Source organism: Acidobacterium sp. FHG110202_01, from assembly GCF_059115305.1.
Genome location: NZ_JBZYWJ010000001.1, coordinates 632,033 through 745,813, shown reverse-complemented (window position 1 = coordinate 745,813; position 113,781 = coordinate 632,033). Strand labels below are relative to the sequence as shown.

General features: G+C 56.5%; 110 protein-coding genes (2 of these 110 only partly in view). 49 read left to right on the top strand and 61 right to left on the bottom strand.

The features are described 5' to 3' along the window. A protein-coding gene (locus AC5S16_RS03055) for a uracil-DNA glycosylase (protein WP_493928533.1) crosses the window boundary here: on the top strand, nt 1-354 show its 3' end. 480 nt of this gene lie to the left of the window's left edge; the window shows 354 of its 834 coding nt (coding positions 481-834); its start codon lies off the left edge, out of view; the stop codon is at nt 352-354. A gap of 5 nt (nt 355-359) precedes the next feature. Here the strand turns inward: AC5S16_RS03055 and AC5S16_RS03050 are convergent, their stop codons facing one another. Next, on the bottom strand, nt 360-1,433 hold the full coding sequence (locus tag AC5S16_RS03050) for a radical SAM protein (protein ID WP_493928532.1): 1,074 nt from the start codon (nt 1,431-1,433) through the stop codon (nt 360-362). 88 nt (nt 1,434-1,521) lie between these two features. Between AC5S16_RS03050 and AC5S16_RS03045 the strand changes: the two genes are divergently transcribed. Continuing rightward, on the top strand, nt 1,522-3,090 hold the full coding sequence (locus tag AC5S16_RS03045; RefSeq protein ID WP_493928531.1) for a carboxylesterase/lipase family protein: 1,569 nt from the start codon (nt 1,522-1,524) through the stop codon (nt 3,088-3,090). A 9-nt stretch (nt 3,091-3,099) separates the two neighbouring features. Here AC5S16_RS03045 and AC5S16_RS03040 read toward each other — a convergent pair whose 3' ends face one another. The 6 genes from AC5S16_RS03040 to smc form a co-directional block, all read right to left on the bottom strand. After that, on the bottom strand, nt 3,100-4,986 hold the full coding sequence (locus AC5S16_RS03040) for a secretin GspD/PilQ domain-containing protein (protein WP_493928530.1): 1,887 nt from the start codon (nt 4,984-4,986) through the stop codon (nt 3,100-3,102). Beyond that, nucleotides 4,983-5,696 (bottom strand): HAD family hydrolase, encoded by a 714-nt coding sequence (locus AC5S16_RS03035; RefSeq protein ID WP_493928529.1) that lies wholly within the window; start codon nt 5,694-5,696, stop codon nt 4,983-4,985. Before AC5S16_RS03035 ends, AC5S16_RS03040 begins: the two co-directional genes overlap by 4 nt. A 305-nt stretch (nt 5,697-6,001) precedes the next feature. Continuing rightward, entirely contained in the window at nt 6,002-6,280 is a 279-nt protein-coding gene (locus AC5S16_RS03030) for a helix-turn-helix domain-containing protein (protein WP_493928528.1), read from the bottom strand. A 17-nt stretch (nt 6,281-6,297) separates the two neighbouring features. Further along, nucleotides 6,298-6,882, bottom strand: coding sequence for a CvpA family protein (locus AC5S16_RS03025; protein WP_493928527.1), 585 nt, complete (start codon nt 6,880-6,882; stop codon nt 6,298-6,300). Nucleotides 6,883-6,948: 66 nt separating this feature from the next. Continuing rightward, a complete protein-coding gene (locus tag AC5S16_RS03020; RefSeq protein ID WP_493928526.1) occupies nt 6,949-7,842 on the bottom strand; it encodes a phosphoribosylaminoimidazolesuccinocarboxamide synthase in 894 nt (297 codons plus the stop codon). Nucleotides 7,843-8,088: 246 nt separating this feature from the next. Further along, nucleotides 8,089-11,928 (bottom strand): chromosome segregation protein SMC, encoded by a 3,840-nt coding sequence (gene smc / locus AC5S16_RS03015; protein ID WP_493928525.1) that lies wholly within the window; start codon nt 11,926-11,928, stop codon nt 8,089-8,091. 379 nt (nt 11,929-12,307) lie between these two features. On the opposite strand from smc, the gene AC5S16_RS03010 reads away from it, so the two are divergent. From AC5S16_RS03010 to AC5S16_RS03000, 3 genes are all read left to right on the top strand, one after another. Further along, entirely contained in the window at nt 12,308-12,637 is a 330-nt protein-coding gene (locus AC5S16_RS03010; protein WP_493928524.1) for a PadR family transcriptional regulator, read from the top strand. Nucleotides 12,638-12,660: 23 nt separating this feature from the next. Further along, entirely contained in the window at nt 12,661-15,297 is a 2,637-nt protein-coding gene (locus AC5S16_RS03005) for an ABC transporter permease (RefSeq protein WP_493928523.1), read from the top strand. A gap of 76 nt (nt 15,298-15,373) precedes the next feature. Beyond that, nucleotides 15,374-18,007 (top strand): ABC transporter permease, encoded by a 2,634-nt coding sequence (locus tag AC5S16_RS03000; protein WP_493928645.1) that lies wholly within the window; start codon nt 15,374-15,376, stop codon nt 18,005-18,007. A 75-nt stretch (nt 18,008-18,082) separates the two neighbouring features. Here the strand turns inward: AC5S16_RS03000 and AC5S16_RS02995 are convergent, their stop codons facing one another. Further along, the gene (locus AC5S16_RS02995; protein ID WP_493928522.1) at nt 18,083-18,796 is read right to left on the bottom strand and encodes an SDR family oxidoreductase; all 714 of its coding nucleotides are present in this window, start codon (nt 18,794-18,796) and stop codon (nt 18,083-18,085) included. Nucleotides 18,797-19,163: 367 nt separating this feature from the next. On the opposite strand from AC5S16_RS02995, the gene AC5S16_RS02990 reads away from it, so the two are divergent. Next, complete coding sequence (locus AC5S16_RS02990; RefSeq protein WP_493928521.1) at nt 19,164-20,483, top strand: tetratricopeptide repeat protein; 1,320 nt, start codon at nt 19,164-19,166, stop codon at nt 20,481-20,483. 99 nt (nt 20,484-20,582) lie between these two features. Next, the gene (locus AC5S16_RS02985) at nt 20,583-21,413 is read left to right on the top strand and encodes a hypothetical protein (RefSeq protein WP_493928520.1); all 831 of its coding nucleotides are present in this window, start codon (nt 20,583-20,585) and stop codon (nt 21,411-21,413) included. Between the two features lie 128 nt (nt 21,414-21,541). Here the strand turns inward: AC5S16_RS02985 and AC5S16_RS02980 are convergent, their stop codons facing one another. After that, a complete protein-coding gene (locus AC5S16_RS02980) occupies nt 21,542-23,590 on the bottom strand; it encodes a fused MFS/spermidine synthase (RefSeq protein WP_493928519.1) in 2,049 nt (682 codons plus the stop codon). Nucleotides 23,591-23,789: 199 nt separating this feature from the next. Between AC5S16_RS02980 and AC5S16_RS02975 the strand changes: the two genes are divergently transcribed. Then, on the top strand, nt 23,790-24,170 hold the full coding sequence (locus AC5S16_RS02975) for a VOC family protein (protein ID WP_493928518.1): 381 nt from the start codon (nt 23,790-23,792) through the stop codon (nt 24,168-24,170). Between the two features lies 1 nt (nt 24,171). Here the strand turns inward: AC5S16_RS02975 and AC5S16_RS02970 are convergent, their stop codons facing one another. Beyond that, the gene (locus AC5S16_RS02970; protein ID WP_493928517.1) at nt 24,172-24,573 is read right to left on the bottom strand and encodes an Rrf2 family transcriptional regulator; all 402 of its coding nucleotides are present in this window, start codon (nt 24,571-24,573) and stop codon (nt 24,172-24,174) included. Between the two features lie 133 nt (nt 24,574-24,706). Here AC5S16_RS02970 and AC5S16_RS02965 point away from each other — a divergent pair, with 133 nt between their 5' ends. Beyond that, nucleotides 24,707-25,504: a TIGR00282 family metallophosphoesterase gene (locus tag AC5S16_RS02965; protein ID WP_493928516.1), complete on the top strand. Its 798-nt coding sequence runs from the start codon at nt 24,707-24,709 to the stop codon at nt 25,502-25,504. Between the two features lie 15 nt (nt 25,505-25,519). On the opposite strand, the gene AC5S16_RS02960 is transcribed toward AC5S16_RS02965, so the two are convergent. Both AC5S16_RS02960 and lysS read right to left on the bottom strand, forming a co-directional pair. Beyond that, nucleotides 25,520-25,975 (bottom strand): GIY-YIG nuclease family protein, encoded by a 456-nt coding sequence (locus AC5S16_RS02960; RefSeq protein WP_493928515.1) that lies wholly within the window; start codon nt 25,973-25,975, stop codon nt 25,520-25,522. After that, complete coding sequence (gene lysS, locus AC5S16_RS02955) at nt 25,962-27,524, bottom strand: lysine--tRNA ligase (protein WP_493928514.1); 1,563 nt, start codon at nt 27,522-27,524, stop codon at nt 25,962-25,964. Before lysS ends, AC5S16_RS02960 begins: the two co-directional genes overlap by 14 nt. Before the next feature lie 133 nt (nt 27,525-27,657). On the opposite strand from lysS, the gene AC5S16_RS02950 reads away from it, so the two are divergent. The 6 genes from AC5S16_RS02950 (at nt 27,658) to AC5S16_RS02925 (ending at nt 30,805) form a co-directional block, all read left to right on the top strand. Further along, complete coding sequence (locus AC5S16_RS02950) at nt 27,658-27,918, top strand: AtpZ/AtpI family protein (RefSeq protein WP_493928513.1); 261 nt, start codon at nt 27,658-27,660, stop codon at nt 27,916-27,918. Continuing rightward, nucleotides 27,915-28,325: an ATP synthase subunit I gene (locus AC5S16_RS02945; protein WP_493928512.1), complete on the top strand. Its 411-nt coding sequence runs from the start codon at nt 27,915-27,917 to the stop codon at nt 28,323-28,325. The genes AC5S16_RS02950 and AC5S16_RS02945 overlap by 4 nt, the downstream gene beginning before the upstream one ends. Nucleotides 28,326-28,349: 24 nt before the next feature. Next, the gene (atpB, locus tag AC5S16_RS02940; protein ID WP_493928511.1) at nt 28,350-29,087 is read left to right on the top strand and encodes a F0F1 ATP synthase subunit A; all 738 of its coding nucleotides are present in this window, start codon (nt 28,350-28,352) and stop codon (nt 29,085-29,087) included. Between the two features lie 128 nt (nt 29,088-29,215). Beyond that, nucleotides 29,216-29,524, top strand: a complete 309-nt coding sequence (locus AC5S16_RS02935) for an ATP synthase F0 subunit C (protein ID WP_493928510.1) — start codon at nt 29,216-29,218, stop codon at nt 29,522-29,524. Nucleotides 29,525-29,632: 108 nt separating this feature from the next. After that, complete coding sequence (locus AC5S16_RS02930; RefSeq protein WP_493928509.1) at nt 29,633-30,049, top strand: hypothetical protein; 417 nt, start codon at nt 29,633-29,635, stop codon at nt 30,047-30,049. Nucleotides 30,050-30,061: 12 nt separating this feature from the next. Then, a complete protein-coding gene (locus tag AC5S16_RS02925; protein WP_493928508.1) occupies nt 30,062-30,805 on the top strand; it encodes a metallophosphoesterase family protein in 744 nt (247 codons plus the stop codon). Nucleotides 30,806-30,815: 10 nt separating this feature from the next. Here the strand turns inward: AC5S16_RS02925 and AC5S16_RS02920 are convergent, their stop codons facing one another. The 6 genes from AC5S16_RS02920 to AC5S16_RS02895 form a co-directional block, all read right to left on the bottom strand. Continuing rightward, nucleotides 30,816-31,070 carry an anti-sigma factor family protein gene (locus tag AC5S16_RS02920; RefSeq protein ID WP_493928507.1) on the bottom strand — a complete coding sequence of 85 codons (255 nt, stop codon included), beginning with the start codon at nt 31,068-31,070 and terminating at the stop codon, nt 30,816-30,818. Next, complete coding sequence (locus tag AC5S16_RS02915; RefSeq protein ID WP_493928506.1) at nt 31,061-31,711, bottom strand: sigma-70 family RNA polymerase sigma factor; 651 nt, start codon at nt 31,709-31,711, stop codon at nt 31,061-31,063. Before AC5S16_RS02915 ends, AC5S16_RS02920 begins: the two co-directional genes overlap by 10 nt. After that, nucleotides 31,708-32,193 (bottom strand): DoxX family protein, encoded by a 486-nt coding sequence (locus tag AC5S16_RS02910; protein ID WP_493928505.1) that lies wholly within the window; start codon nt 32,191-32,193, stop codon nt 31,708-31,710. Before AC5S16_RS02910 ends, AC5S16_RS02915 begins: the two co-directional genes overlap by 4 nt. Before the next feature lie 16 nt (nt 32,194-32,209). Further along, nucleotides 32,210-33,088, bottom strand: a complete 879-nt coding sequence (locus tag AC5S16_RS02905; protein ID WP_493928504.1) for an HvfC/BufC family peptide modification chaperone — start codon at nt 33,086-33,088, stop codon at nt 32,210-32,212. After that, nucleotides 33,085-33,954 (bottom strand): MNIO family bufferin maturase, encoded by an 870-nt coding sequence (gene bufB, locus AC5S16_RS02900; protein WP_493928503.1) that lies wholly within the window; start codon nt 33,952-33,954, stop codon nt 33,085-33,087. The genes AC5S16_RS02905 and bufB overlap by 4 nt, the downstream gene beginning before the upstream one ends. A 75-nt stretch (nt 33,955-34,029) precedes the next feature. After that, nucleotides 34,030-34,317 carry a hypothetical protein gene (locus tag AC5S16_RS02895; protein WP_493928502.1) on the bottom strand — a complete coding sequence of 96 codons (288 nt, stop codon included), beginning with the start codon at nt 34,315-34,317 and terminating at the stop codon, nt 34,030-34,032. Nucleotides 34,318-34,510: 193 nt separating this feature from the next. On the opposite strand from AC5S16_RS02895, the gene AC5S16_RS02890 reads away from it, so the two are divergent. Continuing rightward, on the top strand, nt 34,511-34,942 hold the full coding sequence (locus AC5S16_RS02890; RefSeq protein WP_493928501.1) for a DUF6526 family protein: 432 nt from the start codon (nt 34,511-34,513) through the stop codon (nt 34,940-34,942). A gap of 16 nt (nt 34,943-34,958) precedes the next feature. On the opposite strand, the gene AC5S16_RS02885 is transcribed toward AC5S16_RS02890, so the two are convergent. From AC5S16_RS02885 to AC5S16_RS02835, 11 genes are all read right to left on the bottom strand, one after another. Then, nucleotides 34,959-36,752, bottom strand: a complete 1,794-nt coding sequence (locus AC5S16_RS02885; RefSeq protein WP_493928500.1) for an ABC-F family ATP-binding cassette domain-containing protein — start codon at nt 36,750-36,752, stop codon at nt 34,959-34,961. Nucleotides 36,753-36,821: 69 nt separating this feature from the next. Further along, nucleotides 36,822-38,429, bottom strand: coding sequence for an ABC-F family ATP-binding cassette domain-containing protein (locus AC5S16_RS02880; protein ID WP_493928499.1), 1,608 nt, complete (start codon nt 38,427-38,429; stop codon nt 36,822-36,824). 127 nt (nt 38,430-38,556) lie between these two features. Beyond that, complete coding sequence (feoB, locus tag AC5S16_RS02875; protein WP_493928498.1) at nt 38,557-40,446, bottom strand: ferrous iron transporter B; 1,890 nt, start codon at nt 40,444-40,446, stop codon at nt 38,557-38,559. 5 nt (nt 40,447-40,451) lie between these two features. Beyond that, nucleotides 40,452-40,676 carry a FeoA family protein gene (locus AC5S16_RS02870; protein WP_493928497.1) on the bottom strand — a complete coding sequence of 75 codons (225 nt, stop codon included), beginning with the start codon at nt 40,674-40,676 and terminating at the stop codon, nt 40,452-40,454. Between the two features lie 381 nt (nt 40,677-41,057). Then, nucleotides 41,058-42,110 (bottom strand): 3-deoxy-7-phosphoheptulonate synthase, encoded by a 1,053-nt coding sequence (locus AC5S16_RS02865; protein ID WP_493928496.1) that lies wholly within the window; start codon nt 42,108-42,110, stop codon nt 41,058-41,060. 120 nt (nt 42,111-42,230) lie between these two features. Then, on the bottom strand, nt 42,231-42,923 hold the full coding sequence (locus AC5S16_RS02860; protein WP_493928495.1) for a DUF4276 family protein: 693 nt from the start codon (nt 42,921-42,923) through the stop codon (nt 42,231-42,233). Between the two features lie 2 nt (nt 42,924-42,925). Then, nucleotides 42,926-44,041, bottom strand: a complete 1,116-nt coding sequence (locus tag AC5S16_RS02855; RefSeq protein WP_493928494.1) for an AAA family ATPase — start codon at nt 44,039-44,041, stop codon at nt 42,926-42,928. A gap of 80 nt (nt 44,042-44,121) precedes the next feature. Then, complete coding sequence (locus AC5S16_RS02850) at nt 44,122-44,793, bottom strand: heme exporter protein CcmB (protein WP_493928493.1); 672 nt, start codon at nt 44,791-44,793, stop codon at nt 44,122-44,124. Next, nucleotides 44,790-45,269 (bottom strand): Cys-tRNA(Pro) deacylase, encoded by a 480-nt coding sequence (gene ybaK / locus AC5S16_RS02845; RefSeq protein ID WP_493928492.1) that lies wholly within the window; start codon nt 45,267-45,269, stop codon nt 44,790-44,792. Before ybaK ends, AC5S16_RS02850 begins: the two co-directional genes overlap by 4 nt. Continuing rightward, nucleotides 45,266-45,913 carry a heme ABC exporter ATP-binding protein CcmA gene (ccmA, locus tag AC5S16_RS02840; RefSeq protein ID WP_493928491.1) on the bottom strand — a complete coding sequence of 216 codons (648 nt, stop codon included), beginning with the start codon at nt 45,911-45,913 and terminating at the stop codon, nt 45,266-45,268. The genes ybaK and ccmA overlap by 4 nt, the downstream gene beginning before the upstream one ends. Nucleotides 45,914-45,994: 81 nt before the next feature. After that, nucleotides 45,995-46,462, bottom strand: a complete 468-nt coding sequence (locus AC5S16_RS02835; RefSeq protein ID WP_493928490.1) for a cytochrome c maturation protein CcmE — start codon at nt 46,460-46,462, stop codon at nt 45,995-45,997. 163 nt (nt 46,463-46,625) lie between these two features. Here AC5S16_RS02835 and thiC point away from each other — a divergent pair, with 163 nt between their 5' ends. The 4 genes from thiC (at nt 46,626) to AC5S16_RS02815 (ending at nt 52,142) form a co-directional block, all read left to right on the top strand. Then, nucleotides 46,626-48,098 carry a phosphomethylpyrimidine synthase ThiC gene (gene thiC, locus AC5S16_RS02830; protein ID WP_493928489.1) on the top strand — a complete coding sequence of 491 codons (1,473 nt, stop codon included), beginning with the start codon at nt 46,626-46,628 and terminating at the stop codon, nt 48,096-48,098. A gap of 206 nt (nt 48,099-48,304) precedes the next feature. Then, nucleotides 48,305-50,392, top strand: coding sequence for a glutaminase family protein (locus AC5S16_RS02825; protein ID WP_493928488.1), 2,088 nt, complete (start codon nt 48,305-48,307; stop codon nt 50,390-50,392). 76 nt (nt 50,393-50,468) lie between these two features. Beyond that, nucleotides 50,469-51,530, top strand: coding sequence for an aldo/keto reductase (locus tag AC5S16_RS02820; RefSeq protein WP_493928487.1), 1,062 nt, complete (start codon nt 50,469-50,471; stop codon nt 51,528-51,530). A 129-nt stretch (nt 51,531-51,659) separates the two neighbouring features. Beyond that, nucleotides 51,660-52,142 carry a Rid family hydrolase gene (locus tag AC5S16_RS02815; RefSeq protein WP_493928486.1) on the top strand — a complete coding sequence of 161 codons (483 nt, stop codon included), beginning with the start codon at nt 51,660-51,662 and terminating at the stop codon, nt 52,140-52,142. Between the two features lie 69 nt (nt 52,143-52,211). Here the strand turns inward: AC5S16_RS02815 and AC5S16_RS02810 are convergent, their stop codons facing one another. After that, nucleotides 52,212-54,002: a TonB-dependent receptor plug domain-containing protein gene (locus AC5S16_RS02810; protein WP_493928644.1), complete on the bottom strand. Its 1,791-nt coding sequence runs from the start codon at nt 54,000-54,002 to the stop codon at nt 52,212-52,214. 278 nt (nt 54,003-54,280) lie between these two features. Between AC5S16_RS02810 and AC5S16_RS02805 the strand changes: the two genes are divergently transcribed. Further along, on the top strand, nt 54,281-55,300 hold the full coding sequence (locus AC5S16_RS02805; protein WP_493928485.1) for a glycoside hydrolase family 43 protein: 1,020 nt from the start codon (nt 54,281-54,283) through the stop codon (nt 55,298-55,300). Between the two features lie 156 nt (nt 55,301-55,456). Here the strand turns inward: AC5S16_RS02805 and AC5S16_RS02800 are convergent, their stop codons facing one another. The 7 genes from AC5S16_RS02800 to AC5S16_RS02770 form a co-directional block, all read right to left on the bottom strand. Further along, complete coding sequence (locus AC5S16_RS02800) at nt 55,457-55,747, bottom strand: hypothetical protein (protein WP_493928484.1); 291 nt, start codon at nt 55,745-55,747, stop codon at nt 55,457-55,459. A 50-nt stretch (nt 55,748-55,797) separates the two neighbouring features. After that, entirely contained in the window at nt 55,798-56,301 is a 504-nt protein-coding gene (locus AC5S16_RS02795; RefSeq protein WP_493928483.1) for a hypothetical protein, read from the bottom strand. A gap of 139 nt (nt 56,302-56,440) precedes the next feature. Further along, nucleotides 56,441-56,860, bottom strand: a complete 420-nt coding sequence (locus AC5S16_RS02790; protein ID WP_493928482.1) for a hypothetical protein — start codon at nt 56,858-56,860, stop codon at nt 56,441-56,443. Between the two features lie 80 nt (nt 56,861-56,940). Next, entirely contained in the window at nt 56,941-58,125 is a 1,185-nt protein-coding gene (locus tag AC5S16_RS02785) for an MFS transporter (RefSeq protein ID WP_493928481.1), read from the bottom strand. 92 nt (nt 58,126-58,217) lie between these two features. Next, nucleotides 58,218-59,183, bottom strand: a complete 966-nt coding sequence (locus AC5S16_RS02780; protein ID WP_493928480.1) for a diacylglycerol/lipid kinase family protein — start codon at nt 59,181-59,183, stop codon at nt 58,218-58,220. A gap of 76 nt (nt 59,184-59,259) precedes the next feature. Continuing rightward, a complete protein-coding gene (locus tag AC5S16_RS02775) occupies nt 59,260-60,060 on the bottom strand; it encodes a LytR/AlgR family response regulator transcription factor (protein ID WP_493928479.1) in 801 nt (266 codons plus the stop codon). Then, a complete protein-coding gene (locus AC5S16_RS02770; RefSeq protein WP_493928478.1) occupies nt 60,041-61,162 on the bottom strand; it encodes a sensor histidine kinase in 1,122 nt (373 codons plus the stop codon). Before AC5S16_RS02770 ends, AC5S16_RS02775 begins: the two co-directional genes overlap by 20 nt. Nucleotides 61,163-61,415: 253 nt before the next feature. Here AC5S16_RS02770 and AC5S16_RS02765 point away from each other — a divergent pair, with 253 nt between their 5' ends. Beyond that, entirely contained in the window at nt 61,416-61,952 is a 537-nt protein-coding gene (locus AC5S16_RS02765; protein ID WP_493928477.1) for a Cif family virulence factor, read from the top strand. Nucleotides 61,953-62,015: 63 nt separating this feature from the next. On the opposite strand, the gene AC5S16_RS02760 is transcribed toward AC5S16_RS02765, so the two are convergent. The 3 genes from AC5S16_RS02760 to AC5S16_RS02750 all read right to left on the bottom strand — a co-directional run bounded on the left by AC5S16_RS02760 (nt 62,016) and on the right by AC5S16_RS02750 (nt 67,150). Continuing rightward, the gene (locus AC5S16_RS02760) at nt 62,016-63,014 is read right to left on the bottom strand and encodes an alpha/beta hydrolase (RefSeq protein ID WP_493928476.1); all 999 of its coding nucleotides are present in this window, start codon (nt 63,012-63,014) and stop codon (nt 62,016-62,018) included. Nucleotides 63,015-63,038: 24 nt separating this feature from the next. Further along, on the bottom strand, nt 63,039-65,108 hold the full coding sequence (locus tag AC5S16_RS02755; RefSeq protein WP_493928475.1) for a S9 family peptidase: 2,070 nt from the start codon (nt 65,106-65,108) through the stop codon (nt 63,039-63,041). Between the two features lie 98 nt (nt 65,109-65,206). Beyond that, nucleotides 65,207-67,150, bottom strand: a complete 1,944-nt coding sequence (locus AC5S16_RS02750) for a mechanosensitive ion channel family protein (RefSeq protein ID WP_493928474.1) — start codon at nt 67,148-67,150, stop codon at nt 65,207-65,209. Between the two features lie 178 nt (nt 67,151-67,328). Here AC5S16_RS02750 and AC5S16_RS02745 point away from each other — a divergent pair, with 178 nt between their 5' ends. Further along, nucleotides 67,329-67,838, top strand: coding sequence for a hypothetical protein (locus AC5S16_RS02745; RefSeq protein WP_493928473.1), 510 nt, complete (start codon nt 67,329-67,331; stop codon nt 67,836-67,838). 8 nt (nt 67,839-67,846) lie between these two features. Here AC5S16_RS02745 and AC5S16_RS02740 read toward each other — a convergent pair whose 3' ends face one another. The 12 genes from AC5S16_RS02740 to AC5S16_RS02685 form a co-directional block, all read right to left on the bottom strand. Further along, nucleotides 67,847-68,629 carry an ABC transporter permease gene (locus tag AC5S16_RS02740; RefSeq protein ID WP_493928472.1) on the bottom strand — a complete coding sequence of 261 codons (783 nt, stop codon included), beginning with the start codon at nt 68,627-68,629 and terminating at the stop codon, nt 67,847-67,849. Beyond that, nucleotides 68,622-69,296 carry an ABC transporter ATP-binding protein gene (locus AC5S16_RS02735; RefSeq protein ID WP_493928471.1) on the bottom strand — a complete coding sequence of 225 codons (675 nt, stop codon included), beginning with the start codon at nt 69,294-69,296 and terminating at the stop codon, nt 68,622-68,624. Before AC5S16_RS02735 ends, AC5S16_RS02740 begins: the two co-directional genes overlap by 8 nt. Nucleotides 69,297-69,386: 90 nt before the next feature. Beyond that, nucleotides 69,387-70,145: a cytochrome c oxidase subunit 3 gene (locus AC5S16_RS02730; RefSeq protein WP_493928470.1), complete on the bottom strand. Its 759-nt coding sequence runs from the start codon at nt 70,143-70,145 to the stop codon at nt 69,387-69,389. Between the two features lie 25 nt (nt 70,146-70,170). Then, nucleotides 70,171-71,895 carry a cytochrome c oxidase subunit I gene (locus AC5S16_RS02725; RefSeq protein WP_493928469.1) on the bottom strand — a complete coding sequence of 575 codons (1,725 nt, stop codon included), beginning with the start codon at nt 71,893-71,895 and terminating at the stop codon, nt 70,171-70,173. Further along, a complete protein-coding gene (locus AC5S16_RS02720; protein ID WP_493928468.1) occupies nt 71,856-72,701 on the bottom strand; it encodes a cytochrome c oxidase subunit II in 846 nt (281 codons plus the stop codon). Before AC5S16_RS02720 ends, AC5S16_RS02725 begins: the two co-directional genes overlap by 40 nt. A 14-nt stretch (nt 72,702-72,715) precedes the next feature. Next, nucleotides 72,716-73,327, bottom strand: coding sequence for a pyridoxal 5'-phosphate synthase glutaminase subunit PdxT (gene pdxT / locus AC5S16_RS02715; protein WP_493928467.1), 612 nt, complete (start codon nt 73,325-73,327; stop codon nt 72,716-72,718). Continuing rightward, complete coding sequence (locus tag AC5S16_RS02710) at nt 73,324-73,818, bottom strand: PIN domain-containing protein (RefSeq protein WP_493928466.1); 495 nt, start codon at nt 73,816-73,818, stop codon at nt 73,324-73,326. Before AC5S16_RS02710 ends, pdxT begins: the two co-directional genes overlap by 4 nt. After that, complete coding sequence (locus AC5S16_RS02705) at nt 73,815-74,096, bottom strand: UPF0175 family protein (RefSeq protein ID WP_493928465.1); 282 nt, start codon at nt 74,094-74,096, stop codon at nt 73,815-73,817. The genes AC5S16_RS02710 and AC5S16_RS02705 overlap by 4 nt, the downstream gene beginning before the upstream one ends. A gap of 15 nt (nt 74,097-74,111) precedes the next feature. Next, a complete protein-coding gene (pdxS, locus tag AC5S16_RS02700; protein WP_493928464.1) occupies nt 74,112-75,068 on the bottom strand; it encodes a pyridoxal 5'-phosphate synthase lyase subunit PdxS in 957 nt (318 codons plus the stop codon). Between the two features lie 43 nt (nt 75,069-75,111). Next, nucleotides 75,112-75,546 carry a MerC domain-containing protein gene (locus tag AC5S16_RS02695; protein ID WP_493928463.1) on the bottom strand — a complete coding sequence of 145 codons (435 nt, stop codon included), beginning with the start codon at nt 75,544-75,546 and terminating at the stop codon, nt 75,112-75,114. 11 nt (nt 75,547-75,557) lie between these two features. Further along, a complete protein-coding gene (locus AC5S16_RS02690) occupies nt 75,558-76,004 on the bottom strand; it encodes a PaaI family thioesterase (protein WP_493928462.1) in 447 nt (148 codons plus the stop codon). Beyond that, nucleotides 76,001-76,984, bottom strand: coding sequence for a threonine dehydratase (locus tag AC5S16_RS02685; protein WP_493928461.1), 984 nt, complete (start codon nt 76,982-76,984; stop codon nt 76,001-76,003). The genes AC5S16_RS02690 and AC5S16_RS02685 overlap by 4 nt, the downstream gene beginning before the upstream one ends. A gap of 75 nt (nt 76,985-77,059) precedes the next feature. On the opposite strand from AC5S16_RS02685, the gene miaB reads away from it, so the two are divergent. The 4 genes from miaB to AC5S16_RS02665 all read left to right on the top strand — a co-directional run bounded on the left by miaB (nt 77,060) and on the right by AC5S16_RS02665 (nt 81,540). Next, entirely contained in the window at nt 77,060-78,427 is a 1,368-nt protein-coding gene (miaB, locus tag AC5S16_RS02680) for a tRNA (N6-isopentenyl adenosine(37)-C2)-methylthiotransferase MiaB (RefSeq protein WP_493928460.1), read from the top strand. A gap of 12 nt (nt 78,428-78,439) precedes the next feature. Continuing rightward, nucleotides 78,440-78,925 carry a bifunctional nuclease family protein gene (locus tag AC5S16_RS02675; RefSeq protein ID WP_493928459.1) on the top strand — a complete coding sequence of 162 codons (486 nt, stop codon included), beginning with the start codon at nt 78,440-78,442 and terminating at the stop codon, nt 78,923-78,925. Between the two features lie 53 nt (nt 78,926-78,978). After that, a complete protein-coding gene (locus AC5S16_RS02670) occupies nt 78,979-79,893 on the top strand; it encodes a glycosyltransferase family 2 protein (RefSeq protein WP_493928458.1) in 915 nt (304 codons plus the stop codon). Nucleotides 79,894-80,016: 123 nt separating this feature from the next. After that, nucleotides 80,017-81,540, top strand: a complete 1,524-nt coding sequence (locus AC5S16_RS02665; protein ID WP_493928457.1) for a lipopolysaccharide biosynthesis protein — start codon at nt 80,017-80,019, stop codon at nt 81,538-81,540. A 1-nt stretch (nt 81,541) separates the two neighbouring features. Here AC5S16_RS02665 and AC5S16_RS02660 read toward each other — a convergent pair whose 3' ends face one another. Both AC5S16_RS02660 and corA read right to left on the bottom strand, forming a co-directional pair. After that, nucleotides 81,542-82,717 (bottom strand): glycosyltransferase family 4 protein, encoded by a 1,176-nt coding sequence (locus tag AC5S16_RS02660; RefSeq protein ID WP_493928456.1) that lies wholly within the window; start codon nt 82,715-82,717, stop codon nt 81,542-81,544. 74 nt (nt 82,718-82,791) lie between these two features. Beyond that, a complete protein-coding gene (corA, locus tag AC5S16_RS02655; RefSeq protein WP_493928455.1) occupies nt 82,792-83,658 on the bottom strand; it encodes a magnesium/cobalt transporter CorA in 867 nt (288 codons plus the stop codon). Between the two features lie 99 nt (nt 83,659-83,757). Between corA and AC5S16_RS02650 the strand changes: the two genes are divergently transcribed. The 3 genes from AC5S16_RS02650 to alaC all read left to right on the top strand — a co-directional run bounded on the left by AC5S16_RS02650 (nt 83,758) and on the right by alaC (nt 86,934). Continuing rightward, nucleotides 83,758-84,861: a sensor histidine kinase gene (locus tag AC5S16_RS02650; protein ID WP_493928454.1), complete on the top strand. Its 1,104-nt coding sequence runs from the start codon at nt 83,758-83,760 to the stop codon at nt 84,859-84,861. Further along, nucleotides 84,858-85,628, top strand: coding sequence for a LytR/AlgR family response regulator transcription factor (locus AC5S16_RS02645; RefSeq protein WP_493928453.1), 771 nt, complete (start codon nt 84,858-84,860; stop codon nt 85,626-85,628). Before AC5S16_RS02650 ends, AC5S16_RS02645 begins: the two co-directional genes overlap by 4 nt. 103 nt (nt 85,629-85,731) lie before the next feature. After that, a complete protein-coding gene (gene alaC / locus AC5S16_RS02640; protein ID WP_493928452.1) occupies nt 85,732-86,934 on the top strand; it encodes an alanine transaminase in 1,203 nt (400 codons plus the stop codon). Here the strand turns inward: alaC and AC5S16_RS02635 are convergent. Beyond that, nucleotides 86,897-87,592 (bottom strand): TetR/AcrR family transcriptional regulator, encoded by a 696-nt coding sequence (locus AC5S16_RS02635; RefSeq protein WP_493928643.1) that lies wholly within the window; start codon nt 87,590-87,592, stop codon nt 86,897-86,899. The genes alaC and AC5S16_RS02635 overlap by 38 nt on opposite strands. Before the next feature lie 97 nt (nt 87,593-87,689). Between AC5S16_RS02635 and AC5S16_RS02630 the strand changes: the two genes are divergently transcribed. Further along, nucleotides 87,690-88,589 carry an aldo/keto reductase family oxidoreductase gene (locus AC5S16_RS02630; protein ID WP_493928451.1) on the top strand — a complete coding sequence of 300 codons (900 nt, stop codon included), beginning with the start codon at nt 87,690-87,692 and terminating at the stop codon, nt 88,587-88,589. Nucleotides 88,590-88,750: 161 nt separating this feature from the next. Here AC5S16_RS02630 and AC5S16_RS02625 read toward each other — a convergent pair whose 3' ends face one another. Beyond that, nucleotides 88,751-89,395 (bottom strand): dihydrofolate reductase family protein, encoded by a 645-nt coding sequence (locus AC5S16_RS02625; RefSeq protein ID WP_493928450.1) that lies wholly within the window; start codon nt 89,393-89,395, stop codon nt 88,751-88,753. A 229-nt stretch (nt 89,396-89,624) separates the two neighbouring features. Here AC5S16_RS02625 and AC5S16_RS02620 point away from each other — a divergent pair, with 229 nt between their 5' ends. Further along, the gene (locus tag AC5S16_RS02620; RefSeq protein ID WP_493928449.1) at nt 89,625-90,374 is read left to right on the top strand and encodes a hypothetical protein; all 750 of its coding nucleotides are present in this window, start codon (nt 89,625-89,627) and stop codon (nt 90,372-90,374) included. A 68-nt stretch (nt 90,375-90,442) separates the two neighbouring features. Here the strand turns inward: AC5S16_RS02620 and AC5S16_RS02615 are convergent, their stop codons facing one another. From AC5S16_RS02615 to mutS, 3 genes are all read right to left on the bottom strand, one after another. Further along, nucleotides 90,443-91,948 (bottom strand): sugar transferase, encoded by a 1,506-nt coding sequence (locus AC5S16_RS02615; RefSeq protein WP_493928448.1) that lies wholly within the window; start codon nt 91,946-91,948, stop codon nt 90,443-90,445. Between the two features lie 522 nt (nt 91,949-92,470). Then, a complete protein-coding gene (nagZ, locus tag AC5S16_RS02610; protein WP_493928447.1) occupies nt 92,471-93,535 on the bottom strand; it encodes a beta-N-acetylhexosaminidase in 1,065 nt (354 codons plus the stop codon). Further along, the gene (gene mutS / locus AC5S16_RS02605; protein WP_493928446.1) at nt 93,532-96,165 is read right to left on the bottom strand and encodes a DNA mismatch repair protein MutS; all 2,634 of its coding nucleotides are present in this window, start codon (nt 96,163-96,165) and stop codon (nt 93,532-93,534) included. Before mutS ends, nagZ begins: the two co-directional genes overlap by 4 nt. 52 nt (nt 96,166-96,217) lie before the next feature. Between mutS and AC5S16_RS02600 the strand changes: the two genes are divergently transcribed. Genes AC5S16_RS02600 through AC5S16_RS02585 form a run of 4 tightly spaced genes read left to right on the top strand, consistent with a single transcriptional unit; the run spans nt 96,218 to nt 100,120 of the window. Continuing rightward, nucleotides 96,218-97,033 (top strand): cytochrome C assembly family protein, encoded by an 816-nt coding sequence (locus tag AC5S16_RS02600; RefSeq protein ID WP_493928445.1) that lies wholly within the window; start codon nt 96,218-96,220, stop codon nt 97,031-97,033. Further along, nucleotides 97,030-98,376, top strand: a complete 1,347-nt coding sequence (hemA, locus tag AC5S16_RS02595; protein WP_493928444.1) for a glutamyl-tRNA reductase — start codon at nt 97,030-97,032, stop codon at nt 98,374-98,376. The genes AC5S16_RS02600 and hemA overlap by 4 nt, the downstream gene beginning before the upstream one ends. Next, nucleotides 98,373-99,344, top strand: a complete 972-nt coding sequence (hemC, locus tag AC5S16_RS02590) for a hydroxymethylbilane synthase (RefSeq protein ID WP_493928443.1) — start codon at nt 98,373-98,375, stop codon at nt 99,342-99,344. Before hemA ends, hemC begins: the two co-directional genes overlap by 4 nt. Next, the gene (locus tag AC5S16_RS02585) at nt 99,341-100,120 is read left to right on the top strand and encodes a uroporphyrinogen-III synthase (RefSeq protein ID WP_493928442.1); all 780 of its coding nucleotides are present in this window, start codon (nt 99,341-99,343) and stop codon (nt 100,118-100,120) included. Before hemC ends, AC5S16_RS02585 begins: the two co-directional genes overlap by 4 nt. 212 nt (nt 100,121-100,332) lie before the next feature. Here AC5S16_RS02585 and nth read toward each other — a convergent pair whose 3' ends face one another. After that, a complete protein-coding gene (nth, locus tag AC5S16_RS02580) occupies nt 100,333-101,127 on the bottom strand; it encodes an endonuclease III (RefSeq protein WP_493928441.1) in 795 nt (264 codons plus the stop codon). A 117-nt stretch (nt 101,128-101,244) separates the two neighbouring features. Between nth and AC5S16_RS02575 the strand changes: the two genes are divergently transcribed. Both AC5S16_RS02575 and AC5S16_RS02570 read left to right on the top strand, forming a co-directional pair. Further along, nucleotides 101,245-101,550: a type II toxin-antitoxin system HigB family toxin gene (locus AC5S16_RS02575; RefSeq protein WP_493928440.1), complete on the top strand. Its 306-nt coding sequence runs from the start codon at nt 101,245-101,247 to the stop codon at nt 101,548-101,550. After that, nucleotides 101,528-101,926, top strand: a complete 399-nt coding sequence (locus tag AC5S16_RS02570) for a helix-turn-helix domain-containing protein (protein ID WP_493928439.1) — start codon at nt 101,528-101,530, stop codon at nt 101,924-101,926. Before AC5S16_RS02575 ends, AC5S16_RS02570 begins: the two co-directional genes overlap by 23 nt. A gap of 8 nt (nt 101,927-101,934) precedes the next feature. Here the strand turns inward: AC5S16_RS02570 and AC5S16_RS02565 are convergent, their stop codons facing one another. Continuing rightward, nucleotides 101,935-102,693: a chlorite dismutase family protein gene (locus AC5S16_RS02565; RefSeq protein ID WP_493928438.1), complete on the bottom strand. Its 759-nt coding sequence runs from the start codon at nt 102,691-102,693 to the stop codon at nt 101,935-101,937. An 82-nt stretch (nt 102,694-102,775) separates the two neighbouring features. Here AC5S16_RS02565 and AC5S16_RS02560 point away from each other — a divergent pair, with 82 nt between their 5' ends. The 11 genes from AC5S16_RS02560 to AC5S16_RS02510 all read left to right on the top strand — a co-directional run. After that, nucleotides 102,776-103,030 (top strand): type II toxin-antitoxin system VapB family antitoxin, encoded by a 255-nt coding sequence (locus AC5S16_RS02560; protein ID WP_493928437.1) that lies wholly within the window; start codon nt 102,776-102,778, stop codon nt 103,028-103,030. After that, complete coding sequence (locus AC5S16_RS02555) at nt 103,027-103,419, top strand: type II toxin-antitoxin system VapC family toxin (RefSeq protein ID WP_493928436.1); 393 nt, start codon at nt 103,027-103,029, stop codon at nt 103,417-103,419. Before AC5S16_RS02560 ends, AC5S16_RS02555 begins: the two co-directional genes overlap by 4 nt. Nucleotides 103,420-103,471: 52 nt before the next feature. Then, the gene (locus tag AC5S16_RS02550; RefSeq protein WP_493928435.1) at nt 103,472-104,110 is read left to right on the top strand and encodes a DedA family protein; all 639 of its coding nucleotides are present in this window, start codon (nt 103,472-103,474) and stop codon (nt 104,108-104,110) included. Nucleotides 104,111-104,295: 185 nt separating this feature from the next. Beyond that, nucleotides 104,296-105,642, top strand: a complete 1,347-nt coding sequence (locus AC5S16_RS02545; protein ID WP_493928434.1) for an inositol-3-phosphate synthase — start codon at nt 104,296-104,298, stop codon at nt 105,640-105,642. 137 nt (nt 105,643-105,779) lie between these two features. Continuing rightward, nucleotides 105,780-106,292, top strand: coding sequence for a Uma2 family endonuclease (locus AC5S16_RS02540; RefSeq protein WP_493928433.1), 513 nt, complete (start codon nt 105,780-105,782; stop codon nt 106,290-106,292). 96 nt (nt 106,293-106,388) lie between these two features. Continuing rightward, complete coding sequence (gene dnaE, locus AC5S16_RS02535; RefSeq protein WP_493928432.1) at nt 106,389-109,907, top strand: DNA polymerase III subunit alpha; 3,519 nt, start codon at nt 106,389-106,391, stop codon at nt 109,905-109,907. Nucleotides 109,908-110,056: 149 nt separating this feature from the next. Then, complete coding sequence (locus tag AC5S16_RS02530) at nt 110,057-110,908, top strand: acetyl-CoA carboxylase carboxyltransferase subunit alpha (protein ID WP_493928431.1); 852 nt, start codon at nt 110,057-110,059, stop codon at nt 110,906-110,908. Between the two features lie 43 nt (nt 110,909-110,951). After that, on the top strand, nt 110,952-111,206 hold the full coding sequence (locus AC5S16_RS02525; protein ID WP_493928430.1) for an AbrB/MazE/SpoVT family DNA-binding domain-containing protein: 255 nt from the start codon (nt 110,952-110,954) through the stop codon (nt 111,204-111,206). After that, a complete protein-coding gene (locus AC5S16_RS02520) occupies nt 111,193-111,555 on the top strand; it encodes a type II toxin-antitoxin system PemK/MazF family toxin (RefSeq protein WP_493928429.1) in 363 nt (120 codons plus the stop codon). The genes AC5S16_RS02525 and AC5S16_RS02520 overlap by 14 nt, the downstream gene beginning before the upstream one ends. Before the next feature lie 22 nt (nt 111,556-111,577). Next, on the top strand, nt 111,578-112,624 hold the full coding sequence (locus tag AC5S16_RS02515) for a CPBP family intramembrane glutamic endopeptidase (RefSeq protein ID WP_493928428.1): 1,047 nt from the start codon (nt 111,578-111,580) through the stop codon (nt 112,622-112,624). A 102-nt stretch (nt 112,625-112,726) separates the two neighbouring features. Then, nucleotides 112,727-113,781 carry the 5' portion of a hypothetical protein gene (locus tag AC5S16_RS02510; RefSeq protein ID WP_493928427.1) on the top strand. Its footprint extends 166 nt past the window's final position, so 1,055 of the gene's 1,221 nt are visible here — the first part of the coding sequence; its start codon is at nt 112,727-112,729; its stop codon lies off the right edge, out of view.

Genomic DNA, 113,781 nt, shown 5'->3' with positions numbered 1-113,781 from the left:
GAACAGGTGTACATCGCCAACATCGTCAAGTGCAGGCCGCCGCAGAACCGCACTCCGGAGCCGGTAGAGGCAAACACCTGTTCGCAGTTTCTCTTTCGGCAGATTGAGGTAATTCGGCCGGATGTGATTGTGGCTCTTGGTTCGACGGCGGCGACGTATCTGCTGGGCAACAAGGCCTCTCTCAGCTCGCTGCGGGGGCGACTGCACGAGGCGCGCGGTTCGCGGCTGATCGTCACCTACCATCCGGCATTTCTGCTGCGCGATCCGCGACAGAAAAAAGAGGCGTGGAAAGATCTGCAGATTGCCATGAAGGAGCTGGGTCTGGCGGTTCCGAAGCGCTCTCCCGGCGAGTAGGGATACTAAATGGCGGACGGTATCGCAACCTTCCGGTAAGAAGGCTCAAACCCAAGCTGTTTGGCAACATCGAGAATCCGGTCGAAATTGAGGCTGATCGTTGCGCCCGCCTTCTGTGTGACTTCATCTTCAATGGGCAGGTCAAAATCATCTGCGCCGCAGAGCAGGCCTTCGAGCGCGCGCTCGTTCTGCGTCAGCACGGAAGTCCGGATGCGCGGCACATTGTCGAGATAAATGCGGCTCAGAGCAAGATGGCGCAGATATTCTGCCGTGGTCACTTCAATTCCGCCGAGCTGCGTGAAGTAAGGCTTGTAAGTCCAGCAGAGAAAGCTCTTGAGGCCATTCGTTTCATCCTGGAAGCGGCGCGTGCGTTCAAGATGCTCCAGCCTTTCATCAATGGATTCATCGAAGCCAATGACCATCGTGGCCGTGGTGTTCAGGCTGGCATCGACAATGGCGCGTTGTGCTTCAAAGTATTCAGCGACCGTGTATTTGAACTTGCTGTGACGGCTGCGGAAGTCTTCGGTAAGAATCTCCGAGCCGCCGCCGGTGATCCAGCGCACGCCTGCATCTTTGAACCTCTGTGCAGCCGCTGCATAGTCGAGCTTGGCATGGTCGGCGAGATACATGAACTCCGCAATGGTAAGCGCATAGAACTCTAGTTTGTCGCCGTAGCGGTTACGAATCGCCGCAAACAGATCGCAGTAGTAGTCAAGCGGCAGGTGTGGATTGAAGCCTCCATTGAAGGCCGCAAGATCGCCGCCCAATGTGAGCAACTCATCGAGTTTTGTGAATACCTGCTCCTGTGTCAGCACATAGCCTTCTTTGTCGCCGGGCAGGCGATAGAAGGCGCAATAGTCGCACTGGGCCACGCACACATTGGTGTAGTTGATGATGCGCATCACCATGTAGGTGCAGGATGCAGGCGCATGGAAGCGGCTGCGCACTTCAGAGGCGAGCCCGCGAAGTTCCTCGTCGCTTGCGTTGTGCGAGAGCCAGCGCGCTTCCTTGGTCGAGATGCGCTCCCGGTCGCGAACCTTCAGGCGAATGTCCTCGAGTGTGCTGGTGGATGTGCTCACCTGTTTATTCTAACGTCCCCTTGTCTGATGCGATCGTGATACCTTTTCCCGGTAAACAAATTACAAGCAAGAGAAAGGCTTTCTTCAAATGCAGGCAATTCTGCGGGGCGCAGTGGTTGCGTGGATCGCGGTGGCAAGCGTGGTTGCATTCGCTGACGATCTCAAGGTCAAGACAGACAAAGGCAAAGTGCAGGGATACCTGAGCAAAGATGGACAGGTGCGCATCTTCAAAGGCATTCCTTATGCTGCGCCGCCGGTGGGGCCGCTGCGCTGGAAGGCTCCGCAGCCTGCGGAGAAGTGGCATGACACTCGGCAAGCGACTGCCTTTGGCAATCACTGCATGCAGGCCGCTGTCTATAACGACATGATCTTCCACGATCCGGGTGAAAGCGAAGACTGCCTGACGCTGAATGTGTGGACTCTAGCAAAGGACAAGAATGCAAAGCTTCCTGTCATGGTGTGGATCTTTGGCGGGGGCTTCTCAGCCGGAGGCACATCGGAAGCACGCCAGGACGGCGAGAATCTCGCCCACAAGAACGTCATTGTTGTCTCGATGAATTACCGCCTTACCATCTTTGGCTTCCTCGTTCATCCCGAATTGACTGCCGAGTCGCCGCAGCATGCATCCGGCAACTATGGACTGCTCGACCAGGCAGCAGCGATCCAGTGGGTGCATCGCAACATCAAGGCCTTTGGCGGAGACCCGAACAACGTCACTATCTTCGGCGAATCTGCCGGATCGTTTTCAGTCAGCGCGCAGATGGCTTCGCCTCTATCGAAAGACATCATCCAGCGAGCCATTGGCGAAAGCGGCGGAGCGTTCAGCCAGCGCGAACCATTCCCATTACGCGAGCAGCGCGAGAAACAGGATGTTGAAAAGCTTCAGGCCGCATTCGGCACATCGAAGCTCAGCGATCTCCGGGCGATGAGCGCGGCTGACCTGCTGAAGGCCGTCACACCCGGGCCGGGGCACACTCCTCCGGCGCGCTTCTGGCCTGATATTGACGGCTACTTCCTCCCTGAGGACGTTGCCTCGATCTATGCTGCTGGCAAGCAGGCACATATTCCACTGCTTGCCGGATGGAATGCCGATGAGGGAGGAATTCCGCAGAAGACACTGACGATGGCCGAGTATCAGCAGATGGCGCAGAAGGATTTTGGCGCGCAAGCCGATCAGTTCCTCGCGGCTTACAAAGCGACTACTGACGACGAAGCGCTGCGCGCTGCCAAAGACGTTGCCGGCGACCGCTTCATTGCCTTCTCCACCTGGAGATGGATTGAAGCTCATACTGCTACGGGCGGCCACCCTGTCTACCGCTATCACTTTGAGCTGACATCGCCGGGAGACAAGTTCCATCCGCCGGGCACGGCCTTTCACTCCGACGACATTGAATATGTCTTCGGCAACCTCGATTCGCGGCAGGGAATGGCTGTGCGTCCGGAAGACCGGCAATTGTCAGAGCTCATACAGAACTACTGGACAAATTTTGCCCGTACCGGTGATCCCAATGGCTCCGGCCTGCCGCAATGGCCTGCCTACAACACATCGGGGGAGCGGCAGGTGATGCATCTGGGAGTGAATTCCGAGGCGCGCCCTGATACGCTGCGCGCGCGGTATGAGTTCCTGGAGAAAGCGTGGGGAAAGCCGGCGCAATAAAAGTAGAAACTAGTGCACAGGCAGCATCACCATCTGGCCGGTGGGTTTGGTGTGGCTCAGCCGCATGATGTATGGCGTGATGAGGATTACCAGCCTCGACGTATCGACATCGGTGTTCTTGTTGGTCGTCGATTGAAATCCCGGCAGCTCGCTCAGACCGGGGATGCCGCTGATGTTCGCGCTCTGCTGCTTCGTCATGTTGCTCACGACGAGTGCGCTCTCTCCCTGCTTCAGTGACACGAAGCCCTGGTACTCCTGGTTGCTGAGGATGGGGTTGCCGTCGTTGCTCTGTCCGGTGAGGGCGGTGATCTTGAAATCGAGCTTGAGCGACACGTCCTTATTCTGCTGGATGTGCGGCGTCGCGGTAAGCGTCAGGCCCAGGTCCTGATACTGCACCTGCGGAATCGTAGTGTTCTGGCTGCTCGTGAGATCGGCAGCGCTGATGCCCAGGTTCTGGAGGGTGCTCGAAAGCCCAGCCGAGGAGAGACCAGGAATGTTCAGCGAGCTTCCTGCGAGATTCGAGTAGGTCGAAGTAATAATAGGATAACGCTCGCCCACTAAGAACTTACCCTCTTCCTGGTCCTGCACGCGCAGTTGCACCTGGTCGAGCAGGCGCGTTTCCGATGAGTTAAGGCTCATGTTGAGTGTGGCGCTCTGGTTGAGGTCGATACCGCTTTCAGTAATGCCGCCGCCGAAGAGTGCGAAGGGCTGGTTGAAAACCGTCCCGGAGACGGCGCCGCTGGCAATCAGGATAGCGACGATGGCAATGGTGTCACCCGGATTCGCAAGCCCTGAGGCGATGATCTGCTCGACGGCGCTCTGGTTCTGCTGGATGATCTGGTTGACTTCCGATGGGACGTTGAAGAGCGTGGTCTGTTGCGGAAGCTGCGCGCCCAGGTTCACCATGCGGCTCTGGTCGATCTGGTAGAGGCGCAGATTGAGCATCACCTGGCTGCGTCCGTCGAGCATCTCGACCAGCGAGTGGTTGAGCGCGTCGACGCGCTCCTGCGGGCCGCGGATGGTGAGCGTGTGGTTCTCAACCTGTGGCGAGGCCTGCTGGATCTCAAAGACATTGCGCGCCACGTTGCCCATCGCAGTCATCTCTTCATTGGTAAGGCCGGGAAGATAGACGGTCTCCATGACCTGCCGCTCGAACTTGAGGCGGTTCTGACGGGTGTCATCAGCGATGAGCACGCGCGCCCGGTCGAGCGGAACGAAGAAAGTACCGGTGGCAAGCTTGAGCATGCTGGATGCCTGGGCGAAGTTGACATCGTCTGCATCGAAGCGGACAGGCTGGCTGCGCACCGACGAATCGAACGTAGGCGTAATGCCGAAGGAGTTGAGCACCTGCCGCAGCACCTCCTGTCCGGAAGTGTGCAAATGAAAGCTCTGCTTGTCGGGCTTCGGAGCGAGCACGATCGGAGGCCCGGCCTCTTCAACCGCAGGCATCAGAATCGCACTGTGCGGCTCATGGTCGCGCGCGAGCTCATCGATATGCTGGCTGACGATGGGGTTCTGTGGATCGAGCGTGTAAGCCTCTGACAGCATGGTGCGCGCCTGGTCATCATGTCCGAGAAGACGCGCTTTGCTCGCATCCTGCACGAGCCTGGTGAGCAGATGCTCCCTGGCAATCAGCAGCGAAGTCGAGTAGTCGCGGTTGCCGGGATCAAGCTTCGTGGCACGCTCAAAGTTCTTGACGGCTTTGCGCAGGTCTTCTTTTTTGATGTCCTTTGCGCCTTCAAGAAATGCCTTGGATGCCTCGGCCTGATCGTGCGGCGAAACGGGCTTTGCCGCCGGAGGAGCAGGCTGCGCGTTGGGTGACTGCGCGTATCCTGTCGCGGCTGAGAGCGCCAGCGCGGCCGAGAGCGCCCATCGAATTTGGCTGCTGCGAATCATGACTGGTTCAGCAAGTCTGCTAGAGTACTGACGCACACCTCGGGGTGATGGCTCATTAAATCGTCAAAAGGAAAGTGGCCGGTGGCGACAGCAATGACGGGCAGGCCGTTCTTTTTAGCAGCGGCAATATCGAAAGGCGTGTCGCCTACGACGCAGACAGAGGCATTGGCTCCGGCAATGGCGCGGGCCTCGCTGGCAGCGTGCGCGATCATGTCAGAGCGAACAGCGAAGCGGTCGCTGAATCCGCCAAAGGTGAACCAATGGCGCACGCCCAGCACTTCAAGCTTGAGCCAGCCGATGGCTTCGAGATTACCGGTGCCCACGCCAAGCTTTGCGCCTTTGTCATCAAGGTAGGCGAGGATTTCATCGACGCCGGGCATCTTGACCAGATCCATCTGAGCACGCTGCGCAGCCACAGTGGCGCGCATATGCGCGAAGACGGCTTCAAGATGCGGCTGCCAGTGTTCAGGATCAAGCTCGGCCAGACGAAAGGCATCGTAGAGAATGCCGGGGTCGGTGTTCCCGCTCAGTATCACGCCGTCGAGCACGAGCTCGCGGCCCATAACGGTGCGCACGCTCTCAAAGAACGATTGGTAGTGGATGCGGTCGCGGCTGCGGAGCAGCGTGCCATCAATGTCGAAGAGGTAGGCGTCCTGCTGGTCCCAGCGGAAACCGTTCTGGATGTGAATGCGGGCAGCGGTGGTGGTCAATCGACAGGGTGCCTTTTTCGGAAACTTCCTGTTTCTAGGATAAAACACGGGAGCGATGCAGGACAGGGGGCAGCGCTCAGCGCGCAGGGCTCAAACACGTGTAGTTGGATACCGATGCAGGAACTGCAGGTCCTTCTACTACGCGCTTTGCGCAGGATGACGGTCTGCTTTTATTGCTCAAATGACAGCGCAGAAGAATAACCCTGACCGGAGCAAAACAGAGAGCGACCAGCGGGACCGGCATGAGGTTGACGCTCCTCCCACGGGCAAGAATGGCGCGAAGCGCGTGTCGCTGAACGAGCAGTTCAGCGGGCGATTTGACGCACCTCGAAGACGGGGCGTTCGCTGCGTGGCGGGCGCTTGAGTCCCAGGCGGATCTGCGTGGAGTCGATGTCGAGCTCGGCGAGGGTGCGGCTGAGAGTATTGCGGTGCATGCCGAGTTCCTTTGCTGCCTTACACTGGTTTCCCTTGTGGTGCGCAAGCACGGTGATGAGATAACGGCGCTTGAATTCGCGCACGGCTTCGGCGTAGGTTATGCCGCCCGAGTGCATCGCTGTCACAAGATTTTCCAGTTCGCGTTTCACAAATCCCTCTTTCTTTTTTATGCCGGATGGTTTTCCGGTTGTTCTTCCGTTCCTAAGGGCCTGTCTGCTGCGTTCGGTTTGAGCCAATCCGGCTGCGCGTCGCGAATCAGTTTCACTCCGTCGCGGATACGGCGGCTAAGATCGGCTGGAGTAACGATGGATGCCTCATGCGCCACGGATAGAAAGTATGGCGCGAATCGTGAGTTCTCCATCCAGGTGGCATGGGGCAGGAAAGCAGCAATAGCCATCACGCCCAATGTCACCAGTACACAGCCTTTCAGGAAACCGAATGCGGCGCCGATCAAACGGTCGGCCCAGCCAAGTCCTATGGACCGGGCAGACCAGCGTACGAAGCGGCCAGCAAGCCCGGCAGCAATCATTACAACTACTGCAATGACGACAAATGCAATTGCTTCGGCTGCTCCCGGTGAGTGCACCCAGCTCTCGACCCAGGGGAGCAGCTTCTGATAGTTCCAGCTTGCGAGGAGTATGCCCAGCACGACTCCGGCAAGCGAGAAGGCCTCGACAAAGAAACCATGTTTTGCCGCGCTTAACACGGAAACGATCAGGATGATAGCAATCGCCCAATCTATCGGCGCCATGCGCGATCTTTGTCCTTTACAACAACGAACTTCGGGTACTTCAGGTTTGTGAAGCTGACCCGGGGTTTAGAGCGCCAGCGGTTTTCCCGTCAGCAGCTCATAGGCCTGAAAATATTTTTCCTGCGTTTTCTTCACTACGTCATCCGGAAGAGCGGGCGCAGGAGCCTGCTTGTTCCAGTGAATACTTTCGAGATAATCGCGGACAAACTGCTTGTCGAACGAAGGCTGCGGTCCGCCGGGTGCGTATCCTGCGCGCGGCCAGAAGCGCGAGGAGTCCGGCGTGAGGACTTCATCGGCAAGGATGATGCCTTCTGCAGTTGTTCCAAACTCAAACTTGGTGTCGGCTAGAATGAGCCCGCGGCTCTCTGCATGTTCTGACGCTTTGCGGTAGATGGAAAGACTCAGGTCACGCAATTTTTCTGCCGAGCGCGTACCGACAAGCTTCACCATCTCTTCGAAAGAAATATTTTCATCATGCTTGCCGTGCAGGCTCTTGGTTGCGGGAGTGAAAATCGGCTCGGGCAGCTTGTCTGATTCGCGCAGGTCCTGGGGCAATGCGATGCCGCAGACAGCGCCGGTTGCCTGGTAGTCCTTCCAGCCCGATCCCGAAAGATAACCGCGCACCACGCACTCAACCGGAAACATCTGCGCGCGCTTCACCAGCATGGAGCGGCCACGCAGCTCGCCTTTAAAGTCGGCAAGCTCGTGCGGATATTCATCGACGTTCGCGGTGATGAGGTGATTAGGGACGATGTCCTTGAGGAAGTCGAACCAGAAGAGCGAAATCTGCGTGAGCACTTTGCCCTTGCCTGGAATTCCAGTAGCGAGCACATGATCGAATGCAGAGATGCGGTCGGTTGCCACCAGCAGGAGGAACTCGCCCACCGAGTACAGATCACGCACCTTTCCACGTGCATGCAATACAAGATCACTGAACTCGGTCTCAAGAAGCACTGGCAATGGGAATACCTTTCGAAGAAGGGCTCGAAGATTGATTCTGCTTCCATCAGCAGAGTTTGTCAACGCACAGTGCGCGCGCTGTTCATGCATCGTTCGCGATGCTTGCCACTATGCACAGATGACTGTCAAGAGGGAAGTGAAGGATAAAGAAAATTGAATACTCGAAATTAAATTCGGGATGTTGTTGAAGTGAAGAGTGAGGATTGAGGGAGTAACTCCATGGTTTGTTGTTACTCCCATCCGGCATTATGCTGTGGCGCGCTGCCTTTCCTGCCCGCCTAGACGCACGCTCACTACTTTCGATACGCCCGGCTCCTGCATGGTGACTCCGTAGATGAGATCGGCAGAGGTCATCATGCGCTTGGAGTGCGTAACTATGACAAACTGTGTGTCGTTGGCCATGTTGCCCAGCATCTCGGCAAGGCGGCCGACATTGGTCTCATCGAGTGGCGCATCAACTTCGTCGAGCACGCAGAAGGGGCTCGGTTGATATTGGAAGATACCCATGAGCAGCGAGAGCGCAGTGAGAGCTTTCTCTCCGCCGGAAAGAAGGAACACGTTCTGCAGCTTCTTGCCCGGCGGCTGCGCGACGATATCGATGCCGCTGTCGGCTGCATTTTCTTCGTCGGTAAGGCGCATGAAGGCCTGTCCGCCGCCGAAGAGCCTGCCGAAGGTCGCGCTGAAGTTTTCATTAATGCGGACGAAGGCCTCATCAAATTTCGTGCGTGAGATTTCGTCGATTTCCTTGATGGTGGCCTGCGTGTTGTCGATCGAATCGAGGAGGTCCTTGCGCTGCGTTTCGAGGAACTGATGACGCTGTTCGGTCTCCTTGTATTCTTCGAGCGCCATCATGTTGACCGGGCCCATGTTTTCGAGTTTCTGCTTGAGCTCGCGGCATGCCTCGTCTTCAGTGAAGAGCGCTTCGCCTTCAATGCGGACGACCTCCGTGTCTTCGCGCAGCGCTGCTGCTTCAACGCCAAGATCGCTGATGCAGCTCTCTTCCAGGTGTTTGAGATCGGCAGTGAGCGTGGCAGCACTGGTGCTGTGCGTGCTGCGTGCGTCGCGCAGGGCGTCGGTTTCAGTGCGCAGCGTTTTGAGTTTTCGTTCAGTTTCAGCAAGCATTGCGCGAAGCGCGTCTGCCTGGACGGCTAGTCCCGTAACTTCTTCAAGAGCCTGCTGGCGAAGTTGAGAAAGCTCCTGCTGCTGAACGGCGAGCTGCTCGTTTTCCTGCGCGCGTTGCAGTTGCTCCGCAGCCGATGCGGCGAGCTGCTGTTCGAGCTGGGCAACGCGATGTTCGAGATCACGGTGCAGGCGGTCGATACGGGAGAATGCAGCTTCCGCTCCACGGCGGCGCTCTTCAAGCCCTGCGAGTTCGGCTGAGACCTGCGCGGCTTCCTGCTGCGCGGTGTCGCGCGTCCGGCGCAGCTCTTCCATCTGCTGCTGAAGATCGGCGATGGACGCTTCGTGCTCCGCATGACGCGCCTCGATCTGCGCAATTTCTTCGCGCTTCTGTTCGATGAGAGACTGCTTGGTGCCTCGCGCGTCCTTGTTGCGCTCACTCTGCAGGTTCCAATCCTCGAGGCGGCGCTCAAGCCGCTGCTTTTCTGAATCCATCTGCCGCAGAGCCGCGCTCTGGTTCGCGCTCTCACGCTCGGCATTGTGCCGGGCTTCGCTCTTTGCATCGAGTTGTTTTGTGAGCTCGGCGAGATCGTGCGCCAGTGTGGCGGCGGCAATGTCGGCCTGTCCCAGCTCTTTTTCTACGATCTCGAGTTTCTGCTGGACATCACGCAGGTCACGCTTGAGTGCGAGCGGACCCGCAGCGCTGGGCTTGCCGCCAGTAACAGTGACATTGTGGAAGCATTCGCCTGATGGAGCGAGGAAGAAGGCGTTGGGATTTTCAAGCGCGAGCGAGCGCGCAGTCTCGTTGTCCGGCGTAACGTATCCGTTGCGCAGCTTGGGCAGAATCACTTCGAGCGATTTGCCGAAGCCATCGAGTACGCGGATGCAATTTTTGAGCGGTAGTACGCCGTGCTGCTGTTCGTAGTGATTGGCGGCGCCTTCTCCGGCGAAGGAGAACTTGGCCTGCGAATCTTCAGGATGCACAAGGAAGGTTGCGCGGCCATCCACATCGGACTTGAGCAGGCGCATGCCTTCGTGGGCCGCGTCCCAGCTCTTGACGACAATGTAATTCAGTTCATCGCGCAGGAACTCGTCGACGACGTGCTCGTGCTGCCCCGTGACTTCGAGGAAGTCAGCAAGCGTGCCTACGGGAGCAAGCCCTCCGCCGAGAGAGTTGGCGCGCAGCAGCTTGCGTACTGTGTCAGTCGAATAACTGTGCTCGCGGATGAGTCCTTCGAGCGAATTGCGGCGGCCGGTAAGCGTAGCATGCTCGGCGCGCAGCTGGTCGCCGCGCTTTTTGGCTTCTGCCTCTTCATTGCGCTTTGCGGAGATTTCGTTGCGTAGCCCGGCAATCTCAGATTCGAGACGCTTGAGCGTTTCGGTCGCGGACTCGAACTTGATGGAGACCTGTCCGCGCTCTGCGCCAAGCGATTCGAGATCGCGCTTGACGGACTCCATTTCTGTTGCCAGGCGCTGTGCATCGCGGTCCAGAGCAGCGAGTGATTCCTCAGCCTGCGCGGCATGGTTGCGCGTCTGGCCGACCTGTTGGAGCAACTGCATGGCCTGACGGCGCGATGCTTCGGCGCGTTGCTCAGCTGTAGAGACGGCAGCGACAACCTCACGCGCCTGCTGGTGCTTGGCCTGCGCCTGCTGGCGGAAGTTCTCGGCTTCGCTGGCGGCATTTTCAAGAAATGACCGGTTCGATTCGCGCTCGGCTTTGAGGCTTTCGAGTTGCTGTTTTGCCTGTTCCAGTTCCGCGGTGCTCGATGCGGTGCGCGTCTCGAGTTCGGCGATGCGCTCCTGGTTTGCGTTTTGGCGCGTAGTTGCGCGCTCAAGCTCAACAGCGCTCTGGCTGGCGCGGTTGGTGGCTTCCTTGGCCGAGGCATCAAGCGCATAGCCGCGCTCAATGCCGGCGGTGTGCTCGGCGTCGAGCGTCTCGACTTCGGTACTGTGTTCGTCGATCTTGTGGGAGAGGGAAGCGATCTCCTCTTCAAGGCGCGTATGCTCTGAATCCATCGCAGCGATCTTGCTTGTGAGCACGACGCGCAGACGCGAGCGCATCTCATCGCGCAGTGCGCCATAACGCTCAGCCTTGGCAGCCTGTCGCTTGAGCGAGCCCATCTGACGTGTGACTTCCTCGAAGATATCATTCACGCGCGCGAGGTTCTGCTTAGCCTGCTCGAGGCGGAGCTCGGCTAGGCGCTTCTTGGTCTTGAAGCGCGTGATGCCGGCAGCCTCTTCAATGATGGCGCGGCGGTCATGCGGTTTCGAACTGAGCAGCTGGCCGATGCGCTCCTGCCCGATGATGGCGTAGGACTCGGGGCCGAGTCCTGTGCCCATGAAGATGTCCTGAATATCGCGCAGGCGGCAGAGCTTGCCGTTCAAAAGGTACTCGCTGTCGCCGGTGCGGAAGAGCCGGCGCGTAACAACGATCTCGCCCTGTTGAGGAGTCTTCTGGAACTTGCGGCGGCGAATCTTGAGGACGACATTATTCTGTGCCGCGCCTTCGGATTGGCCTTCCGCTGGCTGCGGCGGAGGAGCTTCGCCTTCGATGACCTGGCCGGGTTGCGATTCGGCGATGATCTCTTCGACTTCGGCAGCACGCTCGGCGCGCAGCTTTTCTTCATCCCAATCGGGATCAAGCTCGTTTTCGACAACGACTTCCGGCTCATCGAGCAGCGGTCCGCCGTTGTAGGCTTCGGGATCGATGAGGGTGATCGAGACCTCGGCCATGCCCAGTGGCTTGCGGTCGCGCGTTCCGGCAAAGATGACGTCTTCCATCTTGCCGCCGCGCAGACTCTTCGCACTCTGCTCGCCGAGCACCCAGGTTACACCGTCCAGAATGTTGGACTTACCGCATCCATTGGGGCCTACGACGACAGCGATGCCGGTGCCGGGCAGCGCCACCTCGGTGCGGTCGCAAAAGGACTTAAAGCCCAGGATCTGGATTTTTTTCAGCTTCAGCATGCGGATGTACTCCTCTTTAAGGGCCTCGGAGAGTCGCTATCAGATGAAACTGTAGCGTTATGAAAGGGCGGAATCAACACTGGCACCCCAACATCTTGTGGATAAGCTGTCCTAAACTCCACAAATGGGAGCAGGCCTGCAGATATTGTCTCAAAACGAGGCTTTCTTTGCAGGTTCTTAGACGCTGAAACACAGTGCGAAGACGGTCGCCGGGAGAATTGCCAGATGATTCGAGAGTAGTCCCGTTCTGACTGGCCGAACAAGTGAAAAAGGTGTGAGAAGTTGCCGGGTTTGGTGCCTTTCGTGACCTTGGATCGCAGCCGCAATCCAATCAATTGGGCATTGACTTTCTATCCATAGATTATCTACGGTAGAGGACATGGCAAAGAAACCCGAACTGCTGCCCGGCACTCTCGACATGCTGATCCTGAAAACCCTGACGCGCGGTCCATTGCACGGCTATGGCATCGCGGCTTCGATCAAGCGCGTTTCCGACGATGTGCTGACGGTGGAAGAAGGCTCGCTCTACCCCGCGCTCCAGCGGCTGCTGCTGCAGGGATGGGTGAAGGCGGAGTGGAAGACAACAGAGACCAACCGGAGGGCGCGGTATTACACGCTGACTGCGGCAGGGAAGAAGCAATTAGGTACGGAGATGTCGCAATTCGAAGTAATGATTGCGGCCATCGGACGGGTTTTGCAGGAGACGTAGCAGGCTCAGGCGTGGAGGGTGGTATGAATTGGCTGTTTTGTCAGTTAAGGAAGGTGCAACTGCTTATCAGTCGCAAGAAATTCCATAGAGAACTGGATGAAGAGATGACATTCCATCGCGCGCAGGCAGAAGAGGAGATGCGCGCCGGCGGGATGCCTCCAGAAGAGGCCCGCCATGCGGCGAATCGGCAATTCGGGAATGACCTGTTGTTGAAAGAACGGAGCCGCGAGGTGACGGGATTCTGGTTTGAGAGCGTTCTGCAGGATTGCCGCTATGCCCTGCGGCAGTTCATCAAGGCGCCCGGGTTCGTGCTTGCCGTAGTTCTTACGCTTGCGCTTGGTATTGGCGCGACGACGGCGATCTTCACCCTTGTGTATTCGACTCTGCTGCGCAGTCTGCCTTATCCCGATGCCAACCGTATCGTTCGCGTCGAAGATGTGAGGCTGCAGGGGCAATCAACTTCAGGGTTGGTGGGAGTGCAGAGGTTTTTTGATCTCAAGGCGCGCAACTGGTCTTTCGACAGTCTCGGGTTCTTCTTTTTTGATCATCCGACATTGATTGCCGGAACGCATCTGCCCATATCGATGAAAGCTGTGGGCGCGAATGCCGAATTCTGGAAGGTTCTTGGCGTGCAGCCGTTGCTGGGGCGCACGTTCAATGAGCAGGACGATGGGCCCACAGCGCCAGACGCGGTGGTGTTGAGCTATGGGGCATGGCAGCAGATGTTTGACGGCGATTCGCGTGTAATTGGCAGACAGGTGACGCTTGACCGGAAGGCAGCAACGATCGTCGGTGTGATGCCCCAGGGTTTTCATATGCCCAGTGGGATTGATCTATGGAAACCTGCGCATTTCGATCCCTCCGAATGGAGCAAGAACCGTCTGGATAGCTCGCATTTCATCAATGTTTATGGGCGTCTGCAATCCGGCGTCTCGCTGAACGCTGCAGAAGATGATCTGAAGCGCATCGGCGACCAGCTGCAACGCGAATATCCCGGCTCAGATGCGATGTGGCGGTTTGATATGAAATCGCTGCGGGATTACCTGTATGGCGAACTGCGGCCGGCGCTGATTGTGTTGCTGATCGCCTCCGGCTTCCTGCTGATGATTGCCTGCATCAATATCGCCAATCTGCTTTTATCCCGTGCGGCCTCCCGCGAGCGCGAAGTTACCTTGCGGCGCGCGCTGGGCGCATCGGAAGGACGCATCCGGCTGCAGTTTCTTACTGAAAGCATGCTGGTGGCATTGGTCGGAGGCAGTATCGGACTGGGAGCGGCTTTCGCGCTGGTGCATGCTGTAGCGGCGAAGCTGCCGGGAAGGCTCGGAGTACCCGGCACAGTTACGATGAACTGGCCCGCAGCATGGCTGGCCTTCGCTATTTCGGTCGCCGCCGGGATTGGGCTTGGATTCGCACCCGTATTCCAGAACAAACATATAGAGCTGAACACCAGTCTCAAGCGCGGCGAACTGCACATGGCCGGATCGGCGGGGAACAAAGTCCGCAGCGCATTTATTTCGATTCAGGTTGGGCTTTCTCTGGTTCTGCTCATTGGCGCGTCACTTCTGGCTGAGTCGCTGTGGAAGCTGGTGAAGTCGCCGCTGGGATTTCAACCTGACCACGTGCTGACATTTGCCATCAATCTGCCGTGGAACAGCAAAGAAGCGCAGATTGAGAACTTTTATACAAACGTGCAGCAAAGGATTGAGGCGCTGCCCGGAGTGATTGCAGCAGGGGAGACCGACGCGCCGCCGATTGTCGAGTGGCGGCTGCGCAGTAACTTCGACGCGGACTGGCTGCCGCGCGTTCCCGACAAGCCTGCAATCAATGCGGAAGACCGGAACGTCGGGGGAGATTATTTCCGCGCCATGGGGATTCCGATTGTGGCGGGACGGTCGTTCACCGAAGCAGATATAAAGAGCAACCCGGGCAGGATCATGATCAACCAGCAACTGGCGCAGCAGTATCTTCCCGGCGGAAATCCGCTGGGGAGGCACCTGATTGTCCTCGGCAAGCCTTTCGAGATTATCGGAGTGATTGCCAATGTTCGCGGTATCGGCGGCTCCATTGCAAAAGGAGTTGGCCCGGAGGTCTACTGGCAGGCAGATGCGGATGGAGGCGTGGTGCAGCGGTATTTTGTTGTCCGCTCGCACGTGCCTGCGGAGCAAATGATCAAGGCAGTGCAGGAACAGGTGCACCAGGTCGATCCGCAGCAGGCAATCGGGAAGATCAGCTCAATGGATGACATGCTCAGCGAAGCGGTAGCGCAGCCGGGGCTGAACATGGCGTTGGTCGCGGCCTTTTCTGTGATTGCGCTGGCGCTGGCCTGCGTGGGGATTTATGGAGTCGTCGCATATTCAGTAGCGCAGCGCACGCAGGAGATCGGAGTGCGCATGGCCCTGGGAGCCACGCGCAGTCAGATTTCTCTGCTGTTTGTGCGCCGTGTGATGGTCTCTGCGTTGATCGGACTTAGCGCCGGGATTTGCATATCGCTCCTGCTGACAAGACTGCTGCGCAGCCAGCTTTATGGCGTCACTCCGAATGATCCAGTTGTGTATCTGGGCGCGATCGCCATGCTGATTGTTCCCGTAGTGCTGGCTACGTTGCGGCCTGCGCAGAGGGCGGCTTCGGTCAATCCAGTGGAAGCGTTGCGGGCTGAGTAAGGACTTGCCGTCCAGGCGGACGCTTGCGCTCCTTCGCTTTACGAAGGATGACAACAGCTGAAAGGGAATGATGGAAGTGTTGTTGAGATGGTTTCGGAAATTAGGGATTCTGCTGCGCCGTGAAAAGTTTCAGCGCGAGCTGGATGAGGAAATGGCTTTTCATCGCACACTGGCTGAGGAAGAACTGGCGACAGATGGAGTTTCTTCGGAAGAAGCCCGTCATGCGGCGCGGCGGCAGTTCGGGAATGATCTGCGGCTCAAGGAGCGGAGCCATGAGGTGGTCGGATTTCAGTTTGAGAGCGTCATGCAGGATTTGCGGTTTGCACTACGGCAGCTGAAGAAGAACCCAGGATTTGCTGCGACGGCGATTCTGGTGCTGGCGCTGGGGATTGCAGCCAGCGTGTCGATCTTTGCGTTTGTGGATGCGGCACTGATCCAGCCTCTGCCGTACGAGAACCCCTCGCGACTGGTGAGCGTCTATGAAAGCTCAAGTGATTGTCTGCGGTGCAGTCTTTCTTATGACGACTATCAGGATTGGAAGAACGCGAACAAGGTCTTCAGTTCTTTTGAGGCATGGGTGCCTACGGCGTATCTACGGAGAAGCCCTGCAGGAACCGAGTCTCTGCGCGCGGCTCGTGTGAGTGGCGGGTTCTTTCGTTCACTGGGCGTGACTCCGGTGCTGGGCCGCGGTTTTACCGATGCAGACGATACTCCTGCAGCGCCGCGAACGGTCTTATTGCCCTATGGCACATGGCAGAGACGTTTTGGTGGGCGACAGGGCGTAATTGGTCAATCTGTGACGCTGGACGATACGTCCTACACCGTGATTGGTGTTCTTCCGCGTGATTTCTTTTTCCCTCCGCGCGCTGCTGAGCTCTGGGTGACGATCCATGATCCTGATCCCTGCGGAAGAGGCATAGGTTGCCGCAACTATACAGGATTAGCACGCTTAAAAGATGGCATCTCTGTCCGGGCTGCCCTGGCCGATACAAAGACGATTGCGGCGCAGCTGGAAAAGGAATATCCACAATCCAACCAGGGGTGGAGCGCGCAAGTGATAGGGCTCAGCGACGATATTGTCGGCGATATACGCCCCATTCTGCTGGTACTGCTGAGCGGAGCAGGACTCCTGCTGCTGATTGCCTGCGTGAATGTCGCGAGCCTGTTGCTGGTTCGCGCAGAAAACCGCAGGCGTGAAATGGCTTTGCGAGGAGCGCTGGGCGCATCTACGGGGCGGCTGGTGTTGCAGTTCGTAACGGAAGGATTCATGCTGGTGGCGTTTTCCATCGTGCTGGCGCTGGCTGCCGCATATGTGCTTATTCCGTTGATGTTCAGTCTGATGCCGGAGCGCGTGCTCCGCGGAATGCCATATCTGCAGGGAATCGGACTGCATACACATGTGGTGCTCTTTGCCTGCGTCATTTCGCTGATCGCGGTTGTGGTGTTTACTGTGACTCCTGCGCTGCGGCTGTCAGTATCGGATTTGCGCGGCGATCTTACCGAAGGTGGACGCAGCGCCGCCGGCACGACATGGAAGCGTTTCGGTTCGACTCTTGTAGCGGTGGAAATAGCGATTGCGATGGTCCTGCTTGCATGCGCGGGACTGCTGGGCAAGAGCTCTTACCGTTTGCTCCATGTGGATCTGAACTTCCGTCCCGATCACATAGCCGCTCTGGAGATCGATACGAGTTATGGAAAAGCTCAGCAGCAAGTGGCGCTTTCACGGCGAGTGGTAGAGCGTCTTGCAACCGTACCTGGAGTCGTCTCTGTTGGACATACCGATAGTCTCCCGGTGAGCTGTAACTGTCCTGCGTCCGGAGTACGAGTGCTGGGGCATCCGTGGAATGGAGAACGCACTGTTGCAAACGTACGGCAGATCGGCGGTGATTACTTCAAAGTGCTGCGAACCAGGCTGATTCGCGGACGATTCTTTACCAATGTGGACGATGCTTCGAAGCCTTCGGTCGTCATTGTCAATCAGGCATTTGTAAAGCAGTTCTTCCCGAACGAAGACCCTATTGGCAAAACAATTGGCGATCAGGAGCTTTCGCCAATGTCGCTGCGGCAAATAGTGGGCGTGGTCGAAGATATTCGCGAAGGCCAATTGGATGAGGAGATCCGGCCGGCCGTGTATTTCTCTTTCAATCAGAATGCAGGCACTTATTTTTTCCTGGTAGTGCGTACAGCTCAGGAGCAGGATCCGGAGAAGATACTGCCGACACTGGTTGCTGCGATTCATCAGCTTGATCCCAATGTCGGCGTAAGAAATGAGATCACGATGACGGATCATATCAACGATATGCTGACGGCCTATGTGCACCGCTTATCGGCATGGCTGGTGGGAGGGTTTGCGGCACTGGCTCTGCTGCTGAGCGTGGTGGGGCTCTATGGAGTGATCGCGTACTCCGTAAGCCAGAGGACGCGCGAAATTGGTGTCAGGATGGCCCTTGGCGCGCAGCGCGGATCCGTGTACTGCCTTATTTTGCGAGAGGCCGGCATACTCGCCGGTATCGGGATTGTGGCCGGGCTGGTGTGCTCGCTCGCCGCAGCAACGCTGATGCGGAAGCTGCTGTTCGGCGTGCAGGCGTGGGATGCTCCTACCCTTGTCGCTGTGGCGGTGCTGCTCGGGCTTTGCGCGCTGGTGGCAAGTTTCCTGCCGGCGCGGCGGGCGGCGTCAGTGAATCCTATGGAGGCGCTGCGAGCGGAGTGAGACAGGAATAAAGAGGACAGGGAACAGGGGCAATGTACAGCTGCGCTATTCCCTAATCTCTAATTCCCTGATTTCTTACGGCTTCTGCGTAGGCCGCATCAAAACTTCGCTGACAAAGGACTGCGGCGCCTGGGTGACCAGCATGGCGACGACGTGGGCTACATCGTCCGGCTGGATTCTCTTGTCGGGGTTCGAGCGCATGCCGCCTCCGAACTGCGTGTTGACCGATCCGGGGGCCACGACCGAGACGCGGATGTTGTGCGGGCGCAGCTCTTCGGCCAGCGAGTAGGTCAGCCCGTTCAGGCCCCACTTTGAGGCGGAGTAGGCTGTCCCGTTGGGCAGGGGATTGTGGCCTGCGAGCGACGAAATATTGATGATGTGTCCGGAGCGGGTCTCGATCATCAGGGGTGCGAAGGCGCGCGTCATCAGGTAGGGGCCGCGCAGGTTCGTGCCCATGAGCGCATCCCATTCTGCGGGGCTGGTTTCATGGAGAGGCTTGCCCATGAGGCCGATGCCGGCGTTATTCACCAGGATGTCGCAGCGGCGATAGCGGCTTTTGACCAGCGTTGCCAGGCGCGCGATGGATGGTTCGTCGAGCAGGTCGAGATGTGCCGTTTCTGCGATGCCGCCTTTGACCTGGATTTCGAGCTTGACGCGGTCCAGCTGGGCCGTGTCGCGGGCGGTCAGGAGAACGGTGGCTCCCATGGCGGCGAGGCGTTTGCTGATGGCTTCGCCGATGCCGCGCGCTGCCCCGGTGACGATGGCTAATTGTCCTGTGAGTTCTGGCATGGAAAGTACTTTATCCCACCTGGCTACGAATGCGAACTACCCTGATGAAGCATCCTGGCGGCGCTTAAATCACTATAGTTTTATAAATATTGTGAAATTACGGGCACCGTAGATGCATTTACGGTGTCATTAGGTTGCATAGCGGGATGAGTCAACGCCGGACGGCGCGGGTGCATCTCAATTTTTCGGATTGACTGAATTTGGAAAAGCGTTTACTTGTCACTCATAGCTTTGGGTTTCTATAATTCACCACATCGCATCGACATAACAGCTTTTCCGTCACGAAAGACTGGTATGCTTCAATGCAGGTGGAGCACCCTCCAATCCGCATTAGCAATAATTCAGGGAATTTTCCTAGGAGCGTTGAATGAAGAAGGTCGTATTTGCTTCCGTTTTGGCCGTCACTACCGGCGCCGCGTGCTACATGCCCGCCGCGCTTGCGATCGACGACCAGAGTCAGGGTGCGCAGTCAGGACAGGCAGGTCAGTCAGGCCAGATCACGATTTCAGATCCAGCCGAGTACAACGCCTACACCAATGCAGTAGGCCAGTCTGCTCCGGCGCAGAAAGCTGCCGCGCTTGAACAGTTTCTTCAGCAGTATCCCAACAGCAAAGTGAAGACAGATGTGCTGGAGCAGTTGATGGCTGCTTATCAGCAGAGCGGCGACGCCAACAAGACGCTCGATGCCGCCAAGCGGCTGCTGACTGTCGATCCCAGCAATCTTCGCGCTCTCACATTCGTTGTTTACCTCGAAAAGAGCACAGCCCAGGGCGACCAGTCGAAGCTGGACGATGCCGCGGCCAAAGCGCAGCAGGGGTTGAGTGCTTCCAAGCCTGCGAACATGTCGGACGCCGACTACCAGAAGCTGAAGGCAGCATCCACGCAGATTTTTGAAGATGCGATTGGCGCAGATGCCGTAGCGAAGAAAGACTACAAGGCTGCGATCGACGCTTACACCGCCGAACTGAAGGCCATAGACGTAGCGCAGACGCAGACACCCGGCCCCGGCCTGATCGCTGTCTACAACCTCGGCAATGCATATGTACAGCAGGATCCCAAGGATCTGGTAAACGGCATCTGGTTCCTCACGCGTGCCGCGCAATTTGCGCAGCCGCCTTACAAGGATCAGATCTCTCAGGCTGCACAATACTGGTACAAAAAGTACCACGGCGGCATGGACGGCTATGACCAGGTCCAGCAGCTGGCCCAGGCAAACCTCTTCCCGCCGGATACTTATAAGCCGACACCCGCGCCGCCTCCGCCGTCACCCAAGGACCTGGCTCACCAGGCTGTGACCAGCACGCCTGACCTGAAGACGCTGGCGCTGGCTGACAAGGAGTTCATCCTCGCCAATGGCTCGGAAGAAGATGCCGGCAAGGTATGGGATGTTTTGAAGGGTGTGACTGCCGAGGTGCCGGGAACCGTGGTCACAGCCACTGCCGATTCGGTACAGCTCGCGGTCTCTGACGATGCCAAGCAGTCGCAGAAAGCGGACTTTACCATCAACATGAAGACCCCGCTCAAGGATATACCGCAGCCCAATTCTCAGATAACGCTCATCGGGACGTTCGATTCATACACGCAGAACCCGCCGATGATCATCCTGAAGGATGGCGAGTCACAGGCGGCAAAGAAGACGCCGGCGAAGCGGCCTGCTACCACCCGCCGCCGCCCGAGCGGAATGTAATTCCTCTTTTGAGGAGAGCACAAAGGCAGCCAGTCGGCTGCCTTTGTTATTTTCAGAGAGGTGGGGCGGCCTTGGGAGAAGATGTTAGAGTAAAAGCGCATGAAGAAATTCTTGAGCGTGTTTCCCCTGACAGCTCTTTTCCTTTCTGCAACTTCAGTGGTTTTCTCTCAGACTCCACCGCCATCTGCATTTGCCTCTCCGCAGCCGCCTGAATATTTTTCGCTCGAACATCGCGCGTCGGACCAGGTCGATTCCACGGATGCCGCGATCCTCAATCAGCGTCACCGAGAGATGCTGGCTGAGGCGGAGTTCTACGGCTACGACATGGGCACGCCGGGCTGGACGTACCAGCAGGTCATCTGCCCAATGGCTCCGGATTACATCGTGCTGCGCTACAGCAGCACAAATGCTGCGGGTGCGACATCGCTCTTCACATTGCTGATACCGCGCGGAGGCGGCCGCATCCGGGTTGTGCCTGTACTAAGCAACGGGACAACGCGCTTCAAGCCAGCCGGGGTGGACCCCAGGAATTTCCAGTTGTTCAGCGAGGTGGTGCCGGCTGATCTTGCCCGCCAGAACAGTGCTCCCGATGGTAAGTGGCTGACCCTTTCAGCCTGCTATGCAGAGATGACAGGAGCGAATTTCCCCATTCCCAAAGACCCGAGCAGCGATGTGCACATGATCCGGGCGCCGCAGCCGACGATGCACATCTCCGTAGATGGAAAAGAACACGAAGTGCGCTTTGCCGAGCCTGTCTCGCGGAAGGACTTCAGGCTGTGGGCCATCACCTACAACGATGCAGGCCATATCGTTGCGGTAAACGACGGAGAGCATGCCTTTGGCGAGCCTGTAGTCCGGCAGATCAAGGAGCCTCCGGTAAAGCAGATGCCGCAGCCGCCTGCTCCCCCGGCCAAGCCTATGCCGCATTAGGGCAGTGTCTGACGAATCGGAATACATGGTTTCTGGTAGAAGCACCGGCCTTTTAGGCCGGTGAATAAAGTTGAAACACAGGGGCTTCCAGCCCCGGCCCTGCACATGGATGATTTGTCAGACACTGCCTAGTGATTCGGCGGTTGACTCCGAGGCGTCCACTTCAGGATCGGCAGAACGCTGACATAGTTGTCCGTCCAGAGACGGACATTGTCACGCGCCAGAGCCGGATGCGAGGCGTTGACGACTTCAGGCTGCGCCAGAAAATGCTCGTTATTGGTGAGCAGCACCCAATCGGACATGAAGACGCCACGCGCATCGCTTGCCGGGGAGTGGATGGTGATGGCATGCATTCCTGCCTGCTGCGCCTCACGCGCGAGCACCGGCTCGAGGTCGAGATACTGGCTCGAGATGTGGAAGGCGAGAATGCCATCCGGCGTGAGGTGCTTGCGATAGAGGACCAGTGCCTGTTCCGTCAGCAGATGGACAGGAACCGCATCACCGGAAAATGCGTCGAGTACCAGCACATCGAATGACCCGCTGCGGTCGAGGTTGAGCGAGTAACGCGCGTCACCAAGGACAACGTCAGTCTTCGCCGGCGTTTCCCGCAGGTAGGTAAATAGCTCGCGTGCAACGCGCTCGACCAGCGGATCGATCTCATAGAAACGGAAGGTATCTCCCGGCTGTCCGTAGGCGGCTAATGCTCCCGCGCCCAGGCCGACAATCCCGACATGCTTCGTACGGCCTTCGCAGCACAAACGCAGGGTAAGGCCAATGCCTGATTCCGGCGCATAATACGACGCCGGCTCCATGCGCATTCCGTTGCCGAACATCTGCGTGCCGTGCTGGATGGTCCCGTGATACAGCGTGCGCGTGACTTCGGCTTGCGGAGGCCAATGCGTCTCGGTGACGCGCAGCGTTCCGTAGAAACTGCGCAGCTGAACTAGCGTGTTCTGACGCCATGAACGTGCCTGCACAATGCCAATCCAAAAGAAAGCAAGGATGCCGGCCGTCCAGAAAATACGCGCCATGATGCCGAAATCCCATGTAACGGCAAGGGCCAGGATGGTTGTGAGCACGAGGCCAATAATGAGCTCATAGTTGGCGCGGAAGATAAGGGGAGCAATGACGCCGACAAAGAGCGCTCCCATAGCGGAACCGAAAGAGAGCAAGAGGTAAAAGCCGGTAGCTCCGCCTGTGGTAGGCCGCAATCTGTAAAGCTCGCCGTGGAGAAAAAAGCACAGCATAAACAGCGAAATGCAGTAAAGCGGTACCAGCACCTGCACCGGCAGCGTGGTGTGCGTGTTGTAGCCGACATATCCAAGAACGCCGAGCGTACAGGCTGCAAGTCGCAGCATCATCCAGCGCGGATAGGCGCTCGGCGAATGAAACGCGAGGATAAAGCTGAGCAGGTAGGCCGCCAGAGGGAGAATCCAGAGCAGGGGAATAGCTGCGATGTTCTGGCTCAGGTGGCTGGTGAAGGCGCAGAGCAAAAGGGAAGAGCAGCAGGGCAGCAGGATCCAGAGCACGCGCCGGGCTTTTGAAATAGCAGGGGCTGTGTTAGCTTCCGGGGCCACGCGATCGGGCAGCGTGGTGCGGACGCTCCAGGCAATGCCGCCGCAAAGCACGGCAAAGATGAAAAATACCGTCGACCACGCGCGCGTCTGTGTCCGCAGCGTGAAGTACGGCTCGATCAGCACTGGATAAATCACGAGCGCCAGCAGCGATCCCGCGTTCGAAAGAGAAAACAGGCGATAGGGAAGCACCGCCTGAAAGCTGCCGGAATACCACGCCTGCAGCAGTGGCGTAGTTGCCGAGAGCGCGAGATAGGGCAATCCGATAATGAGGCTCAGCAATAGAAAAACAGTAAGAAATGGATGCCACGTTGCCGCCCACAAATTCGGACGGATATGCAGCCCCAATGTTGCCAGCGCCGCAGCCAGCAGCAGAACATGCGCGAAGGCCTGCGCCCTGGGCTTGAGGCGCATCGCTACTCGGTCGGCATAGAGGTAGCCGAGAAGTAGGCCCATCTGGAAGAAGACGAGGCAGGTGGTCCACACTGCGGCTGATCCGCCAAGCACAGGGAGAAGCTGCTTGGCGACAATGGGCTGCACCAGGAAAAGAAGAAACGCGCTCAGGAAGACAACGCAAGCGTAAAGAAGCGTGAGCAGGGCCATAGGATTGCGCATCCAGCGGCACGCGCCTTCGTCGGGACTCCGCGTCCGGCGATACGCGCCTTCCGGCGCAAGTTTTTACTCCAGGTGAATTTTGTCGTCTCCCCGCTCTTAAAATGAGCATGCCTGCGGGAACGATATTCAGCCTACGACGGATGGGGGATTCTGGTCTACACTTGTGCTGATCTTTGGGGGAGGGTCTGTGCTGAACAACGAAAAAATTATGGCGTTCGTAGGCGTCAGCAATGCCGATAAGGCGCGAGCCTTCTATCGCGACACTCTTGGCTTAAGCCTGGTTCATGAAGACGGCTTTGCTCTGGTGTTTGATGTTGGCGGCATCATGCTGAGAGTGACACTGGTGAACGAGGTGCGCCCGCAGCCGCATACCGTTCTCGGCTGGCAGGTGAAGGATGCAACCGCAACCGCGTATGCACTGGTGGCTGCAGGAGTGAAGCCGGAGCGTTATTCTCACGTCCCGCAGGATGAAGACGGAATCTGGACGGCGCCGGGAGGCGCAAAGATCGCGTGGTTCAAAGACCCTGACGGAAACATTCTCAGCATTGCGCAGATGCCGAATTCCTGATTCAGCGCTTTTCTTTTTTCGCGGTTTTCTTCACTAGCTGATTCAGAGTGGTCTGCGCCAGTTCTTTTTCGAGAGCTTTTTGTGCGTCTTTCAATATCTGGTTGAGGGCCGCGTTCAGTTTGCCGGTCGAGGGCGCATGGAATATGCCACCTGAGTTAAGAGCACGATAGGCATCCGCCAGTGAGATTTCCTTGGCAGATCGCGCCAGGCGCGAGCCGCCATTGGGACCTTTGACGCTTTCCACAAGTTCGGCCTGCTGCAGGAGAGAGAAGACACGGCGGATAACTACGGGATTGGTATTCAGTTTGCGTGCTACGTCTTCTGAGGTCTGGAGCACATCCGGTTCGGCAGCGAGCAGAAGCAGCGCGTGAACGCCGGTTGCGAATCGGGTATTGACGGCCATAGAGCCACGCTACCATAGCTTTTCCATGAATGCGTATCTGAAATTGATCAAAATACCCATGCGACAATAAGGGATTGCATTTCGCTGCTTATTGTCATCAAAAATTCTTATTCCGTAGAGGGAGTTTTCATTTTTGCGCATTCTTTTTGTAGGAGACGTCTTCGGAAGCGCGGGGCGCCGCATCGTGCACGAGCACATCGGCCATGTGATCGAAGAACGTCAGATTGATCTCGTCATTATCAACGGAGAGAACGCCGCTGGCGGCTTCGGCATCACGCCCGCAATTGCCGATGAGCTGTTCGATCTAGGTGCGCACGTAATCACCACCGGCAACCACGTGTGGGACAAGCGCGAGATCATCGACTACATGCAGTCTGTTCCTGCGGATAGCGACGAGCGCCCGCGCCGCCTCATCCGTCCAGCAAATTACGTTTCGGGAACGCCCGGCCACGGCTTCTATCAAGGACAGCTTTCTTCCGGGCAGGAATATGCCGTCATCAATGTGCAGGGCCGCGTCTTCATGGCGCAGAGCGACGATCCCTTTCGTACTACGGATGCATTGCTAAAACAGATCGCGGCAAAGGTGATTCTCGTTGATATTCATGCGGAGGCTACTTCAGAAAAAGCGGCGCTGGGCTGGTATCTCGATGGCCGGGTGACGGCAGTGCTGGGCACGCATACACACGTCCCCACTGCCGATGACCGCGTGCTTCCGGGAGGCACAGCGTACCAGACGGACGTCGGCATGAGCGGCCCTTACGACAGCATCATCGGCGTCGAGAAGGAGCTGGTACTGCAGCGCTTCCTTACCGGAATGCCGGGGAAGTTTGAAGCAGCAAAGGGCGATCCGCGCATGGCAGCTACAGTGATTGAGTGCGATGGTGAGTCAGGACGTGCGCTGAGCGTACAGAGATTGTTGTTGGGGGAGTAGATATTTTGATGGCTGTCATCCTGAGCGGAGCGAAGGATCTGCTTTTACATCCCCTTCACGATAGATAATCTTGGTTCCCCATTCTTTACTGAGATCGACCCATGTTGGATTTGATTGCTCAATCAGGGCAATTTTTCTAGCCCTGAGCCAGCCCTTGACTTCCTTTTCGCGTGCTATCGCCTGGCCGATCCAGCTGTACCGTTCAAACCATACAAGGCGATGGCAGCGGTATCGTGCTGTGAAGCTGCCATAAGCCCCGCTCTTGTGCTCCTGTATTCGGCATTCGAGATTGTTGGTTACGCCGACATAGAGAGTGCGGCTTGCGCTGGCCGTGATGTAGGTGTAATAGATGCGCTCTTGGTTGGCATGGCTGGATGTTAAAACGAAGCATCCAGCTGCACGCAGAAAAAGCAGATCCTTCGCTGCGCTCAGGATGACATCGGTAATAGATAGGCTGCTATTCCTCCGCACTCTGCTGCGGCCTCAGCAGCGGGAAAAGAATCACATCGCGAATCGAGCGTGCTCCGGTCAGAATCATTGTCAGGCGGTCGATGCCGATGCCTTCGCCACCAGTGGGCGGAAGACCATAAGCCAACGCGCGTACGTAGTCTTCATCCATCTGGTGGGCTTCGTCGTCGCCATGCTCACGCTGCGCGAGCTGCTGCTCGAAGCGCTTGCGCTGTTCTTCCGGATCGTTGAGCTCGCTGAAGGCATTGCCCAGTTCGAATCCGCCAATGTAGAACTCGAAGCGCTCAACCCAGTCAGGCTCGTCCGGCTTCTGCTTTGAGAGCGGCGAGACGGCAAGAGGGAAGTCGTAGATGATCGCCGGCTGAATCAGATGGTCTTCGGCCACGACTTCAAAGATGGTCGCGATGGTCTTGCCGCGCGGTTCGCCTGGCTTGAATTCAATGTGAATCTTCGCCGCGCGCAACCTGTCTATAAGGTCAATTACTGATTCATCATCGCTGAAGGCATCCATTGTTGGTTTTGTTCCGGCCCCGCCAGGCCAGAATTCGATGATGGCTTCGCGCATAGAGAAGCGCCGCCATTTGCCGAGGTCAATTTCCACACCAGCGAAGTGTGTGATAGTAGTCCCGTTCACTTCCTGCGCAACGTAAACGATCAGATCCTCAGTCAATTGCATCAGGTCGTGATAATTCGCATATGCCTGGTAGAACTCAAGCATCGTGAACTCGGGATTGTGCTGCGTCGAGATGCCTTCATTCCGGAAATTGCGGTTGATCTCATACACGCGGTCGAGCCCGCCAACGACGAGCCTCTTCAGATACAGCTCCGGCGCAATGCGCAGGAACAGGTCCATGTCGAGCGTATTGTGGTGCGTTACGAAGGGACGCGCCGCGGCTCCTCCGGCGATGGGCTGCATCATCGGCGTTTCCACTTCGACATATCCTCGCGCATCGAAGAAATTGCGCAGCGCCTTGAGCACCTTTGCGCGCTTGATGAAGACTTCCCGGACGTTGATCTCATCCGGGCCGCCTTCATTGAGCGTCGTGTCCGTAAAGAGATCGACGTAGCGCTGGCGGTAGCGCAGTTCCACGTCTGAAATACCGTGATACTTCTCCGGCAGCGCCAGCATGGCCTTGGCGAGGAAGGTGATCGTCTTTACATGGACACTGAGCTCTCCAGTGCGCGTGCGGAAGAGATAACCAGTGACGCCGATGTGGTCGCCCAGGTCGAGCAGCTTATAGAGCAGGAAGGTTTCCTCGCCCACATCGTCTTTGCGGACGTAAATCTGCAGGCGCTCGCCATTCTGCTGCAGGTGCGCGAATCCGGCCTTGCCCTGTCCACGGATGGCCATGATGCGTCCGGCGATGGAAACTTCGATGCGGTTTGCTTCGAGTTCTTCGGCTGTGGCTTCGCGGTATTTCGCCCAGATTTCCGGGATGGTGTGCGTGCTGATGTATTGATTGGGATAGGTCTGCTGGCCAAGAGCGGAAATCTGGTTGAGCTTTTCGCGGCGAAGAGCAAAAAGGTTCCGCTCGAAATCGGATTCAAACACTAGGATTGCCTCTATGTGATTCTTGCTTGATGGTGTAAGTCTTAGTATAACGAGTCAATCTGTATATCAGAATTGAGGCGCGAAGCGCGCGTGCCTGGACGGCGAGTCCAGCCTTCGGGCATTCTAAAGCATTATGGCCTTCAACAATCCACCCCAAGGCAAGCAGGGCAAGCACGATGGCGGCGGTATGGATACGCTGCTGCGCGCGGAGAACCTGACGCAGATTGCCTTCGTTCTTCCGGCCGCCGTGTTTATAGGGTGGATACTGGGTGCGGGCCTCGATAAATGGCTGCATCAGCATTGGATTTATCTGGTGGGCATTCTGTTTGGGGCCGTTGCGGGATTCATTCAGATCTTCCGGCTTGTGGCCGCAGCAGGAAAGACAATTAAGTGACAGACAGCAGCAATTCTTTTCTCAATTTCACCGATGCAGACCTGAAGGCAGCCTTGCTGCGTTCGCTGAAGGTAACCATAGTTCTCGGACTCGTGCTGGCCGCGGTTCTTGCCGCGCGTTACGGTTGGCAGACAGGCCTGCTATTGCTGGTGGGTGCGGCGATTTCCGCAACGGGGCTATGGGAGTGGCAGCGGCTGATCGCATTTATCAATGCCCGTCTGGACAAGCAGAAGACAACCGGCGCAGGCCGTGTGGTGGGGATGTTTTTCCTCCGGCTGCTGGTCGCCGGAGCGCTGCTTTATGTTAGTCTAAAGTGTTTGCATGGATCGGTTTACGCACTGGTAGGCGGTCTGGGGCTCGCGGTTCTGGCCCTTACCATTGAAGCCCTGCGTCTGATAAGGTCTTAGGCAACGCAGTTCCCATAGAACATCATGCACGGTTTACTGATTGCATTCACACGTCTGCTCAATGAGCTTTTCGGTGGCCCGCTGACGGCGCTGATTGAGAAGCTCGGCATTCATCCTGCGCACCCCGGTGCCCCCATCCACTTTTCGCTGGCGCTTGAGATTTTTATCGCTCTTGCGCTGATCCTGTTCTTCCTTCTGGTGCGCGTGACGTTGAGCGTGGAGCGTCCCGGAAAAATTCAGCACCTGGCGGAGATGATCTACGAGTTCGTAGATGGGCAGGCTGAGTCCGTCATGGGCCACCACTACGAGAAGTTCCTTCCGTGGGTGACCACCATCCTGCTCTTTGTGCTTGGCTGCAATCTGCTAGGCCTGCTGCCGGGGATTCCGACGCCTACGGCGGATACAGTTGTGCCTCTCGGCATTGCCATTCCTACGTTCCTTTACTACAACTGGCAGGGACTCCGCGCGCAGGGACTCATCGGATACATCAAGCACTTCATGGGCCCAATCTGGTGGATTGCGTGGCTGATGTTCCCCATCGAGATCATCTCGCACCTGGCGCGCATCATGTCGCTCACAGTTCGTCTCTACGCGAACATGTTTGCCAGCGACCTGCTGACGCTGGTCTTTTTCTCGCTGATCCCGATCGGCGTTCCGGTCATCTTTCTTGGATTGCACTTCGGTGTCGCACTCATTCAGTCATATGTCTTTATGCTGCTGACCATGATTTATCTGGCGCAGGCGACAGCGAAGGAACATTAGGTAGAAAAAGTTTCGCAGCCGGAGTCTGCTTCCACTTCGGCAGCGCAGCCGTGAGCGTGAGGGGGCCAGCACGGTGAGCCTCAACCACCCACTGATGGCACATTCTTAAGGAAGCAAGGAGAAATACAATGCGCAAACTGCAATACATCTTCATGACGCTGGCTGTGCTCTGCATGGCATCGCCTGCGTTTGCACAAACCCCAGGGGGCGGCAGCGGCACGCTCAACCTCGTTCCCATCGGCGCCGGCATCGGCATGGCCATCGCTTCGGGCCTCTGCGGACTGGGCCAGGGCAAGGCAACGGCTTCCGCGGCAGAAGCGCTCGCGCGCAATCCCGGAGCACGCGCCGGCATTCAGCTGCTGCTCGTTCTGGGCCTCGCCTTCATCGAGTCGCTCGCGCTTTTCACCCTGCTCATCATCTTTGCCAAGGTGTCGTAAGCAGCAGTTTGCGAATGTTAGTAACAAGGGCCTCTGGTATTGCCGGAGGCCTTTTGACTTGCTGAAATCTGTGCCGCGATACCGTGTCATACAATGAACCAGAATCCCGTGACCGAACCATCAGGATATACAAACCGTTCGCGCTGGCTTGCATGGTCATCGTTTGTCTTCATACTGCTGCAGAGCGCCTGCACCTTTGTGGTTGCAACCAGCAGCGTCCGTGTATTGATTGGATTGAGCGCACTGGCTGCAGCCGCCGGCACGAATGCTCCGGCGAAGGGATGGCATCAGGATGCCGTCCGCATCCCGATGATGTGGTTTGCGCTCATCGGCACCGCAATCAACCTTTATGCGCTATGGCGTGCGCGCAGCCTGCGCAATAAACCGGCGGCACAATGGCGTATTCAGCCGCTCACCGCAAAACAAAAGCGGTCAGAGTACTTCCAGATTGCGCTGTCAGTCGTGACTCTTGTACTTGTTGCCCTGGAGTGGTGGACGCACCGCATGGTCCATCATCCGCATTAAGATGGCTCTGTGATGCGCATCGCAACAATCTACGACATTCACGGAAATCTTCCCGCGCTTGAAGCAGTTATTGAGGAGATTTATCAGGCGAAGGCCGACCTCATTGTAGTCGGAGGCGATGTCATTCCCGGTCCGATGCCGCGTGAGACAATCGCATATTTGCAGAGCCTCAGGATTCCCGTCAAATTTATTCAGGGCAATGGAGAGGCTGCTGTACTTGCGGAACGAAGAGGCGATAGCAGTGCAGTTCCGGAGCAGGCGCGCGAAGCAGTGCATTGGGTGGCGCAGCAACTCGATCCGGAACTGGAACGCTCGCTGGCAGGCTGGCCTCTGTCGCTGCGCGTGCAGATGGATGGAATAGGCGACGTCTTGTTCTGCCATGCGACGCCGCGGAACAACACAGAGATATTCACCCGCCTTACGCCTGAAGAGCGGCTGCTGTCGGTTTTTGCCGGAATCCATTCCTCTGTAGTTGTCTGCGGACATACGCACATGCAGTTTGACCGGATCGTCGGCGGGGTGCGCGTAATCAATGCCGGCAGCGTTGGCATGCCCTTTGGAGAACCGGGCGCCTGGTGGCTTTTGCTGGGGCCGGATATCGAGCTTCGGCGCACTCCCTATGACTTTGCGAAAGCTGCGGATCGCATTCGAAGCACAAAGTATCCGCAAGCCGAGAACTTTGCAGTGCACAACATTCTTGAGCCTCCGGCAGAAGAGCAGATGCTTGAGGTGTTTGCTCGCGCTGAGCTGAAGTGAACGGTGCCCTTCAGGGCGATTCAGGTGACTCCGTAGCCAGAAAAGCATCGAGCCGCGCATGCAGGCGCTTGCTGTAATCGACTGGCAGCTCGAAGACGCGATCATCGGCCATCAGGATAATCACGTTGCGTGTGGAATCAAGTACCGCGGAGCAGATTTCGCAGATGGCGAGATGCCGTTCCACATCGGCGCGCACGGCTGGATCAAGTGTGCCATCGATATATTCGGAGATGTGGTCCCACACGTGACGGCAGTCTAGAACCATGGCAACCTCCTGAGAATTCCAGCCTTGTTGCGTTTTGGTTTTACTGCCATGCGCAGCATGGGCGCAAGTTTTTTCTGCAGGAGCAGCCGCGCGCGATGCAGGCGGACCTTCACCAGCGCGATGGAGATGCCGAGCGCGTCTGCAGTTTCCTGTACGCTCATCTCTTCCACGTCGCGCAGCACCACGACCTGGCGAAAGGTGTCCGGAAGATCGGCGATGGCCTGCTGCATGAGAGCGCGAATCTCCTGGCGTTCCAGTGATTCTAGCGGAATTTCGCGCCAGTCAGTCAATGCGGCAGGAGTGTAATCTCCTTCTTCATTGTCAATCGAATCAAGCGGGGCGCGTTTCTCCTGACGCAGGCGGGTGCGCGCTTCGTTCAGCGTAATGGCAATAAGCCAGGTGCCGAACTTTGCATCTCCGCGAAAGCTGGCCAGCTTGCGATAGGCGCGCAGGATGGCTTCCTGCGCCGCATCTTCCGCTTCTGTTTCATTTTTCAGGAGAGCGAGCGCGGTGAGATATACCTGCCGCTCGTAGGGGCGGATGAGATCGTGGAATTTCTCGCGTTCCCCGCTGAGAATGGCGGCGATGAGAGCTGCTTCGTGTTCTTGCTGCGCGTTGCCGGCAATTTGCTGCTCTGTCATCCCCGTCTTCGTGAGAGCAGATGGTCAAGTGAAAAGAAACCTGCTCCAAAAATAAGCACTATAAGAGATGCAAACATGAAGGTAAAGGGATCGGCAACGTAAAACTTGCCCGGATCGCGGAAGACGGACCACAGTGCATCACGGTCAGCGGTAACATATGCAGTGAACATATTGCAGGCAAGCAGCAGCCCCGTGATGCGGGTTGCCAGGCCGGCGATAAGGAGAATGCCGCCGACAAATTCCAGCAGGGCAATGGCCGGCGCCATCAGATGCGGAGCAGGAATGCCTAGGCTCGCAAAGAAATCGCCCACCTGGCTCAAGCGGTGCAATTTCCCCCAGCCTGTCTGCATGAATTGCCATCCCCAGTAAAGACGGACAAGCAGAAGAAAGGGAGATTGGAACTGCGATGCGAGCTCTTTGAATCGAGCGTAGAGGAGTGCGCCTTTCGAGGAAGCAGGCGCAGAAATAGGTTGCGCGTTCATTGTGGTGAGGTGCCTTTCAGAATTTAGTGAACCAGCCGAGCGAAGCCCAGGTCTGAAATGCTTCCTGGATGAATCTGGCCTGCTCTTCCTCTGACATGCTGCTCGCGGCAAATGCTTTTTCGATAGCAGTTCCGAGAGGCTCATCCGCTAATAGCGATTGCAGCATCAGATAATCTTCGCGTTCGAGCCGCTTGTAGTAGACGGAGTTTTCATGGCGGTGCACGGCAAGCCAGATATGTTCCGGCTTGAGAGCCGCTACCCGGCGAACTTTTCTCTGCTTGCGTTCGATGCTGGCGTTGTTGCTGCTCGAATCGCTGCTGCCGCTTTCGCTGCGCAGTTCGATGATGAGGTCGTCCACCGGGTACTGCAACTCAAGAAGGCGGAGATAAGGCTGCAATCGCAAAACCGAATTTTCATTCAGAGCAGTGAGGCCCTCTGCATCGAGCAACGATTCAGTCGCGGAGTCGAAAGCTTCAATGTGTGCCCACTCGATGCGCACCATGTCGAGCGCAAGTTCTTTTCGCGATTCGATATATTCAGGATGCGCGCGCAGCCACGATTCAAGCTGCGATCCGAGATTACGCAGAGAGAAAGAGTGGGAAGGGCAATCGGTCAGATAATCCCGCATCAGCCGGTCAAATTTCTTTCGCCCTATAACTGCGGCTAGGCCGGGGAAGTCTTCTTCAAACGAAGAGTAGAGCCGGAACCAGTACTGGCGGTTGTAAATCTCAAGCCTCTCGAAAGATGACAAGCGATCGTTCGGCTTGATGAACGTTTCCGCTTCGACAGTGTTCGATGTGCCATCACGACGGCGGCGCGGCATCGTCTCCTGCTGCGTGAGCGGATGCATGATAGCCGCGGCCACCCTGCGCTGCAATTCGAGAAGTTCGCTCATCGCGCAGCCTCCGCGAGCTCCGGTTCGGCTGGTTTTGCCGCGTCCAGGAAGCGAGTGGCCTTTAATGCTTCGGCATGGACTTCGTCGAAAGATGGAATGTTGTCGTCCCATTCGAGCAGCGTGGCTGTCGGGCCTGCGCGCTCGATGGTGCGCGCATAGAGCTGCCACACCGGCTCAAGCACCGGATGATCGTGCGTGTCGAGGATGTACTTCTCAAATTTTGAATGGCCGGCAATATGGATCTGCGCGATGCGCTCCGCAGGCACGGCGTTGACGTAATCAAAAGGATTGAAGCTGTGATTCTGCGATGAGACATAGATGTTGTTCACATCCAGCAGAATGCCGCAGTCGGCGCGCTCCACGACTTCGTTCAGGAATTCCCACTCGGTCATCTCCGAGATATGGTACTCGGCATAGCTCGAAACATTTTCGACGACAACGGGAACTTCGAGAAAATCCTGCGTGTTCCTGATGCGCTCGGCCGTTACCTTTACCGCTTCCCATGTATAGGGCATAGGCAAAAGGTCATGCGTGTAGCATCCGTCAACCGATCCCCAACAGAGATGGTCACTCAGCCATGGAGTCTTCGTGCGTCGCACGAGGTTCTTGAGACGCTTCAGATGTTCCGGATCAGGATCGCTCGCGGAGCCGAAGTACATGGATACGCCATGCTGCACAACTTTGTATTGCTCAAGAATCCGGTCGAGCACTTCAAGCGGGCGGCCGCCATCGACCATGTAGTTTTCCGAGATAATCTCAAACCAGTCGACGACAGGCTTCCTGCTCAGGATGTGCTGGTAGTGCGGAATGCGAAGGCCGATTCCGACACCATAATCTGTAAATCCGTTGAAGCGGTTTGCCGGCACTACGCTACTCCTAATGTGTGATCCCTCCTGTGCAGAACCATGATGGCTGCACAGGAGGGAGGTACCTTCCGGAAATTACATCTTTGGCGGTTTGGACCCGTCAGTTGCGCAGCCACCCTTGCCTTTGCAACTGTTCTTGCCCTTGCAGCCATTATCGCCAGCTTTGCAGCCGCCCTGGCCTTTGCAATCATTTTTGCCTTTACAGGAGTGCTTGCCGGTCTGCTGGTCAAGCGCGCCCTTGGCAAACGACGCCTTGCCCACCTTCACCACAGACGTGGCGCTGGTTGTTGCGGCGGATGCTTGCATCGTTGTTGCTCCGCTTAACAAGCCGGAGACTGCCGCGGCAACCATCAAGGTCTTCATTGAGTGCTTCATACGTTGTCATTCCTCCGTGATTTGCAGGCCTAAGACCACGAGTGGGAGACCTGCTGCCCATAAGAATCATGAGCCAGAAAGAAGGTTACAGGTTTTGTAAGAATTATTCGATAGAAGCACGAAGGTAAAAGGGCATTTATGCGGTGTGCAGTTCAAAATTTTCGGTAAGATGGAAAACCTGATGGACAAAGTACAGTCGTACACAAACCATGTTCGCCGGCAACTTCCGTTTCACTTCTTTTTAATTCCGGTTCTGATTACGAACTTGATCGTTGTGATTGTGTATCTGGTCATGCATCCCGGCTGGCTTGCAATCTGGTTGCTCATACTTTCGATTGACATTCTGACGATGGCATTTCTTGTCCGGATCAACCCCATTAAGGTACAGGACCGGTTGATTCGTCTGGAAGAGCGATTGCGGTTGAATGAACTGCTGCCGGAACCGTTGCGCGCGCGCATTCCTGAATTGACGGAGAAGCAACTGGTTGCGCTGCGTTTTGCTTCTGATGCGGAAATACCAGCGCTGGTGGAAGAAACACTGGCGCACAATCTGCGCTGCAGGGAAATCAAGAAGAAGATTCAGAGCTGGCGCGGGGATTACTGGCGAGTGTAAGCGAAGCCTGAAAATATTAATTTTGCTTGGCTTCGAGTTCGGCCCATCGCTCATAGAGCGTATCCAGGGCAGACTTAGCGCTTTCCGTTTCCGCCAGCGCTGATTGCAGACGCGCTGCATTCACGGCAATTGCAGGGTCTTCCAGCAGGGCTTGTTTAGTCCGCAATTCCTTTTCCGCAGCGGCGATGCGCTCTTCGATGGTCGCCCACTCGCGGGCCTCAAGATAAGAAAGTTTTTTCTTAGCAGCAGATGGTGCGGATGGTTTGGATGCCGGGCGCGCAGCCTGCTCCTTTGCCTGTTTGCGCGCGTCAATCCAGGCTTCCCACTGCGAGTAATCGGCAAAACGTTCTGCGCCGCCATTGCCATCGAGCCCGAGCACAATATTCGAGACGCGATCGAGCATGTAGCGGTCGTGTGTTACCAGGACGAGCGCGCCCGGGTATTCAAGCAGGCTTTCTTCGAGAATCTCCAGCGTGGCGATGTCGAGATCGTTCGTCGGTTCATCGAGCAGAAGCAGATCGGCGGGCTGCAGCATCAGGTTGGCAATCAGCACGCGCGCGCGTTCGCCGCCGGAGAGCCGCGAAACAGGCTGGTTCAGCTGCTCTCCGGTGAAGAGAAAGCGCGCAGCCCACGATGCGACGTGGATCACGCGGTCCTGGTAGACAACCGAATCACTGTCGGGAGCGAGTGCACGGCGCAGTGTCTGTTCACCATCGATCTCGCGATTCTGCTCAAAGTAGACGACCTTGAGCAGATTGGCACGCTTGATCGTTCCTGATTCCGGCTCCAGTTCGCCGCTCAACAGGCGTAGCAAAGTTGTCTTCCCGCTGCCATTGGGCCCGACAAGACCGACGCGCATGCCCGCGGTGATAATGAAATTCAGTCCATCAAAAAGCTTGCGGTTTCCAGCGGAATAAGTGAGATTCTCAAGCTCGACCAGTCGCTTTGTCTGGCGGTCTGTCGCATTGAAGTCAATGCCTGCAGTGCTTGTCTGTCGCCGGGTATTGAGGTCAGCCAGCTCGTCGATCAACTCGTTCGCGCGATCGATGCGCGCCTTCGATTTCGTAGTGCGCGCCTTGGGACCGCGGCGCAGCCATTCCTTCTCGATGCGCACGCGGTTTTCGAGAGATTCCTGACGGCGTGCCTGTGCAGCAAGAAATTCCTGCTTCTTTTCCAGAAAGTCGCTGTAATGACCGCTGAAGCGCAGCAGCCCTCCGGGATAAACGCGGTTCAGTTCAGCCATCTGCGTGGCCACATTCTCAAGGAAATAGCGGTCATGGCTGATGACAACGCAGGCAAATGGCGCTGAGGCAAGAACACCTTCGAGCCATTCAATTCCGGCAAGATCAAGATGATTGGTAGGCTCGTCGAGCAGCAGGACATCGGGCTTCTGTACCAGTGCTTCCACGATAGCGAGCCGTTTGCGCCATCCCCCGGAAAATGTAACCGCTTCGGTTTCAAAGTCCGTGAAGCCGGCGCGGCCCAGCAGCTCACGTATGCGTGCTTCCCATTCCTCATGCGGGACACCTGCGCGCTCCAATGCTGCCTCGATGATCGAGCGCACAGTCTTTCCCGGCGCGAACTCCGAGTCTTGTGCCACATAGCTCATGCGGGTTTGCTTGCGGGCCGAGACTTCGCCGGAGTCAGGCTCGATCTCTCCGGCGAGAATTTTGAGCAGCGTCGATTTACCTGAGCCGTTTGGGCCGATCAGTCCAATGCGATCGCCGTCCTCCACGGTGAAGGAAACATCGCGGAAGAGGGAAGTAGCTCCAAAAGCTTTCGAGATATTTTGTGCGTTGAGTATGAGCACGTCGAAATCAGGGAATAGACAAGTAGGGAATCAGGAAACAGGGCCGGAACTTATCCGGCCCCGGCAATGTCACTTTGCGGCAGCAGTTGCTGCAGTATATTCCTCGTACGGCCCCTTGAAATCGTCAATGGCGCCATTCTCGAAATGCCAGATGCGTGTGCCTACTTCTTCAATCAGATCCTGATCGTGCGTGACCAGCAACACCGTGCCCTCGTAGCGCTGCAGCGCAATGTTCAGCGCGTTGATCGATTCAAGATCGAGGTGGTTCGTCGGCTCATCAAGAATCAGAATGTTTGGCTTCTGCAGCATCAGCTTGCAGAAGATGAGACGCGCCGCTTCGCCGCCGGAAAGCGCAGCAGTTGGCTTGAGGCCTTCTTCACCGCGAAAGAGCATCTGGCCGAGAATGCCGCGGATATCTTCTGTCGTTGCCTTCGGATCGAACTGATGCAGCCATTCGTTCACTGTTTTGCCGTGCTCGATGACATCAGCGTGGTCCTGGGGGAAGTAGCCAATCTGCGATTCATGTCCCCACTTCACGCTGCCTGCATCGAGAGTAAAGTCTTTTTCGGCAAGGTCAGGAACGCCGGCCAGCAGCGACCTGAGCATGGTCGTCTTACCCTGGCCGTTGCGTCCAATGAGGCACACCTTTTCGCCGCGCATCACCGCTCCGCCGAATCCATTGAAGACAACGTGATCGCCGTAGCTCTTGCCCAGGCCTTCGAACTCGATGGTGTGCTTGCCTGAGGGGCGAAGCTGGTCGAAGCGAATGTAGGGGCGCTGGATGTTCGATCTGGCCAGTTCGGTCGTCTGCAGGCGCTCGACTTCCTTCTTGCGGCTGGTGACCTGGCTCGAACGCGTTCCGGCGGAAAAGCGCGCGATGAACTCGTTCAACTGCGCGATCTTTTTCTCGCGTTGTTCGTTCTGCGCTTCGAGGCGCGAGCGCACCTGAGTCTTGGCGACAACCATCTCATCGTAACCGCCGGTGTAGGTGATGATGGTCTGGTAATCGATATCCGCCGTGTGCGTGGTGACGCTGTTCAAAAAGTGGCGGTCGTGCGAGATCGTGATCAGCGTGCCTTCAAACTTCAGCAGAAACTCCTGCAGCCAGTGGATCGAATCAAGGTCAAGGTAGTTCGTAGGCTCGTCAAGCAGCAGAGCCTGCGGATTGCCGAAGAGCGCCTGAGCCAGCAGCACACGGACCTTCTGGCCGCCCTGTAGTTCGCTCATCTTGCGCTCGTGCAAATCGTCGGAAATATCGAGTCCCTGAAGCAGAATCGCGGCATCGCTCTCGGCGGTGTAGCCGTCTTCTTCGCCGACGATGCCTTCAAGCTCGCCCAGCCGCATGCCGTCTTCGTCGGTCAACTCTGCCTTGGAATAAATGGCGTCGCGTTCTTCCATCGCGGTCCACAGCGCCTTGTTGCCCATGATGACCGTATCGATGACGCGGTAGGCGTCGAAGGCATACTGGTCCTGGCGCAGGATGCCGAGTTTCTTGGGACGAACGACCGTGCCTTTTTGCGCATCCAGTTCGCCGGAGAGGATCTTCATGAATGTGGACTTGCCGGCGCCGTTGGGGCCGGTGAGACCATAGCGGCGTCCGGGCGTGAAAGTGGTGGTCACTTCCTCAAAGAGGACCTTCGACCCGTAGCGCATGGTGACGTTATTGACTGAAATCATGGTGCAATCCCGCTAATCAGACAGAGGCGAAATCTTCGCTCGAAGATGTCTCTGTACATGTGTTGTGAAATATTTCGGATTCCTGGTGTGCGCGGAGATAGTCCGCTGCCCGCTCTTCCTCAGTTTACTAGAAAAAATGCGAAACCAGGAGATTGGTAGCCAGCGCGCCAAGATACGCTAGCACACTCATGTACGCGAATTGCAGCGCGGGCCATCTCCAGCTGTTGGTTTCGCGCTTTACGATAGCGAGCGTCGATGTGCATTGCATGGCGAAAGCGAAAAAGACCACGAGGGCCATCGCTCCGCCGAGCGTCAGGTCGTGCCGCAGAGCCACCTGCAGATTCAGCGACTGCGTTGCCGGATCAGCGCCGTACAGATTGCCCAGCGTGCCGACAATGACCTCACGCGCCACCACGGAGCTGAGCAGTCCGATGCCGATCTTCCAGTTAAACCCAAGCGGCTTGATGACGGGCTCAATGAACTGACCGACGCGGCCTACGAGGCTCTGTGCAAGATCAGCATGGAAAGGAATATGGCTCAGCACCCAGAGCACCAGCATCACGCTCAGAATGACCGTGCCTGCCTGCTTCACGAAGACCATGCCGCGGTCAAGCAATCGCAACCCGAGCGAACGAAGGGTAGGCACGCGGTATTGCGGCAGTTCCAGAATGAAGGGCGCTGACGATGCTTTCAGAATCGAAGACTTGAGCAGGCGCGCCGTAAACAGCGCCGCGAGAAATCCAAGCACATAGAGGCCAATCATCACGGCAGCCTGCAATCCGAAGAAGCCGCCAAGCAGCGGTTTGTTAGGAACGAACGCGGCAATGATGAGCAGATATACCGGCAATCGCGCCGAGCAGGTCATGAACGGCGTAACCAGAATCGTCGCAAAGCGGTCACGCTTGTTCTCAATGGTCCGTGTCGCCATGATGGCCGGCACAGCACAGGCATAAGCAGAAAGCAGCGGTATGAATGCCTTGCCGTTGAGCCCGATGGTGCGCATCATCCGGTCGGCAATCAGAGCAGCGCGCGCCAGGTAGCCGGAGTCTTCGAGAATCCCGATAAAAAGAAAGAGCAGCAGAATCTGCGGCAGGAAGACGAGCACCGAGGCAACACCCTTCCACACGCCGTCAATCAGCAGTGACTGCAGCCAGCCGTGACCAAGCAGCAGCCCGATCTTATCGCCTGACGTATTCAGCAATTCCTGCAGCGTATCGCTTGCCGGACGGCCAACGGAAAACACCATTTGGAAGACGGCGAACACGACTGCAATGAAGAACAGCGGTCCGGTGATTCGTCCCAGCAGCACTGCATCAAGCTTGCGCGTCCAGTCAGAAGAGAGCGGAGCCTTGTACTTGGTGCGCGTGCTGATGCCTGTGGCCCACTGCCGGTAAGAGCGGGGATTGCCCATCACAGGCAATTCAAGCCTTGGGGCAATGGCTTTGACCTGCTCCCGCCTCTGGTCAAGGAAATGCCTGATGGTGTCGAGCCCGGTTCCGCGCGATGCGCTGATCTTGGCAACAGGGACGCCCAGTTCGCGCGCCAGGGCAAGCGTATCCACTTCGCCGCCGCGCGTTTCCATTAGATCGCTCATGTTAAGCAGTACCATCGTCGGCAGACCCAGCGAAAGAATCGGCGCGGCCAGCATCAACTGGCGCTGCAGGTGCAGAGAATCAAGGACAAGCAGAACAGCATCGGGCGCAGGCGCTCCGGGCATCTTGCCCTGAAGAACTTCAACGGCTACGCGCGCATCTTCTGAATGTGTATTCAGGCTGTAAATTCCAGGCAGATCAATCAGCGTGAGGTCGCTGCGGTCGATGCCGCTCATCTTGCCGTAATGCTGTTCGACAGTGACTCCGGGATAGTTGGCAACCTTCTGGCGCAGTCCTGTCAGGCGATTGAAAAGAGTCGACTTGCCCGAGTTCGGTGGCCCAATGAGCGCAACGGTGTGGATTTTGCCTGCTATCCGCGGTTTCGCTTCAATCTCAACTGTGGCCGTCGTACAGCAACTGCTCATCGTCGCTATTCCTCAAGTTCCCTTACGGTAATCCAACGGGCCGTATCGCGCCGCAAGGCAACTTCCATCCCATCCACTGCATAAACAGTCGGATCACCAGTCGGGGCGCGCCGCACAGCCCTCACTCGCGCCTCCGGCATAAACCCCATATGCATCAAGTGATGCTGAATCTCATCAGGCAACTGCAGCGTTTCCACCACGCCCAATCTACCGACTCTCAGATCACTCAACGCAGCCAAGTTCTCAGGTGCTTCCGTTCATCAGATGAGGGCAAAAACCCTTCTGATTCATCATACAGCAAACTAGGACTGCTTTAATCGGAATTGTGCTGGCCGCACGGGCACACGCGCCTTTGGCGCCATCCTTGCTGGGTGTTAACTGTATTGGTTCTTCCGTGTCACTCCCGCTGGTCGCGAGATATTGCTGGCCATCTCCATTAAGTGTTCTGTACTTCGGTTAGATGGCAATCCAGTTCATCTCCTTGGTCGGCAGACATTGCAGATGGAACACGATCATTAAAAGTGAGCGGGGTTCTTTTTGCCCCGCTCGCTTTTACTGGTATGCCCGTCTGGCAAAGACCGCCCGCCGCGCAGGCGCCGCCGGAGGCATTACTATCCGCGTGACTGTATTGCGGCAGCCAGGTCCTTGAGGAGACCGTGGGTTTCCTGCCAGTCGATGCAGGCGTCGGTGATGCTTTGGCCGTAGGTGAGGGACTTGCCGGGAATGAGCTGCTGCGCTCCGGCAACGAGATTGCTTTCAAGCATGACGCCCATGATGCGGCGGTCCCCGGCGGCGATTTGTTCGGCAACATTGCGGCAGACAGCACCTTGCTTGCGGTGGTCCTTGCCGCTGTTGGCGTGGCTGCAGTCGATCATGATGCGAGGCGCGATGCCGGCTTTTTCCATTTGTTGAGCCGTGGAGGCGACGGAGGCGGCATCGTAGTTGGTGGTCTGGCGTCCGCCGCGCAGAATGATGTGGCAGTCAGGATTGCCGGCGGTGAAGAGAATTGCCGACTGGCCTGTCTCGGAAGTTCCGAGGAACGTATGCGGATGGCTGGCAGAGAGAATCGCTTCAATCGCGATCTGCACGTTGCCAGATGTGCCGTTCTTGAATCCCACAGGGCAGGAGAGCCCGGAAGCAAGCTGGCGATGTACCTGGCTCTCCGTGGTGCGCGCGCCGATCGCTCCCCAACTGACCAGCTCGGCCACATACTGCGGCGAGATCATGTCGAGAAACTCGGTCCCCGCAGGCACGCCCATCTCGGCAAGATCGAGCAGCAGGTGACGCGCAATGCGCAGTCCGTCATTGATGCGGAACGATTCGTCGAGATGCGGATCGTTGATGAGGCCCTTCCATCCCAGCGTGGTGCGCGGCTTCTCAAAGTAGAGGCGCATCACGATCATCAGCTCTTTGGAGAACTCAGCGATGGCGCTCTTGAGCAGTCCTGCATATTCGCGCGCAGCCTTGGGGTCATGAATCGAGCAAGGGCCGACAACAACGGCAAGGCGATGGTCTTTACCGTTCAGGATATTGGCAACTTCAGTGCGAGCCTGAAAAACGGTTGCCGATGCGGTTTCTGTTACCGGAAGCTCTTCCTGAAGAAAAACCGGGGGAAGGACGACCTTCGTTGCCTTGATACGCAGATCATTTGTAGGGAAGAACATGGGTCTTATCTTTAAAATAACGTACTTTGTACTTCCCGTATGGGGACACGCATCCTTCGGTGCCAATCTCGCTATCCGAGTGGGAATGTGGTTGGACTTTATCAGGAGGCTAGCTAGAAATTAAGCAACGAGGGATTCTAAGCGGTTCAGCCAGTTATTAAAGTGTGAGCATTCTTGTCGAATTCGTTCAAGGCCAATCTCCAATACAGCCAGAGCTCCAAAGAGTTCTTTGTCATATCCAGGTACCAGGCTTTGAATACGTTTTGAAGGCGCTGTTATGGGTGAGTCATTAATTTCTTCAGGGCTGGAAAATTGGTTGCGGATGCTCTGCAGTTGAGACTCTAATTCTGGTTGGCAAATGGCGAAAGCAAAAGATGTGCAATCGCTGAAGAGCAACCCCTCAAATTCATGCATGATGACGAAAGGCAAGAAGCGCTTCTGGTTGAAATTCTGGCCCATTCCATTAGCCAGATCACTTAGGAGTGCCTGTTCGACGTGCGGAGCTTTACGATTGACAGTCAGGGTATTGGCTTCCGCGCGGCCCGGCCATGCTCCATTTCCGCTCTGAGGAAGGCCATAGAAATCAACCATAGTTGTTGCAATGCAACCCCGGTCTTGCTTCAGATGCTGAATAATTTCGCTTCTCACTGCTTCCCAGGATCGAATGCCACCTCGATTCTTTCGTAGCCGCGCATTCCCAACAAGACGAGCTTTTACTGATTCGTATCCATGCCCAATCAAGTGTTCACGAAGAACTTCATTGACGAATGTTTCCTCGGTTTGTCCTTCAACATGAACTATGAGTCTGGCCATCGCTAATCTGGAATTGGTCTTCCTGCGAATTCATTTTTCTCCCAGAGTTGCCCAAGACTGTACTCCTTGAGCCAATCGGACAAAGGTGCCGGGTCGAGACGGGTTATCTGAGTCCCCGATCCAACTCTATTAGCGACGAGCACGTCCTCGGGTTTGAATTGATCTAGCAGGAGCGAGGATTGTGTGGAAATGATTACTTGCGTTTTCGTTGAAGCATGGCGAATAAGAGATGCAAGCATGCCGATTGCATAAGGATGCAATCCCAGTTCCGGTTCATCGACCAGTATTACAGATGGCAGGCATTCATCTGGTTGAAGAAAGAGCGTTGCGAGTGTAATGAAACGTAGAGTTCCGTCTGACAATGATGACACATCGAAATATTGATCAGAATTCCGATGCTTCCATTCGAGTTGAATGTCGTCCGGCTTTAAATTCAAAGGCGCCAGTCTGAAATCATCGAAAAAAGGCGCAACACGTTGAATTGTTCGCTGAATGAGGCTATATGAAGCTTCATGACGCTGGTGCAGGTAATACAGAAAAGCAGCAAGATTCGAGCCATCGGGCTTCAAAAAGCGATTATCGTTTACACTCGCTGTTTTGCGCATCGGAGATGACGCGCTGGTATCGTGAACGTGGTAGATGCGCCAGCTGCTGAGGCGATTCCGAACCCACCCTTTAATTCCAGTAAGCTTGGGATCACTTATGCCAGCTTCTCGTCCTTGTTCACGAGGAGAAAGCCGCTGGTAGATAGGATCTGTGTAGTTTTGGTTCCAAAAATAGGCACGCTCCAGCGAAGGATATAGGCCGTTATCTTGCGTGGGGCTTAACTCTAGCTCATATTGGTTTACTTCGTCTTTGAACGAAAGTTTTATGTGAATACTTTTTGTGTTCTTTGAGCCAAAATGCAGGACCTTCTCTGCCCCACCTGCTTTAACTACGTAATCCCGCAGATGACCTTCTCGGATCTCATGAAGAAAAGCAAATACACCAATAAAGTTGGATTTTCCAGCGCCATTCGGCCCGATCAGGACATTAATCGACTTGAGAGGCAGCTTTTCTATCGAGTCAATGCTCTTGAAGCCTTTTACGGTAATGTAATCGAGTGCGTCTGAGGGCATATCGGAGATTGCTGGGCTGGTCTATGAATTCTATTGCTTTTCTACACGTTAGCATAGCCCATAAATACCATGGAGCAGCCCTACTCCGCGTGCAGCACAACATCAAACAGCAGCAGGCAAATGGTCGTATAAATCACATCGTATCCGGCGAGCATCTGAATCCAGAGTCCAGGGTCCTGTTCTCCGGTGAGGATGTAGCTTGCAGCCAGCACCATCGCCAGCAATGCAGGAATAAAGAGCGGAAACAGCAGCAATGGCAGCAATAGCTCGCGGTTGCGCGTGCGTATAGAGAGCGCGGCGAAGAATGTTCCATTGACCACCAGCGCCCACGTCCCCAGCGGAAGCACCAGCGCCAGCAGCCAGCCGTTTCCAATCGCGTGCAGATTGTAGAAAATGATGAAGACTGGCGTGAGAATCAGCTCAACTACAGTTACAAATAGAAAATTCGCCAGCACCTTGCCGAGGAAAAGCGATGCTGCCGGAGAAGGCGTCATGCGCTGTGCGTCAAGCACCTGATGGCGCAGCTCGCGCGCCCATGCCTGGTTTAACGCCGAGACAGAAGCGAACATCGTCGCCACGCAGAGAATTCCGCCGGCAATCTGCCGCGATGATTCGCGCGTGGGATCAAAAGCAAGACTGAAGAGCACCACCACCAGCAGCGCGAAGAAGAGCATCGAGTTGATCGCGTCCTTCGATCGCCATTCCAGACGCAGGTCTTTAAGCAGGTGGGTGACGAAGTAAGGCTGCCTCATGACGTGCCTTTTTTCGTCAGCGGAGCAGTGGTTGCACTCGAGGCGCGAATGTAATCGGCAGGCGAGAGGATGATCTGCGTGCCGCGCGTTCCAGCCGAGACAGAAATCAAATCAAACAGCTCGATGGTTTCGTCAACGTAGACAGGGAAATCCTTCTTAGCTCCGAAGACAGTGACGCCGCCGCGAATGTATCCAGTGAGTGGCTGAATCTCTTTGAGCGAAACCATCTCAGCCTTGCGCACGCCAGCAGCCTGCGCAAGCTTCTTGAAATCGAGCTCGGCATTGCCGGGAACAACAGCAAAGACATGCTCTTTGTCGCTGGTGACACAGAGCAGTGTTTTAAAGACCTGCTCCGGCGGCCGCCCGATTTTTTCCGCTACCAGAATGGCGGAGAAATTTTCGTCATCGAGCGCATAGTCGCGCAGCTCATAGCGGATGTTAAGTGAATCGAGATAGCGTGCGGCGTTCGTCTTCATGCGTGCACCGTGGTTGTCTGGGAAGCAACGCTGCCGGCGGTAAGCGTAATCAGGAAATCCGCGAGCGGTTCAGCCAGTTCGCGCTGATGCGTGGTCAGCACGATGGTGCGCTGTTCGGCCTTGATCTTCTTGAGAAGCTCAAGCATCTGGTGCGCGCTGACGACGTCCATGTTGGAGAAGGGTTCGTCAAGCAGCAGCAGATCGGGCTGCGAAAGCAGAACGCGCGCAAGGGAAGTCCGCTGTCTCATGCCCTGTGAGTACTGTCCGACAGGCCGCGTAAGCGCGGGGTCAAGGCCTACCGAGCGCAAAACCTCTTTAGCGCCGAGGCAGGCGCGCGTGCGATAGAGATCGGCGAAGTAGCGCAGATTTTCCTGCGCTGTGTATTCGTCATAAAGCATGGGAGCATGGCTCATGTAGCCGATGCGGTCGCGCACGGCTTCCGGAGCGGCGTCAAAGATTTTCACAGTTCCATAGCTGGGACGGAGCAGCCCGGCCAGAACGCGCAGCAGCGTCGATTTCCCTGCGCCATTCTCACCCAGCAGTACATAGCAGCGTCCCGCTTCGAGCGTGAGCGAAACCTTGCGCAAGGCGGCAAAGGTTCCATAAAGCTTGGAGACAGTTTCCAGCTGGGCGGTGACGGGCATTTGTTGTGAACAGTTTACAGGGCAGGGTACAGGGTACAGCGCTCGGGGCGCAGAAAAATAATACCCTCAAAAACAATACCCTTATTGTGTAGCCTGGGCAGAAGACGGACTCGCAGCCGAACCCTGTGCGCTGAGCGCCGTGCCCTGTTGCCCCGGCTGGGCCGGAGCATACTTCGAGGCGCACTTGGCCTGCAGCTGAGTAGCGTGAAAAACCCCGTCGCGCCCAAATGTCCCGATAGCCAGTGCCTGCGAGCTGTCCTTGAAGGTATCCGGCGGAGGTTCTTCGCCCTGATAGGCAACCGGCAGGGTCAGGCTGTTTTCGACCAGAACAAACTTCGCATTCGAGCCCGTGCGCTGGATCGAGCCGGGCTGCACATTTCCGGCCACGCGCAGGTGGCGCACATAGGCTTTGTCGCCCAGGCTGTGCAGCTCCTGGATTGTGACATAGTAGCTCTTGTTGGCCTGAACGCCGGTGACCGCGAGATAGATAATCACGCCGAGAACGACGACAATCGCTATGCCGATGCGCATGCCCTGGTTGTTCTTCATGACTGGAAATTATTGTACTGCGAACCCGGTACGCCCGTTTTGTGATCTCGATCACACAAACACAGAGAAGCAGATGAATTTATAATCGCCTTCAGGATTCATCCTGCATTCATCAAACATCTAACCGCAAGAGAGCTCTTTTTTCTTACTTGAAGAGGTGATTATGAGCACCATTGGCAACAGCGTTCCGCAGTCGGCAACCGAGATTCTGAAGCCCCGTGCGGAATGGGTCGTGAAACGCAAGGCCGAAGCGGCGCGCACCGGCGACACCAATATGTCGCAGATGCACTTTGCGCGTCAGGGCAGGATCACCGAAGAAATGGAATATGTTGCCAAACGCGAGAACATCTCCGCCGGGCTGATTCGCGATGAGATTGCCGCGGGCCGGCTCATTATCCCTGCGAATATCAACCACCCCGAGCTCGAGCCGATGGCGATCGGCGTCGCCTCGCGCTGCAAAGTCAATGCCAACATCGGCAACTCGGCCGTGACTTCAAACATCGATGAAGAGCTGCGCAAGCTGCACATGGCCGTACAGTTTGGCGCGGACACGGTGATGGACCTCTCCACCGGCGGCAATATTCCTGAGATTCGCGATTCCATCCTGCGCCACTCGCCCGTGCCCATCGGCACCGTTCCCATCTACGAGGCGCTGAACCGGGTCAAGAAGCTTGAAGACCTCAACATTGACGTTTACCTCGAAGTGATCGAAGAGCAGGCTGCGCAGGGTGTGGATTACTTCACCGTCCACGCCGGTGTGCTCATCCAGTATGTGCCGATGGTCGCCAGGCGCATCACCGGCATCGTGAGCCGCGGAGGCGCGATCTTGGCGCAGTGGATGACGCACCACCACAAGCAGAACTTTCTCTATGAGCACTTCGACCGCATCGTGAAGGTCATGGCGAAGTATGATGTCAGCTTCTCTCTTGGTGACGGACTGCGCCCCGGCTGCGTAGCTGACGCTTCCGACGAAGCGCAGTTCGCCGAATTAAAGACGCTGGGCGAGCTGACGAAGAAGGCCTGGGAGAGCGACGTGCAGGTCATGATCGAAGGGCCTGGTCACGTGCCACTCGACAAGATCAAGGAGCAGGTCGACAAGGAAGTCGAGTACTGCTACGGCGCGCCTTTCTACACACTGGGGCCCCTCGTGACCGACATTGCTCCGGGCTACGACCACATCACGTCCGCCATCGGAGCGGCCATGATCGGCTGGCACGGCGCCTCGATGCTCTGCTACGTCACGCCCAAGGAGCACCTCGGCCTGCCCAACGAAAAGGATGTGAAGGACGGCATGATCGCCTACAAGATCGCCGCCCACGCAGCCGACATCGCGCGGCACCGTCCCGGAGCGCGGGATCGTGACGACGCCATCAGCTACGCACGCTATACCTTCGACTGGGAGAAGCAATTCGCGCTCTCGCTCGACCCTGAGACGGCGAGCTCCATGCACGATGAGACGCTGCCGGATGACTACTACAAGGAAGCAGCTTTCTGCTCCATGTGCGGCCCGAAGTTCTGCTCCATGAACTGGTCGAGCAAGGTGGACGAGTTCAACAAGACCGTCCATGGCCTCGAAAAAGCAGACCTGAGTAACCTCGTGACGCTGCAGGCCGCCCAACTGGCAGAGAAGAGCTAAAGCATCTTTGAGTTTGTCATCCTGAGCGCAGCGAAGGACCTGCTTTTTCCCAGCCTTACCGCGTATCTTTGCGTAAGCCGGGGAAAAGCAGGTACTTCATTAACCCTTCACTGAGCTAACGCTCAGGGTGACAACATGAAATAACATCGTTCCACAGCATGAGAGCGTTTACACGGGCCCCGCATTCCTGTAAATACAAAGATGGGATGATGACTTCAAGGCTTGGCTTTCTTGCTCCTTTTCTCCTTGGCGTTCTGACTGTGGCTTCCGCCCAGGAACCTGTCACCGCTCGCACACCCGCAACGCCGCTCGTGCTTCACGATCCATATTTCAGCGTATGGTCTTTTTCCGATGACCTGACCGCAAGCCCCACGCGCCACTGGACTGGCACACCGCAGCAGTTATCGGGACTGGTCCGGGTCGATGGCAAGACTTACCGGCTGATTGGCGAAGAGCGCGGCGACAGTGATATTCCTGCTTTGAAGCAGGTGTCGCGCGCCATCTGGCCCACGCGCACGGTCTATGACTTTGAAGACGCCGGCATCCACATCGCGCTGACATTCTTTACCCCCGCGCTGCCGCAGAACCTCGATGTGCTCTCGCGCCCGGTCAGCTACGTGAGCTGGGACGTTCACTCGACCGACGGCAAGGAACACGCAACCTCGCTCTATTTCGACGCCTCATCTCAGTTGGCAACAAACAATGAAGAGGACACAGTCGTCTGGGGGCGCGCGCGCATTGGAGATATGCAGGCCCTGCGCGTGGGAACCAATACCCAGCCTGTGCTCGCCAAGTCCGGAGACAACCTTCGCATCGACTGGGGATGGCTCTACCTCGCAGTTCCTCCGCAGCCCGGCGCCGAGACAGTAGCCAGCAGCAGGGAAGCGCGGCATCAGTTCGCGCAGGACGGAACCCTGCCCAAGAACGACGACCTCGACATGCCGCGCTCCGTGCGCCACGGACTGCCGCTGCTCGCTGTGCGCTTTGATCTGGGACAGGTGGGCAGCTCCACCGTCTCGCGCCGGCTGCTCCTTGCCTATGACGACATCTATTCCATCGAATACCTGAACCGCCGCCTGCGCGCTTACTGGCGGCGCAATGGAATGACCACGGCAGAAATGCTCGGAAAGGCCGAATCTGAAGAGGCAGATCTGCGCCGCCAGGGAACAGAGTTCGACCTCGAGCTGGTAGGCGATCTCGAGCGCGAAGGCGGAGCGCACTACGCACAGCTCGCAACGCTGGCCTTTCGGCAGACCATCGCCGCGCACAAGCTGGTGGCCGATGTAGATGGCTCGCCCATGCTCTTCTCGAAGGAGAATTTCTCCAACGGCTGCATCGACACTGTCGATATCACTTATCCGTCATCGCCCTTCTTTCTGCTGCTGAATCCGAAGCTTCTCGAAGCACAGCTTGCCCCCATGATGGAATACGCAAGCCTTCCGCGCTGGCGCTGGCCTTTCGCCCCGCATGATCTGGGAACATATCCGCTGGCCAACGGACAGGTCTATGGCGGCGGCGAGCGCACTGAAGAAGACCAGATGCCGGTCGAAGAGAGCGGCAACCTCATCATCCTCGCCAACGCGCTGGCGCATGCCCAGGGCTCAGCCGCCTTCGCCCAGAAGTATTGGCCGGTGCTGACCAAATGGGCCGAGTACCTCAAGGTCAAGGGTCTGGATCCGGAGAACCAGCTCAGCACCGACGACTTTGCCGGGCATCTCCCGCACAACACCAATCTCTCCATCAAGGCCATCGAAGCGCTGGGCAGCTACGCGCAGCTGGCGCAGCAGCTCAACAAGCCCAAGGACGCGCTTGCCTACCGCAAGCTGGCCACGCAAATGGCAGCCAAGTGGAAGGACATGGCCTTTGAAGAAGACCACTACAAGCTGGCCTTTGACCAGACCGGTACCTGGAGCCAGAAGTACAACATGGTCTGGGATCGCGTGCTCGGACTGCACCTGTTCTCTCCGCAGATCGTCGATCAGGAGATGGCCTTCTACCTCAAGCACCAGAACGCCTTCGGTCTACCGCTCGACAACCGCAAGACCTACACCAAGCTCGACTGGATCGTGTGGACAGCGACACTCAGCGACAAGCAGAGCGACTTCACCGCGCTCATCGATCCGCTCTACCGCTTCATGACGGAATCACCAACCCGCGTTCCCCTGAGCGACTGGTTTGAGACAGCCGACGGCAAGCAGGTCGGCTTCCAGGCGCGAGCAGTTGTGGGCGGAGTTTATATGAAGATGCTGGCCGATCCCGCAATGTGGAAGAAGTGGACCGGCAAAACAAAGTGAAACGCAGCTAAAACGATTCACATAAGGCTTCCCCGCTGTTGTAAGATGGTAGCGTTCAACGGCGAGGGGGCCGAAAATGAGCGAGACAAAACAGGACAGGCGCCAGTTTCTAAAAACTGGTGGAGCAGTTGCAGCCGCTCTCGTTACCGGAACAGGAACATCAACAATCGCTTCTGCGCGGACCTTGCCGTCCCTGCCATCCAATCCCGCGACGCAGCAGGCCATGCCCACGCGGAACCTGGGAAAGACCGGATATCGCGTCGGAGTCTTCAGTCTCGGCGGCCAGGCCGCGCTCGAGCGGCCCGACAATCTTGAAACATCGCAGGCCATCGTCAATCGCGCTCTCGATCTCGGCATCAATTACCTCGACACTTCGTCCATCTACGGCGGGCCGCCGCGCTATAGCGAGCAGTACATCGGCACGGTGATGAAGACGCGCCGGTCAGAGGCTTTCTTGGCTAGCAAGACCAAGGAGCGCACCCGCGACGGCTCCATGCAGATGATCGAGAAATCGCTGAAGCTTCTCCAGACCGACCATCTCGACCTGTGGCAGCTGCACGACATCGGAACGATGACCGATGTGAACGAGGTATTTGCCAAAGGCGGAGCCATGGAAGCGCTGCTCGAAATGCGCGACCAGAAAGTCGTGCGCCATCTCGGAATCACCGGCCACTATCGCCCCGACGCGCTCATGGAGTGCATCCATCGCTATCCCTTCGACACTATCCTTATGGCGCTCAACGCCGCCGACCCGCACCAGTTCAGTTTCCGCGACCAGCTGCTGCCTCTTGCTGTCGAAAAGCAGATGGGCATCATCGGCATGAAGGTTCCGGCGCGCGGCCGCATTCTTTCCTCATGGACGCCTCCGCCAGTCGAGAAGCAGAAGCACATGTGGGAAGGCATGGTGATTGCTTCACAGCCGGGCACCATTACCATGCGCGAAGCGCTCTACTACACGCTTTCGCATCCGGTAAGCACGGTAATCATCGGCTGCGATTCAGTAGCGCAGCTTGAAGAGAACGTAGCCCTGGCGCGTGAGTTCACTCCACTGAGCCATACGCAGATGGCCACACTTGAAGCAAAGACGGAGCCTGTAGCCAGCCAGTCACTCTTCTTCCGCCACTACGACCGCGCCTAGGGACTGGCCGTCCAGGCAATAGCGCCCTCAACCCATCTCCCGTTCGTGGAAGAAGACATAAATCCTGCTCAACAATACGTTGAGAACTATCAAATTGTCGGGTGACTGTTCTAAGGCTACATTGACCGCATGATGATCAAGCATCTTCTTCTTGCGGCAGTCGCACTGATAAGTCCCCTGACAGCTTCAGCGCAAAAAATAAAACAAATTCCACTGCCGGCCAGTCAAAACCCTTCAAATGCCGACCTTCCAATTTCGGCGGCAGTATGGGCCGGAGATACGCTGTATGTGAGTGGATGGCTCGACCCGGACCTGAAGACACACACCGATACCGCGTCACAAACCGTTGGTATTATCAGGGACATTCAAAAGCTCCTCGAATCGCAAAAACTGACGCTGAACGATGTGGTGATGATGCGCGTGTACCTCGGAGGCGATCCTGCGAAAGACGGCAAGATGGACTTTGCCGGAATGATGGCCGGATACACCCAGTTCTTTGGAACCAAAGACCAGCCGAACAAGCCCGCACGCACCACGGTGCAGGTAGTTCTGCCCGCTGGTACTCGTGGGGCTTTGGTCGAAATCGATCTGATCGCAGTGCGTCCAAAGTAGCAGCTGGATCTACCCCGCGAGTAGCTGACAACGTTTCCGGTCCTGCTCCGCAACGATTTTTCCGGATCGTTATCTGCGCAGTTTCTCGAGTGCAATCTCAATGCCCCCGACAAAGCTGCGGCCCGGCATGGGCACCCCTGCAATCTCCTGATATCCGGTATTGCTCAGGTTCGCCACGCGCAGATATGGATGAATGCGTCCCCTTTCACGCACTGCTTGTACATCCCATACCGGATACGGATCCTGCTGGTAGCGCTGCGTGATTTGCAGCCGCGTCCGGAGCAGATAAGCGCCCCTGATATCTCCCTTCCACTCAAGGCTGGCATTGTTCACCGGATAATTGAAGACATATTCCGACTGCAAACCATGCAGCGCCGCCTGTGCTCCGGAGATCCCGGTCCATCCCAGCGTCACAGTCTGGTTTCTTGTCAGCTGCCAGTTCAGCGACCCTTCGACTCCGGTAAAGCGCAATCCAACCAGATTGCTGGCCTGCCATGGTGCATTTGGATTCGCGCGCACATAGTCAATAGCGTCGTGTTGCCGCGAGTAGAACATCGTTAGAGTTGCGGTCGTTTTTCGGCTGGCATACCAATCCACTCCTGCTTCACCTGACCAGGCCGACTCAGGCTTTAGATTGGGATTTCCAATCGTCGCGGGATCGCTATAGTAAAGATCCGTGTAGGTCGGCAATCGGAATCCATAGCCGCCCGCCGCGCGTAGTTTCAGAGCGTGCGTCACCCATAGGCTTCCTGTCAGATCGGGACTCAGAACAGAACGTGCTCCTCCACTCAGAATCTCTTCGCGCAGACCCACCGACAGGCTCCATCTCCGCGCAGAATGCAGATCGATATCTGCATATCCAGCCCCGCGATTTCGTGCATGCCGTCCAAGGTTGTTGCTGTCGATGCTGTCGCCATTTGCTTCAAGGCCATAAAAGAGAGCGCCGAATTTTCCGAGTCCCTGTTTGCGCCTGACCACGCCCTGCCAGCTCTCGTCAGCGTGCTGGTTGGCATAGAAAGCGGGATCATTTCGCAGCAGCACAAAATTGTCTGTGTGCCGGCGATAGCCGAAGGCTGCTTCAGTGTTCTCGCCCACCTCCTGCCGCGCGGAGGCAAACCATCCTTTAGTCCGTTCCCACGAATTGTATGGCCCGTAGAATTGATCCGCGCCAAAAGCGCGGTCACTGCCTGCAAGCAGAATGTCCGTGACACCAATACGGTTCGTCCATCGTGTCTCAGAGCTGGCGTTCTCATTGCGGTAATCGCGATCAGGCATGAAGCCCGTCGAAAAATTGCGGGCTCCGGTTATCATCTCGCTCCAGTGATGTCCGGCTGTGCTACCCATGAAAGATTGCTCATTCTCGCCGAAACTTCCAGTGCCCGCGCGCAGCTTGAAGCTCGTGACCTCCGGTTCGGAGGTCAGGAAGTCCACCACACCCCCGAGCGCATCCGAGCCGTACAACGTCGATCCTGCGCCATGCAGAACCTCGACACTCCGCATCGCTTCGAGTGGCACCGGCAAGTCGAGATTGTGATGTGATGTCTGTGCATCGTCTATGCGGAGACCATTCAAAAGCACCAGAGTCTGCTCGAATGACCCTCCGCGGATAGAGATATCCGACTGCGCTCCACCCGCTCCACGCTGTTCGATGAAGGTGGACGGATCGGTCCGCAAATAATCTTCGACTGTCTCAAACGCCAGTGGATGTTGTTTCATATCCATCACCACAACAGAGCGTGGTGATTCCCCCAGAGTGACAGGCTCGGGTGTTCCAACAACCACCACGGTTTCGTTGGCCGGTGAAGTAGGCGGAGAGGCCTGCTGCGCGAGAGCGAATCCTCCCACAAAAATCGGAGCCACCAAACAAGGCAAAAGTCTCATTGAATAAAATTTCAATCTTGAACACTTCCTGATCTAACGTTATCGAGAATAACGATAAAAATCTTGTCCACTGCAGTAGCATCCAAGAGCACTTCGAATTTCCGGAGCAGAATTGACGATTTCCTGAAGGTCCGGAACATGCGATTCGTCCAATCAGCAGGCTGCGTTACACTAACTGCTTGCTGATATCGGGCAAGCCGGCAATCTGGATCAGCTTTTACGTTTCACAACAGAAGATGTTACGTACAGGACCATTCATGTTGAAGATGATTTTCGCCTCGGTAATCCTTCTTGCCGCATCACATAGCCTGGCTCAGGGCAACACCTTTACCAATCCACTGTTGCACACCGGGCCGGACCCATGGGTAGTCCAGTGGAAGGGCTATTACTATTATTCGAATTCAACCGGAGCCAATCTCACCCTTCGCAAGACAGCGGACATCACCGACCTTCAGCATGCAGAAACGAAGGCAGTGTGGACACCGGAGCCAGGGCATCCGTGGTCGAAAGGTTTGTGGGCCCCCGAGCTCCATCGCTGGGGCAACAAGTGGTACATCTACTTTGCCGCCGATGCAGGTGACAACTCCTCTCACCGGATCTATGTCGTCGAGAACGACAATGACGATCCCATCGAAGGCACGTGGACGCTCAAAGGCCAGGTCAAGGATGCGAGTGACAAGTGGGCCATCGATGCAACCACGTTTGAGCTCAAAGGTCAGCACTATCTTGTGTGGTCAGGCTGGAAAGGCGATACCGACGGGGAACAGGATCTGTTCATCGCTCACATGAGCAATCCCTGGACCATCGACTCACCCCGCACGCTGATCTCAACACCAACCTATCCATGGGAGACCCACGGTGACTTGCCGGGCAGGCATGTAAACGTGAATGAAGGACCGGAGGCGCTGACGCACGATGGAAAAATCTTCATCGTCTTTTCCGCATCCGGCTGCTGGACAGACTTCTACACTCTCGGAGTTCTCGAAGCAGATATTCACAAAAACCTGCTCGACGCCAAAAGCTGGACAAAGCTCAATCATCCTTTTCTGAGTACGGACGCTGAGGCTCACGCCTTTGGCCCAGGACATAATGGTTTTTTCACTTCTCCCGACAGCAAGCAGAACTGGATCATCTATCACGCCAATCCCAAACCCAACCAGGGCTGCGGCAATCATCGCTCGCCGCGTATCCAGCCTTTCACCTGGAACTCAGATGGCACCCCCGATTTCGGTAAGCCGGTGCCGCTAGGTGAACCGCTTAAAAAGCCCGCGCAATAGCGCGCAAAATCGCTGCCGATCTCCGGCGGCTTGTATCCGGAAGTGTGCGCAATGCAATTGGACGCACAACTCGTCACTCAGGCGAGGAAGCGGGAATTCCAGTGGTGTACCATTTCTCGACGACCTTTCCGAGGCCATAACCTGGCTGATGGCAAGTCAAACCGGTGAAACTCGAAAACTCACCATCGGGAAATTCCAGCGAGCGCTGCCAAAGCCGGCTGGACGCCAGTCCCATGCTCCCACTTCGAGGCCAATCCTGTGTTGCTGCAGATATTGGATAAAATCGACGGTCGACTGAGGAGTATTGGCGTCGCAATAGTAGCCTCCTGACAGCCATTCCGTAATGATTACTGGTGCTCTACGAGAGAAGTTGCCGAACTTGACCTTCCATGTTCCGCGGCTCAGGCCTCGGGACTGCAATGCATACGGATGAGAGGCGTATGCCACCTGTTGATCGTGACTTGGCCTGTCAGCAGCAAATTGACATTCTGGGTTCACTAAAACTTTTGCGATGTTGGCGCGTTCTCTTCGATCAGGGAGCAATGAATGGCTATGGGATGGGCTCTTGCATCCGATAACTTTCCGTCAAAGAAATCGCAGGCCAGGATATTGTTCGGACCACTGTGTCGTGCTGAAAAGACATTTACGTTGACAAACACAGGCCCTTGAATCCACGCCAGTCGTTTCCTCTGAATTTTCTCTCCACGAATTTCAATAGAGCCCTCTTTCCCAGGTATCTGAACCAGCTCGGTGCCAAGTGGAATTTGGCCGACTTCGTCTGCATATTTTTCCTTGCTCTGAAGAGGATCTCCATAATACCTCGCTGAAATCGTGATGCCTTCTGATGGCTTCCGCAGCCTTGTAGCAGCTTTTTGCGACAGGGAAATCTGGACCTGAAAGTTGTAGGGTGCATAGGATGCTGAAGCGGGGATAGGTGATAAGCCCGCGGCTGAGGCGGCAATGCAACAGCACCATCCAGCAAATCGAAGATACGCAAACATTCGCATATGCCTTCCACTCTCTGTGATTCGCAGCTGGCAGCGTTCTATTCAGCGCCTGGGATCTCTCTAAGGTAGAAACATCGCGATGTGGTCATGGCGTTCCACTACCGCTCCGCAAAACGATCATTTTGCCTCACATTTACTTGTTCCAGGTGCATTCTTTTTCTCCCATTGCAGCCGTATCATCTTCAAAGTGGAAGGTCTTCCCATCCTTGCGCTTGTATTCGGCATCTTCCACCATGGCGCCCTGAGTAACGAGAGTATAGGTGCCGCCGGAATGGTCCGGAGTTATTTCTTCAAATTTCATCTTGTAGAACGAAGGCCGCTCAGGCACTTTTTCCATTTCCTTCGTTTCCAGGGGCTTGACAGCAATTTTTCCGCTGCCATGTTCATAGGTCACATAGCCAACCTCTTGCTTTGGACCGGGGAACTCAAATTGCAGGCGGATGGGATGCTTCAGATGAACGGATTTAAGGCAACGTATCTCGTTTTGGTCATCCTGAGCAAACCCGGCATTGTGCAACAGCACTGCACATGCGAATCCAAAGAACAGTCTCATGGGTACTGTATAAGGCATGACCTGATTATGATAAGTCCGAATCCACGACAGTCGGTTTTCTCCAGCAGGGTATTAGAGTTTCACGGGGCATTGGACAGTAAAGGAGTGTAGTCAGGGTCGCTGATTCGTGTTGAGTCCAGCCGGATTGCCACGAAAGCCAGGGCAAGGACAATCGCCGCGACCAGTGCGCCCAGGAGCGGAAGGATGCGATAGCTATATCCCGCCGCCAGAACAATGCCGCCAAGGCTCGCTCCAAGCGCATTCCCAAGATTGAATGCTCCCTGATTCAGAGTGGATGCGAGGTTGGGGGCCCGACGCGCTTTCTCCACAATGCGGGCCTGGAGCGGAGCAGAGGCTCCGAAGTGAAACATTCCCCAGATCAGGACGCATGCCGCCATCGCACCGGCATGAGGCATCATGAGCGGCATTAGTAGAAGAATGAGCGCGACGAGCAGATATCCGCCGACGACCGTCGTCATTTGCCGCCAGTCGCTCAATCGCCCTCCAACCAGGTTCCCGATGGTAATACCCGCCCCAAAAAGGACCAGAACCCAGGCAGTCGCATGCGCAGGTAGATGTGTTACCGCAGAGAGAATAGGCGCGATGTAAGTAAATACTGTGAACAGGGAGACTGAGCTCAAGGTGGAGAGCCCGAGTACGAGAAGCACCTTCGGGTTCAGCACCGTGCGGAATTCATGCTCCAGATGTACCCGCTCGGATTCCTGCCGTGGTACCCAGAAAAAGAGGCCGACCATGGCCAGCAGGCCAATCGGTATGAGCGAGAGAAAGGTCGAGCGCCATCCAAAAACATGACCGATCGCCGTGCCTGCCGGAACGCCGAGCACATTAGCGAGTGTCAAGCCGCTGAACATGGTTGTAATGGCCTGCGCGCGTTTTTCTTTAGGCACAATATTCGCCGCGACAATGCTTCCGGTGCCGAAGAAGGCTCCATGGCAGAGCGCGGTCAGAATACGCGCGGCGAGCATGAGCGGGAAGTTGGGAGACAGGGCACAGGCGATGTTCCCCACAAGGAAAACGCACATCAGAATAACAAGCGACCGCTTGCGCTCCTGTCCTGAAAGAGCCAGCGCAACCAGAGGAGATCCGAAGGTCACGCTCAATGCATACGCCGAAACAATGATGCCTGCCTTGGGAATGCTGATGTCGAATGATTGGGCTAGATCCGGCAGCAACCCCATGATTACGTATTCGGAAGTTCCGATACCGAAGGCAGCGATTGTGAGTGCGAGAATAGATTTTCGCATGAACCCGGAGTCCCGCCTGTAAAGAAAGAGAAGCTTTACTGATCTTCTCATTTTTGCGATGCAGCCAGGTCAGTTCATAAAGTGTTGGCCTGCTATCGCCATTCGACAGCATCACCCGGGCTTTTCTGAGACAGTAGCTGTATATTTACGTTCGCCATTTCAATGGTGGCGCACGAAGCGCCTAGAATCTCTCCATCAGCTTCAACTGCAATCGGGACTCTGTATTTCCTGCCCGGAATTGGCTTACACTCTACTCGCAGCACATCCTCGTAATGCCCTCGAGCAGATTCGGGTAATCGACGGTCACGGCGGCCTCCACCCAGCAGCAACGCCTGGACAGAAGTTTGAGCCAGGTGCCATCGCGATTCTCCCTCGACGCTGGCAAGGCGGAGAAATGGGAAATCCAGACTGCCTCCTGGGCGCCAGAGGTTTAGTTCCGCCACCCGCACTGCGACCAGTTCTGATACGAGCCTCTGGATTACCTTGCCTTCGACAGTCGTAATCTCTAATTCAAATGCCTGCACCGGATACGAAAAGAGCACCCTGAGCCCGGCAATGAAATAGGCAGCCCGTCCCGTTCTGTCCTTCTGGTGACGTCGCGCCACTTCCATCATGGCGGCATGCAGGCCCATCCCTGCAGCCATGGCGAAGAACCAGCTTTGCTTGCCTTCGGGTCTGCAGCAGGTAATTTTTCCTAAAGGCACAGAACGCGGCGAGGCCGCGAGCAGCCAGCGCGCTGCTTCGACTGGTTTGCTCGGAATTCGCAGGTTCTGCGCAAGGATATTTCCTGTGCCCAGGGGAAGAATGCCAAGAGGAACATCCGATCCGGCAAGGCCCTGTAACGTATCAAACACAGTTCCATCGCCGCCGCATACGATCACAGCGTCAACACCCTTTTCCGCAGCGCGCTTTGCCTTGCCGCCGGCAGCCCGGTCTGCGCCTGTTTCGAGGAGCTCAACCTCAACTTCGGCTTGTTTGAAGACGCCGAGAATGCGGTAGATATCCCGGGAACCGTGGGATGCCAGCAATGGATTGACCAGGAGCAGAATCTTGCGCACAATCCAAAGTTTCGCACAGAGTCAAAAGGAACTTCTCTTTTCATGTGCTGGAGTGCGTCGTCTGCCGTCTTGAGCCTTACAGATTTTCGCCAGGACGCCCCTCAAGCCCAAGACGCCTCTCAAGTAAGGATCGATAAGTCCTGCTCACGCGAAGTCGTCCTCCATGTTTCGTTGTTGCCTCAAATTCACCGTGAGATAGAGGTTCCAGCTGCACAATGCTTTCAATGTTGACAACGGCCGAACGATGCACTCGTACAAAGCGGCGCGGATCAAGTTTGAGAAGCATCGACGACAAGGAGTGCCGGTGAAGGAATTCTTTACCACCGGCATGCAGGGTCACATACGCTCCCGCCGCTTCGATCCAATCGATTTGAGTTGCCTTCAGGAAGCGTGTGATCCCGTCTGATTTGATGGCCACTCGATCCTGATACCCTTCTATTCCCGGAAGAGCCGCCATCGCTCGGATGAGGCTTTGGCCGAACGCCTGGATTTGCATCTGTTGAAGACGCTGCTTGGCGCGGGATAGCATAACCTGCATCCGGTCATCACTGAACGGTTTCAGGATGTAATCCAACGCGTTCGCTTCAAAAGCGTGAACAGCGTGTTCATCGAAGGCCGTCACGAACACAGTGAGCGGCATCATTTCACAGCCGACGACCTCGACGACCCCGAGCCCGTCCAGTCCAGGCATCTGGATGTCCAGAAGGACTAAATCAGGCTTCTCTTCCTGGATCAGTCGAACTGCCTCTTCTCCGTTGTCTGCCTCATAGATCTCGCTTACTTCGACATCCTTTGCGAAGAGGTCTTTGAGTCGAAGACGGGCAGGAGCCTCATCGTCGACGATCAACGCTCGGATACTAGCTGGCGAAGTATTCACCGGGCTCCTCCGTTGTTCGCCACGGCAGTGCAATCGAAACCACGGTTCCCCCGGAAGCGCGGGGCGAGATTTCGAAGCGGCTGCTGGAATCGGGATATCGCGCCGCTAGACGTTCTCGAGTCAGGCGCAAGCCGATTCCGGAATCCTCTTCCATCGACCAGCCGGGAGCAAGCCCGACTCCGTCGTCCTCAACCTGCAGCACCAGCTGCTCATCGAGCCTGTGTGCCGAGACCTGCAATAGGCCGCCCTGCAGCTTGGAAGACAGCCCATGCCGGATAGCGTTTTCGACAAGCGGTTGCAGGACCAGGCTTGGTACGAATGCGTTGGCAGCATCAGCAGCAACGTCAAATTCGATCCGAAGCCTGTCTCCGAAGCGGATCTTCTGCAGTGCCAGGTACCGGTCGGTGAATGCGAGCTCGTCGCGCAGTCGAATGGACTGCTTCCCGTGCGAATCGAGAGACAGGCGAAGCAGATCACCAAGCTGTTCAATCATTGTTCTTGCAAGCTTGGGATCGCGCTCGACCTGAGAGGAAACGGCGTTAAGGGTATTGAACAGGAAGTGAGGATCAAGCTGCGTTCTGAGGGCATACAAGCGCGCTTCACTCGCTGTTCGTTCTGATCGTTCCAGCCGGAGTTCCGCCGTGATGTATCTGCGCTGGTAGGAATATGCCTGCCATGTGCCGACAATCATGCAATAGACAAGCATGCTCCAGAAAATATCCCGACCCGCTTCCACCAGAACCGATCGCCCAGCCAATCGAGACCAGCCTTCAAGTCCCATCGCGCAGTGCATGATGGATAGGAGATAACCATAGACGACAGTGAAGATCGGGCCGATAACCAGGTGCGTGGCGAAGCGCTTGCCGACTTGACTTGCCGAAAACGGAAGGGCACGGTCCACTGCAATGATTGCCGGAGCTAAGAGACCCCATGACCACCACTGCGCGAGAGCCGAGGCTATGGTCTTGACCACGTTTGCACTTCGTCCCAGAAGGGGTACCGCGAAAACAAGACCTACTGCCGTCCAGAAAGCAAAGGCAAGCGCGGCGCGCCGTACCAGCCCATCGCGCTCATGTGTGCCTTCGCTGCGTGCTTCAGGCATTCTGACCTCCCTGATAGGATTTCTCATTCGGCCTGAAGCCGTCCACTCGGCAGAGAATCTGGGGCGTGTGATTGGTAGCAAGGTCATCAGGACTGACCGGCTCGCATCGCAATAAGTCCCGCTCAATGTTTCCATAGTCCAGTTCGAGACAAACTTCACAATCGCGCATAAAAAGCCTCTATGTTGAGTCTGGCAGGGCAGTCAGCGCGTAAGTGTTGCGCTCCCATTGTTGCTGCAGGACAGGAGACTCGACATGAAATCAGTACGGTTTGCCCTCTATGCATGGTTGCTTTGGACTGCGGCTGTGTCTTTTGCCCAAAGCTCAGTAAACCAGGCGGCTGAAGCGCAGAGCACTGCGCCCTCTGCACAGGCGACAACAGAGATTGAGCAACTGATGGGGAATTTCCATCAGGCTGTGGCGTCCCACGACGGCGCACGTGTGTCGTCGATGTTCGTTGACGAAGGTAGTACTTGGTTCAATGTTCTGTCTGACGCAGCATACGCGCGCCTTCGCGCCAGGAACCCTGCAGTATTGAAGGTTCGGCACTCAAGCTTCCAGGAGTTCGCGAAGTTTGTTTCGAGTTCACACGCCACGCTGGATCCTCAACACAGTAACGTTCAGATCCACACGGATGGCACGATTGCTTCGGTGTACTTCAACTTTGTATTCACCATCGACGGGAAACCGGAGAATCAGGGAAGCGAGACGTGGCAGATGATCAAAGCGAGTGACGGCTGGAAGATCGCAGCAATTACCTATTCGTCAAATCCAAATGTGTCAGAACGCTAGAACCGCATCGGTACCCCTCGTAAGCCGCTGAAAAAAACAAACACAGGGGAGGGTATCCTCCGGCTAAGACTGAGCGCGGCTGCGAATGGAATCGAGAAAGGAGAGAATCCGGCGGAGCGCCTCCTGCCCATCCGGGCCGTCCAGGTTGAATTGGTATTCATGGCGGAGAGAGGGATGATGGTCCGCCGGGAAGAAGAGCGGATCAATCAGGACGCCAAGCTCGGACAGCCGATGGGCAAACGCAACCGCCTGAGGCGCGAGCGGATCGCCATGTCCACTCGAGATAAATGTGGGAGGGAAAGCCTCGGTCACATGGTTCGTCACTGACATTTGCCGGAACCGCTTATCCGCGCGGAAGTTCTTCGTCCCTGAATACTCCCACGCCACAGCCCTTAGAAACCATCCATAGACGCCCTCGAAATCGAGCGATGGCGGATCATAGACCCCGGAAACCAGTAGCATCGCGGCTAGCCGCTTCGCCTCGATCTGAGGTGAAATCCCGACCATACTTGAATAGACAGGATCTGTAGTGATGAGCGCCACCTGACTGGCAATCTGCGCTCCAGCCGAATCGCCTGCAAGAATGATCGTTGCCGGATCGATCCTTAGGTCAGCCGCATTGCGGATAACAAAGCCGAGTGCCGTATTCACTTGTTCCACAGGCTTGGGATAAGTGCTGCCGTGGCCCCTCGAATACTCCACCGCAGCCACCGTGAAGCCGTGCGCGGCGAGCACCTTCATGTAGTTCGCCACGCCTTCCTTGCTTCCGGCGACGAATCCTCCGCCGTGCACCCAGACGATAGCAGGCTGCGTGTCGCGTGTGTTCTGGGAGTAGTAGAGGTCCAGGATCTCATCCTGCCCCTTGCCATAGGCGATATTGCGCCGAGTGATGATTCCCGCCGGAACGTGCTTCTCAAGGGCCGCTTCAGAAGTTCGGTCTCCAATCCAGAACACCAGCCGGACTATGGAGACCGCCGGCCAGGGGGAGAACTCGGAGGCAGAGACGCCCGCAATCACCAGGATCAGAAGAATCCGCACCACCCAGACGACGAATCGCTTCATGACGACTTTCTTTCACCGTCCAGATCAGGCTGCGTTCAACTCCTTCAAAATGAATGCATAGTCCATCGCGATCTCTTTCAGATAATCGTAGCGGCCGGAGGCTCCGCCATGGCCTGCAGTCATATTAGTGTGGAGCAGCAGGGGATTCGCATCTGTCTTGAGAGTGCGCAGCCTGGCCACGTACTTCGCTGGCTCCCAATACATTACCTGGCTATCGTAGAGCGAGGTCTTGACCAGCATTGCCGGATAAGCCCCTGCCTTCAGGTTGTCATAGGGCGAATAGCTCAGCATGTATGTAAAGGCCTCCGCCTCATTCGGATTGCCCCATTCCTCGTACTCGGGAACGGTAAGCGGAAGCGAAGCGTCGAGCATCGTGTTCATCACATCGACGAAGGGAACATGGGAGATGACGGCACGGAAGAGGTCAGGACGCAGATTAGTGACAGCGCCCATCAGCAATCCGCCGGCGCTGCCCCCTTCAATGGCGATGCGGCTTGGGTCGCCATAGCCGTTGGCCGTAAGGTGCTCCACGGTGGCGATGAAATCGGTGAAAGTGTTGCGCTTCTGCATCAGCCGTCCGGCATCGTGCCAGGGCTTGCCTAAATCGCCGCCTCCACGAATGTGTGCATAGGCGATGATGAAGCCGCGGTCGAGCAGGCTGAGCCGGTTGCTGTTGAATCCGACAGGGAGCGAGTAGCCATAAGACCCATATCCATAGACATAAAGCGGATTCTTGCCACGCTCAAATCTATCTTTGCGGTAGACGATGGAAACCGGCACCCTCACTCCATCGGGAGCCGCAGCAAAAATGCGCTCAGAGGAGTAAAGCGCACGGTCAAAGCCGCCGGGGACTTCAAGTTGCTTGAGCAGCGTCGATTCGCCGATAGTCACATCGTATTCATAGACCGAGCTGGGTGTGACCAGTGATTGATATGCATAACGGAATGCCGTCGTCTCGAAGATGCGATTGACGTGCGGATGTGCACTGTAGACAGGCTCGGGGAAGGCGATTTCCTGCGGAGGCAGGGCCTCAAGTCCATCTCCTCGGAAGCGCCAGACCTGCAAATGTTGAAGGCCGTTGATGCGCTTGCAAGCTACATAAAATCCGGCAAATAAATCGAAATCCTCAAGCATGACTTCAGGGTGATGGGGAAGCAGCTCATCCCAGTTTTCCACAGCAGGATTCCCGACAGGCGCAGTTACAAGGCGGAAATTGCGCCCGGTGTCATTCGAGCGGATGAACCAGAGGCCATTGCGGTGATCGACGTAGTACTCGATGTTGTCACGGCGCGGAGCGATGAGGTGAAATTCGCCTCCTGGAGCATCGGCGGAGAGGAAGCGCGCCTCGCTGGTGGTGTGGCTCGATGACTCAAGGATGATGTACTTGCGGTCGCGTGTGCGGCCTGCTCCGATGTTGAAGCGCTCATCAGTCTCTTCGTAGACCAGAAGGTCCTGCTCATGCGGAGTGCCGAGCACATGGCGGTAAAGCTGGTGCTGCCGCTTCTGCTCTTCGTCTTCGACGGTATAGAAGAGCGTCTTATTGTCAGCCGCCCAGACGACGGAACCGACACGCTCTACACGTTCAGAAAGCACTTCGTTAGTGCGGAGGTCTTTGACCTGGAGGGTGTACTGGCGGAAGCCCTTGTTGTCCACCGAGTAGGCGAGCAGGTTGCTGTCATCGGAGACGCTCATGGCGCCGACAGCCATGAAGCTTTCGCTTTCGGCGAGTTTGTTGACGTCGAGAATGATGGTCTCGGGAGCATCGAGTGAACCCTGCTTGCGACAGTGAATAGGGTACTGCAGGCCCTCTTCGGTGCGGGTGTAGTACCAGTAGTCGCCATACTGAAAGGGGACGGAAACATCGGTCTCCTTGATGTGGCTGAGCATCTCGCGGTAGAGCTTTTCCTGCAGGTCCGCGGTCGACTCCGTGATGGCGGAGGTGTAGTCATTTTCTGCCTTGAGGTAGGCGAGGGTTTCGGGGCTCTCCTTGTCGCGCAGCCAGCCGTAGTCGTCAATGAGGGTGTGGCCGTGGAGAGTGGTTTCCTTGCGCTCGGCACGCGCGCGGGGAGGCGTGATTTGGGTTGCGGTGCTCATACATATTCAGAATAGCTGCGCTGAGCGGTGAAGGGCCAATATGAGCAAGACTGAATGGCAGATGGAAGAGAGCTTTTTAGCTCTCTTCCATCTTGATATCAGCTGGCACGTATGACAGAACGGATCACGGGAAGCCCGCTGACCGAGGCCTTCAACTTTTCATCTCTGCTGATGACAGCGACCAGGCTGCGCGTGATCTCATCATCGGCTTCTGCGCCCTGCCGGAGACTGACGGGGTAACGCACCACAGCCTCGAGCCCGGTGCCGGTGAGCTGCAGTTGAGCTGAGGGCTTTAGCGGGTTGAAGGGAAGCTCATAGCGGCGCTCGATGGCATTGTGCTGACGGTCAAGAGATTGCTGGTATTTCTCGTACGTCTTGCTGACAACCTCAAGCATGCCCTTTTCGACAAGGTCATAGTCTCCCGAGGGCACGAGCGTCACTGCCACCTCGTGCCAGGTAAATGCAGTGCCCGGCACCTGGCGGAACATAGGCGAGGTGGGCTGGAAGAGGACGGAATTGGAGAAGGCAACGATGCGGCCCGTGGGCTGGAGATCGGCGCCGGCTCCGGCGAGCTCGAGAAGGTAGAAGCGTACAAAGCTTACGTCGATGACGTCGCCGGTGACTCCGGCGATGCTGATGCGGTCGCCGACGCGGATGCCGTAGCGGCCGATAAGGAAGAAGTATGCGGCGACGGAGAGCAGAATAGTCTGCAGGCCGACAGCGACGCCGGCAGTGATGAATCCGGCGAAGGTGGCAAGCGAACTGAATTCGTTAACGACGCTGAAGAGCAGGATGAGGCCGATCACGAAGCCGACGACGAAGCGGCGCACGAGAAGAAACTGTCGCCGGCGCCGGGCGTCAGTGACGTAGCGGAAGATCATCTTCTTCCAGAGATTTGATATCAGCAGAAGAGCGCCGAGCACGGCAAGAATGGTGACGACGGTGTAGAGAATCGAGCGCAGGACAGAGCCATATTGGCCGGCGATGGAGGCGCGCCAGTCAGAGAGAGTTGCCTGGCTTTCTTCAAGGGCGGCGGTTTCCTGGCTCAGGGGAATCTCGATGGCAGCGAGCGCGTCAAACTTTGCCGCGAGAGCATCGAAGTCCTGCTTGGAGGGCAAGGGCTTTCCAGGTTGCGGATTGTCGGCGGCGCTTGCCAGCGCGCGTCCCTGTTGTGCGGTTTGACGCACGGCATTGCGCAGCGGCTCACGCAGATTGTAGACGAGGTTGTGCAGGTCGGTTGTTTCCTGCGAAAGGACATCGATCTCGTGCAGACTCATCGACTGGTCGTAGAGGCGGCGAAGTTTTCCGACCAGCCCGGTCGAGGTCGCAGGTTGTGCGGTCTGTGCAGAGGCCTTGGCCTTTGCGTTGGCATCGAACACTTCCGGAACGGAGCCTTTGAGCTGCGCTACGCTGGCGGAAAATCCATTCGGCGCTGGTTGATTGTTCTGCGCGGGCTGCGGAGCTTTTTTGTTTGCTTTCTGATTCGTGATGGCCTGGTTGCTGGTCTGCGTGAGCTGCGTCAGCGAATTCACCATAGACATGCCGAGATCAAGTTCGCCCTGCAATCGGTCTCTTTGGTCGGTCAGCGCCTGCACCTTGGCTTTTGGTGTGGATGCGATCTGGGCATTCAACTGGCCGATCTGTGTCTGCAGGGCAGCATTATGCGCCTGCGTGTCGGTAAGATACTTCTGCAGGGTGCTGCTGCTTGTCGATGAAGTAGAGCCTGTATCTTCATTCGGAAGAAGCGGCGCAGCTTTCTCGGCGGAATTGAAGGCGGCCGTGACTACTTTTGCCGCAATTGACTCAGCATTCGCCTGATAGACCGCGTCGGTGGGCAGGCCCGCGGGCTCAACCTGTGTTTTGACGTTCCTGTACCAGGTAATGACTGAGTTCAGGTGGTGCAGGATGTCGTCATCGGTAATGAGCTGTTGTTTCTGTTGCTGGTTCTGCTGAGCAAGAACCACTACTGCCAGCGGCATAGCCGCGAATACAGCGAAGAGCGCAAAGAGCCGCAAATACATGGGGGATTTGAATCGCATCATCTTCTCTAAATTTTAGATTCTAGGACGTTCTGCCTGTTTATTTTTAGGATGTTCCGTGCCCTGGAAAAATCTGCATGGGCTGAGACTTCTTTTTCCGTCATTCAGGCTTCTTAGTTGGATGGCATCTATGAAAAATACAACAAGAATAAAAATAGTTGCAGTTTTGAGCGGAATTGTCATGCTGGCTGCTGGTTGCTCGTCGAGCAAGACAGCGCCGACAAAAGAAAATTTTCAGGCTGCGCTGAATGCCTACTATGCAACGCGCACGGACTGTTTATTTGCGAACGCACCGAGTTTTCCCTATGAGGTCAGCCCCGGCCCCGATGCAAAGGATGAGAAGACGCGCATGGACGCGCTGATGAACGCGCAGATGCTTAAACGCGAAGCTGCTCCGGGCATCAATGTTTATATTTATTCTCTGACTCCGGCGGGGCAAAGAGCCAGCACGAGGTTCTGCTATGGACATCGCCAGATCACCAGCATCGACAGCTTCACGCCGCCCGCGAAAGCCAATGGATTTCTTGAGACACAAGTGACGTACCACTACACGATGACAGAAGTCCCGGTCTGGGCGAAGACCCCGGAACTCCAGAGCGCCTTTCCAGATATGGCAAAGGCGCTTTCAGGGAATGCGACGGGGCAGATCACGCTGGCGAATGCTGGCGTGGGCTGGCAGGTACCTGGATAGATTTTTGTTCACGCCCGCAGCAGTAGCTGATCCTGAGCAGAGAAAATTCGACGCGTCACGAGATGGCTGCTTACGAAGCAGGTGAGTGCGGCGGCGGAGAAGATCGTCGTGAGCACTACGAACTGATAGAGCGCTGCGTAGAGCGGTGATGCTCCGGAGAGCACCATTCCGGCCATGATGCCGGGAATCCAGACGATGCCAAGCGAGCGGATGTTGTCGACCGATGGGATGAGGCTGGCGCGAAAGGCCGCGCGCAGGTAGGGAAGCAGCGCTGTTTCGGACGCTGCGCCGAGCGCAAGCGCGGATTCGATTTCTCCTACATGTGCTGTGATTTCGCCGCGCAGGCGATCAAGAAAGAGTGATTGTGTGTTCATGGTGTTGGCAATGACCATGCTGCCAACCGGAACGAGCATCGTAATCCTGAGCGGGATAACTCCGAAGACGATCATGACGGCAAGCACGGCGCCTGCTCCGGCGCAGATGGAGTAGAGCGCAAGCTGAAAGGCGCGGGGAATCTTTTTGGCGCGCTTGCGTACGATGCTGGCAGCTGCGAGCAGCATGGCGGCAAGCACCAGTACGGATGTCCACTGTGGGCCGCGCAGCATGAACGCAAGAATGGCTCCTACGGCGACGATCTGTACGATGCCGCGCAGCTCCGCAAGTGGCAATTCGCTTAACAATCCCGGAGCGCGCTTACGCGCAAACAACATGACGGCGAGGGCGAGCAACGCGGTCACGACGCATTCTGCGATACCGAGCGCCAGTTGAGAATGGAAGAAATAGTTAAGCACGCAGCACCTCCTGCACGGAGCCGTAGGCTTTCGTATGGCCGGCTTCGATAGCGAGCACCTTGTCGGCCATAGTTCGCGCCTGCTCCATGCTGTGCGTGACCCAGACGCAGGTGAGATGCCGCTGGCGCACCAGTGATTCGAGCAGTGTCTCGACGCCGCGGCGCGCTGTCTCATCAAGTGCTGAGGTAGGCTCGTCGAGGAGCAGAATCTCAGGTTCGTTGGCGAGCGCGCGGGTGATGGCAACGCGCTGTGCTTCTCCTCCGGAGAGCGTGAGCGCATCGCGGCTTTCATATCCGGAAAGGCCAACCTGGGTGAGGAGACCTTCTATTTCTTCCTGAGTAATTGCCTGTTGATGCTGCTTTGGGCCGTAAGCGACATTCTCCGCTACTGTTCCCGGAAAAAGATAAGCGCGCTGCATCACCATTCCGATGCGGCGGCGCAGCTCGCACGGAGACAACATTTTTGTGTCGGTTCCATGCAGCAGGACTGTGCCGCTGGTGGGCTCATCGAGCCGGTTCAAAAGGCGCAGCAGCGTGCTCTTTCCGGAGCCGCTGAGACCGGTGACGGCAAGCACCTCTCCACGGTCGAGCGTGAAGCTGATGTCAGAAAGCAAAACACGCGATTCGGGCGGAGGGAGAGTGCGGCCGAGTTGTCGGCATTCGAGCATGCTGCTTTGGTGAGTATTCCATATAGCAGGGAAAGGCGGAGCACTGCTTTTTATCCATCATGTCGTTTCAAGATGTGGGCCCGCATTTGCTTACTGGAAATAGGTCAGCAGGACGAAGAGGAAAATCCAGAAGGCGCCCATGGTGTGCCAGTACCAGGCGGTACAATCGACGGCAATCTGGCGCATTTCAACGCGCCGCAGCAGGAAGAGAGCGCAGAGCGCTCCGGCAAGAGCGAAGATGCCGAGCGCAAGGTGGGCGCCGTGTGTGGCAGTAATCAGGTAGAAGAAATGACTGTTCTGGTTGGTGGCAAAGAACTGTCCTTGCGACGCGAGCTGCTGCCAGGCAATCCACTGCCCGGCAAGAAAAAGCGCGCCGAGTACGGCGGTTCCGATGAGCCAGGGAGCTGCGCGGCGGACGGCGGGGCGGCCGAGACCGAGCCACTCTTCCATCACGTCGATTTCATGAAACAGATGCCGGCGGGCCATCTCGATGGTTGCGCTGCTGATGAGCAGGATCGCGGTGTTGATCCAGAGAATGGGAGGAACGGCCAGCGGGTGCCAGTCGGAAACATAGTTGTCGCGCGGGTCGAAATGTCCGGCACTCTGGCGGACGTAGAAAGCGCTTACTAGGGCGATGAAGAACATGAGGTCGCCGGCAAGCGCGAAGAAGAGCCCGAGGCGGTAGCGGTTGAGCAGCTCGCGCGGGCCGCGTCGTCCCTGGGAATGGTTGTCCCAGTTGTCATCGCCTCCGCCGCCGCCAGTGGGCCGTCGGTCGAGCGGTGGCTTGCCCCCAATTCCAGTGTCTTTCCGTTCGATATCAGTCGTGGAACGGGTGAAGGTCGCGGGCATGACGCAATTTACCTCCGCCTACAGCTTACTCCTGTTTTTGTTTGACGGCACACTGCATTCTAGGTCTCAGTGAATTTCCATCAAAACTGTAGCTGTAGGGCTCGTTGTGCACTTGAACGCCTGATAGGTCAGATGCCCATTCGAGCGTCGTAGCCTGCCAGGGATTTTCTCCCGCGGGAGCACCGCTGCGCGCGCTCCAGATGAGGTTGATGAGGAAAAGCAACTGTGCCCCGGATAGAAAGAAAGCCGAGTGGCTGATACCGGTCTGCAAAGGCACAAGCGACGTCAGAGCAGAAGTGCTGCCCGTCAGCTGAGCATAGTGGCGCGGCATTCCGGCGAGTCCGGCGAAGTGCATGGGAAAAAAGGTTCCATAAGCACCCAGGAGTGAGAGCCAGAAATGCCACTTGCCCAGGCGTTCGTTCATGAGGCGGCCTGTCATCAGCGGGAACCAGTAGTGGACCGCGGCGAAGAGGGCGAAGACCCCGGCCATAGCCATGATGAGATGGAAGTGCGCGACCACGAAATAAGTGTTGTGCAGATAGGCGTCAAGCACAGGCTGGGCAAGGATGGGGCCGGTGAGCCCTCCGGCGATGAAGAAGGAGAGAAAGCCTAGTGTGAAGAGCATCGGGGTGGGCAGCGGATGCACGCGAGTCGATCGCCCGAGCACAAGCGTGCCCAGCCATCCCAGAACTGTCCCGGAGCTGGGGACAGCGATGGCCATGGTCATGAGTCCAAAGGCGGTGCCGGCGTAGGGGTTCATGCCGCTGACAAACATGTGATGCCCCCAGACCATAAGGCCGAAGAGGCCGATCATCAGAGTCGTGGCCACCATGAAGCGGTAGCTTATAGGCGGGCGGCGCGCGAAGTTGGAGATGAGGCTGGTAGCAAGTCCCATGGCCGGCAGGACAGCGATGTAGACCTCGGGGTGCCCAAAAAACCAGAAGAGATGCAGCCAGAGCATCGGCGATCCGTTGGCGTGCGGATGGGTAGAGTCATAGAGCGCTCCGTTGATCACTTCACCGGTAGGAATGAAGAATCCAGTGCCGAAATGGCGGTCGCTGAGCAGCAGAACCACAGCGGCAATGAGCACACTGAAGGCAAAGAGCATCAGCACCGCCGTCACCAGCCATGACCATGCGGTGAGCGGCATGCGCATCAGCGTCATTCCTGTGCAACGTCTGGTCACGACGGTCGTCAGCTGGCAGACGGCGTGAAGCAGGGAAGCAATGCAAAAGATGCCGATGCTCACGAGCCAGAGATCCATGCCCGTAGCCTGGCCGGGCCCGGCGGAGGCAATCCCGCTGAGCGGCGGATAGTGTGTCCAGCCGGAGATAGGTGCTCCGCCAGGAACGAAGAATGCCGCAAGCAGCACAGCCAGAGATAATGCAGTGAGCCAGAACGACAATGCATTCAGGCGCGGCAAGGCCATACTCTCTGCGCCGATCTGCGCGGGAAGAATGAGGCTGGCGAAGCCATTCACCGGAGCCGAAGTGAGCACGAAGAAAACCATGAGCGTGCCGTGCATGGTCACCAGCGCGAGGTAGCCTTCCGGAGGAACCGCGCCGAAGCCCGGCAGCTTGAGGTCGGGCGCGATGATGTGAATGCGCATGAAGATCGACAGCAGCGTGCCCGTGATCACCGCGCACAGAGCGAGCAAAAGATAGTTGATGCCAATGCTGCGGTGGTCGGTGGAGAAAGGACGATAGCGCATCATGATCCTGTGCCTTTCCGCGAGTGAGCGGCCAGCCATTGTTCGTACTCGGCCTCCGAGACAACGCGCAGGTGTGCCTGCATGCGTGCGTGGCCTGATCCGCAGACCTGCGAGCAGAGGATGGGGTAATCGCCCGCGACCGCTGGCGTGAAGTGAATATGCATCTCCATGCCGGGGACAGCGTTCTGCTTGATGCGCATGCCGGGGATGAAGAATCCGTGGATCACGTCGATGGAGCGGATGCCGAGATCAACTTCGCGGCCGGCGGGCAGGACGAGGATGCTGGAAACGATGTCGTCCCTGCTGTGCGGGTCAGTGCGATCGAGGCCCAGTGGATTTCCTGCAGGGGCATTGACTAATTCAGGACGGGTGATGCCGAAGGCGGCGTCTGCTCCCGGATAGCGGAAGTACCACTGGAACTGGACTCCGATGACTTCGACCTGCAGAGCTGTTGGCGATGATCCCTGAAAGCGGATGGCGGCCCAGAGGCGCTGGGCGGCGATCGCCAGTCCTGCGTAGAGGGCGATGAGAGCGAGCAGGGGAAGGATTTCGAATTTCCAGATCGCGGTTTTGCTGCTGCGAGCGGCATTCCAATATAGGTTGTCATCCTGGGCGGAAACCGCAGTCGAAGGACCTGCTTTTTGCCCCAGCTGAGGATGCCTCTTCGATCGCAGGAACGCAAGCACCAGCACAATATGCGCGAGCACAAACAGCAGTCCTAATGCAACGAGGTTGAACTGCATCAGGCGGTCAATGGCTGGGCCGTACAGCGCGCCATCGGGAGGCATCCACGACACGCGGCCTTCGATCAGAAGCGCTGCATGGAGGCCGTGGAGCGGGTGCATAGTTTGATTGTCGCTCAGGCGTGCTGCTTCTGCTGTTCTCTGACCAGATCGAGGAAGAGTTGATGGACGCGGCGGTCCGAAGAAAGCTCGGGATGAAAGGTGGCTGCAAGAAGATGCTGCTGGCGCACGAGGACAGGGAAGCCGTCGCGCTCGGCCAGAATTTCGACTTCGGGGCCGGTTTTTACGATACGCGGCGCGCGGATGTAGACCATCTCAAGCGGACCGCCGGGGAGCCTGGTTTCCGCGGTGTGGATGGAGCTGTCGATTTGGCGACCATAGGAGTTGCGCTCGACGGTAGCGTCGAGAACAGCCAAGCTCTCCTGCGATGGGTTGCGGACTTCTTTTGCCAGCAGGATGCATCCGGCGCAGGTGCCGAAGGTCGGCTTCTGCCTGACGAAGGACTGCAGCGCTTCAAGGAAGCCGTCACGCGCGAGGAACTTCAGAAATGTTGTTGATTCTCCACCAGGGATGATGAGGCCGTCAATATTTGCGAGCTCCTCGGGCTTGCGGATGAGAACAGCTTCCGCTCCAGCCTCGCGCAGGGCTTCAGCGTGGGCGGCGTAGTCGCCTTGAATGGCTAGGACGCCGATACGAAGAGGTGATAGTCCTTCTGATTGCGCGTTCATTCCCCTGTTTTCTTCCTTCTTGCATCTTCCTCTAACAATCGCTGTATGAGTTCGGGGCCAGCAAAGAATGTAGTCTTTTGCAGTGCTGCCAGTGCAGCAGGCAGGTCCAGCAGGTTATTCCGGCTGGCTTGTGCAAGAACGCCCAGTGTGCCTCTTACAGCGATGTTCCGCCGGGATGCTTCGATTCGCGCTGCCGCATCATCAACGATCAGATAGTCTGCATGAACCTTGTGCGACAAGGCAATGGCTTCCTGTTCTCCTGGATCAAGATGAATCAGCGATGGATCGTTTTCAGTCGGGCATGCAACGATTTCGAGCCATTGGGGAGGGCGGTTTATCCAGGCGCGTACCTCAGCGGAGGCTTTATCGCGCCCAAGCTCTTCCGCAACTTTTTCAGGAACCAGCACGCGCCCATAGAGGTGAGACAGAACTTCTATGTAGCCAAGCACAACCAAATAATTGATGGGTGAAGTATCAGCAACAACGATCATGCTGTGCGCTTGTCTTGATCCTGATTGATCCCTGCTAAATCCTGTTCCAGATCATCCATGGAGTAGTTCAAAGAAACTCCGTGCTCCTTGAGAAAGGCATGGACTTCCATTCTTGTTTCGAATCCCAGCAGCCGCCGCACCTGGCTTTCCGTCAGGCTTCTTGTGCGGTATCCCTCAAGAGCCAGCGCTTCGAGTGCAGCGCGAGAGAGGTCGGAATATTGGGCCTGTAGAACAGATCCGACATCGTCCGGAAGCTGTAATTCAATATGCATGTTCATCGTGCAGGCTTTCTGCTACCAGCCTCTTGTTTGCAGCAGCTGCTCCTGTTCGAGCATGGAGACGGCCAGTCCCTTCATCGTTCCGGTGACCTGCTCGGAGGCTTCGGCGACAATCTTCGGGTCGTTGTAATGCGTTGTGGCGATGACAATGGCGCGGGCGCGGGAGACGGCTTCGGCGCGTTCTGCTGTGTCATGTTCCACATCAAGCGGAGTGGCGCGCTCCTTCATGAAGATTCCCGAGCCGACGAAGACAGTCTCGGCTCCAAGCTGCATCATCAGCGCTGCGTCAGCCGGAGTGGCGATGCCGCCGGCTGAGAAATTCGGCACCGGCAGCTTGCCGGCCTTTGCGACCATGCGGACCAGCTCATAAGGGGCGCGATGTTCCTTGGCGGCGACGTAAAGCTCGTCGTCAGAGAGAACGGTGAGCGCGCGCATCTCGCGGACAATCTGGCGCATGTGCTTGACGGCGTGGACGACATCCCCGGTGCCTGCCTCGCCTTTCGTCCGGATCATGGCTGCGCCTTCAGCAATGCGGCGCAAGGCTTCGCCCAGGTCGCGCGCGCCGCAGACGAACGGCGTGGTGAACGCGTGCTTATCGATGTGGTGAGCTTCATCGGCGGGAGTGAGGACTTCGGACTCGTCGATGAAGTCGACGCCGATGTCCTGCAGCACCTGCGCTTCGACGAAGTGGCCTATACGGGCCTTGGCCATCACAGGGATGGAGACGGCGCCCATGATTTCCTTGATGAGCTTGGGATTCGCCATGCGCGCAACGCCGCCTTCAGCGCGGATCATGGCAGGAACACGCTCGAGCGCCATGACGGAGACGGCGCCCGCTTCTTCGGCGATGCGGGCCTGCTCGACGTTCATGACGTCCATAATGACGCCGCCCTTCAGCATCTCGGCCAGGCCTACCTTGAGGCGAAGACTGGTCGAAGATGGTGTGCCGTTGTTCTGATGCAGGTCTGCCATGATGTCCCTCTTGCTTGCGCGCTGATAAATTTCTTTTGAACTATTAGTTTATACCGTTTTCCGCGTTGCAGGAGTCGTCTGCGCAGGCGCAGTTTTTGCAGAAGGTGTGGTTGTAGAGATGAGCCAGAATCATCAGGCAGCTTCCGGTCATAGTGACGGCGATTTCGGCAAGATGCGAAGGCAGGCGGTCTCCCCACCATGCTCCGGCAAAGATCAGTGCAAGGCCGGCGATCATCAGCGACAGAACGCGGGCGCGGCGATGGCGGCGGTATCCGTTGATGATGGCAAAGCCGCCGAGAGCAGCAACTGCTACAGCCAATGTCCGGTGGAACCTTTCTTCTGAAGGCAGGAAGTGTGCCCATACCGCCGCCGAGGAAAGGACGATTGGCGTCAGAATGCAATGGACGAAGCAGGCCGCAGAAAGGATGATGCCAAGGCGGTCGGCGCGGGCGGAGAGCGGGTCACGGTTTCTGGACATAAGGCTATAGACTACCTTACAAATTGTGCCAGCTTTGCCCGGTCGATGGTGATGAACAGCGCCTTGCCTCGAGCGAGTACTGTTCCTGCGGCATTTGCGATGGCGGCTTCGCAATGATTTTTGCGGCCTTCATGCGACATGCGCTGAGCCGTAAGCGTGAGCGGCTGCTGCAGAGGCACAGGCCTGAGATACTCCACCTGCATCTCGCGCGTCATGGCCGTGATGTCATGAAGGCGGTTGGCCTTGCTCATGGCTTCATCGAGCAGCGTGGCGATAATGCCGCCATGCGCATAGCCCGGAGGGCCCTCAAAGCGGCGAGCCAGGCGCACCTGGCAGACGATCTGCTGCTTTTCATCCACGAAGAATTTGAGACGCAAGCCGGATTTGTTGGCTGTTCCGCAGCCGAAGCAGCGGTTCAAGGCTTCATGCGCAAGTGGAATGAGGTCTTTCCCACTCATGCCTGCTGCAGGGCTCCGAGAAAGATGTCCCGATCGACGTTGCTTCCGGTCAGAACGAAGCCGACGCGTTTGCCTGCAAGCGCATTGCGCTCTTTGAACAGGCCTGCGAGCGCTGCTGCGGCTGCGCCTTCGGCGATGTTGTGCGTGTCCTCGTAAAGCGCCTGCATGGCGGCAGCAATTTCCTGCTCGCTGACTTCGGCGATGTGATCGACATTCGCAAGGATTACTTCCAGTGCCTCGGGCACGGGCACACGGCACGAGAGGCCATCGGCGAGGCGTGAATTTGCAGCGTGCGGGATGGCTTTCTTTTCACGGAAGGAAAGTGCGTAAGCGGGAGCGCCTGCGGCAACCACGCCGACGATCTTCGTCTTCAGCCCGAGAGCATTGCGGACGGCGGTGACTCCGCAGATGGAAGAGCCGAGGCCGATCGGGACGTAAATCGCATCGAGCTCAGGAATCTGGCTCAACATTTCGTAGGCATAGGTCGCCGTTCCATGCACCAGCAATGGATGGAAGGAAGGAACGAAGTGCAGGCCCTGTGCTTCGGCGAGCGACATGGCATGTTCGAGCGATGCCTGGAAGTCTTCGCCGTGTTCGATGAGCTCCGCGCCCAGAGCGCGCATGGCGCGGTTTTTCGAGAGGCTGTTTCCGTGAGGCACAACGATGATGGATTTGAGGCCGGCGCGGGTTGCGGCAAGCGCTACGCCTTGCCCGTGATTGCCGCGTGTGGCGGCAATGACTCCTGTGACGGACGGCTGGTTTTTCCTGAGCCAGTCTGTATACAACACTGCTCCGCGCAGCTTGAATGCGCCAACGGGAGAGTGGTTCTCATGCTTCACCCATACTTCAGCTCCGGCGCGCTCGCTCAGCAGCGGCCATGAGTACTGCGGGGTAGGCGGCATGACCGTGCGCACGGTTTCGGCCGCCAGACGGATTTCGTCAAGAGTGGGGAGCTGCATGACCTGTAGATGTGTCGTCATAGTTTTTGATTCGTCAATAATAGAAAGGACGCAGCAAGGATATCGCCTATCGACAACGATATAATCAGGGAAGTTATGGCGGATTTCCAAATTCTGGGCGCGCCGCAGGCAACGGCTGCAGTGGCGTGTTCGAAAACCTTCTATCTTGAAACCTTTGGCTGTCAGATGAATGCGCATGACTCGGAGAAAGTCATCGGTACTCTTGTGCAGCAGGGCTACCGCCAGGTGGAAGCAGAAGAGGATGCCGACCTGATCCTCTACAACACCTGCTCCATCCGCGACAAAGCGGAGCAGAAGGTCTTCAATCGCCTGAACGACTACAAGAAGCTGACCGCGCAAGGCAAGCGCTTCGGCGTGCTCGGATGCGTAGCCCAACAGGAAGGCGAGCGTATCTTCGAGCGCGCGCCTTATGTTTCGCTGGTTGCCGGGTCGGCTTCGTATCGCAAACTGCCGGAAATGCTGGTGCGGCTGGAACTTGGCGATACGAAAATCACCGGGCTCGATGATCGCAAGACTGAAGAAACCTTCGATACGGAGTTCACTGTCCGCTCGAATCCGCATCGCGGCTACATCACCATTATTGAAGGCTGCGACAAGTTCTGCGCTTACTGCGTTGTTCCCTACACGAGGGGCAAGGAGCGCAGCCGGACTTCCATATCCGTTTTGGCTGAAGCGCAGCATATGGCAGATCGCGGATATACCGAAATCCAGCTGCTCGGGCAGAATGTGAATTCGTATCGCGATCCGGAAGGGAAGAAATCATTTGCTGAGCTTCTTGCCGCCGTTGGTGAGATTCCGGGTATCCGCCGTGTGCGCTTTACTACTTCGCATCCACGCGACTTTACCCGCGACATTGTAGAGGCGATCGATGCGGTGCCGTCGCTCTGCGACCATGTGCACCTGCCGGTGCAGAGCGGCTCATCGAACGTGCTGAAACTGATGCAGCGCGAATATACGCGCGAGTGGTATCTCGAACGCATCTCATGGATCAAGGCAGCGAAACGCCACATCAGCATGACTACGGACATCATTATCGGTTTTCCGGGTGAGATGCCGGAAGATTTCGAGCAGACCATCACTCTGCTCGGTGAAGTCCAGTACGACGGCGTATTTGCTTTCAAGTACTCGCCTCGTCCGAATACTCCGGCGCTGGCGATGCCTGATTCGATTCCCGATGAAGTGAAATCACAACGCCTTCAGATTTTGCTCGACCGTCAGCGCGAGACGCAGAGAGTGAATTACGGCAAACATATAGGGCAGATTCTTGAAGTGATGGTCGAGGGATACAATCAGGCACGTGGACAGGTGATCGGACGAACATCGCAAAATAAGACGTTGAACTTCACTGCCAGCCAGCCTATTCTGCCAGCGACAGGCAGCTATCTGCCGGTGCTGGTGACGAAGAGTTTCCCGAACAGCCTGGTAGGCGAAGCCGTCGCATAAAGGGGAAGCCACATGGAAATCGAGATGAAAATCCGGGGCCTGATGGTCGACCCAGCGACGAATGCGCCCATCGTCATTCTCAAAGACATTCAGGGGGACACGGTGCTGCCCATCTGGGTGGGCCTTTATGAGGCAAATGCCATCGCTCTTGAGGTCGAGAAGGCCACGACGCCGCGCCCGATGACGCATGATCTTCTCAAGAATGTCGTCCAGGGCCTGAACGCGAATGTCCAGCGTGTTGTGGTGACAGAACTTAAAGACGATACCTTCTATGCAGTGCTGTGGCTCGACCAGGAGGGTGAGACCGTGACAATCGATTGCCGTCCTTCCGACGCTCTTGCGCTCGCGCTGCGCGCCGACTGCCCGATCTATGTCAACGAGGAGGTGCTGCGCGTGGCCAAGGTCATTCCCAACCCCGCCGATCAGGCAACGCAGGAAGAGCTGCGCCGCTGGCTGGAAAACCTCAACGACGAAGACCTGGGCCGCTACAAGATGTAGCGGACGAACGCGCTCTTCGAGTCCAACGAAATTCTGTTCATGAGGCTTGCTGGATGTCTGCGACCATCTCGATTTGTATTCCCTGCTACAAGTCTGAGCGCTACATACGCACCACGATCGAATCAGTCCTGGCGCAGACCGTACCCGCCGACGAACTTCTGATATCCGATGACAATTCTCCGGACAGAAGCTTTGAAATTGTTTCGGAGTATCGGGGGATTCCGCGTGTTCGCATCATCCGGCCGGCGCACCGGATCAGTATCGGAGAGCACTATCGCTTTCTCCTGGAGAACGCGAGAACAGACTATGTCTGCTTTCTCTCTTCCGATGATGCCCTTATGCCTTCCTATGTGAAGACCATGCGCCGGGAGTTAGAAGCGGGTATCGGCTTGATCTCTGCGGCCAGCCTCGAATGCAACGAAAGACTGGTTCCCATGCGAGCCAGGGGCATCGCCCAGCCGAAGCATGTTTTGCAGCCGCCCGAAGGTTACAGGTATTTCACCCGGGGCAATGTGTATATCATCAGCACTACGCTTTTTTCCCGCGAGATACTTTTACAGGCGCCTGTTCTCCCTCGCGAAGGCGATCTGGCGACTGACTGGTATTGGGCTCTGATGGCAGGAGTCAGAGGCAAGGCTAAATTTGTGCGCAAGCCCCTGGGCTACTATCGCGTCCATGGCTCTAACGCTGGATATAGTAATGAGGATAAGTGGCGCAGTGCGACGGAAGTGGTACGGAGTTTTGTCAAAACACATCTCGATGCAGAGCTGAGCTCATTACTGGACCGACAGGTAATGGAGAATCCGGAGAGTGCGGGGGAGACTTCTTCTGCTTTTATTAGAACGAAATTCAAGAATTCCGCAAAGACATTGCTTTCACTCCGCTACCGTCTCCTGCCGGAAGTTATCCTGAAAGCTGAGCAGGGCATCGGCATGGCCATTGAGCAGGCCTCGTTAAAATACCAGTAGCCCGTATTTGCCGTCGCCTTCGGGAAAGCTGGACCGGCTTTCCGATGTGCCCGGCGTTTAGACCGACGTCAGCAGTAAATTTCAAAACGACGGAGCGAGAGTGTCTTTCACAGGCATGGTTTTATGAGTTTACGCCGTATCGGAAAGCTGTTCGCAGTCTATAACTCAAGTCAGATACTTACTATTCTGACGCAGCTGCTGCTTCCTCCCGCCTTTCTTCATGCCTACGGCGTGAGTCTTTACGGGCAATGGCTGACTTTAAGCGCGGCTATTTCCTATCTGGGCACGCTGAATTATGGATTGCAGACCTATACCAATACGCAGGTGACGATCCATTTCAACCGTGGGGAACTGCAGGAAGCGCGAGAAGTGCAGTCGGCCGGATTGAGAATTCTTCTGTCGGCGCTTCTGTTTATCAGCGTTGTATTGCTGGCCATATTTTTTGTCCCTCTGAATTCCTGGCTGCGTCTCACGATTCCGCAGCAGGAAGCGCAATGGACACTCTATATTCTTGGCTGTCAGGTCATGGCCAACATGATCAGCGGCTTTTTCGTGAACAGTTACATGGTGATTGGCTTGCTGCATCGCAGCCAGAGTTTCTCCAACTTAAAAGATCTTCTGGTTATGTTTTTGCAGGTTGGTTTGGTGCTCAAGCGTGCTCCATTTCCTGTTATCGCCGGTGTTCAGCTTGTGCTGACGCTTCTTATATCCGTTTTCCTTATCGTAGATTTCAGCCGCCGCGCGCCTGATATCCGTCCTTCATTGCGCTATTGGAAGAAGGGATCTCTGGTGGCAATGCTGAAACCATGCGCGCATTATGGGCTGCTTTATTCTGCGATGGTAATGGCATTCCAGGTGCCGACAATTCTGATTCAGCGTTTGCTTGGCCCTGAAGCGGTTGTAGTTTTCAGCGTGACGCGCACAATTTACTCCATGAGCAGACGGTTGCTCGTTCTGCTGACAAGCTCTCTTGGCCAGGAGATCACCATTATGTTCGGCCAGCAGGATTGGCGCAAGCTGCATAAACTATATGAGTTTTCAGAGCGGATTATTCTGCTCATGATCATGCCAATTACGTTCGGCGTGATGCTTGCGACTCCGCTGTTGCTCCAGGTATGGCTGCACAAAGGCTATCTCTATCAGCCTGCTTTCTGTCTGCTGCTTGGCCTGGCAGTCTCGATACAGGGCATCAAAGATCACAAATATCAGTTTCAGTTCTCGAGCAACCAGGTGCGCGATATCTCCTATATGGCGGTTGTCGCCTATGGCATTCAGCTGCTGGCGGCAGTGCCGATGATGATATGGCTGGGGCTTAATGGATATATGTTGACCTGGCTGATAGCGGAAATTGTGCAGATGCTTTATCTATTGCACCTGAACGTAAAACTCTTTGGCGAGCAGGCGAAAGTGGACCGTACTCCGGTATATCAATTGTTTGTCATGCTGGCAGTAGGGGCACTGCTTTTCCTGTGGCCGGTTTATCACATTACGGATTTCTCCTACGTGACGCAAGGCTCTCTGGCAGTACTCGCAGCGGTAATCACGCTTGCGTTTTCTTATTGGATATTCCGTGTTGACGAAGTGCGTTCTCTGCTGTGGCAAAAAGTCAGCGGACGTTTTCCTATATTTGCGGCCAGGCGGCAGTGATTCAGGGTTCGACCGGATCAGCAATTCCGCAGAGCTGTTGCAGAAAACCAGTATAGTTTTCGCCATATTCGTGCCAGCCGCCAATGGCTTTCGTACGCTCCTGTGCCGCGTGACTCATTCTCTGCTGTAATCCGGGATCATCTGCCAGCTGCTGCATGGCCTGAAGAATTGCCTCGGGTGAACGGATGGGTACGTGAAAACCTGCTTCTCTATCGTTGTAGAGGTCGGGCCCTCCTGTGTTCACTGTGCTGATCACAGGACAGCCGCATGCCATAGCCTGCGGCATCACCATGCCAAATCCGTCTTCAACGGAAGGAAGCACCAGCACATGGCTTTTGCTCATTTGCTTTGCCAGTTCGGGCTGTGGAAGCGGTCCGAGCATCTCTACATGACTCAGGTCCTGTGTTTTTAGAAAACTCAGAATTTCTCTGGTCACGGATCCCACCAGCCTGAGACGCTTGCGTGGATGCTTTAGCCGGCGAAATGCCTCCAGCAGGTATGGTATGCCTTTGCGAAAGCTGACGGCGCCGGCAAACAAAATGTCGAAAGAACCCGATGGAGGTTCGCCAGTGGGATGAAAGCGGTCGAGCCGTACTCCAAGAAGAAATTTGTGCAGCTTGGCTGCGGGAACTCCGCATTCGATAAAAGATCTGCGCGCAAATTCTGAGAGCACTGTGATGGCGTCTGCATTTTCATACTCCGTTTCTTCCCGCTCAAGGAATCGCGAAGGATCGAGAACGTGGTCAAGCACACCCCATCTTCGGTACTCGTCTGCCATGATTTCGCACTGATAGCGAAGATGCGATGAGCCGCGGTCACAAATATATTTCGCGCCAAGCTCCTGCGCGCGCTTTCCGCTTTTCTTTCCGGAACCTGTAAGAGCGATATAGGCATCGCAGGGCTTGAGCTTGTTCAAAACCCAGTCGTCAAACATCGCTCCATTGGCCAGAGCTATCTCGTTATCGATTCTCTTTGGAAGCGGCAGAAAGCGTCCTAGTCCCAATTGAAGTGTGTGTATCCAGGGGAAGGTACTGACATATGCCCGTGGAAGATCTTCGCGCTTCAGGCGCGCCCAGGGATAAGTCGAATATATCTGCTTCAGGTGATGACGGGAATAAAGCTCCCTGGCAAGGTCAAAAGCATGAAATGTCCCAAACGTGGCTTGGATGATCTGCATGCAGAAGTGTTCAGACAGTTTTCACTGTATCAGGATGCAAAATACAGAGAAAGACAAGCCCATGGTCTGTATTTTCATAACCAGTTGAATTTCCGTAGAATCCACAGCAGCACGATGGTGCAGGTCGCCATCAGGCCCAGCACAATATAAAGGCCGTGGTTCGCCTCTGATTCCGGCAGGCCCTTCACGTTCATTCCGTAAATGCCGGAGATGACCAGCGCGGGCAGGGCAATGGTGCTGAGAACAGTGAGCACCTTCATGACCTGGTTCGTGCGGTTGGCCACGCTCGATAAATAGACATCGAGGCAGCCGCTCAGGAGGTCGCGCAGGATCTCCACCTGGTCGAGATTGCGGGCGATGTGGTCGTAGAGATCGCGCAGGAAGGGCCACAGATCGCGCTTGATATAAGGCGACTCAACGCGCTGGAGATGCGCAGCGACATCGCGCGTATGCACCAGAATGCGGCGCAGTTCGATGAGGATGCGCTTGTTTTCGAAGACACGGGAAAGCGTCTTTGGCGTCGCTGACTGCATGGCCTCATCTTCGAGCTCATCGATGGTGTCGCTGAACTTGTCAAGCAGAGGGAAAAAGGCGTCGGCGATTGCATCGAGGATGTGGTAATACAGCTGGTCTGCGCGCGGCTGATTGTTGGACATACGCAGGCGGTCCAGGTGCTGCTGCGCATCTTTGTCATCCGGCTCAACGACTGTAATGAGGTAGTCGCGCCCCAGAAAGAGGTCAATATCGTGCGCGACGAGGCTGCCGTCCTGCGCGATCTCGACACACTTGATCACGGTAAAGAGGTAACTGTCACCCTCTTCGATCTTCGTGCTTTCCTGGCGTTGCCGGCAGTCTTCAACGTGCAAGGGATGGAGATGATAGCGAAGTTCCAGTTCATCCAGTTCCTTGCTGTGGGCGTCGATGATGTAATGCCATTCCATAGCGTTTGAGAGCGATTGTAACGGGCATCGTTAAATCGTGCATTTTTTGCGGTATACAGCCATGCAAAAAAAAGGGCTTTCCCGCTACCATGTCCTGAAGTGCAGATTTCGAAAGAGCGGCGGCTCCCGTCTTATTGGCAATATCAGGCCGGAGGCTGGGGCATTTATTTTTTTGCTCTGGTTCTGAGTTATCTGCCGTCGAAGGAGCTTCGCCAGGAGCTGGCATACCGGCTTATCTTCTGTACATTATGTTTTCTGGCGACTTTTCCGCTGCATCCCATCTGCCGCCGGCTTTGGCGGCAAAAGACGCCGTGGCCGCGGGCGCTGCGTGTAATTGGCTTGTCCTGCTATGGGTTTGGGCTGGTCTGCGGAACGGTTCTGCTGTGGCTTGATGCTCACTACCTGATGCCGCAGTGGGAGAAGTTCCAGTGGCCTTATATTTTTGCCAACTCGCTCAGCCCGGCCTTTGTTCTGGCCTTCTGGTGCGCCCTCTATTTCGCTATTAAGCACTACCGCGCGCAGTCGGCAGAGCGCGAGCGGTTGCTGCATCTGGAATCGCTGGTTCGTCAGGCAGAGCTTAAGGCGCTTCAATACCAGATTCATCCGCATTTTCTCTTCAACACTCTGAATTCCATCTCCACGCTGGTGTATGAGCACGACACGGCAACGGCCAACCGCATGATTGCGCGCCTGGCGGACTTTCTGCGCGCCACGCTCGATGATGAGGGCGCTTATGAGGTTCCGTTGCGCGATGAGCTGGATATCACGAGTCTTTATCTGGAAATTGAAAAAACGCGTCTGGGCGAGCGGCTCACAGTGATCGAGCAGACTGATCCCAGCCTGCTCGATGCCGCTGTGCCGCGCCTGCTTCTGCAGCCGCTGGTTGAAAATGCTGTGCGCCACGGAATAGGGAAGAGAAGAGGCGGCGGCAGGCTGTTTGTCATTGCACGCCGCGAGGAAGGGAGCCTGGTGATCGAAGTATGGAATGACATTCCGCCAAATAACGGCAAGTCATTCACCAATGGCATCGGGTTGACAAATATCTGCACGCGATTGAAACAGCTCTATGGCGACGTGCACCAGTTTGGTATTGATTTCAGCAAAGATGATATGTGCAAGGTCACCATCAGGATTCCGTTCCATATCTATGCAAATCCGGTGGAAGTAGCAGGCACAACTGTTTCGGAGGAGGGAATGCGATGACGTATCGAGTCATGGTAGTGGATGACGAGCCGCTGGCGCGGAGAGGAATTGTCTCGCGCCTGCAGCCTTATCAGCAGTTTCAGGTGGTGGCAGAATGCGCGAACGGCGAGGACGCACTGCGTGCCATTGAGGACAAGAAGCCCGATCTTGTCTTTCTTGACGTGCAGATGCCGGAGATGGATGGCTTCGAGATGCTCGAAAATGTCGCCGTCGATGAGCGCCCGGCGGTCATCTTTCTTACTGCGTTCGACCAGTATGCGCTGAGGGCCTTCCAGGTGCATGCGACCGACTATCTGCTGAAGCCCATAGACGATATCCGCTTCAAGGAAGCGGTCGAGCGCGTGGAGCGCATGCTGCAGATGGAGCGCGACAACACGCTGGGCGAGCGGCTCGAATCTCTGCTGTCTGACCTGCATGCAAGGCGCGCTCCGGGGAATGCGCAGCGTTTTGCCATCCGCAACGGAAGGCGCATCTTTTTTGTCACGGCGAATGAGGTGGAATGGATCGAGGCGCAGGGCGATTATGCCGCGCTGCATGTTAACGGCAAAACGCATCTGTTGCGCGAGCCTCTGCATATTCTGGAGCGGCGGCTCGATCCCGAGGCCTTCATCCGTATCCATCGTTCGACCATTGTTCGCCTCGACCGCATCGCCGAAATGCAGGCGCTTGCCAATCGCGATTGCCTGCTGCGGTTGAAAGATGGAACTCCGCTACGTGTCAGCCGCAGCTACAGCGATCGTCTGCAGGCCGCTTTGAACGGCGCATGAAGTGAAAGTCCAACAGGCAGTGATAGAACTTTGATTCCCGTGGATGAAAGTAACCTGTCAACGGCTTGCGCTTCTTCTATAGTGGACTCAAAGGACTAGCCGCGTGGAAGAGTTTCCAAGAATCAAAAGACTGCCTGCCTACGTTTTCAACATCACTGCGGAGCTTAAGAATGTTGCCCGCCAGCGCGGCGAAGACATCATCGACTTCGGCATGGGCAATCCTGACGGCGCCACGCCGCAGCACATCGTCGACAAGATGATCGAGGCGGCGCGCAAGCCGGAGACGCACCGCTATTCGCTTTCGCGCGGCATTCCGCGCTTGCGCAAGGCCATCTGCAACTGGTATCAGAGCCGCTATGATGTTGCGCTCGATCCTGAAACCGAGGCCATTGTCACCATCGGCTCGAAGGAGGGAATCGCCCACCTCTGCCTCGCTACGCTCGACCAGGGAGATGTGGTTGTTGTGCCTAACCCGAGCTATCCCATTCACATTTACGGGCCAGTCATTGCCGGTGCGAATATTCACAGCGTTGCTGTTCACGATACGGATGAATTTCTCGCCCAGTTGGAGCGCAGCATCCCGCTGATGTATCCGCGGCCGAAGATGCTGATCCTGAATTTTCCTGCGAACCCCACGACGCAGTGCGCCGATCTCCAGTTCTTTGAGCGCGTCGTCGCTCTGTGCAAAGAGCACAGCATTTATCTTGTGCACGATCTCGCTTACGCTGACATCTGCTTCGATGGATATAAGGCGCCGTCGATTCTGGAAGTGCCTGGAGCGAAGGAGATTGCCGTCGAGTTCTTCACCTTGTCAAAGAGCTACAACATGCCCGGATGGCGTGTTGGCTTCATGGTAGGGAACAGGCAGCTTGTCAGCGCACTTGCGCGCATCAAGAGCTACTGCGACTATGGAACCTTTGCGCCCATTCAGGTTGCGTCAATTCTCGCGCTCGAAGGCCCGCAGGAATGTGTGCACGAAATCTGCGAGAACTATCGCAGTCGCCGTGATGTGCTTGTGCAGGGATTGAATAAGCTGGGATGGCATCTGCCCAGTCCGAAGGCGACGATGTTTGTCTGGGCGCCAATTCCAGAGCCATATCGCTCGCTTGGCTCACTCGAATTTTCCACCAAGCTGCTCAGGGATGCAAAGGTTGCTGTCAGCCCGGGCATCGGCTTTGGTGAGTTCGGCGACGGCCATGTGCGCTTCTCGCTGATTGAAAATGAAGAGCGCACGCGCCAGGCTTTGCGCGGCATCAAGCAGATGTTCATCAAGGACGGCCTTCTCGTTCCTGCTGCGATTTCCTAAACGCGCTCATCGAAGAGTATGCGTCACGAGAAATTCCCGTTGGTTCTCTGCGAGAGCACTCGCTGAGATAAGCACGCACCATCACATCGAGTTCTTCTTTGTAGGAAGGGTACTGCTTTTCCGGAGAAGGAGATTCGAGTAGCCTCCGGCTGACTCCGGCCATGACGGCCTGCATCATCGAAGCGACGAGCCTGGGATCTTTATTGAGCGGCTCCGTGGCGGTTTCGAGCATGGACACGATCATCCGGTTGATCCGTGCTCCCACTTCGCGCGCAATTTTCCATCCATCTACATCGGAGCTAACGGAGTACAGCGCGACGCTTGTCCTGATGTCCTGCATCTTGGCTTCGAGGAAGGTGTCGACGATCCTCGTCACCATTTCGAGAAGCGGGCGGCCGCGCTCTTCACGGCAGGTTTTTTCAAGGGTTCCCGCAACCGATTCAAGGTGTTGCCGGAGAGCGGCCTGGAGAAGCGAGCTCTTGTTGGGAAAGTACTGATAGAGAGTTCCAACCGATACGCCGGCGCGATGCGCCACTCGGGTGGTGGTCAGCCGTTCTTTTCCGACGCTGAGCAAAACCTGAATGGTGGCTTCGAGAATGGACTCCACACTGGCGGTGGAACGCGCCTGAACAGGCGATTTACGCGGTTCCAAGAGCACTTGTGACGGACGAGGCAAATGCGAACTCCTGACCTGAAGCTTTCTTCATCTAAACACGTGTTCGCGAAAAACGCGAAAAGGACTGGAGGAAGAAAGAATGACGATCAAGGGTGATTTCGGAGGAAGTTTTACTTTTCCTGGCACAGATATGACGGTGAACCGCATGGGCTACGGAGCAATGCAGCTGGCTGGCCCTCATGTATGGGGGCCTCCGCGTGACCGGGAACAGGCGATCGCTGTCCTGCGCGAGGCATTGGACTCGGGAGTGAATCACATTGACACCAGCGACTTTTACGGACCGCACGTAACCAACCAGATCATCAAAGAAGCGCTTCATCCGTACCGCGATGGCGTGGTCATCGTGACCAAAGTCGGCGCGCGCCGGGGAGAAGACAGCTCCTGGCTGCCGGCTCGTTCGCGCCAGGAACTGATTGACGGTGTCAATGACAACCTGCGCAATCTTGGCGTCGACGCGCTGGATGCTGTGAATCTCAGGGTAGGCGGAATAGCGGCGCCTGCCGATGGTTCGATCGAGGCCGAGTTTTCGGTCCTCGCCGAACTCAGGGAACAAGGGAAGATCAAAGAGCTGGGTCTCAGCAACGTGACTCCTGCACAGCTTGCGGAGGCGCAGAAGATTGCGCCGGTTGTCTGCGTGCAGAATTTCTACAACGTGGTCCATCGCGAAGATGAAAGCTTTCTTCAGGAGTTGGCTGGACAGGGCATCGCTTATGTGCCGTTCTTTCCGCTGGGAGGATTCACTCCTCTGCAGTCCTCAGTGCTGGAATCGGCAGCGGCTTCTCTTGGAGCCACGCCGATGCAGCTGGCGCTGGCCTGGCTGTTGCAGCGCAGTCTGAACATCCTGCTGATTCCGGGTACATCGAGCCTGCAGCATCTCCGGGAGAATTTGAGGGCGGTAGATCTCAAGCTATCTCCTGCAGTTGTAGAGCAGCTGGATACGATAGGCGCCGGCAGCGGTGCGGAAGTCGCTGCTCATTGAGGACGATGCCCGCTTCGACAGGCTAATGTCTTGCCGGAGTGACCAGACTACACAGCCCGCCAGATTGGCGGGCTGTCCTTGATGGAGCGGAGTCTGCGCTGATTCAGCGCTTCAGCGAGCCCTGCACGAGTCCCTGCATGAATCAATGACGCGTGCAGGGGCTACGTTCTTCTGAGCATGACGTGAAGCGCGCCTTCTCCGGGTGCGGCTTTGTAAGGAGCGAAGCCGAGTCTGGGGAGATCCAGCCCGGCAAAGAAATGTTCGCCCTCGCCAAGGACGACCGGCGAAATGGCCAGATGCATTTCATCGATCAGGTTCGCGGTAAGGTATTTGCGCAGCACGGAAACTCCCCCGCCGATGCGAACATCTTTGCCTTTTGCCGCTTCCTTTGCTCTCTCAAGAGCTGCTTCCGGTCCGTCAGTAACGAAGTGGAATGTGGTGCCGCCCTCCATCACAAGAGCAGGCCGTGCGTAATGCGTGAGCACGAAAACCGAAGTATGGTAAGGAGGATTTTCGCCCCACCAGCCTTTCCAGGAATCATCTTTCCAGGGGCCGCGAACGGGACCGAACATGTTGCGGCCTATGATCCAGGCGCCGATGTTTTCAAAAGACTGAGCTGCAAAATTATTGTCAATGCCTTTTGATCCTCCGCTTTCTCCGGTCATCTTCTTGAAAACTTCCGTGTTCTGAAACCAGGCGAGCAGTTCCGGCCCGCGAACTCCCAGCGGATTATGCAGATCCTGTGCGAGACCGGCGCCGAAGCCATCTATAGAAATCGAAAAGGCTGCAACTTTGACTTTGCCCATTTGGCTGCTCCTCTTTGCATGGTTCAGTTTATGCTAAAGTGCTTTCGCTTATTGCTGCTTTGCAGTGTTTGTGCGGATCCGGACGCGCCTGACCAGTTATGGACACAACACAAGCTGAAATTAGTCATGCGCTGGGGCACAACCATCGCAACACCAGTCACTTCTGAACTCAACCTGCAATGGCTAGCCAAGTGCACTTTAGCAACGTTGAGTCAGTTGGAGGGAACAAATGTCGGATCAGATTCTTGCTCTACGTGTGCAACGCCTCGAAAGCAGAGTCTTGGCTTTGACCGTTTTGTGCAGCATGCTAGCTATCGGTCTGGGTATTTCATTGTGGCATCATTCGACACAATCGGTTGAGGCAGCCCAGGCACAAGGGGTGATTCGTACAAAAGGCCTGATCATTGAAGATGCGCAGGGGCGTGCCCGGATTCTGCTTGGTGCTCCATTTCCATCAGTTTCTGATCGCCTGCGTCAGGATGCCACGGCGACTTCGCTGCTTTTTCTGGACGAACATGGCCACGATCGCGTCTCCATTGGACAGATCATGCCGGCACAGATCGACGGAAAAGTTCCGCCGAATTTTCATCGAATTGGAAATGCTTATGCGCTGACGATCTACGATGCTGTTGGAAATGAGCGTGGAGGCATGGGATTCCTGACAGACGGTAATACTTTAAATCGTGCCGCAGTTGTTTTGGACCGGCCTGGTGCTGATGCAATCGGGATGGCGGTGGATGATAATTCTGATTCAGCTAACCTGACTCTGATGTATTCCCCGAAGATTAGCTCCTACGCAACCGGCCTGATGTTGAGCACAGAAGGAAAAAAGGCATCGATTATGCTGAAAAACTTTCATGATGTGCCACGTGCGAGTTTCGAAATTGGGCCAGACCTATTGCCGTCATTTCATACGTTTGATGCGAATGGGAAGAGGGGACCTGAATTGTTGCACTCACCGAGTGCAACGAATGACTGAGGTTGCGCTCTTTAACAAAAACGAAGCCCGCCAAAAAGGCGGGCTTCGTTTTCTGGGAGAGGAATGCTCTATGTTCCCGTGCCGCGGATGACCACGAAGGCCGTGCGCATGAGGATTTTTACGTCGAGCCAGAAGCTCCAGTTTTCGACGTAAGCCGTATCCAGCTCGATGTACTTGGCAAACGATGAATCGTGGCGTGCCTGCACCTGCCAGAGACCGGTCAGGCCAGGCATGACTTCGAGGCGGCGGAAGTGTTCGAGCTCATACTTGGCCACCTCGCTCGCGATAGGCGGGCGCGGTCCGACGATGCTCATTTCTCCGCGCAGAACGTTGAGAAACTGCGGCAGCTCGTCGAGGCTGTACTTGCGCAGGAAGCGGCCCGTGCGGGTGATACGCGGGTCGTTGGTCATCTTGAAGAGGATTCCGTCACGTTCGTTGAGCGCGGCCAATTCCTTCTTGCGCTTTTCCGCGTCCTTGACCATGGTGCGGAACTTGAAGCAGGGAAAAACGCGTCCCCGTTTGCCGATGCGCTCGGACACATAGAAAGTGGGGCCTTCGCTGTCAAGGCGCACCACAATTGCGATGATCAGCATCAGGGGTAAGATCGCGGTCAAAATAGCCAGCGAAAAGATGATGTCAAAGATGCGCTTGAAGGCGGTTGAGAAGACCTTGGAGCGGCTGCGATGCAGCGGCGTGAGCGGATACACGCCCAGGTATTCGATGGCTGCGTTGGCGGCCAGCTCGCCGTAGAGCCCGGAGACGGAGCGGATATCGATGCCGAGGTCGCGCGCTTCTTCAAGCAGCAGAATCACCTGTTCGGAGGGGAGGGCCTGGGCGATCACCACTTCATCGATGAAGTGCATGCGGGTCAGCTGGCGGATATTTTCGATGCCGCCCAGCGTTTCCCGGACGGTGACATCGCCGTCCTTTTCTGTCACGGGAGGGGCGATGTAGCCGAGGAAGCGGCATCCCAGGCGGTAGTTATTGGTGATGTGCTCACCCAGCGCATAGCTGAGATAGTTTGTGCCGAGCACAACCACATTGCGCGTGTCCACGCCCTTTTCGTAATTGCGATAGCGGGCCAGCCGCAGGCTCGCGCGCCAACCGCAGAGGGCGATGCCGGAGGTGCAGATAAGCAGGAGCACGACCGTGCGCGAGGTTTCATCCCAGTGAAGGAGGTAAAGGCCGCCGCAGAGCAGAAGCCCTGCAGTAAGCGTAGCCTGCATGGTCATGCGGACTTCGTGCGCGCCGCTTGATGGAAACGCTGGGTTATATAGCCCGTAGCGCCGGCAGACCAGCAGCAGGGCAACCAGAAAGCCTGAGAATAGTACCAGATAGACCGGCGTGGCCATCAGGTTGAATGACTTGAAGGGGCCGTCAGCCAGGTACCTGAGTTTAAGAAACAGAGCAAATGCGAATGCCAGGGTGATGATGAAAACATCTCCGAGCACCACAATCAACTTAGAAGCAAAGGCTGGCCCGGAATGCTGTTGACCCGAAATAACACCCGGCCCCAATCGCCCAGCTTGCTTCTCAGATGGATCATTCCTGCGAATGTATTCTGAAGTCGCCATAATAGCTGTGCAAAAAATTCAGTTACAGGGAGATTTTTTCTTCCCTTTTGCGTCTCCGGTTGAGAGACACAAGCTCCTTGTTTCAGAGCAATCCAACGGCATATAACAAGGAATCTATTTGCTGTTCACTGCTGTCAGTGATCTCAAAAAGGATCATGACGAGTAACTATGATTTAAGTCCAAAAACTTGAAGAATCAGATACGATTCTGCGTTCTGGAATATTGCGAAAAAAGCCGCATATCACTTTTTGGGTGTATACCGAGCAATGGGTATACACTTCAAAACTCCTGTCTAGCTTGTTTTCCGCAAGGCAGCAAAATGAAGAAAATCAGTGATTCTATGGTAACAGCTACGAGTTCGGCTCTCGTAAGAACAATCTGTGAATAATGGAACGGCGTGAACTGATACTTCTATTGTAACTGTATTTGAAACCTGTCTTGGTAATTTGTTTGATGCCTAAAAGAAATTTATTGGTTGTATTCTCAAAAACAATTTCATACCTCTCGCCGACATGCCATTTCTTAGTGCACGTCAAAGGCCATAATGTTTTGCCGAAGTTTCTCCATCGTCGAAGGTAATGGCACCTTGGGCATTGATTGGAACGAGCGGCTCTCAAGAACCGCTCCAATGCGGTGCGCCGATGCTTTTACCCGGCGATGAAATGATGGAGAACCCTCGGCTTCTGACAGCAATGCTTCATATGCGCGCACGACCAGGGCAGGATCCTTGCAGATTTCAAGCAAGTCCATACCCGCCGCAATCGCTTCGCGAGAAGCGTCTTCGATCGAATACCGTGTCAGGATGCCGCCCATCTCCATGTCGTCTGATATGACCAACCCTTGGTATCGGAGTTTGTTGCGGAGGACTGTGGAAATCCAGAAGGGAGAAACAGATGCAGGCTTTCGATCACGCGCGGCTTTCGGATACGAAGCATGGGAGACCATGATCATGGGCAGCTGCCTGATAAGCGTACGATACGGCGCGATATCCTCGGCCCACATCGTCTCCCAGCTGCGCTCGATCACGGGCGTTGCATGATGTGAATCAAGTGTGCCTCCGCCGAGTCCAGGAAAGTGCTTACCGCTGCCGGTGATGCCTTCAGCGGCGAAGCCTTCAAGAAATGCTGAAGCATAGGCTGCGACCTCTTCAGGTTTTGCGGACACAACGCGGGTACGCATCACGCTGCTTGATACCGGCAATGCGAGATCGAGCACCGGAGCGAAAACCGTATTGAAGCCAAGAAGCCGCGCCTCCTTCGCGATGAGCCGGCCATGTTGCTTGAAGCGCGATGGCTTGCCTGTGGCAAAGACCTCAGCCGGAGAGGGCATGGGCGCAATGAGGTCGCGCAGCCGGTCTACCAGGCCACCTTCGAGATCGACGCAGCGAAAGATCGGCGTGGCGATGACTTTCGTCGCCTCGCGAAGAAGATTGGCTGTCTGCGCCGCTTCCTCAATATTGCGGCGGAAGAGGATCACACCGCTCGGGCGGATCAGCTTCAGCCATGCGCGTTCCATGTTTGTGAGCTCGGGCCCTTCGAGGCCCGCGATCAGCAGCCTTCCCACCTGGTGGCGAAGTGTTGCGCTCATGCCTTGCCGCCTTTGATCTCGTTCCTGAGCTCTTCGAGAAGATTCAGCGCCTGCAGCGGCGTGAGGGAATTGATATCAGTCTCGCCAAGGCGGTCGAGGATACGCTGCGAGAGCGGAGTGAACATGGTCAGCTGCAGCGGGGCATCGGTCTCTGCAGCGACGTTGTGCCGCTCAGAGCGCTCATGCTGCTTCAACACCTGGCGCGCGCGCTGGATGACCTCAGGCGGCAGTCCGGCAAGCCGTGCAACGTCGATACCATAGCTCTTGTTCGCCGGCCCGGGCTCGATGGCGTGGAGAAAAACAATGCCTTGCGGCGTCTCCTTGACAGCGACACGCAGGTTTTTGAGGCGCGGAAGCTGCTCGGCAAGAATAGTCAGCTCGTGATAATGCGTGGCGAAGAGCGTGCGCGCGCCGATTTTCGCGTGCAGATATTCAAGCGTAGCCCAGGCGAGCGAGAGGCCATCGAAGGTCGCCGTGCCGCGTCCCATTTCATCCAGCAGAATGAGCGAGCGGCTGGTCGCAGTGTTCAGGATGGTCGCCGTCTCCGTCATCTCGACCATGAAGGTGGAGCGGCCGCGCGCTACGTTGTCGCTGGCGCCGATGCGCGTATAAATGCGGTCCACCAGCCCATAGCGCATGCGCTCGACAGGAGCGAAGCAGCCCATCTGCGCCATGATGACCAGCAGCGCCGCCTGCCGCAGGTATGTCGACTTGCCGCCCATGTTCGGCCCGGTAAGCAGCAGAATCTCCGGACCCTCCACATCGAGATAAAGGTCATTCGGAATGAAACGTCCTTCACCCGCCTCTTCCATCAGGCATTCGACGACGGGGTGGCGCGCGCCTATAGTTTCGAGAATCGCGGCCTGTTCGAGCTTTGGCCGCGTATAGTTGCGCAGCGCCGCCAGATGCGCAAAGTTTGCCAGCAGATCAGCCTCGGCAACAGCGGCACTGCTCCGGCGGATGCGGCTCGCGTGCTCGAGCACGCTGCGGCGCAGTTCGGCGAAGATGCGCTTCTCAATCTCGATCGACCGTTCATGCGCCGTGAGCACCTTCGTCTCGTAGTCCTTAAGCTCCGGAGTGGTGAAGCGCTCGGCATTCGCGAGCGTCTGCTTGCGCTCGTAGTCGGGTGGGACATTGGCGAGGTTGGCTTTGGTGATCTCGATGTAATAGCCGAAGACGGAATTGAAGCGCACCTTGAGCGAAGAAATTCCAGTGCGGGCGCGTTCGCGCTCTTCAATGGCGGCGATGGACTGCCGTCCGCTCTGGCTGAGCCCGCGCAGCTCATCGAGTTCCGCATCAACTCCGGAAGCAATCACGCCGCCGTCAGCAAGAGTCAGCGGCGGCTCCGGCTGAATCGTCCGCTGAATGATGGAACAGACATCCTCAAGCGGATCAAGCCGCCCGGCCAGTAGTTTCCAGAGAGCTGTATCCAGCGAACCCAACATCTTGCCAAGATGCGGCAGGTGCTGGAGCGAAGCAGCCAGCGCAAGCACATCGCGCGGCCCGGCGCTGTCGAGTGAAATGCGAGCCAGCAGCCGTTCGAGATCGAGAATGCCGCCCAGCGTCCGGCGAATCTCTTCACGCTGCAACAGATCGCGCCTGAGCAGATCGACAGCTTCGTAACGTTGTTCAATCGCTTGCTCATCAAGCAGAGGCCGCAGAATCGAAGCCCGCAGCAGCCGCTTACCCATCGGTGTCTGGCAGGCGTCAAGCGTGCGGAAGAGCGTCGTATCCCGGCCCGCCTCGCTGAAAATGGGCTCGACCAGCTCCAGGTTGCGCACCGTTACCTGGTCGAGCTGCAGGTACTCGGCGCGCTCGTAGAAACGGATGCTGTCGATGTGGCTAATATCCATGCGCTGCGTGTGGCGCACGTAGTGCAGGATCGCTCCCGCGGCAATGGCCGCCGCCGGATGATGCGAGAGCCCGAAGCCGTCAAGCGACGCCGCGCCCAGCTGGCGTTCGAGCAGCGGCACCGCATAATCGCGCGTAAAGACCCAGTCCTCCACCGGGCTTTTTGTCCGGATGCGTTCAAGCCCGGCAGTAATATCAGCCGGGCTACCCGCAGGCAGAATCACTTCGCTCGGCGCCGACTTCTCCAACTCATCGAAACAGAGAGCCGCAGCCTGCGGCCCAGTAAATTCAGCAGCGCGGAAATCGCCGGTCGAAAGATCGAGGAGCGCCAGCGCCGCCAGCTTGTCCTCCACATGTATGGCGGCAAGAAAGTTGTTCTGCTCAGAGCTAAGCGCAGAATCAAGCGCAGTTCCCGGCGTCAGCACGCGCGTCACTTCGCGGCGGACGATCTTCTTCGTGAGCTTGGGGTCTTCCATCTGCTCGCAGATGGCCACCCGATATCCCTTGCGCAGCAGCCGCGCGATATATCCCTCAGCAGCGTGATAGGGAACGCCGCACATGGGCTGCGACTTCTCCCTGTCGCGCGCAGTGAGTGTGATCTGCAGCTCACGCGAAGCGATATGCGCATCTTCATAGAAGAGCTCGTAGAAATCGCCGAGGCGAAACAGCAGCAGAGCGTCGGGGTGCTCGCGCTTGGCCGCCGCATACTGGCGCATCAGCGGAGTCTGCGCGGCTTCAACAGGTTGGGCAGAAACATCGGACACGGGAAAGGTCAGCATATCGCATGCCGATGCCTGGTTGCATGGGCGGCTTTATACTGTTGTATTACCCATGTTTTTGCTATGGCTCAGAGTGGCGGCTGTCTTTTATGGACTGGCCAGCGTCTCCGCAGTGCCGGCGGTCTTCGGTGACCGTCCGCGCTGGCAGCAGATATGCCTGCCTCTCGCCATTGCCGGGTGGCTCTTCCATCTGGTTGCCACAGTAGAGACATTAATCGCGGCCCATCGCCTCATGCCAGTCGGCATGAACGAGGTGCAGTCGACGCTCTCGCTGCTCATTGTCACTGTCTTTCTGCTTATCTGGGCTGCCTATCGCACCATTTCGTTTGGCGTCTTCGCGCTGCCGCTGGCGTTCCTGCTGCTGCTGGTGCCTGCCATCGGGCCGGACCGCTACACCTTCTCCTCGCCGCTGGTTCGCAATGGCTGGATTGTGATCCACATCGTGCTGCTGCTTGCGGCCTATGCTGCGCTGATCTTCAGCCTGCTGTCGAGCCTCTTTTATCTTGTGCAGGAGCGCCGTCTCAAGAACAAGCAGTCGCCCGGTTTTCTTGATTGGCTGCCCCCGCTCGACACCATGGAGCAGATCGCGCAGAAGATGCTCGTTCTCGGTTTCCACTGCATGACCGGCGGCCTGTTCATCGGCTCGCTCATCGCGCAGGAGCACGTCGGGCCGACGTACTTCCTTGATCCCAAGGTCGTGCTCTCGTTCCTGATGTGGGCGCTCTACATCGTCATTCTTTTCGTGCGGCGCTCTACGGGCCTGCGCGGCCGCAGGGCTATCTATCTTTCGAGCGCAGTCTTCCTCGTCATGCTGTGCGTGTGGGCAGCCAACCTCTTCAGCTCAGTGCACAGGTACACGGCCCCATGAAGATTCTGCTGACAGGCGTGAACCACAAGACCGCTCCTGTGGAGCTGCGCGAACAGCTTGCTATCTCGCCTGAACGCCTCAGCGAAGCCACCCGCGCCCTGCACGCTTTTCCCGGGGTGCACGAGGCCATGATCGTCTCCACCTGCAACCGCGTGGAGCTGCTGGCCTGCCACGATGCGAACACCCCCGACCTGCTGAGTTTTCTTCGCGAGTTCTTGGGTATCGATACAACCGAAGTGCGCCCGCACGTGTATGAGTATCGTGAGACAGACGCCGTGCGGCATCTCTTCCGCGTGGCTTCGAGCCTTGACTCGATGGTTGTCGGCGAGCCGCAGATTCTCGGCCAGGTAAAAGAGGCCTATACAGCTGCGCGCTCGGTCGGCGCCGTGCAGGCGCATCTTGAAAAGCTGCTGCAATCCACATTCAGCGTTGCGAAGAAGGTCCGCAGCGAAACGCAGATCGGCAGCTCATCGGTCTCTATCGCGTCGGTTGCCGTCGATCTGGCGAAGAAGATTTTCGGCTCGCTCGATGGCAAGCGTGTCCTGCTGGTAGGCGCAGGCAAGATGAGCGAGCTCGCGGCCCGCCACCTCATGCAGCAGGGCGCTCACTCTCTTCTTGTCGCCAATCGCACCCATGACCGCGCGCTGCGGCTTGCGCATCAGTTTGATGGCAGGGCGGTTCGTTTTGAAGACCTTCATGCCACCGCCGACCAGGCCGACATCATTATTACCTCCACCGGCTCCCAGGAACACATTTTCCGGCGTGAGCACGGGCAGCGCTTTCTGCACAAGCGGCGCAACCGGCCCATGTTCTTCATCGACATCGCTGTGCCTCGCGACGTCGACCCGGAGATGAATCGTGTGGATGGCGTCTTTCTCTATGACATTGACGATCTGCAATCGGTGGCCGCATCGCATCTCGCCGACCGCGCGCGCGAAGCGCAAAGAGCCGAAGCCATCATCTCGGAAGAGGTGCTGCGCTTCCAGAGAAAAGCGCAGGCGCTCAACGTGACGCCGATGATCGTTGGGCTGCAGGGCACGGCTGAAGAGATGCGCCAGGCGGAGCTGCGGCGCGCCCAGTCACGCCTGCAATCGCTCACGCCGGAACAGCAGGCCGCGGTCGAATCGCTCACGCGCGGGCTGATGAACAAATTTCTCCACCTGCCCATGCAGGCGCTCAAGGCAGCGGCGCTCGAGGCTGACACGGTCATGCTCGAAGCGCTGCGCGAGGTCTTCGATCTGCCTCCGGCGCAGGAACAGCAGGCCCAGCCTGTCCGCGCAGAAAAGCCTGTTCAGGAGAAGCCGGAACCCGTTGCCGCATGCGACGAGAAGGCGCGTCAATGATCCGCATCGGGTCTGGAATTCGTTCTGCGATCCGTATCGGCTCGCGCGGCTCGCAGCTTGCGCTATGGCAGGCAAACCATATTGCCGATGCGTTGCGCGGCCAGGGGCACGGGGTTGCGATTGAGATCATCCGCACCACCGGCGACGCCCGTCAGAACGTGGCCTTCAATCAGGTCGGAACCAAGGGCATGTTCACCAAGGAGATTGAAGAGGCCCTCCTTGAGAACAGAATCGACCTTGCCGTGCACAGCCTGAAAGACCTTCCTACAGGGACTGGCCGTCCAGGCGATGACGCCTCCGGCGTAGTTGAGGGGCTTGCTATTGCTGCGATTTCGAAGCGCGAAGATCCCCGCGACGCTTTCGTCTCGGACAAATACAAATCGTTTGCGGCATTGCCATCGGGTGCCCGAGTCGGCACCAGCAGCCTGCGCAGGCAGGCGCAGCTTCGCGCGCAGCGCCGGGATGTGGAGATGGTCGAGTTCCGCGGCAACGTCGATACCCGTCTGCGTAAGCTCAGCGAGGGCCTTGTGGACGCCATTGTGCTCGCCGCAGCGGGCCTTGAGCGTCTTGGCCGTACAGAATGGATTCGCGAGCGTTTCTCTCCTCTGATCGTCTGTCCGGCGCCGGGGCAGGGAGCGCTGGCTATCGAAACACGTGCCGAGGATGAGACTACACAGAATGCAATTGCTTTTCTTGATGATCCGGAGACGCGCTTTGCCGTAACCGTCGAGCGAACGGCGCTGGGCGCACTCGGCGGAGGCTGCCATGTTCCCGTGGGCGTTTACTGCCAACAGACTCCTGAGGGCTGCGTCGTCACCGGAGCAGTTGCCTATCCCGACGGCTCGTCACTTCTGCGCGTCGAGCTGGAGCACCAGCACGGACAGAGCGCCGATCAGCTTGGCCACCTTGTCGCCGAGCGCCTGCTCGAACAGGGAGCGCGCGAAATTCTGGAGGCCGTGCAATTGTGAGCGGACAGCCGCTTGCTGGGAAGACGATCGTCGTTACCCGCGCGCGGCACCAGGCGAGCCGCCTCAGCCGGCAACTTGAAGCCCTGGGCGCGCGCGTTGTTGAGATTCCCGCGATTGAAATTCTCCCTCCCGAATCATACGAACCGCTGGAGGAAGCGCTCCGCAATATCCGGAAATATCAGTGGCTCATCGTGACCAGCGCGAATACCGTCCGCGTTCTGGGCGAGCGGATTCCTGCAGACAGGCTCTCGCACCTTCAATGCGTCGCCATCGGCTCAGCGACCGCGGAAGCTCTCAGAAGCCTGGGCTTGCCCGTCGCATTGGTTCCGAAGGAATATGTAGCCGAGTCGCTGGTGGAGGCTCTGCGGGATAAGGTTGCCGCCACGCGTATTCTGCTGGTTCGCGCCGCTGTGGCCCGCGATGTGATTCCGGACGGGCTCCGGCGGCTGGGCGCCACCGTAGATGTGGTCGATGCCTACCGGACAGTGGTCCCTGAGACATCAGCGGCATTGGTCCGGCAGGTTTTTTCAAATGTGCAGTTGCCGGATGCCGTGACCTTTACCAGCTCGTCTACCGTCACAAATTTTTTTCAGCTGATGGAGAGTGCCGGCATCCATGCCGCGCCGAAGGGCATAGTGGCGCTTTCCATCGGCCCAATCACTTCGTTCATCCTGCGCTCCCATGGATGGGAGCCCGCGGCCGAGGCCGATCCGCATGATGTCGAGGGATTGGTCCACGCGGCTGTGGAAATCCTGTCAAGCCCCCATCGCATGTAAATTCCAACAATCTACACAAAACAAAAGGCTTAAGGCATCATAAATTTGGCGTGTTTATCGTCTGGAACTGCTATTCTGGAAATAAGGGGAGAAAAAAGTCCGGTCTGGGGAGAAAGGCGGGTTTATTGCCCCGGAATCAGGACTTTACACGGAACCTGCTTGTTTTCAATACTTTGCTGTATTGAAAATAAAAGCAATGTGTTTTCAAAGACTTAACACCTCCCCCAGGGAGGGGAATCCCCCTGGTGACTGCTCCACGTCTTATCTCCCGACGTGCAGAGCGTCTCGAGCAAACATTCCGGGCACCTCGGTTTGCGGGCGATGCAGACCTGCCGCCCGTGATGGATCACTTCATGAGAGAAGGCGATCCAGTGGTCCTTGGGAATGATCTTCATCAGGTCCTGTTCCACCTTCTTCGGTTCCGTCTCCCTGGTCAGGTGCAAACGCCGGGAGATCCTCAGAACATGCGTGTCCACCACAATGCCCTCAGCCAGGCCATAGGCCACCCCCAGGACCACGCTGGCCGTCTTGCGCGCAGCCCCTGGAACAGTGAGCAGCTCGGCCATGGTTCGGGGAACCTTCCCGCCAAAATCGCTGGTGATCTTCTTCGCCGCCCCTGAAATCGACTTCGCCTTGTTCCGGTAAAAGCCAGTCGAGCGGATGATCTCTTCGATGGCAGGGAGAGATGCCTCGGCCATGGCTTTTGGAGTAGGGAATTGGCGAAACAACTCCGGTGTGGCCATATTGACGCGCGCATCCGTGCATTGTGCCGAGAGGATGGTCGCCACCAGCAGCTCCCACGCATTGCGATGGTTGAGAGCGCATTCGGCGTTAGGGTAAGCCGCAGCAAGCCGCCTGAGGATTTCGGCAACCCGCTCAGGAGCCAGATCGCGTTTGGGATTGAATGTGGACTTGGCCTTCGAGGATTTCGCGGCTGACGAGGCAATCGCCGCATTCACGTTCGGACGCTTTACAGCCTTCTTGGGAGCAGTCTTGGTTGTAGGCATAGACAAAGATGTTTTACCGCAAAGAATGCCTGAAGCGCCAAATGGGCAGAAATTTAAGGCAATCTTGCAGGTTCGCAAAACGCGAACTAAGCTATCTCATGAGAGAGACGATCCGGCTTGCACATCATAAGTAGAAAAAAGCTGGTTGAAGCAGCGGCAAAACATAATGAGCTGTCAGATGCTCTCGATATCTGGTACAGAATTGCAAAAAAGGCCGCATGGCAAAGCCTGGTGGACGTGCGGAGGCATTTTCCATCTGCTGACGGGGTAGGAAAGTACACGGTCTTTAATATCAAAGGAAACAGCTATCGGCTGATTATCGAAATCTACTACAAGTCGCAAGTCATTTTGGTCAGACATGTTCTGACACATGCTGAATACGACAAGGAGCCTGGAAGCAATGAGCGCTCTCGCACAACCTGAATATGCTCGACTGCTGACAAAAGTCTTGCCGTCCGTGATTCATACGAAGAAGCAGCACGAATACTATCTGCGGCAGGCGGAAGTGTTGCTGGAAAAAGAAGCGGTCCTAACAGAGGCCGAAAGAGAGTTGTTGGATCTGCTTACTTTGCTGATTGAGAAATTTGAAGATGAGCATCACGAGCTGCCCAAAGCCTCGCCGCTTGCCGCTCTGGAATTCCTTATGGAACAGCATGGTTTGAAGCAGAAAGACCTGGTAGAAGTTTTTGGCACGCCCAGCATCATTTCCGAAGTCTTGAATGGGAAGCGGGAACTGAGCAAAGAACACATTCGCAGGCTGAGCGAGCGGTTTCAGGTGTCGCCGGAATTATTTTTCTGACGAATTACCTACCCCAGCCGATCAAGCATCTCTTCCGGCGTCATGCGGATGCTGGTGAAGATCGGCGTGTCCCTAAGCGTGTAGGCACTGGCTTCGGTTTCGCGCAGCTGCTGCACCAGGTCGAGGAAGTCTTCGGGGAAGTTCGTCTCGAAGGCTACGACGAACTCCTGGTCATCGATGCCGAACGAATATGTGGTGTTGAGCTTGACTCGCGGGTAGAGGTGTCCGACACGAATGTGCTCGTTCATCAGGCGCTGGCGCTCTTCCATCGGAAGCAGGTACCAGGCACGGGTCTTCCAGAAGGGATAAATAAAGATGTACTTGTGTCCGCCAGGGCGGAGGAATCCGCGCGAATCGGCCTGGCCTTCGTGCTCGTGTCCGATGAGATATTGCGAGCGCTTGGTCATGGCCAGATAGCTGTTTGGGATGGTGAGATATCCGCCCAGCGGAGTGGCCAGCAGTTCGGCCGTCATCTGGTTGATGTCGTCGGGCGAATAGCAGATGCGCCACAGAACCATGTCCACATCGCCACGAGTGCCTACAGTGGAATAGGTCAGCGTGAGCAGGCGTCCCGGCTGGTTCCAGCGCTGGATAACCTCGGCGAACAGGCGCTTGTGCTCGGCGCGCTCCGCCGCCGGCAAGCGTCGCCATTCAGGCAGAACCTTGAAGAAGGTGAAGCTGACGATCTGGCGCTGAACTGGCTTCTGGTCTTTTGATGGTTGCGTGTGGGTTTCTGCTGCGGGAGTAAGCGTGGCAGTTTCGGACATTTAAAACTCCTTGCTGACAGTCCAGTGTAGCAAAGTATCCCCTATATGGTAGAATTAAAGAATAAAAAGGTAGAATTCATCCATGAGTTTGAATATCAAAAATCAGGAAGCCCATAAGCTTGCGCATCAACTAGCCGAACTGACTGGGGAAAGTATCACTCAGGCTGTTACGGAGGCAGTCCGCGAGCGCCTAGACCGGATCCGCCATGAGCGGGGAAAAAACCTGTCCGAGAGATTGCTGCGTATTGGTAAAGAGTGCGCAGCTCATCTGAAGGAACCTTTCCGTTCCATGGATCATGGTGATTTACTCTATGACGAAAAAGGTCTGCCGCGATGATCGTTGATACCTCGGCACTCATTGCTATTCTTCGTGATGAAGCAGACGCGGTTATATTTGCCAATGCAGTCGCGGACGCCATTCATCGACGTATTTCTGCTGCCAGTTATCTCGAAACTGCAGTAGTGATTGATGGGAGCCGTGATCCGGTAGCCAGCCGCAGGTTCGACGATCTTGTTCGGGATGCTGATCTAATGATTGAGCCAGTAACAGAAGCTCAAGTGAAAATTGCGCGCGATGCGTACAGGGATTTTGGAAAAGGCAGTGGGCATCCAGCAAAACTGAATTTCGGAGACTGCTTTGCCTATGCACTGGCAAAAGCGAAAAATGAACCTCTGTTATTCAAAGGCGATGATTTTATTCATACCGACATAGTGGCAGCGACTTGAGTATCCACAGCTTCATAAGGATTTAGCGTCAAGCAGGTATACTCGAACACGAATGACCGAAAAAATACTGGCCGTTCTTGCCTCCTTCATCATTGCCACCATTTCCTCTTCCGGGTATATCGGGGTTGCACTCCTTATGGGAATTGAGTCTGCGTGTATCCCGCTGCCGTCGGAGATCATCATGCCGTTCGCCGGTTACCTGGTGCATACGGGACAACTCAAGCTCATCTGGGTGGCTACTGCCGGCGCCATAGGCTGCAATCTTGGCTCGGTGATCGCCTATTGGATCGGCGCGCTGGGCGGCAGGCCTTTCATTATGAAATATGGCCGCTTTGTGCTGCTGAATCATCATGACCTTGACCGGGCGGAGCATTTCTTCCAGCGCTATGGCGGGATCACCGTTTTTCTTGGACGGCTGCTGCCGGTGGTGCGCACGTTTATCGCGCTGCCTGCCGGGATTGCCAAGATGCCGCAGCTTCGGTTTCACATCTACACCTTCGTCGGATCATGGCCGTGGTGCTATGTGCTGGCTTACTTTGGAATGAAGCTGGGACAGGCGTGGGAGACGGATCCGCGATTTAAGGCTGCATTCCATCGTTTCCATCTGGCAGTGGAAATTGTGCTGCTGGCGGGGGTGGTCTGGTTTGTGTGGACGCACTGGAAGAACAGAGTTCGTCCGGAAGAAGCATGATGGAAAGGCAGCGCTCAGGGTGCAGGGCACAGTTCTAACAACTGCTTACTGCGTACGGCGTTCCATTCGCGCTGCGCTTTCTACCACTGAATCCGCAGCATTTGCCAAATCTGCAACCAAAAGCAGACACTACAGAGTTTGATACCACCCAAATATTCATCAAATAAGGACGGTTGAAGCAAGGAATGTCTACGCAGAAAGAAAGCGGGAAAACAGCCGCTGCGGAATCAAAAGTCCAGCCAGCAAAGGGAAAACTTGGAATTATGACAGTCGGCATGGGGTCGGTGGCTACGACTCTGATTGCCGGCGTAGAAGCGGTGCGCAAGGGGTTGGCCAAGCCTATCGGATCGCTGACGCAGATGGGCACGATTCGCCTGGGCAAGCGCACTGATGGGCGTTCACCGCTCATCAAGGACTTTGCGCCTCTCGCTGACCTGAATGATGTTGTTTTCACCGGATGGGACATCTTTCCGGAAGATATGTATGAGGCAGCCGAGCATGCCGCGGTGCTCGACCGTGACCAGTTGAAGAGCATCAAGCCGTTTCTTGAGGCGATCAAGCCGATACCGGCGGTTTTCGACCAGCACTATGTGAAGCGCCTGCACGGTACGCACGTGAAGCAGGGCAAGAGCAAGTGCGATCTGGCGCAGCAACTGAGGTCTGATATTCAGGCCTTCAAGGCGACGGTGGATCGTGTGGTGGTGCTCTGGTGCGGGTCGACGGAGATCTTTCTTGAGCCTTCGGCGGTGCACGCCACGATTGAATCGTTTGAGAAGGGCCTGGTGGACAACGACCCGAACATCGCTCCGTCTCAGATTTATGCTTATGCGGCGCTGAAGGAAGGTGTTCCGTTTGCCAATGGAGCGCCCAATCTCACCGTTGACCTGCCGTGCATGCTGCAGCTTTCGAAGCAGACAGGAGCGCCGATCTGCGGCAAGGACTTCAAGACCGGGCAGACCTTCATGAAGACGGTGCTGGCTCCGGCGTTCAAGGCGCGCATGCTTGGTGTTTCTGGCTGGTATTCGACCAACATTCTCGGCAACCGCGACGGTGAGGTGCTGGACGATCCGGAGTCGTTCAAAACGAAGGAAGAATCGAAGCTCGGTGTGCTCGATTACATTCTGCAGCCGGAGCTTTATCCCGACCTCTACAAAGACATCTTCCATAAAGTCCGCATCAACTATTACCCGCCACGCGGCGATAACAAAGAGGGTTGGGACAATATCGATATCTTCGGATGGCTCGGGTATCCGATGCAGATCAAAGTCGATTTCCTCTGCCGCGACTCGATTCTTGCAGCACCAATTGCGCTCGACCTGGTGTTGTTCCTTGATCTGGCGCAGCGGACTCCTGAGCTGAAGCACCTGGGAATTCAGGAGTGGCTGAGTTTCTACTTCAAGTCACCGATGACGGCTGAAGGACTGTATCCGGAACATGATTTATTTATTCAGCTGATGAAGCTCAAGAATACGCTGCGGCATGTTATGGGCGAGGATTTGATCACGCATCTTGGGTTGGAGTACTACGACTGAGAATTCCACCGCAAGGCGCTAAGAACACCAAGATACGCTAAGATTTCACCGCTAAGTCAAAAACGGCAGGTCGTGTACCTGCCGTTTTCTTTGTAGAACGAGATCCTGGCGGTATCCTAAAAGCGTTGGAGGACTTTATGGCGACATCGACACATGTGCCGGTTGAGGTGTATCTCAGGTCTTCCTATGAGCCGGATGCTGAGTATGTGGACGGGGAGATTGAGGAGCGTCCGATGGGTGAACTGGACCACGCTGCATGGCAGGCAGCGATTCAGAAATGGTTTTTCAAACACGAAGAAGAATGGAACATCGATGTTTTCCCTGAACTTCGGGTTCAAGTCGCTTCGACCAGATTCCGGGTTCCGGATGTGACAGTTCTTGAGTCTTCGCACCCCCAAGAGCAAATTATTACGCATGCTCCCATTGCTGTTTTCGAAATCCTTTCGCCCGAAGATACCGTCAAGCGGCTGAAGCACAAGCTGGATGATTATGCGGCGATGGGCATTCCGCAGATCTGGGTCGTCGATCCGGAGGACGGGAGTTTTTCGAGATATGAGGACAGGCAGTTGCTTCGCCGGGAAGTATTTGATGAGCCGGCGCGGAGTATCCGGTTTGCCGTGGATGAGATTGGGAAGCTGCTGCGCAAATAATCATTTCTGTACCGCTTTTCCTCAGGCGTGCCTTTATTTGCACCTGTGCTTTGCCTGAATTCCCGAACACAACAGAACTAAAATGAAGCTATACCCATGGCTGAATTTACCCACCTGCATCTGCATACGGACTACTCGCTGCTGGATGGCGCTTGCGATGTGGAGAAGCTTGTCAATCGTGTTGCCGACATAGGCCAGAGCGCGGTGGCTATTACCGACCACGGCAATATCTACGGCGCGGTGCATTTCTTTGAGGCGGCGAAGAAGCGCGGCGTGAAGCCGATTCTGGGCTGCGAGCTGTATGTGTGCAAGAAGGAAGACCACCGCGCCGATCCGCAGGGCGATGACTACAACCATCTGCTGGTGCTGGCGGAAAACGAAGAGGGCTATCGCAACCTGGTGCGGATTACTTCGGAGGCTTCGCTTTATGGCTTCTATCGCAAGCCGCGTGTAAGCAAGAAGTATCTGGCGGAGCACTCTGAAGGGCTGGTTGGATTTTCGGGCTGCCTGGCGGGTGAGCTGTGCGAGAACCTGATGGAAGGGAAGTACGACGCGGCGAAGGCTGTCGCAGGGCAGTATCAGGATATTTTTGGCAAGGGAAACTTCTTTCTCGAAATTCAAGACCAGGGACTGGAGCTGGAAAAGAAAATCCATGCTGACTTGTTCCGCCTGGAAAAAGACCTGGGCATTCCTCTTATAGCAACGAACGACAGCCACTATCTCTGTGACGATGACGCGCATGCTCACGAGATACTGCTGTGCGTGCAGACAGCGTCGTCGATTCATGATCCCAAGCGCTTCAAGTTCGATTCCGACCAGTTCTATGTGAAGACCGCGGCGGAGATGGAGAAGCTTTTCTCGCATGCTCCGGAAGTTGTGAGTCGTACGATGCAGTTTGCCGAGCGCTGCAATCTGAAACTCAGCAAAGTGGACAATCCGTTTCCTGAGTTTGCGGTGCCGGCGGGGCATACGATTGACAGCTACTTTGAGGATGTCTGCCGCAAAGGCTACAAGAAGCGCATTGAAACATCGATCCGGCATTTGCAGGATCACGGGTTGCTGAGGCATCCGATCTCCGAATACGAAGCGCGGCTTGAGCGCGAAATCGGAATCATCAAGCAGATGAAGTTCCCCGGCTATTTTTTGATTGTGTGGGACTTTATCCGCTATGCGCGTGAGAACGGCATTCCTGTAGGGCCGGGGCGCGGATCGGCAGCGGGTTCACTGGTCGGCTACGTGATGGAGATCACGAACATCGACCCGCTGCAGAATGAGTTGCTCTTTGAGCGCTTTCTGAACCCGGAGCGCGTGTCGATGCCGGATATCGACATCGACTTCGACATGAACCGGCGCGGCGAGGTGATTGATTACGTCACGCGCAAATATGGGCGCGAGCAGGTAGCACAGATCATCACGTTCAATACGATGGCGGCGAAGGCGGCGATCAAGGACGTGGGCCGCGCGCTCGAAATGCCGTATGGCGATGTGGACCGCATTGCCAAGCTGGTGCCTACGACAATTGGCGTAACCATCGAACAGGCTTTAGAGGATTCGCCGCCTCTGCAGGAGGCGTATGACTCGAATCCGCAGATTCGCGAACTGATCGACACGGCGAAGAAGCTGGAAGGTCTGGTTCGCGGAGCGGGCGTGCATGCGGCCGGTGTGGTGATTGCGCCGCGTCCACTGACCGATCTTGTTCCGGTGGCGCGCAGCAAGAACGACGAAATTGTCACCGCCTATGACATGAAGGCGGTGGAGAAGATGGGCCTGCTCAAGATGGACTTTCTTGGGCTGACCACGCTGACGGTCATTGATGACTGCCTGAAGCTGATCGAGAAGAACAAGGGAGAGAAGCTGGATATCGAGAAGATTCCGCTCGATGACCAGCATACCTATGAGAAGGTTTTTCACCGCGCGCTGACTTCGGGTGTCTTCCAGTTTGAATCGGGCGGAATGCGTGATGTGTTGCGGCGTTACAAGCCAACGACGGTGGAAGACCTGACAGCTCTGAATGCGCTGTATCGTCCGGGGCCAATCCAGGGCGGCATGATCGATGACTTCATCGAGCGCAAGTGGGGCCGCAGGAAGGTCGAGTATGAGCTGCCGGAGCTGGGGACGATTCTGAAGGAGACGCTGGGCGTCATCGTCTACCAGGAACAGGTGATGCAGATTGCCAACGTGCTGGCGGGCTACTCGCTGGGTGAAGCCGACCTGCTGCGCCGCGCGATGGGCAAAAAGAACCCTGAGGAGATGGCCAAGCAGCGCGACCGTTTTGTGGATGGAGCGCTCGAAAAGAAATTCCCCAAGGACAAGATCACGAAGATCTTCGATCTGATGGAGCAGTTTGCCGGGTATGGCTTCAACAAGTCGCACTCGGCGGCGTATGCTCTGCTCGCATATCAGACGGCCTACCTGAAGACGCACTATCCGGTGGAGTTTATGGCGGCGCTGCTGACTTCGGAAATCTCGAAGCCGGAGAACGTGGTCAAGTACATCAAGGAATGCCGCGAAATGGAGATTCCGGTCGAGCCGCCGGATGTGAGCTTCAGCGATGCCGATTTTACGCCGCACGGCAATGCGATCCGCTTCGGGCTGACGGCTATCAAGAATGTCGGACGAAACGCTATTGATTCGATTCTTGCTGCGCGCAAGGAGCTTACGGAGCAAGGCAAGAAATTTGCTTCTTTCTGGGAGTTCTGCGAAAAGGTCGATCTGCGCCTGATGAACAAGCGCGTGATTGAATCGCTGATCAAGGCCGGCGCTCTGGATTCCCTGGGGCGGCGTGCGCAGCTGATGGCGGCGGTGGACAGGGCGATTGAGCGGGCACAGAAGGCGCAACGCGATCTCGAAGCCGGGCAACATGGGCTGTTTGGAATTTTTGATGACCATCCCGCGACAGTATCGAAAGCTGATGAGCTGCCGCATGTTCCTGACTGGGATGAGCACCAGCGTCTTCAGTCGGAAAAGGAAGTGCTGGGCTTCTTTGTTTCCGGACATCCGCTGGACAAATATGAAGAGAAGCTGCGCAACCTTCCCGGTGTGATCGATACGGCGACGGCGCTTGAAATGAAGCCTGCTCCCAGCAACGGGCGGCGCGGGCAGGCTCCGGAGAATGAAACTGCGATTGCGGGAATGATTGTCGGCCTGAAGGTCGCAAAATCCAAACGCTCAGGCGAGCTTTATGCGCAGGCATCGCTCGAAGATGCGACAGGCAAGATCGATCTCATCTGCTTTCCAAAAGACTATGAGCGGCTGAAGGAAGTGTTGAAGATCGAGGTGCCGGTGGTTGTCCGCGGACAGCTTCGCGCGGAAGAAGAAGCTGCACCCAAGCTGGCTGTTTCTTCCATTCAGGCGCTTGAAGATATGAAGGTGCGTCTGCCGCAGAATATCCGCATCCGCATACCTCTGGAGCGTGCCAGCGATGCTACTCTGCATGAGTTGCGGCAGATGATTGCTGCGTCGCCCGGGCCGGGGAAATTGATGTTGAACCTGGAGCAGCAAGGCGAGTTCTGCGTGATGATCGAGCCGGTCGGGCTAAGCGTGGCGGCTGATCGCTCATTTATCGACCGTGCAGAGGAGTTGCTGGGGCGGGGGATGGTGCAGGCCATCGACTGACAGAGGTTCAGCCACGAACGAGGACTCCAGATTTTGTCGACATCTCTTTCGAGGTATGAGGTCTCGCATACGCCCCGTTTTTCTGCTGAAGGCAATTTGTCTCTTTGCCATCACATCCATACAATCGAACAGTAAGACTTGCATCGTCTATGACTGAGCAGGCAGGCAAAGTAGAGGAGATGCAGGCTGTGGCTGAAGCCATTCCTGCAGCGTGGGAAAAAACGGAGCTGGCGCGTCATCCGCAGCGGCCGTATCCAATGGATTTCATCAAGACCATCTTTACCGAGTTCAGCGAGATTCACGGCGACCGCGCCTATGGCGACGATCCGGCTTTGTCCTGCGGCATGGCGCGCTTCCAGGGCGAAGAGGTGATGGTGATCTTCAACCTCAAGGGGCGCACGGTGAAGGAGCGCGTCCAGCGGAAATTCGGGTCGCCTGACCCGGAGGGTTACCGCAAGGCACTCCGTGCCATGAAGATTGCCGAGAAGTTCGGGCGGCCGGTTTTTACACTCATAGATCTTGCCGGTGCTAATCCGGGGATTGGCGCAGAGGAGCGTGGGCAGGCGGAGGCGATTGCTCGCAATCTGTTTGAGATGTCGCACCTGCAGGTGCCCATTATTGCCACGATTACCGGCGAAGGTGGATCGGGCGGCGCGCTGGCGCTGGCTGTTGCCGATCGGGTGCTGATTCTCGAAAATGCGATCTACTCTGTGATCTCTCCCGAGGGCTGCGCTTCGATCATGTGGCGCGATGCATCTAAAAGAGCACAGGCCGCGGAAGCGCTGAAGCTGACGGCATCAGATGTGAAGTCATTCGGTTGTGTGGATGACATTGTTCCTGAGCCGGAAGGCGGAGCGCATGCCGATACGGAAGCCGCAGCGCGGCTGCTCGAAGAAAAACTGAAGTGGCATTTTCATGAAGTGAAAGCCTTGTCTCGCGAGGAAATGCTGAAGCTCCGCTATGAGAAGTTCCGCAATATAGCGCAGTTTTATATCTCATGATTGGCGTTAGAATGGTATTACGGTATTACTGCCCATGAAGAAGATGCCTGCTCATACCCATACAGTGGTTGTCCGGTTAACGAGCAAGTGCCAGGCAACAATTCCTGAGGCGGCCCGGAAGGTGCTTGGCATTGGGCCTGGGGATGAAGTTGCATTTGAGATACGCGATCGGGTGAATTCATCGGTGATCGTGCGAAAAGCGCATCCTTTAGACCGCCAATTTGCGGCTGCTGTTTCGGATACGCTGGCTTCTGAATGGCTCTCCGACGCTGATGAAGAGGCATATGCAGGCCTCTAACTACCAATGTGGTGATGTTGTTGTGGTCCCTTTCCCTTTTACAGATAAACAAGCTATAAAGCGCCGTCCAGCTGTAATTCTGTCTTCCAGTGCGAAGTTTTCCTGCGGTCACAGCATTCTGGCGATGATTACCAGCTCAGGCAACGCGCCTTGGCCGCTTGATGTTCCCATTGTCGATAAAGCGAACGCTGGAATACACGCGGATTCTGTAATTCGCATGAAGCTTTTTACTCTGGATGATCGCCTGATTTTGCGGCGCATCGGTGCGCTTTCAAAGTCTGATCGGACCCAGTTGGCCTACTCTGTATCCAGAGTCCTGGACGGGCTAGGGATCAGGGTGGCTTCGTAGACCAGAAGGGCTGTACTTGCGCATGAGTTCAACCAACCGCCTCCGTTCCTTCAGCTGGTTCGCCATAGCGGCCATCTACTTTGTGTTTGCGCAGCAGGTTGCGCTGCGCGCGGCGAACGGACTCAGCTCGGGCGACTGGTTTCTGCTGGTCAACAGTCTTATTCTGCTGTTTCTACTGCTGATTGGTTATGCGGGCATGGGATATGCCGTGCAGCATCAGCAACAGCCGCTCAAACTAATGGGCCTGGCGCGACGCGATGGATGGACGCGCGAATGTGCTGTCGGAATGGCATTCGGATGGGGAGGCGTGGTCGCGTGCGTTCTTCCAATGGCCCTGATCGGCGGTATGGTTGTGACTTTCTGGACGGACCGCCATCAATTCTTTCTGCTCCTTGTGAACCTGGCGACGCTGGCAATTTCTGCGCTCGCAGAAGAGATTGCTTTTCGCGGATATCCTTTTCAGCGGCTGATTGACGCAACCGGGGCAACGGTTGCGACGCTGCTCATGTCTGTGCTCTTTGCCGTGATTCATCTGATGAACACCAACGCGACGGCGGCAAGCACACTGGTGACTATTCTAGCGGGATGGCTATTTTCGATCGCGTATCTGAGGACGCGCGCTCTCTGGCTGCCGTGGGGGCTCCATTTTGGATGGAATGCGAGCATGGGCATTCTGTTCGGCCTTCCGGTGAGCGGAATGACTGTGTTCAATCCGATTATTTCGTCGAATGCCAATGGGCCGGTGTGGTTTACCGGCGGCGGCTACGGGCCGGAGGGAAGCGCGGTTGCGGTCATTGTTCTTCCCGTGTTGATGATTGTGCTGATAAAAGTCACGCGGGATTACGCTCATAAATACGCGCAGCCGGTGATTGTGCCGGGCGGCATTCCTATGGACATTGACGCAATGGCGCGCCGGCAGCATGAAGCGGCGATGGGTGCGGCTGCTCCTGCAGTGCCAAGTCTGGTGCAGATTGCTCCTGCTTCCATGAACGGAACTACGCCATCTGCGCCCGCAGATGAATCCGGCGAAAAAACTGTGGTCGATAAGCCAGATAAGACCGAATTGTAATTTTCCCTATTCAAAACAAAGTTTGCACGGTATGGCGCTGCCGGGCTTGCAATCGGCTGCAAATCGCGCCATGCTTGTAGTCCAGAGTTGTGGGGGCCCGTCATGCAGGGTTTCGCAGCACATGGCATGCACTCCCGCCGCCTGTGGCGCGTACTGACAGGTGGAGCAATATTGCTGTTCGTTTCAGCGGGAATCTCTTGGACGCAGGTCTTTACTGTCGGCCCGGAGAAAATTGAAGGCCATTATCTGGATTTCCACCCTACCAATATTCCTCTGCCAACTCAGCCTATCAGCGAGCGCGGACGTCAGGAATTGATCCGTTCCCTCACTGCGGAGCAGGGCTTTGCCATGCGGCCTTTGCCCCTGGCCAGCAAAGGGCTCACTCTTCGTGCAAACGGTGATATGCAGCCCACCGGCTCCGACTATGTCAACGAGATCAACGAGCATGGTACATCGGCCAAGCCAGGCGATCGCTGCGTCATCACGGACGTAAAGATAAAGGATGACCGCATCGTTCTTCTGCTCAATGGTGGTCCTGATCCAAAGCATAAATGGCTGCGGCATGTTTCCATCGGAGCAGACCCGAACTATACAACGCCTGTCGTGCAGGATAATGGGCAGGCCCCGGTTGGTTCCCGCCTCACACTTATTTTTCCTCATGCTGTGCCGGAAGTCAGCGGACAGCAGGTGGAAGCGCTGCTTGCTCCGGTGCTTGGATTCGGGGTGAAGTCGCCGGTGAAAGCCTACACGGACACACTGCCGCCAAAACTCAAGCAGGCCATCCTCGATCATCATGTTCTAGTAGGCATGAGTACCGAGATGGTGGTCTATGCGATGGGCCAGCCGCAGCAGAAAGTGCGCGAGCGCGAAGGGCAGATGCCGTTTGAGGAGTGGATCTACGGCGAGTCTCCGAAGCCGGTGGAGTTTGTGCGCATCAATGGGAACCGTGTGATTCGCGTGGAGGTTGCCGAGGTTGGCAAGCCGCCTGTCATCCGCGCGGACAACGAAATGGGCGATTACTGGAGCACGACGCCGAATCCTAATGTGCGTGCAGTGAAGATGGGAGATGAGGATCCGACGGCTACTGCGAAACAGTCTGCGCCGCAGGCGCCGCCATCGCTGCGAAAGCCGGGAGAGAAACTCCCCACGGATGATGA

What these genes read in the sequence shown, in the direction of transcription:
- AC5S16_RS02720 (WP_493928468.1), bottom strand. Translation starts at nt 72,701, where the DNA reads ATGCACCCGCTCCACGGCCTCCATGCAGCGCTTCTGATCGAAGGCCGC.
- AC5S16_RS02550 (WP_493928435.1), top strand. Translation starts at nt 103,472, where the DNA reads ATGACCGAAAAAATACTGGCCGTTCTTGCCTCCTTCATCATTGCCACC.
- AC5S16_RS02730 (WP_493928470.1), bottom strand. Translation starts at nt 70,145, where the DNA reads ATGCCCGCGACCTTCACCCGTTCCACGACTGATATCGAACGGAAAGAC.
- AC5S16_RS02525 (WP_493928430.1), top strand. Translation starts at nt 110,952, where the DNA reads ATGCCTGCTCATACCCATACAGTGGTTGTCCGGTTAACGAGCAAGTGC.
- AC5S16_RS02850 (WP_493928493.1), bottom strand. Translation starts at nt 44,793, where the DNA reads ATGAGGCAGCCTTACTTCGTCACCCACCTGCTTAAAGACCTGCGTCTG.
- hemA (WP_493928444.1), top strand. Translation starts at nt 97,030, where the DNA reads ATGAAGATTCTGCTGACAGGCGTGAACCACAAGACCGCTCCTGTGGAG.
- AC5S16_RS02970 (WP_493928517.1), bottom strand. Translation starts at nt 24,573, where the DNA reads ATGGCCGTCAATACCCGATTCGCAACCGGCGTTCACGCGCTGCTTCTG.
- AC5S16_RS02540 (WP_493928433.1), top strand. Translation starts at nt 105,780, where the DNA reads ATGGCGACATCGACACATGTGCCGGTTGAGGTGTATCTCAGGTCTTCC.
- AC5S16_RS02865 (WP_493928496.1), bottom strand. Translation starts at nt 42,110, where the DNA reads ATGTTCTTCCCTACAAATGATCTGCGTATCAAGGCAACGAAGGTCGTC.
- AC5S16_RS03005 (WP_493928523.1), top strand. Translation starts at nt 12,661, where the DNA reads ATGAATTGGCTGTTTTGTCAGTTAAGGAAGGTGCAACTGCTTATCAGT.
- AC5S16_RS02905 (WP_493928504.1), bottom strand. Translation starts at nt 33,088, where the DNA reads ATGAGCGAACTTCTCGAATTGCAGCGCAGGGTGGCCGCGGCTATCATG.
- pdxT (WP_493928467.1), bottom strand. Translation starts at nt 73,327, where the DNA reads ATGAACGCGCAATCAGAAGGACTATCACCTCTTCGTATCGGCGTCCTA.
- nagZ (WP_493928447.1), bottom strand. Translation starts at nt 93,535, where the DNA reads ATGAGCGCAACACTTCGCCACCAGGTGGGAAGGCTGCTGATCGCGGGC.
- AC5S16_RS02795 (WP_493928483.1), bottom strand. Translation starts at nt 56,301, where the DNA reads ATGTTTGCGTATCTTCGATTTGCTGGATGGTGCTGTTGCATTGCCGCC.
- AC5S16_RS02560 (WP_493928437.1), top strand. Translation starts at nt 102,776, where the DNA reads ATGAGTTTGAATATCAAAAATCAGGAAGCCCATAAGCTTGCGCATCAA.
- AC5S16_RS03045 (WP_493928531.1), top strand. Translation starts at nt 1,522, where the DNA reads ATGCAGGCAATTCTGCGGGGCGCAGTGGTTGCGTGGATCGCGGTGGCA.
- AC5S16_RS03025 (WP_493928527.1), bottom strand. Translation starts at nt 6,882, where the DNA reads ATGGCGCCGATAGATTGGGCGATTGCTATCATCCTGATCGTTTCCGTG.
- AC5S16_RS02825 (WP_493928488.1), top strand. Translation starts at nt 48,305, where the DNA reads ATGATGACTTCAAGGCTTGGCTTTCTTGCTCCTTTTCTCCTTGGCGTT.
- atpB (WP_493928511.1), top strand. Translation starts at nt 28,350, where the DNA reads ATGCACGGTTTACTGATTGCATTCACACGTCTGCTCAATGAGCTTTTC.
- smc (WP_493928525.1), bottom strand. Translation starts at nt 11,928, where the DNA reads ATGCTGAAGCTGAAAAAAATCCAGATCCTGGGCTTTAAGTCCTTTTGC.
- AC5S16_RS02745 (WP_493928473.1), top strand. Translation starts at nt 67,329, where the DNA reads ATGCTGGCTGCTGGTTGCTCGTCGAGCAAGACAGCGCCGACAAAAGAA.
- AC5S16_RS02910 (WP_493928505.1), bottom strand. Translation starts at nt 32,193, where the DNA reads ATGAACGCGCAACCTATTTCTGCGCCTGCTTCCTCGAAAGGCGCACTC.
- AC5S16_RS02570 (WP_493928439.1), top strand. Translation starts at nt 101,528, where the DNA reads ATGAGCGCTCTCGCACAACCTGAATATGCTCGACTGCTGACAAAAGTC.
- AC5S16_RS02675 (WP_493928459.1), top strand. Translation starts at nt 78,440, where the DNA reads ATGGAAATCGAGATGAAAATCCGGGGCCTGATGGTCGACCCAGCGACG.
- AC5S16_RS02925 (WP_493928508.1), top strand. Translation starts at nt 30,062, where the DNA reads ATGCGCATCGCAACAATCTACGACATTCACGGAAATCTTCCCGCGCTT.
- AC5S16_RS02820 (WP_493928487.1), top strand. Translation starts at nt 50,469, where the DNA reads ATGAGCGAGACAAAACAGGACAGGCGCCAGTTTCTAAAAACTGGTGGA.
- AC5S16_RS02765 (WP_493928477.1), top strand. Translation starts at nt 61,416, where the DNA reads ATGAAATCAGTACGGTTTGCCCTCTATGCATGGTTGCTTTGGACTGCG.
- AC5S16_RS02835 (WP_493928490.1), bottom strand. Translation starts at nt 46,462, where the DNA reads ATGAAGAACAACCAGGGCATGCGCATCGGCATAGCGATTGTCGTCGTT.
- AC5S16_RS03040 (WP_493928530.1), bottom strand. Translation starts at nt 4,986, where the DNA reads ATGATTCGCAGCAGCCAAATTCGATGGGCGCTCTCGGCCGCGCTGGCG.
- AC5S16_RS02760 (WP_493928476.1), bottom strand. Translation starts at nt 63,014, where the DNA reads ATGAAGCGATTCGTCGTCTGGGTGGTGCGGATTCTTCTGATCCTGGTG.
- miaB (WP_493928460.1), top strand. Translation starts at nt 77,060, where the DNA reads ATGGCGGATTTCCAAATTCTGGGCGCGCCGCAGGCAACGGCTGCAGTG.
- AC5S16_RS02520 (WP_493928429.1), top strand. Translation starts at nt 111,193, where the DNA reads ATGCAGGCCTCTAACTACCAATGTGGTGATGTTGTTGTGGTCCCTTTC.
- nth (WP_493928441.1), bottom strand. Translation starts at nt 101,127, where the DNA reads ATGCCTACAACCAAGACTGCTCCCAAGAAGGCTGTAAAGCGTCCGAAC.
- AC5S16_RS02555 (WP_493928436.1), top strand. Translation starts at nt 103,027, where the DNA reads ATGATCGTTGATACCTCGGCACTCATTGCTATTCTTCGTGATGAAGCA.
- ccmA (WP_493928491.1), bottom strand. Translation starts at nt 45,913, where the DNA reads ATGCCCGTCACCGCCCAGCTGGAAACTGTCTCCAAGCTTTATGGAACC.
- AC5S16_RS02660 (WP_493928456.1), bottom strand. Translation starts at nt 82,717, where the DNA reads ATGCAGATCATCCAAGCCACGTTTGGGACATTTCATGCTTTTGACCTT.
- feoB (WP_493928498.1), bottom strand. Translation starts at nt 40,446, where the DNA reads ATGAGCAGTTGCTGTACGACGGCCACAGTTGAGATTGAAGCGAAACCG.
- AC5S16_RS02600 (WP_493928445.1), top strand. Translation starts at nt 96,218, where the DNA reads ATGTTTTTGCTATGGCTCAGAGTGGCGGCTGTCTTTTATGGACTGGCC.
- AC5S16_RS02980 (WP_493928519.1), bottom strand. Translation starts at nt 23,590, where the DNA reads ATGGCCCTGCTCACGCTTCTTTACGCTTGCGTTGTCTTCCTGAGCGCG.
- AC5S16_RS02920 (WP_493928507.1), bottom strand. Translation starts at nt 31,070, where the DNA reads ATGGTTCTAGACTGCCGTCACGTGTGGGACCACATCTCCGAATATATC.
- AC5S16_RS02750 (WP_493928474.1), bottom strand. Translation starts at nt 67,150, where the DNA reads ATGATGCGATTCAAATCCCCCATGTATTTGCGGCTCTTTGCGCTCTTC.
- AC5S16_RS02755 (WP_493928475.1), bottom strand. Translation starts at nt 65,108, where the DNA reads ATGAGCACCGCAACCCAAATCACGCCTCCCCGCGCGCGTGCCGAGCGC.
- AC5S16_RS02690 (WP_493928462.1), bottom strand. Translation starts at nt 76,004, where the DNA reads ATGAGTGGGAAAGACCTCATTCCACTTGCGCATGAAGCCTTGAACCGC.
- AC5S16_RS02880 (WP_493928499.1), bottom strand. Translation starts at nt 38,429, where the DNA reads ATGATTTCAGTCAATAACGTCACCATGCGCTACGGGTCGAAGGTCCTC.
- AC5S16_RS02895 (WP_493928502.1), bottom strand. Translation starts at nt 34,317, where the DNA reads ATGAAGACCTTGATGGTTGCCGCGGCAGTCTCCGGCTTGTTAAGCGGA.
- AC5S16_RS02630 (WP_493928451.1), top strand. Translation starts at nt 87,690, where the DNA reads ATGACGATCAAGGGTGATTTCGGAGGAAGTTTTACTTTTCCTGGCACA.
- AC5S16_RS02935 (WP_493928510.1), top strand. Translation starts at nt 29,216, where the DNA reads ATGCGCAAACTGCAATACATCTTCATGACGCTGGCTGTGCTCTGCATG.
- ybaK (WP_493928492.1), bottom strand. Translation starts at nt 45,269, where the DNA reads ATGAAGACGAACGCCGCACGCTATCTCGATTCACTTAACATCCGCTAT.
- AC5S16_RS02815 (WP_493928486.1), top strand. Translation starts at nt 51,660, where the DNA reads ATGATGATCAAGCATCTTCTTCTTGCGGCAGTCGCACTGATAAGTCCC.
- AC5S16_RS03010 (WP_493928524.1), top strand. Translation starts at nt 12,308, where the DNA reads ATGGCAAAGAAACCCGAACTGCTGCCCGGCACTCTCGACATGCTGATC.
- AC5S16_RS02545 (WP_493928434.1), top strand. Translation starts at nt 104,296, where the DNA reads ATGTCTACGCAGAAAGAAAGCGGGAAAACAGCCGCTGCGGAATCAAAA.
- AC5S16_RS02915 (WP_493928506.1), bottom strand. Translation starts at nt 31,711, where the DNA reads ATGACAGAGCAGCAAATTGCCGGCAACGCGCAGCAAGAACACGAAGCA.
- pdxS (WP_493928464.1), bottom strand. Translation starts at nt 75,068, where the DNA reads ATGGCAGACCTGCATCAGAACAACGGCACACCATCTTCGACCAGTCTT.
- AC5S16_RS02950 (WP_493928513.1), top strand. Translation starts at nt 27,658, where the DNA reads ATGGCCTTCAACAATCCACCCCAAGGCAAGCAGGGCAAGCACGATGGC.
- AC5S16_RS02805 (WP_493928485.1), top strand. Translation starts at nt 54,281, where the DNA reads ATGTTGAAGATGATTTTCGCCTCGGTAATCCTTCTTGCCGCATCACAT.
- AC5S16_RS02860 (WP_493928495.1), bottom strand. Translation starts at nt 42,923, where the DNA reads ATGGCCAGACTCATAGTTCATGTTGAAGGACAAACCGAGGAAACATTC.
- dnaE (WP_493928432.1), top strand. Translation starts at nt 106,389, where the DNA reads ATGGCTGAATTTACCCACCTGCATCTGCATACGGACTACTCGCTGCTG.
- AC5S16_RS02685 (WP_493928461.1), bottom strand. Translation starts at nt 76,984, where the DNA reads ATGACGACACATCTACAGGTCATGCAGCTCCCCACTCTTGACGAAATC.
- AC5S16_RS02985 (WP_493928520.1), top strand. Translation starts at nt 20,583, where the DNA reads ATGAAGAAATTCTTGAGCGTGTTTCCCCTGACAGCTCTTTTCCTTTCT.
- AC5S16_RS02695 (WP_493928463.1), bottom strand. Translation starts at nt 75,546, where the DNA reads ATGTCCAGAAACCGTGACCCGCTCTCCGCCCGCGCCGACCGCCTTGGC.
- AC5S16_RS02890 (WP_493928501.1), top strand. Translation starts at nt 34,511, where the DNA reads ATGGACAAAGTACAGTCGTACACAAACCATGTTCGCCGGCAACTTCCG.
- AC5S16_RS02705 (WP_493928465.1), bottom strand. Translation starts at nt 74,096, where the DNA reads ATGAACATGCATATTGAATTACAGCTTCCGGACGATGTCGGATCTGTT.
- AC5S16_RS02615 (WP_493928448.1), bottom strand. Translation starts at nt 91,948, where the DNA reads ATGGCGACTTCAGAATACATTCGCAGGAATGATCCATCTGAGAAGCAA.
- AC5S16_RS02645 (WP_493928453.1), top strand. Translation starts at nt 84,858, where the DNA reads ATGACGTATCGAGTCATGGTAGTGGATGACGAGCCGCTGGCGCGGAGA.
- mutS (WP_493928446.1), bottom strand. Translation starts at nt 96,165, where the DNA reads ATGCTGACCTTTCCCGTGTCCGATGTTTCTGCCCAACCTGTTGAAGCC.
- AC5S16_RS02530 (WP_493928431.1), top strand. Translation starts at nt 110,057, where the DNA reads ATGACTGAGCAGGCAGGCAAAGTAGAGGAGATGCAGGCTGTGGCTGAA.
- thiC (WP_493928489.1), top strand. Translation starts at nt 46,626, where the DNA reads ATGAGCACCATTGGCAACAGCGTTCCGCAGTCGGCAACCGAGATTCTG.
- AC5S16_RS02785 (WP_493928481.1), bottom strand. Translation starts at nt 58,125, where the DNA reads ATGCGAAAATCTATTCTCGCACTCACAATCGCTGCCTTCGGTATCGGA.
- AC5S16_RS02515 (WP_493928428.1), top strand. Translation starts at nt 111,578, where the DNA reads ATGAGTTCAACCAACCGCCTCCGTTCCTTCAGCTGGTTCGCCATAGCG.
- AC5S16_RS02670 (WP_493928458.1), top strand. Translation starts at nt 78,979, where the DNA reads ATGTCTGCGACCATCTCGATTTGTATTCCCTGCTACAAGTCTGAGCGC.
- AC5S16_RS02725 (WP_493928469.1), bottom strand. Translation starts at nt 71,895, where the DNA reads ATGGCTGGCCGCTCACTCGCGGAAAGGCACAGGATCATGATGCGCTAT.
- AC5S16_RS02990 (WP_493928521.1), top strand. Translation starts at nt 19,164, where the DNA reads ATGAAGAAGGTCGTATTTGCTTCCGTTTTGGCCGTCACTACCGGCGCC.
- AC5S16_RS02625 (WP_493928450.1), bottom strand. Translation starts at nt 89,395, where the DNA reads ATGGGCAAAGTCAAAGTTGCAGCCTTTTCGATTTCTATAGATGGCTTC.
- AC5S16_RS02770 (WP_493928478.1), bottom strand. Translation starts at nt 61,162, where the DNA reads ATGCCTGAAGCACGCAGCGAAGGCACACATGAGCGCGATGGGCTGGTA.
- AC5S16_RS02665 (WP_493928457.1), top strand. Translation starts at nt 80,017, where the DNA reads ATGAGTTTACGCCGTATCGGAAAGCTGTTCGCAGTCTATAACTCAAGT.
- AC5S16_RS02995 (WP_493928522.1), bottom strand. Translation starts at nt 18,796, where the DNA reads ATGCCAGAACTCACAGGACAATTAGCCATCGTCACCGGGGCAGCGCGC.
- corA (WP_493928455.1), bottom strand. Translation starts at nt 83,658, where the DNA reads ATGGAATGGCATTACATCATCGACGCCCACAGCAAGGAACTGGATGAA.
- AC5S16_RS02790 (WP_493928482.1), bottom strand. Translation starts at nt 56,860, where the DNA reads ATGAGACTGTTCTTTGGATTCGCATGTGCAGTGCTGTTGCACAATGCC.
- AC5S16_RS02565 (WP_493928438.1), bottom strand. Translation starts at nt 102,693, where the DNA reads ATGTCCGAAACTGCCACGCTTACTCCCGCAGCAGAAACCCACACGCAA.
- AC5S16_RS02735 (WP_493928471.1), bottom strand. Translation starts at nt 69,296, where the DNA reads ATGCTCGAATGCCGACAACTCGGCCGCACTCTCCCTCCGCCCGAATCG.
- AC5S16_RS02710 (WP_493928466.1), bottom strand. Translation starts at nt 73,818, where the DNA reads ATGATCGTTGTTGCTGATACTTCACCCATCAATTATTTGGTTGTGCTT.
- hemC (WP_493928443.1), top strand. Translation starts at nt 98,373, where the DNA reads ATGATCCGCATCGGGTCTGGAATTCGTTCTGCGATCCGTATCGGCTCG.
- AC5S16_RS02855 (WP_493928494.1), bottom strand. Translation starts at nt 44,041, where the DNA reads ATGCCCTCAGACGCACTCGATTACATTACCGTAAAAGGCTTCAAGAGC.
- AC5S16_RS02620 (WP_493928449.1), top strand. Translation starts at nt 89,625, where the DNA reads ATGTCGGATCAGATTCTTGCTCTACGTGTGCAACGCCTCGAAAGCAGA.